The sequence below is a fragment of the Lysinibacillus sp. FSL P2-0066 genome (assembly GCF_037969495.1).
In the GTDB taxonomy this organism is placed as follows: Bacteria; Bacillota; Bacilli; order Bacillales_A; family Planococcaceae; genus Lysinibacillus; species Lysinibacillus boronitolerans.
In genome coordinates, this window is sequence record NZ_CP150202.1 from 1218258 (window position 1) to 1333600 (window position 115343).

General features: G+C 37.6%; 131 protein-coding genes, 1 pseudogene and 2 riboswitches (2 of these 134 cut by a window edge). Of the genes and pseudogenes, 85 read left to right on the forward strand and 47 right to left on the reverse strand.

The genetic code is table 11. The features are described 5' to 3' along the window. The 12 genes from MKZ14_RS05755 to MKZ14_RS05810 all read left to right on the forward strand — a co-directional run. Window positions 1–851 carry the 3' portion of a G5 domain-containing protein gene (locus tag MKZ14_RS05755; RefSeq protein ID WP_333006155.1) on the forward strand. Its footprint begins 481 nt before the window's first position, so only the last 851 of its 1332 coding nucleotides appear in the window; its start codon lies off the left edge, out of view; its stop codon occupies window positions 849–851. A gap of 23 nt (window positions 852–874) precedes the next feature. Then, window positions 875–2539: a GspE/PulE family protein gene (locus tag MKZ14_RS05760; RefSeq protein WP_258859611.1), complete on the forward strand. Its 1665-nt coding sequence runs from the start codon at window positions 875–877 to the stop codon at window positions 2537–2539. A gap of 10 nt (window positions 2540–2549) precedes the next feature. Then, window positions 2550–3596: a type IV pilus twitching motility protein PilT gene (locus MKZ14_RS05765; RefSeq protein ID WP_016991992.1), complete on the forward strand. Its 1047-nt coding sequence runs from the start codon at window positions 2550–2552 to the stop codon at window positions 3594–3596. Next, the gene (locus MKZ14_RS05770) at window positions 3593–4798 is read left to right on the forward strand and encodes a type II secretion system F family protein (protein ID WP_036080216.1); all 1206 of its coding nucleotides are present in this window, start codon (window positions 3593–3595) and stop codon (window positions 4796–4798) included. Before MKZ14_RS05765 ends, MKZ14_RS05770 begins: the two co-directional genes overlap by 4 nt. Window positions 4799–4921: 123 nt before the next feature. After that, on the forward strand, window positions 4922–5143 hold the full coding sequence (locus tag MKZ14_RS05775) for a prepilin-type N-terminal cleavage/methylation domain-containing protein (RefSeq protein WP_333006154.1): 222 nt from the start codon (window positions 4922–4924) through the stop codon (window positions 5141–5143). Then, complete coding sequence (locus MKZ14_RS05780) at window positions 5106–5399, forward strand: hypothetical protein (protein ID WP_238542680.1); 294 nt, start codon at window positions 5106–5108, stop codon at window positions 5397–5399. The genes MKZ14_RS05775 and MKZ14_RS05780 overlap by 38 nt, the downstream gene beginning before the upstream one ends. A 56-nt stretch (window positions 5400–5455) precedes the next feature. Further along, complete coding sequence (locus tag MKZ14_RS05785) at window positions 5456–5902, forward strand: prepilin-type N-terminal cleavage/methylation domain-containing protein (protein ID WP_333006153.1); 447 nt, start codon at window positions 5456–5458, stop codon at window positions 5900–5902. A gap of 112 nt (window positions 5903–6014) precedes the next feature. Beyond that, on the forward strand, window positions 6015–6989 hold the full coding sequence (gene pilM, locus MKZ14_RS05790) for a pilus assembly protein PilM (protein WP_016991996.1): 975 nt from the start codon (window positions 6015–6017) through the stop codon (window positions 6987–6989). Beyond that, window positions 6989–7582, forward strand: a complete 594-nt coding sequence (locus MKZ14_RS05795; protein WP_258859482.1) for a hypothetical protein — start codon at window positions 6989–6991, stop codon at window positions 7580–7582. Before pilM ends, MKZ14_RS05795 begins: the two co-directional genes overlap by 1 nt. After that, on the forward strand, window positions 7579–8271 hold the full coding sequence (locus MKZ14_RS05800) for a hypothetical protein (protein ID WP_333006152.1): 693 nt from the start codon (window positions 7579–7581) through the stop codon (window positions 8269–8271). The genes MKZ14_RS05795 and MKZ14_RS05800 overlap by 4 nt, the downstream gene beginning before the upstream one ends. 65 nt (window positions 8272–8336) lie before the next feature. Then, window positions 8337–9089 carry a prepilin peptidase gene (locus tag MKZ14_RS05805; RefSeq protein WP_333006151.1) on the forward strand — a complete coding sequence of 251 codons (753 nt, stop codon included), beginning with the start codon at window positions 8337–8339 and terminating at the stop codon, window positions 9087–9089. Window positions 9090–9122: 33 nt separating this feature from the next. Further along, on the forward strand, window positions 9123–9845 hold the full coding sequence (locus MKZ14_RS05810; protein WP_333006150.1) for a gamma-glutamyl-gamma-aminobutyrate hydrolase family protein: 723 nt from the start codon (window positions 9123–9125) through the stop codon (window positions 9843–9845). 105 nt (window positions 9846–9950) lie between these two features. On the opposite strand, the gene lexA is transcribed toward MKZ14_RS05810, so the two are convergent. After that, a complete protein-coding gene (lexA, locus tag MKZ14_RS05815) occupies window positions 9951–10568 on the reverse strand; it encodes a transcriptional repressor LexA (RefSeq protein ID WP_004232118.1) in 618 nt (205 codons plus the stop codon). 166 nt (window positions 10569–10734) lie between these two features. Between lexA and MKZ14_RS05820 the strand changes: the two genes are divergently transcribed. Then, window positions 10735–11049: a LysM peptidoglycan-binding domain-containing protein gene (locus MKZ14_RS05820; RefSeq protein WP_016992001.1), complete on the forward strand. Its 315-nt coding sequence runs from the start codon at window positions 10735–10737 to the stop codon at window positions 11047–11049. Beyond that, window positions 11046–11711: a recombinase family protein gene (locus tag MKZ14_RS05825; protein ID WP_016992002.1), complete on the forward strand. Its 666-nt coding sequence runs from the start codon at window positions 11046–11048 to the stop codon at window positions 11709–11711. The genes MKZ14_RS05820 and MKZ14_RS05825 overlap by 4 nt, the downstream gene beginning before the upstream one ends. A 28-nt stretch (window positions 11712–11739) precedes the next feature. Here the strand turns inward: MKZ14_RS05825 and def are convergent, their stop codons facing one another. The 4 genes from def to MKZ14_RS05845 all read right to left on the reverse strand — a co-directional run bounded on the left by def (window position 11740) and on the right by MKZ14_RS05845 (window position 13847). After that, window positions 11740–12315, reverse strand: coding sequence for a peptide deformylase (gene def / locus MKZ14_RS05830; protein WP_333006148.1), 576 nt, complete (start codon window positions 12313–12315; stop codon window positions 11740–11742). After that, on the reverse strand, window positions 12308–12499 hold the full coding sequence (locus MKZ14_RS05835; protein ID WP_333006188.1) for a helix-turn-helix transcriptional regulator: 192 nt from the start codon (window positions 12497–12499) through the stop codon (window positions 12308–12310). Before MKZ14_RS05835 ends, def begins: the two co-directional genes overlap by 8 nt. 279 nt (window positions 12500–12778) lie before the next feature. Continuing rightward, complete coding sequence (locus MKZ14_RS05840) at window positions 12779–13312, reverse strand: DJ-1/PfpI family protein (protein WP_016992950.1); 534 nt, start codon at window positions 13310–13312, stop codon at window positions 12779–12781. 1 nt (window position 13313) lies between these two features. Next, a complete protein-coding gene (locus MKZ14_RS05845) occupies window positions 13314–13847 on the reverse strand; it encodes a GNAT family protein (protein ID WP_312124626.1) in 534 nt (177 codons plus the stop codon). A gap of 187 nt (window positions 13848–14034) precedes the next feature. Here MKZ14_RS05845 and MKZ14_RS05850 point away from each other — a divergent pair, with 187 nt between their 5' ends. Continuing rightward, a complete protein-coding gene (locus MKZ14_RS05850) occupies window positions 14035–14268 on the forward strand; it encodes a DUF896 domain-containing protein (RefSeq protein ID WP_004232132.1) in 234 nt (77 codons plus the stop codon). A gap of 126 nt (window positions 14269–14394) precedes the next feature. Further along, a complete protein-coding gene (gene tkt, locus MKZ14_RS05855) occupies window positions 14395–16395 on the forward strand; it encodes a transketolase (RefSeq protein ID WP_312124627.1) in 2001 nt (666 codons plus the stop codon). Window positions 16396–16515: 120 nt separating this feature from the next. On the opposite strand, the gene MKZ14_RS05860 is transcribed toward tkt, so the two are convergent. Beyond that, window positions 16516–17283 carry a GolD/DthD family dehydrogenase gene (locus MKZ14_RS05860; RefSeq protein ID WP_259419263.1) on the reverse strand — a complete coding sequence of 256 codons (768 nt, stop codon included), beginning with the start codon at window positions 17281–17283 and terminating at the stop codon, window positions 16516–16518. A gap of 17 nt (window positions 17284–17300) precedes the next feature. Then, a complete protein-coding gene (locus MKZ14_RS05865) occupies window positions 17301–18080 on the reverse strand; it encodes a DeoR/GlpR family DNA-binding transcription regulator (protein WP_259419262.1) in 780 nt (259 codons plus the stop codon). Between the two features lie 688 nt (window positions 18081–18768). On the opposite strand from MKZ14_RS05865, the gene MKZ14_RS05870 reads away from it, so the two are divergent. From MKZ14_RS05870 to glpX, 6 genes are all read left to right on the forward strand, one after another. Next, window positions 18769–19890: an alcohol dehydrogenase catalytic domain-containing protein gene (locus MKZ14_RS05870; RefSeq protein WP_259419261.1), complete on the forward strand. Its 1122-nt coding sequence runs from the start codon at window positions 18769–18771 to the stop codon at window positions 19888–19890. Window positions 19891–19920: 30 nt separating this feature from the next. Further along, window positions 19921–21192, forward strand: coding sequence for an MFS transporter (locus MKZ14_RS05875; protein ID WP_259419260.1), 1272 nt, complete (start codon window positions 19921–19923; stop codon window positions 21190–21192). Window positions 21193–21360: 168 nt separating this feature from the next. After that, window positions 21361–21831, forward strand: coding sequence for an RpiB/LacA/LacB family sugar-phosphate isomerase (locus tag MKZ14_RS05880; RefSeq protein ID WP_259419259.1), 471 nt, complete (start codon window positions 21361–21363; stop codon window positions 21829–21831). Next, window positions 21831–22832: a dihydroxyacetone kinase subunit DhaK gene (locus tag MKZ14_RS05885; protein ID WP_312124628.1), complete on the forward strand. Its 1002-nt coding sequence runs from the start codon at window positions 21831–21833 to the stop codon at window positions 22830–22832. Before MKZ14_RS05880 ends, MKZ14_RS05885 begins: the two co-directional genes overlap by 1 nt. A 12-nt stretch (window positions 22833–22844) precedes the next feature. Further along, window positions 22845–23495 carry a dihydroxyacetone kinase subunit DhaL gene (gene dhaL / locus MKZ14_RS05890; RefSeq protein WP_312124629.1) on the forward strand — a complete coding sequence of 217 codons (651 nt, stop codon included), beginning with the start codon at window positions 22845–22847 and terminating at the stop codon, window positions 23493–23495. 96 nt (window positions 23496–23591) lie between these two features. Beyond that, window positions 23592–24557 carry a class II fructose-bisphosphatase gene (glpX, locus tag MKZ14_RS05895; RefSeq protein WP_312124630.1) on the forward strand — a complete coding sequence of 322 codons (966 nt, stop codon included), beginning with the start codon at window positions 23592–23594 and terminating at the stop codon, window positions 24555–24557. 236 nt (window positions 24558–24793) lie between these two features. On the opposite strand, the gene MKZ14_RS05900 is transcribed toward glpX, so the two are convergent. The 6 genes from MKZ14_RS05900 to MKZ14_RS05925 all read right to left on the reverse strand — a co-directional run bounded on the left by MKZ14_RS05900 (window position 24794) and on the right by MKZ14_RS05925 (window position 29069). Beyond that, window positions 24794–25135 (reverse strand): hypothetical protein, encoded by a 342-nt coding sequence (locus MKZ14_RS05900; protein ID WP_259419255.1) that lies wholly within the window; start codon window positions 25133–25135, stop codon window positions 24794–24796. A gap of 483 nt (window positions 25136–25618) precedes the next feature. Beyond that, window positions 25619–26251: a response regulator transcription factor gene (locus tag MKZ14_RS05905; protein ID WP_054550596.1), complete on the reverse strand. Its 633-nt coding sequence runs from the start codon at window positions 26249–26251 to the stop codon at window positions 25619–25621. Then, window positions 26226–27266 carry a sensor histidine kinase gene (locus MKZ14_RS05910; RefSeq protein WP_036080185.1) on the reverse strand — a complete coding sequence of 347 codons (1041 nt, stop codon included), beginning with the start codon at window positions 27264–27266 and terminating at the stop codon, window positions 26226–26228. Before MKZ14_RS05910 ends, MKZ14_RS05905 begins: the two co-directional genes overlap by 26 nt. Further along, complete coding sequence (liaF, locus tag MKZ14_RS05915) at window positions 27263–27946, reverse strand: cell wall-active antibiotics response protein LiaF (RefSeq protein WP_258859475.1); 684 nt, start codon at window positions 27944–27946, stop codon at window positions 27263–27265. Before liaF ends, MKZ14_RS05910 begins: the two co-directional genes overlap by 4 nt. A 112-nt stretch (window positions 27947–28058) precedes the next feature. Then, entirely contained in the window at window positions 28059–28697 is a 639-nt protein-coding gene (locus MKZ14_RS05920; RefSeq protein ID WP_337976128.1) for a PspA/IM30 family protein, read from the reverse strand. A 15-nt stretch (window positions 28698–28712) separates the two neighbouring features. After that, the gene (locus MKZ14_RS05925; RefSeq protein WP_339280657.1) at window positions 28713–29069 is read right to left on the reverse strand and encodes an ABC transporter permease; all 357 of its coding nucleotides are present in this window, start codon (window positions 29067–29069) and stop codon (window positions 28713–28715) included. 338 nt (window positions 29070–29407) lie between these two features. Here MKZ14_RS05925 and sirA point away from each other — a divergent pair, with 338 nt between their 5' ends. The 3 genes from sirA to MKZ14_RS05940 all read left to right on the forward strand — a co-directional run bounded on the left by sirA (window position 29408) and on the right by MKZ14_RS05940 (window position 30765). Next, a complete protein-coding gene (sirA, locus tag MKZ14_RS05930; protein ID WP_004232148.1) occupies window positions 29408–29833 on the forward strand; it encodes a sporulation inhibitor of replication protein SirA in 426 nt (141 codons plus the stop codon). Window positions 29834–29932: 99 nt separating this feature from the next. Then, entirely contained in the window at window positions 29933–30151 is a 219-nt protein-coding gene (locus MKZ14_RS05935) for a YneF family protein (RefSeq protein ID WP_004232154.1), read from the forward strand. Between the two features lie 110 nt (window positions 30152–30261). Beyond that, on the forward strand, window positions 30262–30765 hold the full coding sequence (locus MKZ14_RS05940) for an S-ribosylhomocysteine lyase (RefSeq protein ID WP_339280658.1): 504 nt from the start codon (window positions 30262–30264) through the stop codon (window positions 30763–30765). Window positions 30766–30823: 58 nt separating this feature from the next. Here MKZ14_RS05940 and MKZ14_RS05945 read toward each other — a convergent pair whose 3' ends face one another. From MKZ14_RS05945 to MKZ14_RS05955, 3 genes are all read right to left on the reverse strand, one after another. Then, entirely contained in the window at window positions 30824–31687 is an 864-nt protein-coding gene (locus MKZ14_RS05945; protein ID WP_053996766.1) for an IS3 family transposase, read from the reverse strand. An 8-nt stretch (window positions 31688–31695) separates the two neighbouring features. After that, window positions 31696–32016, reverse strand: coding sequence for a helix-turn-helix domain-containing protein (locus MKZ14_RS05950; protein ID WP_016995084.1), 321 nt, complete (start codon window positions 32014–32016; stop codon window positions 31696–31698). A 115-nt stretch (window positions 32017–32131) separates the two neighbouring features. Next, window positions 32132–33103 (reverse strand): alpha/beta hydrolase, encoded by a 972-nt coding sequence (locus MKZ14_RS05955; RefSeq protein WP_036080551.1) that lies wholly within the window; start codon window positions 33101–33103, stop codon window positions 32132–32134. A 207-nt stretch (window positions 33104–33310) separates the two neighbouring features. Between MKZ14_RS05955 and MKZ14_RS05960 the strand changes: the two genes are divergently transcribed. From MKZ14_RS05960 to MKZ14_RS05970, 3 genes are all read left to right on the forward strand, one after another. Further along, a complete protein-coding gene (locus tag MKZ14_RS05960; protein ID WP_333005562.1) occupies window positions 33311–34495 on the forward strand; it encodes an acetyl-CoA C-acetyltransferase in 1185 nt (394 codons plus the stop codon). A gap of 23 nt (window positions 34496–34518) precedes the next feature. Continuing rightward, a complete protein-coding gene (locus tag MKZ14_RS05965; RefSeq protein ID WP_036080173.1) occupies window positions 34519–34785 on the forward strand; it encodes a YqkE family protein in 267 nt (88 codons plus the stop codon). A 178-nt stretch (window positions 34786–34963) separates the two neighbouring features. Next, window positions 34964–35470, forward strand: coding sequence for a GNAT family N-acetyltransferase (locus MKZ14_RS05970; RefSeq protein WP_333005560.1), 507 nt, complete (start codon window positions 34964–34966; stop codon window positions 35468–35470). A 16-nt stretch (window positions 35471–35486) separates the two neighbouring features. Here the strand turns inward: MKZ14_RS05970 and MKZ14_RS05975 are convergent, their stop codons facing one another. After that, window positions 35487–35966, reverse strand: coding sequence for a VanZ family protein (locus MKZ14_RS05975; protein WP_333005558.1), 480 nt, complete (start codon window positions 35964–35966; stop codon window positions 35487–35489). Beyond that, window positions 35963–36862, reverse strand: a complete 900-nt coding sequence (locus tag MKZ14_RS05980) for an aldo/keto reductase (protein ID WP_333005556.1) — start codon at window positions 36860–36862, stop codon at window positions 35963–35965. The genes MKZ14_RS05975 and MKZ14_RS05980 overlap by 4 nt, the downstream gene beginning before the upstream one ends. Before the next feature lie 76 nt (window positions 36863–36938). On the opposite strand from MKZ14_RS05980, the gene MKZ14_RS05985 reads away from it, so the two are divergent. The 12 genes from MKZ14_RS05985 to MKZ14_RS06040 all read left to right on the forward strand — a co-directional run bounded on the left by MKZ14_RS05985 (window position 36939) and on the right by MKZ14_RS06040 (window position 47675). After that, entirely contained in the window at window positions 36939–37496 is a 558-nt protein-coding gene (locus tag MKZ14_RS05985; protein ID WP_333005553.1) for an NUDIX hydrolase, read from the forward strand. Between the two features lie 53 nt (window positions 37497–37549). Further along, entirely contained in the window at window positions 37550–38062 is a 513-nt protein-coding gene (locus tag MKZ14_RS05990; RefSeq protein WP_036080164.1) for a hypothetical protein, read from the forward strand. 122 nt (window positions 38063–38184) lie between these two features. Next, window positions 38185–38649 (forward strand): Fur family transcriptional regulator, encoded by a 465-nt coding sequence (locus MKZ14_RS05995; RefSeq protein WP_008174639.1) that lies wholly within the window; start codon window positions 38185–38187, stop codon window positions 38647–38649. 175 nt (window positions 38650–38824) lie between these two features. Next, the gene (xerD, locus tag MKZ14_RS06000; RefSeq protein ID WP_016992979.1) at window positions 38825–39727 is read left to right on the forward strand and encodes a site-specific tyrosine recombinase XerD; all 903 of its coding nucleotides are present in this window, start codon (window positions 38825–38827) and stop codon (window positions 39725–39727) included. A gap of 97 nt (window positions 39728–39824) precedes the next feature. Next, the gene (gene deoB / locus MKZ14_RS06005; protein WP_016992981.1) at window positions 39825–41006 is read left to right on the forward strand and encodes a phosphopentomutase; all 1182 of its coding nucleotides are present in this window, start codon (window positions 39825–39827) and stop codon (window positions 41004–41006) included. Window positions 41007–41019: 13 nt separating this feature from the next. Further along, window positions 41020–42270 (forward strand): thymidine phosphorylase, encoded by a 1251-nt coding sequence (locus MKZ14_RS06010; RefSeq protein WP_036080159.1) that lies wholly within the window; start codon window positions 41020–41022, stop codon window positions 42268–42270. Window positions 42271–42508: 238 nt separating this feature from the next. Further along, window positions 42509–42862 (forward strand): anti-sigma F factor antagonist, encoded by a 354-nt coding sequence (spoIIAA, locus tag MKZ14_RS06015; protein WP_004232181.1) that lies wholly within the window; start codon window positions 42509–42511, stop codon window positions 42860–42862. Continuing rightward, on the forward strand, window positions 42855–43295 hold the full coding sequence (gene spoIIAB, locus MKZ14_RS06020; protein WP_016992986.1) for an anti-sigma F factor: 441 nt from the start codon (window positions 42855–42857) through the stop codon (window positions 43293–43295). Before spoIIAA ends, spoIIAB begins: the two co-directional genes overlap by 8 nt. Window positions 43296–43305: 10 nt before the next feature. Next, window positions 43306–44097, forward strand: coding sequence for an RNA polymerase sporulation sigma factor SigF (gene sigF, locus MKZ14_RS06025; protein ID WP_009370709.1), 792 nt, complete (start codon window positions 43306–43308; stop codon window positions 44095–44097). A gap of 15 nt (window positions 44098–44112) precedes the next feature. Then, window positions 44113–45561, forward strand: coding sequence for a spore germination protein (locus MKZ14_RS06030; RefSeq protein ID WP_036080156.1), 1449 nt, complete (start codon window positions 44113–44115; stop codon window positions 45559–45561). A 223-nt stretch (window positions 45562–45784) separates the two neighbouring features. Further along, window positions 45785–47104 (forward strand): diaminopimelate decarboxylase, encoded by a 1320-nt coding sequence (gene lysA / locus MKZ14_RS06035; RefSeq protein WP_036080153.1) that lies wholly within the window; start codon window positions 45785–45787, stop codon window positions 47102–47104. Window positions 47105–47303: 199 nt separating this feature from the next. Then, window positions 47304–47675: a GNAT family N-acetyltransferase gene (locus MKZ14_RS06040; RefSeq protein ID WP_016992990.1), complete on the forward strand. Its 372-nt coding sequence runs from the start codon at window positions 47304–47306 to the stop codon at window positions 47673–47675. On the opposite strand, the gene MKZ14_RS06045 is transcribed toward MKZ14_RS06040, so the two are convergent. Then, window positions 47672–48178 (reverse strand): DUF309 domain-containing protein, encoded by a 507-nt coding sequence (locus tag MKZ14_RS06045; protein WP_339280659.1) that lies wholly within the window; start codon window positions 48176–48178, stop codon window positions 47672–47674. The two genes, MKZ14_RS06040 and MKZ14_RS06045, sit on opposite strands and share 4 nt — an antisense overlap. 55 nt (window positions 48179–48233) lie before the next feature. Here MKZ14_RS06045 and MKZ14_RS06050 point away from each other — a divergent pair, with 55 nt between their 5' ends. From MKZ14_RS06050 to MKZ14_RS06115, 14 genes are all read left to right on the forward strand, one after another. Further along, on the forward strand, window positions 48234–49013 hold the full coding sequence (locus MKZ14_RS06050) for a segregation/condensation protein A (protein ID WP_016992993.1): 780 nt from the start codon (window positions 48234–48236) through the stop codon (window positions 49011–49013). Next, window positions 48985–49578: an SMC-Scp complex subunit ScpB gene (scpB, locus tag MKZ14_RS06055; protein WP_016992995.1), complete on the forward strand. Its 594-nt coding sequence runs from the start codon at window positions 48985–48987 to the stop codon at window positions 49576–49578. Before MKZ14_RS06050 ends, scpB begins: the two co-directional genes overlap by 29 nt. A 77-nt stretch (window positions 49579–49655) precedes the next feature. Next, window positions 49656–50726 carry a serine hydrolase gene (locus MKZ14_RS06060; RefSeq protein ID WP_258860300.1) on the forward strand — a complete coding sequence of 357 codons (1071 nt, stop codon included), beginning with the start codon at window positions 49656–49658 and terminating at the stop codon, window positions 50724–50726. A 103-nt stretch (window positions 50727–50829) separates the two neighbouring features. Next, window positions 50830–51417: a hypothetical protein gene (locus MKZ14_RS06065; protein ID WP_339280660.1), complete on the forward strand. Its 588-nt coding sequence runs from the start codon at window positions 50830–50832 to the stop codon at window positions 51415–51417. A 301-nt stretch (window positions 51418–51718) separates the two neighbouring features. Further along, window positions 51719–52450, forward strand: coding sequence for a pseudouridine synthase (locus MKZ14_RS06070; RefSeq protein ID WP_004232209.1), 732 nt, complete (start codon window positions 51719–51721; stop codon window positions 52448–52450). Between the two features lie 318 nt (window positions 52451–52768). Continuing rightward, window positions 52769–53308 (forward strand): thiol-disulfide oxidoreductase ResA, encoded by a 540-nt coding sequence (gene resA / locus MKZ14_RS06075; protein ID WP_004232210.1) that lies wholly within the window; start codon window positions 52769–52771, stop codon window positions 53306–53308. Window positions 53309–53314: 6 nt separating this feature from the next. Next, a complete protein-coding gene (locus MKZ14_RS06080) occupies window positions 53315–54991 on the forward strand; it encodes a cytochrome c biogenesis protein ResB (protein ID WP_054550608.1) in 1677 nt (558 codons plus the stop codon). Next, window positions 54988–56169 (forward strand): c-type cytochrome biogenesis protein CcsB, encoded by a 1182-nt coding sequence (ccsB, locus tag MKZ14_RS06085; protein WP_339280661.1) that lies wholly within the window; start codon window positions 54988–54990, stop codon window positions 56167–56169. The genes MKZ14_RS06080 and ccsB overlap by 4 nt, the downstream gene beginning before the upstream one ends. 115 nt (window positions 56170–56284) lie before the next feature. Beyond that, a complete protein-coding gene (locus tag MKZ14_RS06090; RefSeq protein ID WP_004232215.1) occupies window positions 56285–57001 on the forward strand; it encodes a response regulator transcription factor in 717 nt (238 codons plus the stop codon). Then, the gene (locus MKZ14_RS06095; RefSeq protein ID WP_016995169.1) at window positions 56994–58769 is read left to right on the forward strand and encodes an ATP-binding protein; all 1776 of its coding nucleotides are present in this window, start codon (window positions 56994–56996) and stop codon (window positions 58767–58769) included. The genes MKZ14_RS06090 and MKZ14_RS06095 overlap by 8 nt, the downstream gene beginning before the upstream one ends. Window positions 58770–58826: 57 nt before the next feature. Continuing rightward, entirely contained in the window at window positions 58827–59381 is a 555-nt protein-coding gene (gene sigX, locus MKZ14_RS06100) for an RNA polymerase sigma factor SigX (protein WP_081011069.1), read from the forward strand. Further along, complete coding sequence (locus tag MKZ14_RS06105; RefSeq protein ID WP_016995168.1) at window positions 59378–60664, forward strand: hypothetical protein; 1287 nt, start codon at window positions 59378–59380, stop codon at window positions 60662–60664. Before sigX ends, MKZ14_RS06105 begins: the two co-directional genes overlap by 4 nt. Before the next feature lie 144 nt (window positions 60665–60808). Beyond that, window positions 60809–60995: riboswitch (FMN riboswitch) on the forward strand. 218 nt (window positions 60996–61213) lie between these two features. Beyond that, a complete protein-coding gene (locus MKZ14_RS06110; RefSeq protein ID WP_016995263.1) occupies window positions 61214–61801 on the forward strand; it encodes an ECF transporter S component in 588 nt (195 codons plus the stop codon). A gap of 241 nt (window positions 61802–62042) precedes the next feature. Next, window positions 62043–63389 (forward strand): sodium-dependent transporter, encoded by a 1347-nt coding sequence (locus MKZ14_RS06115; protein WP_036080548.1) that lies wholly within the window; start codon window positions 62043–62045, stop codon window positions 63387–63389. Between the two features lie 412 nt (window positions 63390–63801). On the opposite strand, the gene MKZ14_RS06120 is transcribed toward MKZ14_RS06115, so the two are convergent. Genes MKZ14_RS06120 through MKZ14_RS06135 form a run of 4 tightly spaced genes read right to left on the reverse strand, consistent with a single transcriptional unit; the run spans window position 63802 to window position 67511 of the window. Further along, window positions 63802–64188: an STAS domain-containing protein gene (locus MKZ14_RS06120; RefSeq protein WP_016991824.1), complete on the reverse strand. Its 387-nt coding sequence runs from the start codon at window positions 64186–64188 to the stop codon at window positions 63802–63804. Window positions 64189–64226: 38 nt separating this feature from the next. Further along, window positions 64227–65924: a methyl-accepting chemotaxis protein gene (locus tag MKZ14_RS06125; RefSeq protein ID WP_036080132.1), complete on the reverse strand. Its 1698-nt coding sequence runs from the start codon at window positions 65922–65924 to the stop codon at window positions 64227–64229. A 27-nt stretch (window positions 65925–65951) separates the two neighbouring features. Further along, on the reverse strand, window positions 65952–66371 hold the full coding sequence (locus tag MKZ14_RS06130; protein WP_026023337.1) for an ATP-binding protein: 420 nt from the start codon (window positions 66369–66371) through the stop codon (window positions 65952–65954). 6 nt (window positions 66372–66377) lie between these two features. After that, entirely contained in the window at window positions 66378–67511 is a 1134-nt protein-coding gene (locus MKZ14_RS06135) for a response regulator (RefSeq protein WP_036080127.1), read from the reverse strand. Between the two features lie 585 nt (window positions 67512–68096). Between MKZ14_RS06135 and glnA the strand changes: the two genes are divergently transcribed. The 4 genes from glnA (at window position 68097) to MKZ14_RS06155 (ending at window position 71926) form a co-directional block, all read left to right on the forward strand. After that, window positions 68097–69431, forward strand: coding sequence for a type I glutamate--ammonia ligase (gene glnA / locus MKZ14_RS06140; protein WP_036080124.1), 1335 nt, complete (start codon window positions 68097–68099; stop codon window positions 69429–69431). Window positions 69432–69514: 83 nt separating this feature from the next. Continuing rightward, entirely contained in the window at window positions 69515–69709 is a 195-nt protein-coding gene (locus tag MKZ14_RS06145; RefSeq protein ID WP_016991830.1) for a hypothetical protein, read from the forward strand. 681 nt (window positions 69710–70390) lie between these two features. Further along, window positions 70391–71254, forward strand: a complete 864-nt coding sequence (locus MKZ14_RS06150; protein WP_036080121.1) for an AraC family transcriptional regulator — start codon at window positions 70391–70393, stop codon at window positions 71252–71254. A gap of 171 nt (window positions 71255–71425) precedes the next feature. Then, complete coding sequence (locus MKZ14_RS06155; protein WP_339280662.1) at window positions 71426–71926, forward strand: pyridoxamine 5'-phosphate oxidase family protein; 501 nt, start codon at window positions 71426–71428, stop codon at window positions 71924–71926. Between the two features lie 50 nt (window positions 71927–71976). On the opposite strand, the gene MKZ14_RS06160 is transcribed toward MKZ14_RS06155, so the two are convergent. Beyond that, a complete protein-coding gene (locus tag MKZ14_RS06160) occupies window positions 71977–72483 on the reverse strand; it encodes a GNAT family N-acetyltransferase (RefSeq protein WP_339280663.1) in 507 nt (168 codons plus the stop codon). A 133-nt stretch (window positions 72484–72616) separates the two neighbouring features. Between MKZ14_RS06160 and MKZ14_RS06165 the strand changes: the two genes are divergently transcribed. Then, complete coding sequence (locus tag MKZ14_RS06165) at window positions 72617–73387, forward strand: GNAT family N-acetyltransferase (RefSeq protein WP_339280664.1); 771 nt, start codon at window positions 72617–72619, stop codon at window positions 73385–73387. 40 nt (window positions 73388–73427) lie between these two features. Here MKZ14_RS06165 and MKZ14_RS06170 read toward each other — a convergent pair whose 3' ends face one another. Then, the gene (locus MKZ14_RS06170; RefSeq protein WP_128568202.1) at window positions 73428–73691 is read right to left on the reverse strand and encodes a Parvovirus coat protein VP1-like protein; all 264 of its coding nucleotides are present in this window, start codon (window positions 73689–73691) and stop codon (window positions 73428–73430) included. A gap of 182 nt (window positions 73692–73873) precedes the next feature. On the opposite strand from MKZ14_RS06170, the gene MKZ14_RS06175 reads away from it, so the two are divergent. From MKZ14_RS06175 to MKZ14_RS06185, 3 genes are all read left to right on the forward strand, one after another. Next, on the forward strand, window positions 73874–74923 hold the full coding sequence (locus MKZ14_RS06175) for a DUF418 domain-containing protein (protein ID WP_036080113.1): 1050 nt from the start codon (window positions 73874–73876) through the stop codon (window positions 74921–74923). Between the two features lie 136 nt (window positions 74924–75059). Next, complete coding sequence (locus tag MKZ14_RS06180; RefSeq protein WP_312124648.1) at window positions 75060–75716, forward strand: hypothetical protein; 657 nt, start codon at window positions 75060–75062, stop codon at window positions 75714–75716. A 23-nt stretch (window positions 75717–75739) separates the two neighbouring features. Next, entirely contained in the window at window positions 75740–76993 is a 1254-nt protein-coding gene (locus tag MKZ14_RS06185) for a glutathionylspermidine synthase family protein (protein ID WP_016991836.1), read from the forward strand. Between the two features lie 590 nt (window positions 76994–77583). Here MKZ14_RS06185 and MKZ14_RS06190 read toward each other — a convergent pair. Then, entirely contained in the window at window positions 77584–78057 is a 474-nt protein-coding gene (locus MKZ14_RS06190; protein ID WP_016991837.1) for a YbaK/EbsC family protein, read from the reverse strand. A 251-nt stretch (window positions 78058–78308) separates the two neighbouring features. On the opposite strand from MKZ14_RS06190, the gene MKZ14_RS06195 reads away from it, so the two are divergent. The 3 genes from MKZ14_RS06195 (at window position 78309) to MKZ14_RS06205 (ending at window position 80360) form a co-directional block, all read left to right on the forward strand. Next, window positions 78309–79451 (forward strand): substrate-binding domain-containing protein, encoded by a 1143-nt coding sequence (locus MKZ14_RS06195; protein WP_339280666.1) that lies wholly within the window; start codon window positions 78309–78311, stop codon window positions 79449–79451. Between the two features lie 30 nt (window positions 79452–79481). Further along, window positions 79482–79578: riboswitch (guanidine-I (ykkC/yxkD leader) on the forward strand. Between the two features lie 126 nt (window positions 79579–79704). Further along, complete coding sequence (locus MKZ14_RS06200; RefSeq protein ID WP_004232293.1) at window positions 79705–80046, forward strand: multidrug efflux SMR transporter; 342 nt, start codon at window positions 79705–79707, stop codon at window positions 80044–80046. Further along, on the forward strand, window positions 80046–80360 hold the full coding sequence (locus MKZ14_RS06205; RefSeq protein WP_016991838.1) for a multidrug efflux SMR transporter: 315 nt from the start codon (window positions 80046–80048) through the stop codon (window positions 80358–80360). Before MKZ14_RS06200 ends, MKZ14_RS06205 begins: the two co-directional genes overlap by 1 nt. 40 nt (window positions 80361–80400) lie before the next feature. Here the strand turns inward: MKZ14_RS06205 and MKZ14_RS06210 are convergent, their stop codons facing one another. The 4 genes from MKZ14_RS06210 to MKZ14_RS06225 all read right to left on the reverse strand — a co-directional run bounded on the left by MKZ14_RS06210 (window position 80401) and on the right by MKZ14_RS06225 (window position 84207). Next, window positions 80401–81285, reverse strand: coding sequence for a glycine betaine ABC transporter substrate-binding protein (locus MKZ14_RS06210; RefSeq protein WP_016991839.1), 885 nt, complete (start codon window positions 81283–81285; stop codon window positions 80401–80403). Between the two features lie 81 nt (window positions 81286–81366). After that, window positions 81367–82221 carry a proline/glycine betaine ABC transporter permease gene (locus MKZ14_RS06215; protein WP_016991840.1) on the reverse strand — a complete coding sequence of 285 codons (855 nt, stop codon included), beginning with the start codon at window positions 82219–82221 and terminating at the stop codon, window positions 81367–81369. Then, window positions 82214–83413: a glycine betaine/L-proline ABC transporter ATP-binding protein gene (locus tag MKZ14_RS06220; RefSeq protein ID WP_016991841.1), complete on the reverse strand. Its 1200-nt coding sequence runs from the start codon at window positions 83411–83413 to the stop codon at window positions 82214–82216. The genes MKZ14_RS06215 and MKZ14_RS06220 overlap by 8 nt, the downstream gene beginning before the upstream one ends. A 158-nt stretch (window positions 83414–83571) precedes the next feature. Then, on the reverse strand, window positions 83572–84207 hold the full coding sequence (locus tag MKZ14_RS06225) for a TrkA C-terminal domain-containing protein (protein ID WP_036080093.1): 636 nt from the start codon (window positions 84205–84207) through the stop codon (window positions 83572–83574). 270 nt (window positions 84208–84477) lie between these two features. Here MKZ14_RS06225 and MKZ14_RS06230 point away from each other — a divergent pair, with 270 nt between their 5' ends. The 4 genes from MKZ14_RS06230 to MKZ14_RS06245 are packed head-to-tail and all read left to right on the forward strand — an operon-like array spanning window position 84478 to window position 87999. Continuing rightward, window positions 84478–85209, forward strand: coding sequence for a GTP cyclohydrolase II (locus MKZ14_RS06230; protein ID WP_016991843.1), 732 nt, complete (start codon window positions 84478–84480; stop codon window positions 85207–85209). 15 nt (window positions 85210–85224) lie between these two features. After that, window positions 85225–86337, forward strand: coding sequence for a bifunctional diaminohydroxyphosphoribosylaminopyrimidine deaminase/5-amino-6-(5-phosphoribosylamino)uracil reductase RibD (gene ribD, locus MKZ14_RS06235; protein WP_339280667.1), 1113 nt, complete (start codon window positions 85225–85227; stop codon window positions 86335–86337). Next, the gene (locus MKZ14_RS06240; RefSeq protein WP_339280668.1) at window positions 86334–87419 is read left to right on the forward strand and encodes an FAD-dependent monooxygenase; all 1086 of its coding nucleotides are present in this window, start codon (window positions 86334–86336) and stop codon (window positions 87417–87419) included. The genes ribD and MKZ14_RS06240 overlap by 4 nt, the downstream gene beginning before the upstream one ends. 16 nt (window positions 87420–87435) lie before the next feature. Continuing rightward, window positions 87436–87999 (forward strand): HAD family acid phosphatase, encoded by a 564-nt coding sequence (locus tag MKZ14_RS06245; RefSeq protein WP_312125663.1) that lies wholly within the window; start codon window positions 87436–87438, stop codon window positions 87997–87999. A gap of 43 nt (window positions 88000–88042) precedes the next feature. Here the strand turns inward: MKZ14_RS06245 and solA are convergent, their stop codons facing one another. From solA to MKZ14_RS06265, 4 genes are all read right to left on the reverse strand, one after another. Further along, the gene (solA, locus tag MKZ14_RS06250; RefSeq protein WP_312125666.1) at window positions 88043–89158 is read right to left on the reverse strand and encodes an N-methyl-L-tryptophan oxidase; all 1116 of its coding nucleotides are present in this window, start codon (window positions 89156–89158) and stop codon (window positions 88043–88045) included. 127 nt (window positions 89159–89285) lie between these two features. After that, window positions 89286–90635, reverse strand: a complete 1350-nt coding sequence (locus MKZ14_RS06255; protein WP_339280669.1) for a solute carrier family 23 protein — start codon at window positions 90633–90635, stop codon at window positions 89286–89288. A gap of 51 nt (window positions 90636–90686) precedes the next feature. Next, on the reverse strand, window positions 90687–92054 hold the full coding sequence (gene guaD / locus MKZ14_RS06260; protein WP_339280670.1) for a guanine deaminase: 1368 nt from the start codon (window positions 92052–92054) through the stop codon (window positions 90687–90689). A 195-nt stretch (window positions 92055–92249) separates the two neighbouring features. Continuing rightward, complete coding sequence (locus tag MKZ14_RS06265) at window positions 92250–93140, reverse strand: LysR family transcriptional regulator (RefSeq protein WP_036080081.1); 891 nt, start codon at window positions 93138–93140, stop codon at window positions 92250–92252. Between the two features lie 119 nt (window positions 93141–93259). Here MKZ14_RS06265 and MKZ14_RS06270 point away from each other — a divergent pair, with 119 nt between their 5' ends. From MKZ14_RS06270 to MKZ14_RS06280, 3 genes are all read left to right on the forward strand, one after another. After that, on the forward strand, window positions 93260–94444 hold the full coding sequence (locus MKZ14_RS06270; protein WP_339280671.1) for a YbfB/YjiJ family MFS transporter: 1185 nt from the start codon (window positions 93260–93262) through the stop codon (window positions 94442–94444). Between the two features lie 185 nt (window positions 94445–94629). Further along, window positions 94630–95370, forward strand: a complete 741-nt coding sequence (locus MKZ14_RS06275; RefSeq protein WP_339280672.1) for a class I SAM-dependent methyltransferase — start codon at window positions 94630–94632, stop codon at window positions 95368–95370. Window positions 95371–95383: 13 nt separating this feature from the next. Next, complete coding sequence (locus MKZ14_RS06280) at window positions 95384–95899, forward strand: DUF6886 family protein (RefSeq protein ID WP_339280673.1); 516 nt, start codon at window positions 95384–95386, stop codon at window positions 95897–95899. A gap of 48 nt (window positions 95900–95947) precedes the next feature. Here MKZ14_RS06280 and MKZ14_RS06285 read toward each other — a convergent pair whose 3' ends face one another. Beyond that, window positions 95948–96433: an 8-oxo-dGTP diphosphatase gene (locus MKZ14_RS06285; protein WP_339280674.1), complete on the reverse strand. Its 486-nt coding sequence runs from the start codon at window positions 96431–96433 to the stop codon at window positions 95948–95950. 19 nt (window positions 96434–96452) lie between these two features. Beyond that, on the reverse strand, window positions 96453–96998 hold the full coding sequence (locus MKZ14_RS06290; protein ID WP_016993222.1) for a GrpB family protein: 546 nt from the start codon (window positions 96996–96998) through the stop codon (window positions 96453–96455). Between the two features lie 84 nt (window positions 96999–97082). On the opposite strand from MKZ14_RS06290, the gene MKZ14_RS06295 reads away from it, so the two are divergent. Then, complete coding sequence (locus MKZ14_RS06295; RefSeq protein ID WP_339280675.1) at window positions 97083–97532, forward strand: DUF523 domain-containing protein; 450 nt, start codon at window positions 97083–97085, stop codon at window positions 97530–97532. A 52-nt stretch (window positions 97533–97584) separates the two neighbouring features. On the opposite strand, the gene MKZ14_RS06300 is transcribed toward MKZ14_RS06295, so the two are convergent. Then, a complete protein-coding gene (locus MKZ14_RS06300; protein WP_339280676.1) occupies window positions 97585–98655 on the reverse strand; it encodes an ABC transporter permease in 1071 nt (356 codons plus the stop codon). A gap of 59 nt (window positions 98656–98714) precedes the next feature. On the opposite strand from MKZ14_RS06300, the gene MKZ14_RS06305 reads away from it, so the two are divergent. From MKZ14_RS06305 to MKZ14_RS06330, 6 genes are all read left to right on the forward strand, one after another. After that, window positions 98715–98846, forward strand: a complete 132-nt coding sequence (locus MKZ14_RS06305) for a hypothetical protein (RefSeq protein WP_339280677.1) — start codon at window positions 98715–98717, stop codon at window positions 98844–98846. Window positions 98847–99372: 526 nt separating this feature from the next. Beyond that, entirely contained in the window at window positions 99373–99975 is a 603-nt protein-coding gene (locus MKZ14_RS06310; protein WP_339280678.1) for a hypothetical protein, read from the forward strand. A 133-nt stretch (window positions 99976–100108) separates the two neighbouring features. After that, the gene (locus MKZ14_RS06315) at window positions 100109–100354 is read left to right on the forward strand and encodes a hypothetical protein (protein WP_339280679.1); all 246 of its coding nucleotides are present in this window, start codon (window positions 100109–100111) and stop codon (window positions 100352–100354) included. A 67-nt stretch (window positions 100355–100421) separates the two neighbouring features. Continuing rightward, entirely contained in the window at window positions 100422–100763 is a 342-nt protein-coding gene (locus MKZ14_RS06320; protein ID WP_339280680.1) for a hypothetical protein, read from the forward strand. A 79-nt stretch (window positions 100764–100842) separates the two neighbouring features. After that, window positions 100843–101193, forward strand: a complete 351-nt coding sequence (locus MKZ14_RS06325) for a hypothetical protein (protein WP_339280681.1) — start codon at window positions 100843–100845, stop codon at window positions 101191–101193. Then, window positions 101138–101893: a hypothetical protein gene (locus MKZ14_RS06330; protein WP_339280682.1), complete on the forward strand. Its 756-nt coding sequence runs from the start codon at window positions 101138–101140 to the stop codon at window positions 101891–101893. The genes MKZ14_RS06325 and MKZ14_RS06330 overlap by 56 nt, the downstream gene beginning before the upstream one ends. 379 nt (window positions 101894–102272) lie before the next feature. Here the strand turns inward: MKZ14_RS06330 and MKZ14_RS06335 are convergent. From MKZ14_RS06335 to MKZ14_RS06355, 5 genes and pseudogenes are all read right to left on the reverse strand, one after another. Next, a pseudogene (locus tag MKZ14_RS06335) lies at window positions 102273–102993 on the reverse strand (response regulator transcription factor). A 32-nt stretch (window positions 102994–103025) separates the two neighbouring features. Continuing rightward, entirely contained in the window at window positions 103026–103724 is a 699-nt protein-coding gene (locus tag MKZ14_RS06340) for an ABC transporter permease (protein WP_339280683.1), read from the reverse strand. 18 nt (window positions 103725–103742) lie between these two features. Beyond that, window positions 103743–104615, reverse strand: coding sequence for an ABC transporter ATP-binding protein (locus MKZ14_RS06345; protein ID WP_339280684.1), 873 nt, complete (start codon window positions 104613–104615; stop codon window positions 103743–103745). A gap of 155 nt (window positions 104616–104770) precedes the next feature. Further along, window positions 104771–105787, reverse strand: coding sequence for an ABC transporter permease (locus tag MKZ14_RS06350; protein WP_048391207.1), 1017 nt, complete (start codon window positions 105785–105787; stop codon window positions 104771–104773). Next, on the reverse strand, window positions 105784–106512 hold the full coding sequence (locus MKZ14_RS06355) for an ABC transporter ATP-binding protein (RefSeq protein WP_048391206.1): 729 nt from the start codon (window positions 106510–106512) through the stop codon (window positions 105784–105786). The genes MKZ14_RS06350 and MKZ14_RS06355 overlap by 4 nt, the downstream gene beginning before the upstream one ends. Window positions 106513–106628: 116 nt before the next feature. Between MKZ14_RS06355 and MKZ14_RS06360 the strand changes: the two genes are divergently transcribed. Next, entirely contained in the window at window positions 106629–107225 is a 597-nt protein-coding gene (locus MKZ14_RS06360; protein ID WP_288583922.1) for a TetR/AcrR family transcriptional regulator C-terminal domain-containing protein, read from the forward strand. 40 nt (window positions 107226–107265) lie between these two features. Here MKZ14_RS06360 and MKZ14_RS06365 read toward each other — a convergent pair whose 3' ends face one another. The 4 genes from MKZ14_RS06365 to MKZ14_RS06380 form a co-directional block, all read right to left on the reverse strand. After that, a complete protein-coding gene (locus MKZ14_RS06365; protein ID WP_339280685.1) occupies window positions 107266–108063 on the reverse strand; it encodes an ABC transporter permease subunit in 798 nt (265 codons plus the stop codon). Continuing rightward, window positions 108060–108953, reverse strand: a complete 894-nt coding sequence (locus tag MKZ14_RS06370) for an ABC transporter ATP-binding protein (RefSeq protein ID WP_016993231.1) — start codon at window positions 108951–108953, stop codon at window positions 108060–108062. The genes MKZ14_RS06365 and MKZ14_RS06370 overlap by 4 nt, the downstream gene beginning before the upstream one ends. Window positions 108954–108968: 15 nt before the next feature. Further along, window positions 108969–109604: a TetR/AcrR family transcriptional regulator gene (locus MKZ14_RS06375; RefSeq protein WP_339280686.1), complete on the reverse strand. Its 636-nt coding sequence runs from the start codon at window positions 109602–109604 to the stop codon at window positions 108969–108971. A 137-nt stretch (window positions 109605–109741) separates the two neighbouring features. Beyond that, a complete protein-coding gene (locus MKZ14_RS06380) occupies window positions 109742–110641 on the reverse strand; it encodes a hypothetical protein (RefSeq protein ID WP_339280687.1) in 900 nt (299 codons plus the stop codon). Between the two features lie 285 nt (window positions 110642–110926). Here MKZ14_RS06380 and MKZ14_RS06385 point away from each other — a divergent pair, with 285 nt between their 5' ends. From MKZ14_RS06385 to MKZ14_RS06405, 5 genes are all read left to right on the forward strand, one after another. After that, complete coding sequence (locus MKZ14_RS06385; RefSeq protein ID WP_244205594.1) at window positions 110927–111292, forward strand: hypothetical protein; 366 nt, start codon at window positions 110927–110929, stop codon at window positions 111290–111292. Between the two features lie 451 nt (window positions 111293–111743). Beyond that, entirely contained in the window at window positions 111744–112316 is a 573-nt protein-coding gene (locus MKZ14_RS06390) for an rRNA adenine N-6-methyltransferase family protein (RefSeq protein ID WP_016994850.1), read from the forward strand. After that, window positions 112316–112903: a DedA family protein gene (locus MKZ14_RS06395; RefSeq protein WP_036080038.1), complete on the forward strand. Its 588-nt coding sequence runs from the start codon at window positions 112316–112318 to the stop codon at window positions 112901–112903. Before MKZ14_RS06390 ends, MKZ14_RS06395 begins: the two co-directional genes overlap by 1 nt. 53 nt (window positions 112904–112956) lie before the next feature. Continuing rightward, window positions 112957–113658: a response regulator transcription factor gene (locus tag MKZ14_RS06400; RefSeq protein WP_016994848.1), complete on the forward strand. Its 702-nt coding sequence runs from the start codon at window positions 112957–112959 to the stop codon at window positions 113656–113658. Further along, window positions 113642–115156, forward strand: coding sequence for an ATP-binding protein (locus MKZ14_RS06405; RefSeq protein WP_339280688.1), 1515 nt, complete (start codon window positions 113642–113644; stop codon window positions 115154–115156). The genes MKZ14_RS06400 and MKZ14_RS06405 overlap by 17 nt, the downstream gene beginning before the upstream one ends. On the opposite strand, the gene MKZ14_RS06410 is transcribed toward MKZ14_RS06405, so the two are convergent. Continuing rightward, window positions 115157–115343: the 3' portion of a hypothetical protein gene (locus MKZ14_RS06410; protein ID WP_016994847.1), read on the reverse strand. It continues 119 nt past the right edge of the window; only the last 187 of its 306 coding nucleotides appear in the window; its start codon lies off the right edge, out of view; the stop codon is at window positions 115157–115159.

A 115343-nucleotide genomic window follows, 5' to 3' on the forward strand; every position in this document is an offset into this window, starting at 1 on the left:
CCGTTATTAATGAAGATTTCATGCAAGCTGAGGAAAGGATTGCCTTTCAAATTGCCGAGCTACCAGCTAATAGTCAAGGAGTAGCGAAAATCATTCCGTTATTAAATGATGTAAATCTAGTTCCAAATCAATCCATCTCGTTGCTTACACTTTTAGGTGAACAGGCTGGGGTTGTCAATGATGCAGGTTTAGATTTTGTGGCATCAATGCTATATAGTGTAATTCTTCAAACGGATTACGAAATTCTTGAAAGACATTCGCAGGAAGTAAATCCAAGCTATTTACAGCAGGGGATTGAGGCAGATATCAATGCAGCATTAGCAAAGGACTTACAATTTATTAATCGGTCTGAACAGCTCGGTAAACTGAAAGCATCTATAGAGGGTAATCAATTAAAGATAGAAGTTTTTGCAGCCGCGAAAAACAAGAACATAACAGTACGTGTTAGCAAGGATAAAATTGTGAAACCACGCATTATTTATCGCTATTCGGAGGATTTAAAGGCTGGACAAGAACGAGTAGAGCAAGAGGGTAAAGAGGGTTCAAGAGTCGAGGTTTATCGTTCTATTGTAGAGAACGGAGCAACAGAAGAACAATTCATCAGTAGGGATTATTATGCACCTCAAAATCGAATTGTTACGCGTTCTTCGCAGGCGCCCGTTACGATCACAACACCTACTCAAAATGTAGGCGCAGGTGCATCTGATCCTGATTTAGAAGTGGATTTAGATGGCAATGGCTTGCCTGACGTGAAACCTTCAACACCAGAGGAAACAAAGCAAGAAGATGGACCAGAAATTGTCTATGGCTACTATGACAAGGGTGGTAACTTTGTACAAACAAGTCCATAACGATTGGAGGTATGTTTATGGCAATGAAGCCAGGGCGTAAACGTTTAGGGGATTTACTGGTGGAATCAGGTGTTATCACTGCTGACCAGCTCGAGTACGCATTAACTACTAAGATGAAAAATGAGAAGCTTGGAGATTTCCTTATTAAAGAAAATTTCCTAACAGAGCAGCAGCTTATTGAGGTTTTAGAATTCCAGCTTGGTATCCCTCATATCAGCCTGAACCAGTTTTCAATTAGTCCCGAATTATTACAGCTTATTCCCGCGGAGCTGGCGAAGCGGACAAATATTATGCCGATTCGTAAAGAAAAAAATAAATTGTTTATTGCAATGGAAGATCCCATGGATTATTTCGCCATTGAGGAAGTTCGTATGACGACAGGCTGTCAAATCGAGACAAGTATTGCAGCAAAAGATGATTTATATCGGACGATAACAAAGTACTATGATTTACAGGAATCAATGGATGCGGCAATGTTGGATTTGGCTGCGACTAGTACGGAAACACAAGAGGAAATCGAGAATGAGGATTCACCTATTGTTCGTTTAGTGAATCAAATCATAGCCAATGGTGTCGCACAGCGCGCAAGTGATATCCATTTTGATCCACAAGAAACAGAACTACGTGTCCGTTATCGAGTTGATGGTGTGCTACGTACTGAGCGATCCTTGCCAAAGCACATGCAAAATGTCGTATTGGCTCGTATTAAAATTATGGGTAATTTAAATATTACAGAAAATCGTATTCCACAAGACGGACGTATTAAAACCAATGTTAATTTTAGACCTGTCGATATCCGTTTAGCTACCCTACCAACAGTCTATGGTGAAAAGGTAGTAATGCGTATTTTAGATTTAACCAATTCAGCCAATGATATTGATAAATTAGGCTTTAGTGCAAGTAATGAAGCACTTTTCAGGAAAATGATAGCCCATCCAAACGGTATGATGCTGATTACTGGTCCAACAGGCTCAGGTAAGTCCTCTACGTTATATGCAGCACTTTCTCATTTAAATGAAGAAGGCGTCAATATTATTACGGTTGAGGACCCTGTGGAATATCAGTTAGATGGTATCAACCAGATCCAAGTAAAAGAAGAAGTTGGTTTAACATTCGCGGTAGGGTTACGATCGATTTTACGACAGGATCCTGACATTGTGATGGTAGGGGAAATTCGTGATCTTGAAACAGCTCAAATTGCTATACGTGCTTCACTAACAGGCCATTTAGTATTAAGTACACTACATACTAATAGTGCCATCGAATCTATTTCAAGACTACATGACATGGGAATCGAGCCATTTCTATTATCCTCCTCCCTTGTAGGAATCATGGCGCAACGCCTTGTACGTAAAGTTTGTCGTGATTGTGCTGAACCATATATATTTACTACTCGTGAGCTTGAAATACTTGAGGACAATGGGGTTGAAGGCGTAACACATGGTAAAAAAGGGCGTGGGTGTCCTGCCTGCAATCATACAGGCTACAGAGGACGTATGGCGATTCATGAAATCCTCCCTGTTGATCGCCAAATAAAGGATATGATTTTAAATCGTGTTGGTGATCGCGTCCTCCGTGATTATATGAAAGAAAAGGGTTACCATACCCTATTAGTGGATGGATTACAAAAGGTTGTAGCAGGCCAAACAACCACATCAGAAATATTACGTGTTGCAAGTGCAGACTAGGGGTGAAAAAATGACAGCATATTCAATCGTCGAATTATTAACACGTGCATTTGAAGAGAAAGCATCTGATCTTCATTTAACAAAAGGTATTCCACCGGTATATCGTATCCATGGGCAACTGGAGCATTATGGCACAGTCCCACTTGAAACAGAGGATTTAAAGGAAATGGTAAAGGTCATTCTTCCTGTCCATAAACAACAGGAATTTGAGGACAAGGGAGAAACGGACTTTAACTTTTCATTGCCTGGGAAATGTCGATTCCGTGTCAATGCTTACCATCAACGAAATGAAGTAACGATTGCAGCTCGTTTAATTGAGGCTAAAATTCCTTCTATTGAAGCGCTCAATATGCCACAGGTGTTATATAAGCTTGCAGAAAAACCACAAGGCTTAATATTAGTGACAGGCCCAACAGGCTCAGGGAAATCAACTACCTTAGCAGCAATGATAGATCATATCAATGAAACAAGATCTAAGCATATTATTACGTTAGAGGATCCAATTGAATATTTGCATACACATAAGAAGTCTGTCATCAACCAACGTGAGATTGGTGTCGATACAATGAGCTTTGCCAATGGCTTACGAGCATCATTACGACAGGACCCAGATATTATTTTGGTTGGGGAGATGCGAGATTATGAAACCATTTCAACGGCTATTACAGCTGCTGAAACAGGGCATTTAGTCATGGCTACACTTCATACAAGTAGTGCACCAACGACCATCGACCGTATTATCGATGTATTTCCACCGCATCAGCAGAGTCAAATTCGTGTGCAGCTTGCGAATGTACTACAAGGTATTGTTTCTCAGCGTTTATTTGTACGTAAGGATGTAAAAGGGCGTATTGCTGCGACAGAAATTTTAGTACAGGCACCTGCAATTTCAAATTTAATTCGTAACGAAAAAATTCATCAAATTCCAAGTGTGATGCAGACAAGTAAAGCTTTGGGTATGCACACATTGGAATATTCGATGCAGCACCTAATTACGACAGGTAAGATTTCACTAGAGGATGCAAGACCATATATGAACGCTGGTGATTATAGTTGACGATATTTCGTTATAGTGGTCGTACCAAAACAGGAGCACCTAAAAAGGGTATTATCGAGGCACCGAATAAAAAGGTGGCCATGGAAAAGCTTCGAGCACAAGGAATTAATGCAAGAGAACTTCAAGAATCAAATAGCATTTTACATAAAGATATTGCTTTTGGTACAAAAGTGAAGCACCAGGAATTCGTTATTTATTGTCGGCAATATGCGACATTAATTCGTGCTGGCGTTCCTGTCGTTGAAGCAACCCATATTTTGGGTGAGCAAACACGGAGTAAACCACTGAAGCGAGCATTGATGCAGGTTGAAGAGGATATTCGAAATGGGATGGCATTTTCAGATGCAGCAGGTAAACACCCAAAAGTGTTCCCATTGCTATTTGTCAATATGATGCGTGCTGGTGAGGCTACAGGAAACGTTGACGATACATTAGATCGTCTTGCAAGCACACTAGAGAAGCAATATAACATTAAGAAAAAAATTCAATCTGCTATGACCTATCCAGCGATTTTGTCGCTTTTAACTCTAGTGGTTGGTATGTTTTTAATGGTATTCATTGTGCCAACCTTTATGGATGCATTTAAGGAAATGAATTTGGAAATGCCGTTAATAACGGTCATTGTAGTGGGTATTAGTGATTGGCTCATACAGTTTTGGTACCTTGTGATTTTAGGGCTATTGGTATTAGTAGTGGGCCTACACTATTTCTATAAAAATAATAAAGAGTTTCATTATGCCGTCAATGTATTTCTACTTCGCATGCCTATCTTTGGACAGCTGTTACAAAAGGATATTATCGCGAGAATGACAAGAACCTTGTCAACACTCTTTAGCAGCTCCGTACCAATCTTACAAGCCCTAACAATTGTCGAAAAGGTTGGTGGTAATCCGGTAATGGGTAAAGTAGTACTGGAAGCTCGCGATAATTTAGAAAAGGGTGGCACATTATCAGAGCCACTTGAAAAAAGCTGGCTATTTCCACCGCTTGTAACACAAATGACCTCAATTGGCGAGAAAACAGGGTCCTTGGATTACATGCTTGAAAAGATTGCTGATTTTTATGAAGAGGAAGTAAACCGTGCAGTCGATACCATGAAGTCACTAATTGAGCCTTTAATGATTGTGGTACTGGCTCTAGTTGTAGGAGTCATTGTAGCGGCTATATTCTTACCAATGTTCCAACTATATGAAAATATGTAATGTTTACAATATTTATGGATGCCCTTTTGTTCCGCTTAATGGAAAATATCTACTTAGATTTGCTAACAAAAGGAAGCGGTAAGTAGATTTCTTCATGTTTAAGTATTAAAGGAGAGACTGGACATGGAAATTAGGGGAAAGAACGAAAAGGGCTTGACATTAGTCGAGTTATTGGCAGTCATTGCTATTCTAGCTATTGTTGCTGCCATCGCAATTCCTGCTATAAGTAATGTCATTGATAATTCACGTTATAAGGCATTAAAGGCAGATGCCATCAATGTCATTCATGCTGGGGCAGTTCTATTTTATGGAGCATCCAACCGCCGATCAATGGCAGATCGTTGAAGTGGGAAAATTAGTATCTGATGGTTATTTAGACAGTGCAGGCAAAATATTAGAGGCAGATAAAGAAGGTCAGAATGCCAATGTCCAATTTATCGAGGGCACCTACTATTTCAATGCACATGCGATTTATTACAGCAATGGCAAATATATTAATTTTGATAATGCCACCTTACAGCATATAGCGGACGATATCCGAAAGGGCAGCACAGGAACGAGTGGCAAATGTATTGGGCGAGATTGTGCAGCTTCGCCATAATGTTCAGAAGCGCGTGTACACACACTTCATATAAAACTACTAAGGAGGATTTCATTATGTTAAAAAAATGGAAAAATAAAAAACTATTGAAAAATGAGAAAGGTTTAACATTAGTTGAACTATTAGCTGTAATTGTTATTCTAGCAATTATCGCAGCAATCGCTGTACCTGCAATTGGTAATATTATTAATAAGTCGAAGGACCGTGCAATTTTAGCGGAAGCTTCTAATATTCTAGCAGGTGCAAAAATCGCTTATATAGATGGTGCTTGTGTGGATAATACATGTAGTAATACTGAGTTAAAACCTTTTGTGGATGGCATAGAGCTAAAGTCTGGTGATCAAGTAGAATATAATGAAACAAGTAAAGTATGGACAATCACCTACTCAAGATTAGGAAATATAAAATTATCTGAATATAAAACAAATCTTAATGGAAATGCTATAACTGAAACTAATTTAAATACTAACTTGACAAAGGCGGGCGTTACTACAACGCAATAATCAGTCCTCCCAACCCACTCAGAAGCGCAAGAAAATTTGCGTTTCTGGCTGGGAAATGGATGACTAATTGAAAAAATCATTTATACTGAATAGGATAAGGAGGTCTTTTCACATGTTTAAGAGAAAAAGAAAGTCGCATGTTTCGATTGAACTGAAGGATTATGTGCTGCGTGCGATTGTGGCGAAAGGACCAGAGCCTAATCAGTGGCAGGGCTATGAATACCCTTTAGCAGCTGGAATCGTTGAAAATGGAACAATCGTCGATGAGGTAGCTCTTTTTGAGGTGATTAAAGAGCAAGTAATGAAATGGACAGGGAAAAAACAGGCTGTCCGTATGTTTGTCCCTGATACGACGGTTCTATTAAAAAACTTTGAGCACCCTAAAGATGTCAAGCCTCAGGAATTACGAGGATATGCTGAAATGGAATTGGGACATTCCATTCATTTACCATTTCAAGACCCTTTAATTGATGTTTATGATGCTGATGCCGAGGATGGCAAGGCTATCTTATTTGCTGCGCCTTCTGAAGAGATAACGAAAATGGTAGGGATGCTGCTAGATGTTTCATTAGAACCGGAAGCTGCCGATATTCGTGCGCTTTGCAATATACGCTTATTAGAGCATATGTCATTATTAGTGCCTAATAAAACGTATTTGATTGCGGAATGGTCGATTAATGAGCTCTCTATCAGTATTTTTTCCAATGGCCAAGTGGAGTTTTTGCGCTATCAATCCATTGAAGTAGATATGACGCAATGGCAGGGAAAGAAAGAGAATGAGTTTAACTATCAATTTATCTATAATGGCGAAGCAGAGAATTATCAAATGGTCGTAATGGATCAGGTTCTAGAGATTGATCGGATGATGAATTTCTTTAAGTTTTCTTTACATAAAGGTGAAAAAGCAGTGGATGAAATTATCATGCTTGGCGATAACCCACTATTGAAATCAATTGGAAACTTACTTGCTTCTAATTTAGAACCACCGCTAAGAGTTGTCGATGGGAAAAAGATTGAGAAATCATTTCCTCGCTTTAAACGAGAATTTTCAACGTTGCTTGGCTTAGCTTTGAAGGAGGTTCATTAATGGTTCCAGATATAAACCTCTTACCACAACTTGAAAAAAGAACAACCTCCCCCAAGCTTTTTTACAGCTTGGTGATTGTCATTGTGGGACTTATTGTAGCTTATTTACTTTTTTTATTTTTTACATCCAAAAGTGAATTGTCACGATTGACTGCAGAGGAACAGGCATTAACTACACAGCTTGATCAATTGCAGCAAGAGCTAGATGCACGACAAAGTGTCGATCAGGGTTCATTGGAAGAGTCTGTGACATTTATTCAAGGTGTTTCTTATCCTGTAACACCGTTGATTGATGAAACGAAAACTTTATTACCAACCCATTCCTATTTACGTAGCTACGTTTTCGGAGAGAATACGGTGAATATTGAAGTGGATTTTGAAACGATGACAGATATATCGAAATATGTGGAGCGGCTTTTAATGAGTAGCTATTTTACAGACGCTCAAATTAACACTGTCTCAAACTTTGATATAGAGCTAGGTGAACAAAGGGAGTTAACACCCCAACAAAAATTTAAAGAAGTACCGCGCTATTCAGTGTCCATTACAGCGACAATCGATTTTATGTATTTAGCTGGAGGACGACGCTCATGAATAAATTAACGAGTAGTAAAAATTCATCTATGATCTTGTTACTTGCGCTAATAGCTGCTATTTTATTTGCGCTGTATTATTATTTGCTTTCACCAAAATTGAATGAAGTGAATGAAAAAGAGAGTAATGTGTTGCAGGTGCAGCAAGAATTAGCTAGTGTCAAAGAACAACTAGCTCAATTAGACAAGGAGCAGGGACAGCCTACAATCAATATATTAGCCTTAAGACAAAAGCTACCTGCAACAAGAGCCGTTGAAAAGATTATTCTTGATTTAGCTGAGATTGAAGAGGTGACAGGAACTCGTATACTGTCTTTAACTGTTCAAGGTGAGGACGGCACTTTAACACCTTCAGATATATCGAATGACCTCAATATGTTGGAGCAGGCTGAAGCAGAGGTCAATGGTAATCAGGAGAACAAGGAGACAACTACACCGATTGCTTCTCTTTCGAAGGACTCTTTACCAGCAAATTTAAAGCTCATTACTTTTATATTAGAGGTGGGTGCGCTTGATTTTAATTCTCTTGAAAGCTTTTTACAGGAGATTGAACAATTAGAGCGTGTCATGAAAACCGATAAGATTGAATTTAAATTGCCTGGAGAGCAGGAACAGCTAGAGAAAGATGCTGATCTTACGTTAAAGGCAACAGTGCAAGTGACGACGTTCTATTACGAAGAACAACAATAAACTTTTTTGATAGGCGCCCCATACATCATTAGTATGGGCGCCTATTGGTTTAGGAGGACATGAAATTGGAAATGGCTTATACGATCTTTATTTTTTTATTTGGACTTGTCTTTGGCTCTTTTTATAATGTAGTTGGCTTACGTGTACCACAGAAGGAATCGATTGTACATCCTCCTTCACATTGTCCGACATGCCAGAGACGACTAACGGTGCTTGATTTAGTACCCGTTTTGTCCTATGTATTTTTAGGAGGAAAATGTCGGAGTTGTGGCAATAAAATTTCTTGGGTTTACCCATTCATAGAATTAATGACAGGTGTATTATTTGCCTTTGCTTATTGGCAGCTAGGCTGGGGCATAGAATTGATAGTAGCGTTCTTTTTTATCTCCTTATTAGTTATTATCGTTGTGTCAGACTTGGCCTATATGCTAATTCCTGATAAGGTATTAATATTCTTTTTACCTTTGCTAGCTATTGGACGAGTTCTGTCACCATTAACACCTTGGTGGGACTCTCTTGTGGGTGCTGTCGTCGGTTTTGGCATATTATATATCATTGCTGTGCTATCTAATGGTGGCATGGGTGGAGGCGATATTAAATTATTCTTTTTAATTGGTCTCGTTCTGGGTACGATTGATACACTATTAACGCTTTTTTTAGCTGCAGTGATTGGTATGATTGTCGGGATTACCGTGTTATCGAAGAACAAACAAGGGAGAAAAACACCCATTCCATTTGGGCCATCTATTGCATTGGCCGCAGTCATTGTTTATTTCTATGGCGATCTATTAATCAATTGGTATTTAGGCTTTTGGTAATTGTTCAATCTTCAAGAATGTGGAGGGAAGCAAGTGAAACCGATTATTGGTATTACAGCCTTTGTGGAGGATGATTTATCCTCTCGATTAAATGCTGCTTACAGCAAAAGTATTATTGATGCTGGTGGAATTCCACTGATTATTCCAATTGGAGTAGAAGAAGAGGCAGCCCAGATTTTAGCCCTTACAGATGGTTTATTATTATCCGGGGGTCATGACGTGCACCCATTTCTGTTCGGGGCTGAGCCTTCATTAAAGCTTGGAAAAATTCATCCCGCGCGAGATACAGTGGAGTTAGCAATAATTGAAGCCGCATTCCAACGAAAGATGCCTATTTTCGGGATTTGTCGAGGGATTCAAATACTAAATGTTGCATTAGGTGGTACCTTATATCAGGATATTGATAGTGATCATTTTAGCACTAAATTACTCCAGCATATGCAGCAATCAGGTAGAGCTGTAGCTACCCACACTGTACAGATTATTGCTGATAATTTATTAGCGACTATCGTTGAACAAGAGAAGATAGCAGTGAATTCATTTCATCATCAAGCGGTGAATGTATTAGCAGAAAAATTAAAAGTAGCGGCAAAATCAAATGACGGTATTATCGAAGCTGTAGTTCATGAGGAAATGCCATTTTGCTTGGCTGTTCAGTGGCATCCTGAGGAACTAGCCATAGCAGGAGATGAGAGTGCTCAAAAGCTATTTTCAGCCTTTGTTGAAGCTAGCATAAAATTTAAGAAGGAAGCTTAGAGGGCATTGTACAAAGAATCCAATCGTCTGTGGATTCTTTTTTTGCGTAAAAAAGAGGATACATGCTCTTAGAAGGAACATAATCCTCAAAACCTGTTTTAATAGTTAATGTACCCGTCTGTAAAGACCTACAACTTGTCCTAAAATAGAAACTTGATCGACAATAATAGGTTCCATAGAAGAATTTTCAGGCTGTAAACGGAAATGATTTTTCTCTTTAAAGAAGCGTTTTACAGTTGCTTCATCCTCAGCTGTCATAGCTACAACAATATCCCCGTTATTAGCTGTTGCCTTTTGTTTTACAATGACTAAATCTCCATCTAAAATTCCGGCTTCAATCATTGATTCTCCCATAATTTCTAGCATGAACAATTGATCTTCACTTGTGCCGTACGTATCGGGTAATGGGAAGTATTCTTCAATGTTTTCAATTGCTGTAATTGGAGAACCAGCTGTAACCTTCCCGACAAGTGGGACATGGATCACCTGTTGCTTTTGGATGGATTCTTCAGGCTCTAAAATTTCAATTGCGCGTGGCTTTGTTGGATCTCGACGAATAAAGCCTTTTTGTTCTAATCGAGCTAAATGTCCATGAACAGTTGAACTGGAAGCAAGTCCAACTGCTTCACCAATTTCACGTACTGATGGCGGATATCCCTTAGCTCGTACCTCTTCTTTAATGAAAGCTAAAATGTCCTCTTGTCTTTTCGAAACTTTTTTCATGAGTGCTCACCTCTTTTTTCTAAAATCAATCTTCTTATTTGATAGTATAACAGAATGCGAACATGTATGCAAACATAGGTTCGAAAAGTGTTTGACAAAAACGTTTGTTCGCTTTATTATGAGAACATACATTCCGAACAAACATTCTTAAAAAGGGGTAATGATTATGACATGGTTTAAGAAAAACACACATATCTCAATTTTATTAGGAGCTTGCCTACTATTTGCAGCATACCTTTACATTACTGATCCAGGAAAAGTTAGTTACGCAGAAATCCAAATCGAACATGGGGATAGCTTGTGGTCGTTAGCGGAGCAATATCGTGGTAAAATGAGTACTGATGATTGGATAAAGCTTGTAAAAACGGAAAATGAACTAGCAGATATTAAAATTGTAGCGGGAAAATCTCTAGTAATTCCTGTAGTGAGTGATCAAGCCAGTCCCATCAATACTATCGAAATTGCGAGAAATGAACAATGATAAATAATCAACTGTCGGCTGTTGTCTATTGTCGCGTAAGTACTGAAAAAGAAACACAAAGCTCCTCATTAGAGCGTCAACAGGAAGAGTTGCTGCGCTATGCTAAGGAGCAAGGCTATGCGGTGAAGGGCGTGTTTAAAGATCAGCATAGTGGTTATGATGTAGAACGTGCAGGCTTACTAGAAATGCTTGATTTCATAAAAGATAAAAACATTAATGCCCTTTTTGTACAAGATGAAACTCGTTTAGGACGAGGCAATGCAAGAATGGCTGTATTGCATTTATTACAAAAATCAGCAACGGATGTTTTTTCTATGCGTGATGCTGGCCCAGTTCAATTAAATGAAATGGACACGATGCTGCTAGAAATTTTAGCGATTGTAGAGGAATATCAGCGTAGAATTCATAATGCTAAAATACGACGAGGTATGCGACGTGCTGTAGAAAACGGCTATCGTCCTGAAAATAATTTATCGAACCGAGGTAATCCGCAGGGGCAGGAGCGTAAAGATCTACCTGTAGATGAAATTGTAAAGCTACGCAAACGTGGATTTACCTTTGAAGAAATTTCTATAACGCTTAGAGGGTTAGGCTTTGAGGTAAGTAAGGCGACTGTCCATCGTCGTTTCCAAGAGCACCAAGAAAGATTAGCAGGAAAATAATATTCCTGCTAATTTTTTTTGTAAAAAACTACTGAGGGGAAGAAAAGCTCTCGATAATAACATTTTTAGGCAGTTGGAAAGGGTGCTCTTTATTTATTCGGTCATAAAACATGATGCCATTTAAATGGTCGATTTCATGTTGTACAACGATGGCCCCATAGCCCTGTAACTGTACAATGATTTCATGTCCATCAATGTCGTAAGCTTTGACTTTAATCCTCTCATATCTCGGCACAAAACCAGGAACAGGTCGATTTACAGATAGACAGCCTTCTCCCTCCGGTAGATAAATCATATTGATGGAATGACTCATTATTTTAGGGTTAATCAGCATCATTTCTTGGTCATCAAAGAGTACAGCAAACATTCGTTTATCTACACCAATTTGATTAGCAGAGAGTCCACTTCCAGGGCGAAGCTTATATTTTTTTGCTAGAGTTGGATTTTGGCTATTTTTCAGATATTGTAGCATGGCTAGGAGGGTATTTCGGTCCTCATTGGTCACAGGTATCGCCACTTCTTGAGTCCGTTTTCTTAAAATTGCCGAGTGTTCTTTCACGAAATCCTTCATTGTAATCATATAATCTGGGTGAAATTTAGTCATAGATAAACACCTCATCAACACGGCTATTGAGAACCTTAGTAATCTTAAAAGCTAATTCAAGGGTCGGATCATATTTATCATTTTCAATACTATTAATGGTCTGCCTCACAACCCCACATTCTTTTGCAAGTGCAGCTTGTGTTATACCTAATTTTTTTCTCAAATTTTTGATAATGTTCTTCAGAATTATCCCTCCATTTTGTCTAAAGTATTAGATATATATCATAAGATAAGAATTAAAAAATGTCCAACTAATTGGACATTTTTTGGTGTGAAAAACAAAACAGTCAATTGAAGGGGAGAAATGGATTTCCGTTGCAGGCTGCTTGCTTTCTTGTAGCACACTGACGGAACGGAAATCACCCTACAGCCTTGTTAAAAGTTCTCATTCTACTAATGACATCATCTTTTTCAACAACATGAAATGCCCGATTAATTGGACATTTGGGTTTTAAATCATCACTTAATACCAATTTTCATCAAATTTTAGCTTTAACGCATGACCAAAACAAATACCGAAAGGAATAAAGCCTCTTCCTTTTGCTGTAATGATATTGCCATCTTGTACCACTAGTTCATCTGAATAGTTATGAAGCTCAAAGCACCCTAGCTGCTTCATGCCATCTAAAGGTAGCCCTACTGTATATTTTTTGTTTTGTAAGACACCTGCTTTTGCCAATAGGTAAGGGGAGCTAGAAATACTTGCAAGCAATCCTCCTTTTGCAGATAGATGACGAATGAAATCTAGTAAGCTCTCTTCAAGTTGTAATGTTGAAATATCCATACAGCCTGGTAATAGTAGACTATCAATATCGTCAAGCTCTACTTCATTCACGGGTAAATCAGCTATGCAATTTAAACCAGATTCTCCTCTGATAGGTTCGGTATTCGATCCTAGTGTGACGATGGGTTTCCCTCCTTGCATTAATATGGACAAAGCAACACTCAATTCATATTCACTAAATTGTGGGTATAATAACACCGCAGTTTTCTTCATTTCATACACCTCTTACCTTTAGATTTTTCCATTCTTCCTCTAAAATAGCGTAATAGTATTCATCCCACCAAGTCTCTCCATGAGGAATGCATTTTTTGAAAAATCCTTCTTGGCGCATTCCGATTTTTTCCATGACTCGGTAAGAAGCGATATTTTCTGGCTGGCATGTGGCAATAATTCGATGAAGTTTCATTTTATTAAAGCCATAGTCTAATAGGGCCTGAGCAGCTTCAGAAGCATAGCCATGTTTATGATAGGCAGGATTCATAACCCATCCAATTTCATACGTATGGTCGCCAAAGTATTTGTGGAAAACAAGATGACCAATGACTCGCTGTTGTTCACGTAAAACAATGGCGAAATGTTTTGCATGCTCGTTGCTATTCTCTGTTATGAAATTTTGAACCTGATCTTCATTTAACACACCATCTGGCATATAGTGCATGACTGTTTTGTCGGACATATAGCTATAAACAGCCTGCCAATCTTGGGCTTCAAATGTTCGAATAAGTAGTCTAGGTGTTGTGATCTTCATGATAGTTCCTCCTATTAGCTATCAAATTTTTCCTTTTATTATTAGTTATACACCTCTAACATCTGGAAGTCATGTAAATAATGGCTAAGAAGTGTTTTTAAGGGTTGGTATAACTGCATTTTAAGGGAAACCGTGCTATACTTTGCATACTGAGGTCATTAAGCTAGGTACTGAAAGGTGTGTAACGATGTTATCAAAGGAAAAAATTAACCGAATTAATGAATTATCTGCTAAAGCAAAAAGCGGACAATTAACAGAGGAAGAAGCAAAGGAGCGAACAGCGCTTCGCAAGGAGTATTTAGATACGTTTAGAGCAACGATGCGAGATACGATTGAAAACGTTAAAGTGGTCGATGCAGAAGGCAATGATGTAACTCCTGAGAAGGTAAAACAAGCGCAAAAAAATAAATTTCTAAATTAATGTGACACAATTCAATAAAGTATGTATGAAAACGCAAATAGTATAACAAAAGCATTGTTTTCTAAAGCAATGTTGACTAAACTGTAAAAGAACAATATATAGGACGAGAAAGGATGTCACAATATAATGACTCAACACGCGGATCTTTTAGCAATTAATGCTATCCGAACTTTGTCAATCGATGCTATTGAAAAAGCAAATTCTGGTCACCCAGGTTTACCAATGGGAGCAGCGCCAATGGCTTATACGCTATGGACAAAACAATTACGCCATAATCCAGCAAATCCAAAATGGTTTAACCGTGATCGTTTTGTACTATCAGCAGGTCATGGTTCAATGCTTTTATACAGCTTACTTCACCTTGGAGGCTATGGTTTACCAATGGAAGAAATTCAAAACTTCCGCCAATGGGATTCATTAACACCAGGACATCCTGAATATGGTCATACAGTAGGGGTAGAGGCAACAACTGGTCCTCTTGGACAAGGAATCGCTATGACTGTTGGTATGGCAATGGCTGAGCGTCATTTAGCTGCTACTTACAATAAACCAGGTCATGATATCGTTGACCACTACACATTTGCGTTATGTGGCGATGGTGACTTAATGGAAGGCGTAGCAGCAGAGGCGATTTCATTAGCTGGTCACTTAAAACTTGAAAAATTAATCGTGCTTTACGATTCTAATGATATTTCTTTAGATGGTGACTTAGAAAAGTCATTTTCAGAAAACGTTCAAAAACGCTTTGAATCTTATGGTTGGAATTATTTAAAAGTGGCAGATGGTACGGATGTAGATGCTATTAATGCAGCCATTGAAGAAGCCAAAAAATCTACTGGCAAGCCAACATTAATTGAAGTAAAAACAGTGATTGGTTTTGGTTCTCCAAATAAATCTGGTAAAGCAGATTCTCACGGTGCACCACTTGGTACAGATGAAGTTGTCTTAACGAAGGCTGCCTATGAGTGGGCACATGAACCATTCCAAATTCCTGCAGAAGTTTACGATACATTTAATGCGGCTGCTGAAGTGCAAGGCGCACAACCAGAGGAAGCTTGGAATGCAAAATTTGCTGCATACAAAGAAGAATTCCCAGCGTTAGCAGCTCAATTCGAGAAAGCGATGAATGGTGAATTACCAGAAGACTTTGCTTCTGAGTTACCAGTATATGAAGCAGGTAAATCTGTAGCAACTCGTTCTTCTTCAGGCGATGCAATTAATGCTATTGCGAAGAAAACACCTTCATTCTTTGGGGGTTCAGCTGACCTTGCTGGCTCCAATAAAACAACGATGAAGGGTGCAGGAGATTTCTCAGCAGACGACTATGCTGGACGTAACATCTGGTTCGGTGTTCGTGAATTTGCAATGGGTGCTGCTATGAACGGAATGGCTCTTCACGGTGGTTTAAATGTATTCGGTGGTACATTCTTCGTATTCTCTGATTACGTTCGTCCAGCAATTCGTCTATCTGCATTAATGGGTCTTCCTGTAACATATGTATTCACACATGATTCGATTGCAGTAGGGGAAGATGGTCCAACACATGAACCAATCGAACACCTTGCATCATTACGTGCAATGCCAAACCTATCTGTTATTCGTCCTGCGGATGCAAATGAATCAGCAGTTGCATGGGAGCTTGCAGTAGCAGCAGAAAAAACACCAACTGTTCTTGTATTATCTCGTCAAAACTTACCTGTTCTTGACGCTTCTATTGAAACAGTACGTGAGGGCGTAGCAAAGGGTGCTTACACAGTGTCTCCAGCTACAAAAGAAGTGGCAGATGCTATTTTAATTGCAACAGGCTCTGAGGTTTCGCTTGCTGTCGAAGCACAAAAAGCATTAAAAGCAGACGGTATAGATGTAGCAGTTGTTTCTATGCCATCTATGGATCGCTTCGAAAAACAAGACGCAGCTTACAAAGAATCTGTTCTACCAAAAGCTGTTACAAAACGTCTTGCAATTGAAATGGGGGCATCATTCGGCTGGCATAAATATACTGGCTTTGAAGGCGATGTTCTAGCAATTGATAAGTTCGGTGCATCTGCTCCAGGTGAATTAGTAATGGAAAAATACGGCTTCACTGTTGAAAACGTAGTAGCAAAAGTGAAAGCACTAAACAAATAATCTTAAGAAGACAAGCAAAAACATCTTCATTATAAAGTAAAAAGGCAGTGGGAAGCTCGATATATTCGAGCTTCCCACTGCCTCATTTAAATTAACGATAGAGGTATTTTTTATGCAATTTTATTTAATGGTATTTCCACCATCAATCACAATATTTTCACCTGTGATTAAATTGGAAGCATCACATGCAAGGAAAAGAGCAATGGCTGCAACTTCCTCTGGATAGCCGAAGCGTCCAAGTGGAATTTCTTTCATAGCTTGTTCGCCCACTTCACCAGCCCAAGCTTTTTTTCCAAGCTCTGTTAAAATAACGGTTGGTGAAATTGCATTGACGTTAATATCAAATTGTGCCCACTCCAATGCAAGAGAACGTGTAATACCAAGCACAGCCGCTTTACTTGCACAATAGGCAACATGATTATCCAGTGCAATAATGGCTGCTTGAGAGGCTAAGTTAATAATTTTGCCTCCAGTGCCTTGTTCGATGAAAATATTGCCAACCTTCTGTGCCATTTTAAATGTACCTGTTACATTAATATCCATGGTTTTTTGCCAATAGTCATCAGAAATATTTTCAGCATCATCGAGTAGAGCAATGCCTGCACAGTTTACCAAAATATCAATTTTTCCATAATGAGTATGGGCTTGTTTGATGGCATCATCCATACTTGCATTATCTGTTACATTACATAGAACACCAATTGCTCGCTCCTGGTGCAACTCCTTTGCAATAGCTGCTACATCTTCTTTTAAATCAAAAAGTGCAACAGATGCCCCTTTTTCAATAAATAGCTGAGCGATAGCATAGCCAATCCCGTTTGCACCGCCTGTAATTACTGCCACTTTATTTTCAATGCCGAAATTTGTATCAAAACCTTTGAACTTCAAGTGAATCCCACCTTTTGTTATTTTTTTGCCACAATCAGTTCAACATTATACGTTTGGAAAAGGTCGAAATAGTCTTCAGAAACTGGTTCATCTGTAATGAATGTATCAATATCTGCAATGGAGGCAAAGGCTGCAATAGAACTACGGTTTATTTTTGTATGATCGAGCAAGGCTGTCACTTTTTTAGCTGCTTGAACCATGCGCTTTTTCAGTTCAACTTCATAAACACTAAAATCCGTAAATCCTGCATCTTTACTAAAACCATTGGCAGATGTAAATAAGCGATCTACATGAATCTTATCTAAAATCTCTGCGCCAAGTGTTCCCTCTAATGAATTTGAACCTTGCTTCACGATTCCACCGATTAAAATAACAGTAATATTAGGAGAATCACTTAATTCCATTGCCACTTTTAAGCCACTTGTCACAACTGTTAGACGATGATTAAAGTCCTTTAAACAGTGGGCTAGTTCCAAAGCAGTTGAACTGGCATCAAGCATGATAGATTGATTATCTGAAATCGTTTGCAAAGCTGCACGTGCAATCGCATTTTTTTCAGTTTTATTTTTGAGCTGACGCGTAGAAAAGCTTGTTTCATGTTCATCTGTATCGACTAAAATAGCACCACCATGCGTTCGGCGTAACAGATTTTGTTGTTCAAGCTTTGTTAAATCAGTGCGTAAAGTAGCTTCCGACACATTTAAAGAAGTAGCCAATTCCTTAATCGTAATACTATTCTGTTGAACTAATTTATCCAAAATTATTTTTTGACGTTCCTGTGCAAACATTTTTTTCATCACATCACCTATAAATTTTCTATAATATTATTTTTTGCTTTTCACCATAAAGTGGGGTTGACTGCCACCCTGCTAGCATACTTTGTAAGTGCTGCTTCTTTTACATAGAGTAAAGTTTCCTTTGAACTCAGGTGTGTTGATTAGCCTTTATTTTACAGATGATACGAAAACCTTGTCCATTTCCGTTGTGGGAGACGCTTTCCGCTGAAGTCGTACCCTCCACGCCACTGAACAAGTAAAGGCTCTAAAAGAAAGTGTTTGCTTGCAACACACGCTAAGCACATCAGGTTGTTCTATGACATTATATCTATGCGATAGTAGCAACGCCTTTGTGACCAGGATCTTATCTTTTAATTACTATTTGAAAAAATATCAACCATATCTTTTAGTGATGAGCATATTGTTATTGTTTTTCGTTATTTTCACTATCATATCATACCTAGATAGTGTAAAAACAATAGGATTTAGAAAATTACAATTACAAGCAATATGATAATTAAGAAAGTCAGAAAAAATATTGCTTTTACATAGTAGCGTAAAAATAAATGAAATGAAAGTAAAAAATAGATAACGAAATTAAATAAAAATAAAAATTGAAATTCGAAAGTTTGGGTGGTACGATAAAAACAGAAAAACAAAAACAATCTGAAAAATGAAAACGCTTTTTTATAATGGGAGGATGAAATACATGTGTTCAAATCAAGTAGTAGACAAAGTGACAAAATCTATTGACAATATCCCAACAAAAATGAAAGCAGTTGTTGCCTATGAACCTGGTGATTATCGTTTAGAGGAAGTAGCTGTTCCAAAGATTGGGGAAGGTGAAATTTTAATAAAGGTAGAAGCATGTGGCATTTGTGCAGGTGATGTAAAAGCATTTGACGGTGCGCCAAGCTTTTGGGGCGATGAAGATCAGCCCGCATACATTAAAGCACCAATGATTCCTGGTCATGAGTTTATCGGTCATATTGTAGCAATTGGTGAAAATGTAGATGGTGATTTTGAACTCGGTGATCGTGTAATTTCAGAACAAATAGTTCCTTGTGAGAAATGTCGCTTTTGTAAGCGTGGTCAATATTGGATGTGTCAAAAGCATGATCTATATGGTTTCCAAAACAATGTTAATGGTGGTATGGCTGAGTATATGAAATTTACAAAGGAGGGCATTAATTACCATGTTCCAAATGAGTTACCAATTGAAAAAGCCATTCTTATTGAGCCATATGCCTGTTCATATCATGCTGTTCAACGTGCACAAATTGAATTAGAAGATGTTGTTGTATTAGCAGGTGCTGGAACATTAGGGCTTGGCATGATTGGTGCGATAAAAAAATCAGGTCCAGGAAAATTAATTGTTCTTGATTTATTTGAGGATCGTTTAGCATTAGCAAAACAATTTGGTGCAGATATAGTACTAAATCCTGCGAAAGATGATGTTTATGGCATTATTGATGAATTAACCGATGGCTATGGTTGTGATGTATATATTGAAGCAACAGGTGCACAAAAATCTGTCGAGCAGGGTTTAAAATTAATTCGTAAATTAGGGCGTTTCGTTGAATTTAGTGTGTTTAAAGACCCAGTAACAGTGGATTGGTCTATTATTTCAGACCGTAAAGAGTTGGATGTATTAGGTTCACATTTAGGGCCGTACTGCTATGAGCCTGTTATCAAAGGAATTATGAATGGAGATTTACCAACAGAGGGCGTTGTTACACATATGCTACCTCTTGAAGAGTTTGAAAAAGGGTTTGAGCTAGTGAAAAATGGACGGGAATCATTAAAAGTAGTACTAAACCCAAATTTATAGGCCGATAAACGCTAGACAAGGGGGGATATTATGCAATCAAATTTACAGGCGACATCAGTTGGTAAGCTAGGAATGGATAAAAAAATGTTTATGGGTTATTTAGGCGTCCTGATATTTATGATTGGGGATGGTTTAGAACAAGGTTGGCTTTCAACCTATTTAACCCAAAATGGAATGACTGTACAGGAGGTCGCTACATTACTTAGTTTTTATGGTATTGCTGTAGCTATAGCCTCTTGGCTTTCAGGTGTGTTAGCAGAAATTTATGGTCCTAGAAAAATGATGATTATAGGATTGAGTTTATTTGTTTTAGGAACGTTGATTTTCTTATTAATAGGTATTACAACGATGAATTTATCTATTATGCTTCCTACATATGCATTACGTGGGCTAGGCTATCCATTATTTGCGTATTCATTTTTAGTATGGATTACGTACTATGCTCCAATTGAGCGATTAGGAACAGCAGTTGGTTGGTTCTGGGTATCATTTGCAGGTGGTCTAAATATGCTAGGGGCCTATTATTCAAGTTTTGCACTACCATTTTTAGGCGAGATGATGACGCTTTGGAGTGCATTGATTTTTACAGCAATCGGTGCAGTTTTTGGTATTATCCTTTGCAAACCTGAAGTACAAAAAACAAATTTAACAATTAAAGAAGCAATGAAGCAAATGACAAAAGGCATCACGATTGCATTTGAAAAGCCACGTGTAGGTCTTGGTGGCATTGTTCGTGCTATTAATACATCTGGTGCATATGGATTAGTAGTCTTTTTGCCTGCCTATATGATTGATGCTGGATTTACGATGTCACAATGGCTACAAATTTATGGGGCTCTATGGGCAAGCAATGTTATTTTCAATTTAATTTGGGGTGCAGTGGCCGATAAAATTGGCTGGCAGCGTACTGTTATGTGGATCGGTGGTTTAGGTTGTGCAGTGTTTATGGCAGGTCTTTATTATGTGCCGTATTTCCTTGGTGCTAACTATCTGATGACAATTATTGTGGCTATGTGCTTCGGCTCCTGTTTAGCGGCGTATGTCCCACTTTCTGCATTAGTGCCATCATTAGCACCAGAAAACCGTGGAGCAGCAATGTCTATTCTTAACTTGGGTGCTGGATTAAGCACATTTCTCGGTCCAGCAGTTGCAGGTGCTTTAATCGGTGGTTTTGGTGCTGTTGGTGTTATTTGGGCATATGTTACTATGCATATTATAAGTGCTGGGTTGATGATATTTGTTCGTCTGCCAAAAGGCTCTAAACAAACCGATATACCGAAAGAGGTAGTAACAGGACATTGATAAAAAGGATATTCGAAAAGAATATCCTTTTTATATAATCGAAAACGAAAATAAACGAAAATTAACGAAAATAAAAATTGACAAACGAAAATCGGTGTGTGAGAATAATATTATATTTATCAGAAAATACCAAATATATATAGATGACAAGTAGGAGGAAATTGTATAATGAAAATTGGTTTAGGTTCAGACCATAATGCACATCATTTGAAACAAGTTTTGCAACAATATATTACCGAAGAATTAGGTCATGAAGTGATTGATTATGGTTCAAAAGACAATTGTACAGAAATTGATTACCCAGGTGTTGCGTTCACAGTAGGCACAGCTATTATGAACAATCAATTAGATCGAGGCATTTTAGTGTGTGGTACAGGGCTAGGTATGGCGATTGCGGCATGTAAAGTACCAGGGATTCGTGCAGCAACAACACATGATGTTTATTCAGCGGAACGAGCTTGTAAAAGTAACGACGCACAAATTATTACTTTAGGTGAAAAAGTAATTGGCATAGAAGCAGCAAAAAAAGTAGTAGAAATCTATTTGAATTCGGCTTTTCCAGGTGGTAATTCCGCGCGTAAAGTACAACAAATTATGAACCAAGAACAAAGTTATATTGATGGGGGTGTACATAGATAATGAAAAAATTAATGAATGATCCTGCAAATGTTGTGGATGAAATGATTGAAGGCTATGTAAAAGCCTTTCCAAATTATGTACAGCAATTAGCAGAAAATAAACGTGCTTTAGTTGCTGTTCGTGAAGAAAGCCAAAAAGTGGGTGTTTTAATTGGTGGTGGCTCAGGTCATGAGCCTGCTTTTATGGGTTATGTAGGATATGGGATGGCAGATGGTGTAGCTGTAGGGAATATTTTTGCTTCTCCTTCCCCAGATCCAATTGTTGAGGTAACGAAAAAAATTAATAATGGACAAGGTGTTGTCTATATTTATGGAAATTATGCAGGTGATTTAATGAATTTCGGAATGGCAGCAGAGCTTGCCGATTTAGAGGAAGATATTACTGTAGAATGTGTCATTGTAACAGATGATGTTGCATCCGCACCAAAGGAAGAACAGCACAAACGTCGAGGTATTGCAGGTGAGTTTTTCGTGACGAAAGCTGCTGGGGCTGCCTCTGAAAAGGGCTATAGTTTAGAAGAGGTTGTGCGTGTTGCGAATAAAATGAACGATGTGACACGTACAATGGGTGTTGGTCTTTCACCGTGCTCACTACCACAAACAGGTCAGCCAAGCTTTGAATTAGAAGCGGATGAGATGGAAATTGGTTTAGGACATCATGGAGAACCAGGTATTGAAAAAGGTAAACTTCAAACGGCTGACGAGGTTGTAGATAGATTGGTAGATGCTATTTTAGAAGATATGCCAATTGAAAGCGGTAACAAAGTAGCTGTATTAGTAAATGGTTTAGGCTCAACGACGAATATGGAACTATATATTTTATTCCGTCGTGTTGAACAAATTTTAACAGCAAAAAATATTCACATTCATCGTTCATTTGTGGGAAATTATAGCACATCTTTAGAAATGGGTGGTGCATCTATATCCATTGCACAATTAGATGACGAGCTGATGGAAGTCATTGATTTTGCAGCAGATTGTCCAATGTATGTACAGCGATAGGGAGGAAGCGAGATGGAAGTCACGGTAACACAATTTAAACAGTTTTTATTGAAAATAGTGGATATGATTGAAGAACAAAAAGATTATTTATGTGAGCTTGACCGTAAATTAGGTGATGGTGATCATGGTGTCACAATGTCTATTGGCTGGCAAGCTGTTAAAGAACAACTAGAAGGGCCTTTAGCTGAGGAAGAGGACTGTGTCAAAGTAAGTTCAACTGCTGGTCGTACATTTTTAAGTGCGGTTGGTTCATCCGTTGGTCCATTATATGCAACAGGCTTTATGCGTGGGGCGAAAGCCATAAAAGGTAAAGATATGTTAAATGATGAAGCATGGAAAGATTTTTGGGTTGCCTTTGTAGATGGAGTACAGGAGCGTGGGCAAGCAGAGTTAGGCGATAAAACGATGATGGATGCACTTATTCCAGCGCGTGAAACATTAATTACTGAATTTAATAAGGATGGAGATTTTCCTGTAGCCTTTGAAAAAGCTGTTGCTGCTGCTAAAGAAGGTGCTGAATCAACGAAAGATTTATTGTCAAAACGAGGTCGTTCAAGCCGCTTAGGTGAACGTTCCATTGGCGTGCAAGATCCTGGTGCTACATCAGCAGCATTAATTATGGAGCAATTTTTATACATCGCACAAAATACGATGCGTGTATAACTAAAAATAGCACTCATCCGCTTTAAATGATGTTTTCGGACATGCCTTTTTTAGGGTGAGTGTTTTTTATTGCCTTTTTTGAAAGGAATGATGAAAATGACTGTACAAATTAAGCATTTTGCAAATGATTTTATGAAAGTAACACAGATGGCAGCGCTGAACGCCTATCCGTGGATTGGACGTGGCAATAAGATAGCGGCTGATGGTGCAGGAACAAATGCGATGCGAAATGAACTGAACCAATTACCATTGGATATTACAGTTGTCATTGGTGAAGGTGAAATGGATGAAGCACCGATGCTTTATATTGGAGAAAAGCTTGGAACAGGAGAAGCTTTGCATGTTGATATTGCAGTAGATCCAATTGAAGGCACTACATTAGTAGCAAAAGGTATGAATGATGCAATGGCAGTGATGGCTGTAGCACCACAAGGAACATTACTTCATGCACCTGATATGTATATGAAAAAAATGGCTTGCGGACCTCAAGCGAAAGGGGCGATTTGTTTAACGGATTCTTTAAAAGAAAATATGCATCGTGTAGCAAAGGCATTACATAAGCCTGTACGTGCATTAACGGTGATGATTCAAGATCGTCCACGTCATCAGCAATGGATTGAGGATGTATTAGAGGAAGGAGCTAAGGTCAAGCTTTTTGCAGAAGTCGATATTACAGGCGTTTTAGCAACATCATTAGAGCAATGTGACGTTGATTTGTTTATTGGTATTGGTGGTGCACCAGAAGGGGTTATTGCTGCAGCGGCACAAAAAGGATTTGGTGGTGACTTTTTAGGTCAATTGATGCCAGAGACAGAGGAGGAATATGCCCGCTGTGTCAAAATGGGTATCAAAGACCCTCATCAAATTTGGACATTGGATGAACTTGTTCAAACAGATGATTGTTTATTTACTGCAACAGGTGTCACGGATGGCTTTATTTTAAAGGGGGTTATGCAACAGCAAGCGATAATGCATTCATATAGTTTAGTTGTTGCCCCAAATCATAGACAGTTTGTTGAAGCAAAACATGAAGAAAATGAGGTTTTAGTAACGGCTAATTAGCAATCACTCTTCTATTGAAATCGTATATAAGGGTGTAGCGAAGGGGGAGCTTACATAGTATCTCCTGTTGAAAAGCATGGTGCAGTCCATAAAGAAGCTGTATAGTTAATCAATAAATTCGGCGCATCCGCACCAGGTGAATTAGTCATCGAGAAATATGGCTTTACAGTCGAAAACGTTGTAGCAAAAGTAAAAGCACTATAAGCTACATAAAAATACCGCAACACAGCGTGACTTTACATCACGCTGCTATGTTGCGGTATTTTTTTATTGTTTTTCTTGCTAGTTACCCATAAACTAAGACACTGCACTATCACGATACTAATAAAAAGATTAAAGCTTTTTGCACTACCACCAATCCCTAGCTCATCAGCAATAATGCCAGAAAACCAAAGAAGCTGTGCGGCTACAATACTAGTTAAAGTACCAAAAAGAGTACATACCCAAACAGGCACTTTTTTCAGCAAAACGATGATAAGCAGTACAATGGAGAACAGCAGCAATACAATAAAAACAGGGTCCAATAATGCAAAAGCATTATTTTTAATAAAGTGCTGATACGTAAAACGACTATCCATGAAAGCTCCCCTTTTATAAATACTAACGTACCAAACGATAAAAAGTTCTATCTAACAAAACGTACTATCAAGATTATTTTGACTTCTCATTTCATAGTATCAATTTTGCTAAATCTCATCGAATATATATAGGCATGGTTAAACTAGTATATGGTAAGAAGCCTAAAAAATTTTACGAGTATTGCGATCAAATTTATTGGTGGTGAGGAGAGTACGATTTAGTTGCTAGTCTGACCACTTGGGATCCGTCTTGTTCTCTATATAGTAAGTTTAGAAGTATTGAAGCGCAAAGACCTACTGCTTTAATCCCTTTTCATCTTGGGGGGAGTATAGGATAAGATAAATCAATGGGTGTCTGTTGCAAGGACGTTTTCTACGCAGGATCATCCATTTATTTTGGCTCATACTAAAATAAATGGATGATTAGTTGGTAAGATTTCTGTTGAAAGATCGCCATGTCCTCAAAGCGTAATGGGTAGATGGTTATTTCGCTAGCCCATTTTGGAATGCGTAGACGACGGCTTGTGTACGATCTTGAACTTCTAGCTTTGCTAAAATATTACTAACATGTGTTTTCACAGTTTTTAGGGCAATATATAGCTCATCAGCAATTTCCTGATTGGCTTTACCCTGGGCCATTAGCAATAATACTTCCATTTCACGTTCAGTCAATTGTTCGTATAGTGGTGTACTATTGCCGTGGCGCATGCGGTGCATCATTTTGGAAGTGACCTCTGGCTCTAATACCGTTTCGCCACCCATCGTTTTACGAATAGCATCTGCAATCTGTTTCGCATTAGATGTTTTTAAAATATAGCTTACCGCGCCAGCCTCTAAGGCAGGATATACTTTGTCATCATCTAAAAAGCTAGTCACCATCATGATTTTTGCCTCAGGCCATGCTGCTAATATTTCCACTGTTGCCTCTGCTCCTGTCATAACAGGCATCACATTATCCATTAAAATAATATCAGGCCTTAGCGATAGGGCACGTTCCACAGCCTCTTTACCGTTCTCAGCCTCACCTACAACCGTAATATCCGGCTGTGCTGAAAGATAGGCTGACACACCAATCCGTACCATTTCATGATCATCCACTATGAGCACTTGTATCATCGACATTGACCTCCTCCTTTTGTAAAGGAATTTTAACCTCTACAATTGTTCCTTCACCAGGCACTGATACAATTTTATAGGTGCAGCCAATTTCAACTGCTCGTTCAGCTATGTTTTGTAAACCGTATGATGTGGATTTATCTTCCTCCACATCAAAGCCTAAACCATTATCTTGAATTCGTAAAATAGCTAAGTCGTCTCGTGCCACAAGAAGTAATTCCACCTCACTTGCTTTGGCATGACGCAGTGTATTGGAGAGTGCCTCCTGTGCAATACGAAATAAATGATCTTCCTCTGCTTTAGTTAAGGCCATTTCTTCTAATTCATATTCTATATGGAAATAAACTTTTTGCTGAAGCTCAATAATCAATTCCTCTAAGCCTTGTGCCAATGTTTTATTGTGTAAAGCTACAGGTCGTAAGTGTAGCAGTAATGCACGCATTTCTAGCTGTGCCTGTTGAACGATTTTCTCCACCTGTTTTAAGCTAGTAGCATGTTCGTCATTTTCAGTTAATGCGGAGAGTAACATAGAGGCAGCAAATAGTTGCTGTGACACAGAATCATGTAGTTCTCTAGCTAGTCGTTGGCGTTCAGCAATAATACGCTCCTGTATAATTTTATCATTGGCCTCAGCACGCTCATTGGACAAACGCTGTAAACTTTTACGTTGCGTATCAATTAATTCACTTGTTTGGACAATTGCCTTTTTTAACGATTTCGGAAGCGCTTGTTTTTTAGGAAAAACAAAATCAGGCTCGATTAATTGTTTCACTATTCGTGTTGCCTGCGCTTCTCGCGCCCTTGCAGTCATACTGATCCAGCTGGCAAACAGGAAGCTAAGTATAAACAGGCTAACTATGATGATGCCACCTAGAGGGATATTATCGTAATTCTGCTGCCATAAGGGCTCCCATGTTTTTTCATCAGGATTGCCCCATAGTGCAACAAGAAGACCGAAAACAGCACTCATTAAAATAAAAAATAATGTAAATAATCTTGAGATAAAGGCAATCATTTTCGTAGCACCTCCAAATCTCCAAGCCAGGTTGCGACATGAATAATCAGTACACGTTTAGCATCCTCAGGGTTGCCGTCGGAGAAAGTAATACTTTCATTTAATATACGTTGCGGCCCTACATGTAAGCAGGAGAGCTCACCAAATAACGTCGTATACTGTAAACGGAATGGAATTTCATAAGGAATATAAATTTGAACTTTACCGATACCTTGTCGAATTGTAATAAGACTAGTGCCAGCTGGTAAAATCGTTTGCGTTGTATCGATGGTAATATCTCCTGCAAGGCGCTGAATTTGTACATCTTGCCATTTATATGCTTCTGTAGGCGCTGGCATTGTGCCAATTAGGTCATTTTTAATTGCAGGAAGCTTTTCAAAAAGCTCTGCACCAACTACTTTTGGCTCGTTTTCTCTTTGCAAGTATTGATAGAGCATATATAAGAGCATGATGACGATAAATAAACGTAAGCTCCACATCGTGAACAAAGCAATGGCAATAAAGAAAATTCCTGTCCATTTAAAAAATCGAACTTTTTTGGAAAAACTTAAATAAAGAAGTACAGCCCCAATCAATAAACAGAAGGCACCACCATTATTAAAAATAGTTAGCTCCACAAAGACGAGTAAAAAGAAGCAAAGTACCCAAAATGTGAGCTTATTTGTTGTGAAATTTTGCAAGAGGGTCACCCTTCCTTCTACTAATAGTATAAGAGAGGGAATGGGACCCTCTATTCTTAAACGTGAAAGAATGCGCCCTTTAATGTTGGCGCATTGCTTTCATTATACCATGTTATTTATTTTCAATTAGCAGTGGTGAGCTTTCTTCTACTGCTTTTTTTTCTAATTCTGCCAGTCTTGCCTCAAAAGTTGTAAGCTCATGGTCTTTATCGATTTGATAAGCTAATTTATCGATATATGTTTCTAAATCTTCAAAGTTTGTTTTATTATTTTTGGCGATCATTCCATCCATTTGATGATGGGCGCGAGTTACATTTTCTTTCCCCATCAGCTGTAATTGACGTACTTTCATATCTTTAATTTTATGCTTCATTGTTTCAAATTTACGCTCGAGCTCGAAGTATTCACGAGTACTTGCTTCAATGCTCGCTTGTAATGTAAGGTTACGAGCTGAATAAGCTGTTACTTCATCCGTAGCGAAATCAATTAAGTCCTGCTCTCCGCTAGATTTTGCTAATGCTAATTGAGATTCACGTTTCGCTAGTAAATCAGCGTTTTCTTTATATTCTTGCTCTAGCTTTTCTTTTAATTGCCCTTGTCGCTCTAATAATTTGCCTGTTTGTTCCGTTTGCTTTTCTGCTTCACGAATGTATTGATTTAACATCGCAATCGGATTTTTTTGTTCCTTCTTATCAAATAATTGGTGTAAGTCTGCCTCTACAGTATATCTAAAACGTTGAAATAAGTTCATTTAAAATCGCTCCTTTTATTTTGTTAAATTTGACCATTCTTTTTCAAAGTTTGTAAATGGATCTTCTTCTTTTTTCCCTTCAATTGTTGGGATTTTTACATCTTCGCCATTCCATTTTTTATAGATAACATAGATAATGGCGATCGCAGCAAGACCAACCATTGCTGGAATGTTAGACACTGCTGATAGGACACCGATTAGACCAACTGTAAACCAGAAGATTTTACCGAATGTTGACTTACTAGCAATGTAGAAGTGCATGCCCAGTGCTACAAATAGTCCAGAGAATAATAACCCTGCCAGTGGTCCAATTAACGCTAGTGCAACACATGCAGAAATGACGCCTCCAGTTAATAAAAGAAATTTTTTCATTTGTTTTAGCTCCTTTCGTTTGTACCTTTATGTTACCTATTTACAAGATTGTCTAAAACGGACTCGAAATTGATTTTGAACTAGGTCTTGAGGCTGAGATCCATCTAAGCAGCCAAAATAGAAGGTTTTTGGCCGTGTTTAATAAGACATTTTCTTGTTTTTGGAAAAATGTTAATTATTTTTGGTTGGAAATACCATTTGTCATAAAGTCATTTATAGACCCGAAACTAGAATTTTTTCGACAAAAATAGAAGAGAGATCCCTCCCTCGTTTGACAAATAAACAAGATTGAATGAGCTATACTTATGAAAAAGAAACTGAGCGAAGGAGGATTTCTGGTGAGAACCTATTCTATATATAAGATAAAAGAAGAGCATTTAACGTTTATTTTTGGCAGAGAGCGTAAGTTGTTAGAGATGATGCAAGGTTGTGAAGATGCCAATGAGAAATCCTTAAAAGAGCTTGCATATATATGTGAATCCGTTCGTTTTGAGGAGATTGCAGCCATGTTAGAGCATCAACTTGATTCCAAATATGCACACCTAGAAAGAGCTCGTAATGCTTTGTTTTTAGAACATCCGATCAAAGGTAAAATGGCTATTTATTTAGTAGATCGTAAAATTTGTGTTTATTGCGAAGGTTCGCGAATGCTAGATTTAGATTTATTTCAAATGCTTGCTAAAATGAGTGAACGTTTTATAGCTTTTAATAAACAGGATAATGAGTGTGGGTGGTTAAAGCCGATGAAGTATACAATGCACTAGGAAAATTCACTACAATATATAGTAACACGCTATTATTTGGTGTATAATGGAGCGTGGAGAGTTTTTTCTCGGTATATTGTAGTGGAGGAGGTTGGTTGTATGCCTACATGGGGCTGGATTATTATCGTAATTATCGCATTAGCAGCGGGCGCAGCACTTGGTTTCTATTTCGCTCGTCAAGCTATGATGAAATATTTGAAAGAAAACCCACCTATTAATGAGCAAATGATTCGTATGATGATGGCGCAAATGGGTCGTACGCCGTCTGAAAAGCAAGTACGTCAAATGATGGCGCAAATGAATAAATTCCAGAAGTAATTTGGAATGTTCCGAGCAACTAGTTCAAGCTTAACTAGTTGTTTTTTTATTTTTAATAGTATTTAAATAATTCTTAAAAATCATACAACTCTATCGGGAAACTATGTATAATGGAGTTACTATACGGAAGGGAGTTGTGTATATTGCAAAAAGAAAAAACAAATGTAGAAAGTTTTGATCTAGATCATACAAAAGTGAAGGCACCTTATGTTCGTTTAGCCGGTGTGAAAACGGGCAAAAATGGCGATGAAGTATATAAATACGATATTCGCTTTAAACAGCCAAATAAGGAGCATATGGAAATGCCTGCATTACATTCTTTAGAGCATTTATCTGCTGACATTATCCGTAATTACTCTGATCATATTGTTGATTTCAGTCCAATGGGTTGTCAAACAGGCTTCTATGTGTCCTTGATCAATCATAATGATTATGAGGATTTATTAGCTATTTTAGAGAACACATTTACAGATGTGACAAATGCAACCGCAGTGCCTGCCTGCAATGAAGTGCAATGTGGCTGGGCTGCTAGCCATAGTTTAGAAGGGGCCCAAGCATTAGCGAAAGAGTTTTTAGCGAAACGTGAGGAATGGCATATTATTTTTGAAGATTAAATAAAATAAAAACCTTGCGATGGACTTACCCCTGTCAAGTAGACAGCTTTAAAAAAGACTAAGCAGCCATCTGGTGTCGATATTCTATCGGTGCCAGGTGGTTGAGTCGTTTTTGGAAGCGTTGGAAGTTATAAAAGTAGATGTATTGCTCAACGGCTTGCCTCACTGCTTCTTCCGTATTATCGTGTAAAAGATACAAACACTCGCTTTTAAAGTGCGAGAAGAACGACTCGATACAAGCGTTATCATGGCAGTTTCCTTTGCGAGAATGACTGCCAATCATGCCAAGTTGACTTACGGTCTGATGATACTTAATCGATGTGTATTGGAAGCCCTGATCCGAATGGATGATGCTTCGGTACACCTTTCTTTTTGCCGTCAATTCCTGTAGTGTGTCCATGACTAATTCTAAATCGTTACGCTCACTAATTTTCCAGGCGACAATTTCGTTGTTATATAAATCTTGTACAGCTGATAGGTAGAGAAAACCATTTTTCGTCGGTAAATATGTAATATCTGTCACGAGCACCTCATTTTCTACACGCTCCTTAAAATTACGCGCCAGCACATTATCAAATACACGTGATAGTCGATTTCCCCATATACGATGCTTTTTACGGATAATCGATTGAATACCCAACTCACTCATTAATCGATAGACCTTCTTATGATTCACATGAAATCCTTTGTCTCGTAAAGCGATTTTCATACGAGGATAACCATACATTTTATGCGTTTGATGAATCGCTAAAATATGCTCCTTTAAAAGGATATCATCACGTTTACGTAACGATACCTTGCCATTTTTAAGCCATCTATAATAACCTGAACGTTCAACTTTCGCCATTTCAGTGAGCCATGTAATCGGATACCGATCTTTCATTTCTTCGATAATATGATAACGGTCTGGATAAGTGGGCATTCCTCCATTTACAGATTTGGATACTGCTTTTTTAAGTATTCTACCTGTGCCTTATAGTAATCACGTTCTTCTTCTACAGTTTTAAAGTGGGTACGTTTTCCTTTTAACGGATTCTTCACACCTTTCGCTCCAGAACCCGTAGATGGAAGGCGATTAAAGGCTTCAATTGATCCAACTTCTTTAAATTTTTTCACCCAGGCCTTCACTTGTGAAACATTGCGAATTTCATATCGATCCGCAATCTTTTGCATACTTTCATTGCTCGTTAAATAGGCTTGTACAATTTCTAACTTCAATTCATTTGAATACGTATTATTTTTTCGCGACATAGAGAAAATCCCCTTTAAGTAAAATGTTTATCTACAGCGTACTGTAGGTTTTTTAACATTGTCTACTTAAAGGGGATAATATCACGAGTCAAATGACGCAAGGTTTTTCATTGCCCTAAAAATGGAATGGAATGACATTCGAAGAAGAAGAATCCCGATTGATTTTTTGATAAATAAAATTGTCTAGAAAATCATGAATTAAATCCTCATATTCATCCATATTTTCATTAAAGGATTGTGCATGTGCCCCCGTATCAAAAAGTTTTAATTTTTTTGGACCGGTTTTTTTATTGTAGAGATCGAGTGACATGGAAGCTGGAATAAACGTATCAGGAATACTATGGATAAAGAGCACAGGTTTTTCAATATGTGTGACGGCTTCGGCAGGTGTTACACTTTTAAATGAGTAACCATCTCTGAGACGAACAAAAAAGTCAGCAAAACGAATAGGAATAATGGAGCCATATTTAAATTCAGTTTTTGCAATTTGTTTGAGCAACATAGAAAAGTCAGAGAACGCACAATCTGAGATATAAAAATCAGCGCCATCCTCGACTGTTCCTGCATAGAGGAGCATGGTTGCTGCACCCATCGATTCACCGTGAATGCCAAGTATAGCATCCTCTCCAATCATGGCTTTTACTGTTTTCACCACGGCATCAAGGTCGTTTTTCTCATAGTAGCCATAGCTTGTTGTCTTGCCTCCAGATTCACCATGGCGACGGTGGTCAAATATAACAGAATTATAGCCAAGTCTTTCAAAAAGGCGAGCATATTTCACGGAATTTATTTTATTTTCGGTAACACCGTGGCAAATGATGATCGTGTTATTTGTTTGCAATGGCTGAAACATAATGCCTCGAATTGTATAGCCATTTGGAGAATCAATATTCAGTTCACATTTCAAGTTTTTATTGTACCAAGCCTCATCAAAGCGCTTTGCGGTCGTTTCTCGTTCCCGTATAAATTCAGGGTCTTTTTGCTGGATATACATTAATTTATTGGAAAGCGCGAAGCCGAACAGACCTGTTGCAGCGGCGGCTAGCGTTGTTGTAATACCAGAGAATAAAAGCATCTTCTTTTTCATCATAAAACACCTCCACATGCTGTTTCTTATTTGTAATGTTCCCAACTAAGATTGTTTAAAACACGTCAACATTTTACAATATCTTTGGCAAAACTGCGATTATTTCTATTATCGAAAATCGTCATAATATTTGTTAAAATATACATATCTGCTAGTAGCATATGCATGCAGTGTTGATTCTTGAACGGGGAAAAGGGGAGAATGATTATGACAAACGAGGTAGTAATCGTGAGTGCGGTGCGTACTGCAATCGGCTCATTTCAGGGGACATTAAAAGAGGTACCAGCGACAACGTTAGGTAGCATTGTCATTAAAGAGGCATTAGTGCGTGCTGGCGTAGCAGGAGAACAGGTCGATGAGGTCATTATGGGGAATGTTTTATCGGCTGGACTTGGACAAAATCCAGCGCGTCAAGCGGCAATTAAAGCGGGGTTACCTCAAGAGGTATCAGCTTTAACAATTAATAAAGTATGTGGATCAGGTTTAAAGGCTGTTCATTTAGCAACACAGGCGATTTTAGCGGGAGATGCAGAGATTGTTGTTGCAGGTGGATTTGAAAATATGAGCCAGGCTCCATACGTATTAAAAAATGCTCGTGAAGGCTTCCGAATGGGCGACCAAAAGGTAGTAGATACAATGATTCATGATGGCCTATGGTGTGCTTTTAACGATTATCATATGGGCATTACAGCTGAAAATTTATGTGATATGTATCAAATTTCTCGAGAAGAGCAGGATGCTTTTGCAGCTCGTTCTCAGCAACGCGCAGAGGCAGCGATTGCAGCTGGCAAGTTTGAAAATGAAATCGTTGCTGTCGAGATTCCACAGCGTAAGGGAGAGCCACTTCTTTTCAATAAAGATGAATTTCCACGAGCAGGTGTGACAGCGGAATCCTTAGGTAAGCTACGACCAGCATTTAAAAAGGATGGCTCTGTCACAGCAGCGAACGCGTCTGGTATAAATGATGGTGCGGCAGCGGTAGTGGTGATGTCAAAGGAAAAAGCACAAGAGCTAGGCATTCAACCAATGGCGATCATTACAGCGAATGCTAGTGCTGGTGTAGATCCTGCAATTATGGGGACAGGTCCTGTAAAAGCAGTACAAAAAGCGCTGACAAAGGCTGATATTACTTTAAACGATATCGATTTAATTGAAGCAAATGAAGCATTTGCAGCACAATCAATTGCTGTAGATCGTGAATTAAGCTTTAATCATGATAAACTAAATGTTAACGGGGGTGCTATTGCTCTTGGTCACCCAATCGGTGCAAGTGGTGCTCGGATTTTGGTAACGCTATTACATGAGATGGAAAAGCGTGATGTGAAAACGGGCTTAGCCACACTATGTATCGGTGGTGGACAAGGCGTAGCAACAGTTGTGAAGCGCCCTTGATGTCAATAAGAAGGTGAATAGAAATGGGAAAGAAACGAAAACAGCAACAGCATACTGACAATAGCGTAACAGCTAGTCTACCTAAGCAAGAGGCCGTCACATTAGCAGATCAGCTAGGTGGCGATGTGCTAGCAAAATTAAAAGCAGCGAAGCAAGATTTAACTGCTAAAGAGCAGGCGGCAGAAGAAGAGCGTCAGGCAAAACTAGCTTTTGAACGTAAACAACGAGAAAAAAACAAATCGTTTGAAGAACTTTTAAACGAATACGGCGATAAAGGTACTAAATATTAAGAGAGAACAGTGAATTCACATAAGTGGGTTCACTGTTTTGTATTTTACAGCATAAAATTTATATGGCTGTGGTCGATATAGAGGGAGAGGTCTTTGAATTTAAACGAACGGGAGACGCTGCCAATAACATATACCTAATTGTAGTTTAGTATCGATTAAATTATGTTAGGAGAACAACATGGTAGAATTACAGACAGAAAGAATAAGATTAATTCCTTTAAACGCTAAGTATCTAAATTTACTAATAGAGCATGAGGAACAAATGGCGGAGGAGTTGCTCTTAAGAAAAGGTGAAGGGAGTTTAGATAACGAGCTTAAACAAGCATTGTATTTTAGACTTTCCAAAGTATTGGAAGATGAGCAAAACTATTTATGGCATACAAATTGGTTACTTGTATTAAAAGAAAAAAATTGTGCTATTGGTGGCATAATGCTAAAAGGAATACAAAGTGAGCAAGAGGAAGTTGTGATCGGGTATTATACTTTGCCTCCTTATATGGGGCAGGGCTATATGACAGAATCAATCATAGCTCTTAAAAACTGGTTACTTCATCAGCCAAATGTAAAATACGTTATTGCAGATACCGAAACAGATAATATGGCTTCCCATCGAGTTTTAGAAAAAGCAGGAGCTAACTTGTATAAAGTAACGAAGTCCCTCTATTTTTGGCGGTTTCAACTTTAAAATAAAAGACAAAAGGCTATAATTGTGCCTTTTGTCTTTTATTTTTGAGTATTTTTCTTACTGCAACAACGAGACTAACAAAAACAATGGCTCCAGCTGTATCGACAAGCACATCTTGAGCACTCATAGTACGACCTGGCGTAAAGCTTTGACGAAATTCATCAAGCACCGCGATTGTTGCCGTTCCACCGATAGCAATACTTGCTGCAAAACGTCTTTTTCCCCAGGCGAAGTAAAGGCCAAGTGCGATGCATCCAAATCCTATGAAGTGTGTCAATTTACGTAGCAAAAACTCTACAAATGGAAAATAACCTCGTTCTTCCACTGAAACGATGGTTCCCCAATAGGGAATTTTTAAAATAGAAAGTTGTTTTTCCAAAGGTTTATTGGCAAGCAAATCTTCTAATTCTGGTAGAATACTCTGTTGTTCATAGGTCATACTAGAGGAAATTACTAGTACAACTAGACAAATGATAAAAATTAGCCATTTTTTCATCGATGTTCTTGATAGTTCTCATTTTTTGTTAGCTCATTAGCTACCTTGAAATCTGTTATTGAATTAATTTTCTCGTAGGAAGCAAGCGTTTGTGCTAGTTGTCGTTGTGAGCTTGCGCCAATGACCGTAGAAGCGATTGTCGGCTCTTTCAGATTAAAAGCGATAGCCAAAGCATGCAAATCATCATAGTGTGAGGCTAAGTCTGTTAACGTTGTTGTTAACTCCTCAGCAGTATAGGTGTTAAAACCATTAACATGTTGTAGACGTTGTTGCCAGCTATTCGTTAATAAGCCCTTTGCCACTGTGCCGCGTGTTACAACAGATGCACCTTGATTCGCAATAAAATCAAACCATTCTTCAGGGCGGCGATCGAGAGCACTGTATTGCATCATGACGCTTTTAGCTGAGCTTGCAGGTAAAAATTGCTGCAATACATTAGGGCGAATTGAGGATATACCGTATTCACGAATGAGCCCTTCTTTTTTAAGCCCTTCAAATGTGTCAATTATCCCATCCCAATTATCTTCGAGTGTGCCACCGTGTAATTGGTATACATCAATATAGTCCGTTCCTAAACGTCGTAAGCTAGCATGGACAGCTTCTTTTATATAGGATGGTGATGCATCCCAATGCCAGCCATCTACCCCTTTTGCCCACCGATTACCTACCTTTGTTGCTAGGATGATATCATGACGACGCTTACCTAACGTTGCGCCAATAATCTCTTCATTTGCACCATAATCATATAAATCAGCTGTATCTATATAGTTAATGCCAGCATCTAATGCCATATCGACAATGGTAGCTGCTTGTGTTTTATCTGTCGAAAGAGACATGCCTCCTAAACTAATCTCTGAAATAAACAATTCACTTGTACCAAGCTGTCTTTTTTTCATACGAATGACCTCCTTCGATTTCTCTACTTGTAATGGTACAATGAACATATCTGAAGAACAAGCGAGGTTATCGTCAATGAAAAAGTTCGAGGAAAAAACAACGAAAACGACACCGGTCTATGACGGAAGAATAATAAAATTACAAATTGATGATGTCACTTTACCAAATGGACAGGTTGCAAAACGTGAAATAATTAAGCATCCAGGTGCCGTAGCAGTGATTGCTGTTACGGACGAGGGTAAACTAGTGTTAGTAGAACAATATCGCAAAGCGCTGGAGCGTTCTATTATTGAAATACCGGCTGGAAAGCTTGAGCCAGGTGAGGAGCCAGTAGTGACAGCACGCCGAGAATTAGAAGAAGAGACAGGCTATGGCGCGCATCAACTTACTTTTTTACAAACATTTGCAACATCACCAGGCTTTGCGGATGAAGTTATTCATTTGTTTGTGGCGAAGGGATTATATACAATAGATAATAAAGCAGATTTAGATGAGGATGAATTTGTCGAACTATTAGAAGTTTCGTTGGAAGAAGCACAAGTAATGGTGGCTGACCAACGTATATATGATGCTAAAACAGCATTTGCAGTACTATGGCTAGCTGCAAATTTAGAAAATAATCTTTTAGCATAATAGAGACGGACGAGCATAAGCTGTACAAACCTTGATAGAAAAGGAGCATGTTTATGTCTCGTACGGTGTCTATTTTTTATCACGCTTCCATCATTGCAGTAAGTTTTGTTTGTGGCGTTATTTTCTTTCATATTATTGGTGGACCGAAAGCGGAACCCTTTATATTATTTATAGAGCCTCGTTTAGCAGATGGGGACAGGCAATCCATTTTTCGTTTAGTACTGCCTGTTGCTATTTCCATAGGTCTTATATTATTACTAGCAACTCATAGCGTCTTAAAGGTGTTAGTGCGTGTGACTGTAGCCATGCGTGCCACTTTTTTTGGCTTTAGTTCGGTTTTTTTATTACAAAAACTTGAAGCTTTTTGGCTTTATACGATTTGGTGGTTTCCATTTCAGCTTATCTATTGTATATTGTTGCTAGTCCTATGCAATTTACTTGTACCTGCTTGGTCAAAGCGAAAAATCGGGAAACAAGTATCTGGTCGGACAATTTTGTTGAATTTTATCTCATTTTTCATCATAATAGTTGCTGAGTTTATTGTTATTTCTTATGTGTTAAAATGATGGATTGAATGGACCAAAATTGTGATCAGATAAAAAAGTAGAAGCATGTTAGAAATCTATTCACTATCTTGTAATAGGATTTACTCCTTTGGTATAATGGAAAGAGTTTAGGGGGGCGTCACATGGAGAGCCGAATTGATCGTATAAAAAAACAGTTGCATAGTGCTAGTTACAAGCTGACGCCGCAGCGAGAAGCAACAGTTGCTGTTTTGCTTGAGCACGAAGAGGATCACTTAAGTGCTGAAGATGTTTATCTTTTAGTAAAAGAAAAAGCACCTGAGATTGGTCTAGCGACTGTTTATAGAACGTTAGAATTATTAACTGAGCTCAAAATTGTCGACAAAATCAACTTTGGCGATGGCGTATCGCGCTATGATTTACGCCAAGAGGGAGCTGCCCATTTCCACCATCATCTTGTTTGTATCGAATGTGGTGCTGTTGATGAAATTCAAGAAGATTTGCTTGAAGATGTGGAAGCCGTTGTTGAAAAACGTTGGAACTTTATCATAAAAGATCACCGACTAACTTTCCACGGCATATGCTGGCGCTGTCATGATAAAAACGACGAATCGAATGAAGAAAATTAACAAAAAACTGTCTGTTTTAATCTTTGGTATAGATTGAATCGGACAGTTTTTTGTTTTTTTATTGGAGTATAGAACGCCATCATAGTTGGTGGTTTATGTCGAATGGAGGGGCTTTTAGCACATTTCTTAAGGCCATGCTAAAATAGAGAATAATTGACAGTAAGGGGGCGTTGTGATGAATGAATTTCAATATGCAGTAGAGGACTATATCCATTTTATTCAAGTGGAAAGGCAGTTATCTGTTAATACATTAGCATCCTATCGCCGAGATTTAGAAAGCTATGTGCATTTTTTAAAGGAAGTAGAAGGTATGTCTGATTTTAGTGTGGTGGAACGGACAACTATATTACGCCATTTAGAGCAATTGCGGGCACAGGGGAAGACAAGTCGTACCGTTGCCCGTCATATTTCATCTATTCGGAGTTTCCACCAATTTTTATTACGAGAAAAGCGGGCAGAAACCGATCCGACAGTCCATTTGGAAATGCCGACAATTGAGCAAAAGTTGCCTAATATCTTATCGATCGAAGAGATTGAAGCTTTACTAACAGCTCCGAATCGAAGTAAGCCACAAGGTATACGTGATCTTGCTATGCTAGAGTTATTATATGGATCTGGTATGCGCATCAGTGAACTTATTGCACTGGATTTAGCTGATATTCATTTAACTATGGGCTTTGTACGTGTATTTGGGAAGGGTGGCAAGGAGCGAATCATACCACTCGGCAAAAGCGCACTTTCGGCAATAAATGCCTATTTAAATGGTGCTCGGGGTCAATTACAGGGAAAGTACCCCAAAACAGATGCGTTTTTTATTAATCAAAGAGGGAAACGTTTAACAAGGCAGGGTTGTTGGAAATTAATGAAGGAGCATGCCTTAAAGGCAGGCATCCAACATGAATTAACACCACATACATTGCGTCATTCCTTTGCCACTCATTTGGTTGAAAATGGAGCTGATTTACGAGCGGTACAGGAGATGCTTGGTCATGCAGATATATCTACTACGCAGATTTATACACATATTAGCAAAACAAGATTATCTGAGGTTTATAAGCAATTCCATCCACGTGCTTAAAGTTAATAGGAAAAAATTATATTTCAGTCGGATGTCTGACCTTTATTTTTCGCATTTTTTTGGTAAAATAGAGTCATGAGATTAGGAGGCAACCATTATGAATAAACCATTTAACAAAATCCATGTTGTTGTCATGGATTCCGTAGGTATTGGTGAAGCGCCAGACGCTGCAAATTTTGGGGATGTTGGCGCACATACACTAGGACATATTGCTGAAAAAATGAATGGGCTTACAATGCCAGTAATGGAGTCATTTGGTTTAGCGAATATTGAACCATTGCATGGAATGCATGCAACTACTGACCCTAAAGCATACTACGGTAAAATGCAAGAAGCATCAGTTGGTAAAGATACGATGACAGGCCATTGGGAAATCATGGGACTAAATATTGATAAACCATTTAAAGTGTATCCAGATGGGTTTCCAGCGGAGCTAATTGATGAGCTAGAGAAACGTACAGGTCGTAAAGTGCTATGCAATCAACCAGCAAGTGGTACCCAAGTAATTGAAGACTTCGGGAAGGAGCATATGGAAACAGGTGCGATTATTGTCTATACATCAGCCGATCCTGTTTTACAAATTGCTGCTCATGAGGAAATCATCCCACTAGAAGAGCTATATAAAATTTGCGAAATTGCTCGTGAATTAACATTACAGCCTGAATATTTAGTAGGTCGCGTCATCGCTCGACCATTTGTGGGGACACCTGGAAACTTTACTCGTACATCCAATCGTCATGATTATGCGTTAAAGCCATTTGGTCGAACAACGATGAATGTTTTGAAGGATGCGGGATTAGATGTTATAGCTATTGGAAAAATCTCGGATATTTTCAACGGTGAAGGTGTGACAGATTCTGTACGTACAAAAAATAATAGAGATGGAATGGATCAATTTGCAGAAGTTGTACGTCGTGACTTCCACGGTCTGAGCTTCTTAAATTTAGTGGACTTTGACGCCAATTTCGGCCATCGTCGTGATCCACTAGGCTATGGACAGGCATTACAGGAATTTGATGCACGTCTACCAGAAATTCTAGAGGCAATGTCAGAGGACGATTTATTAATTATTACAGCAGATCATGGCAATGATCCAACCTTCCCAGGGACAGATCATACACGTGAATATGTACCACTAATTGTCTATTCACCACGTTTCAAAGGTGGGGCGGAACTTCCGCTACGTGAAACTTTTGCTGATATTGCAGCAACAGTTGCAGAAAACTTTCATGTAGAAGCACCGCCATTCGGTAAAAGTTTCTTACATGATTTGAAATAAGGGGGTTTTTTGTATGAATATGGTTCAATTGTTTGAAAAGAAAAAACAAGGATTAGAGCTTTCTCAAGCTGAAATTCAGTATTTTGTTGAAGGCTATACGACAGGCTCTATCCCAGATTATCAAGCAAGTTCTTTATTAATGGCGATACGTTTACTAGGCATGTCTGATGATGAGACATTTTATTTAACAAAGGCAATGATCGAATCAGGCGATGTCATTGATTTAACATCTATTGAAGGCTTTAAAATTGATAAACACTCAACTGGAGGGGTTGGTGACAAGGTTACACTTGTTGTTACGCCAATTATTGCTGCTCTCGGAATTCCTGTTGCGAAATTTAGTGGTAAAGGCTTAGGGATTACTGGGGGAACAATTGATAAACTTGAATCCATTCAGGGCTTTAAAACAGAGCTTTCATCCCAGGAATTCATTGATAATGTCAATCAGCATAAAATTGCAGTTGCTGGACAAACAGGTAATCTTGTACCCGCCGACAAAAAATTATATGCATTGCGTGATGTGACAGGTACTGTCGATTCTATTCCACTAATCGCCGCATCGATTATGAGTAAAAAAATTGCTAGTGGTGCCGATGGTATTGTACTGGATGTAAAATGTGGCTCTGGTGCGTTTATGAAGACGCAGGAAGAAGCACAGCGTTTAGCAGATACAATGACGGCCATTGGTGAAAAACTTGGCCGTAAAGTCATCGCACATATTAGTGATATGGATAATCCATTAGGGAAAATGATTGGTAATAAGCTTGAGGTAGTAGAGGCTTATGCCCTATTAAGTGGACGCTTGGAAGAAACGCATGAAGATTTGGTTGATGAATGTGTTGTCATCGCTTCCTTGATGTACCAAATTGCGGCTGGTGTGAATGAAGCGGAAGCGACAGCTGCTGTTAAGGGAGTGCTAGCAGATGGCTCTGCCGCTGCAAAATTCGAGGAGTTTATTGTGGCGCAAGGCGGAGTAGTCTCTGATATTGTTCAAAATGACACAGCTCATAAAGTAGCAGTGACAGCGGTTTCAGAAGGCACTGTGGAAACTATAAATGCTTTATTAGTTGGTGAAGCAAGTGTTAGTCTAGGCGCTGGACGTTTAACGAAAGAATCAAAGCTAGATTATGATGCAGGTATTCAGCTAATCGCCAAAAAAGGTGATCATGTCACTAATGGCGATACGATTGCTTATTTGTATTCAAATCAGCCGATTGACGAAGAGACAATTAATAAAATTCAGCAAGCTTATACAATTGCCTAAAGATTATTAGCGAGAGCCCTCACTTCAAGAGGGCTCTCGCTTTTTTGTGTTCCATCAATCACCAAAATTTAGAGAAATATGGCGTTTAGAAATTGTTGATTTATCCCATACTGCACTTAACCTAAAAAGCTATAAGTATGTCGATTAGACACTATTTCGGAAGACTTTGCACTAGTTCTGTCAGCCGCAAGGATTCACCCTAATGAATGTGGAATTGCACGAGGAGGAGGCGATGTTCATGCATTATCAATTAGAAATGGTCACAAGAGAGACAGTCGTTATACGTTTGTTTGGGGAGCTCGATCATCATGCAGTGGAACAAATTCGAGCGAAAATTTCTGCAGCAATTTTTCAAGGCACTGTGACGACCATCATTTGGAACTTGGAAGGACTATCTTTTATGGATAGTTCAGGAGTTGGTTTAGTGCTTGGTCGTATGCGTGAGCTAGAGGCAGTTGCTGGGCGAACTATATTATTGAATCCATCGCCAACAATGCGAAAAGTATTTCAATTTTCAGGGTTAGGACCGTGGATGATGGATGCAACAGAGGAACAAGCGATTGATCGCGTTAGGGGGATTGTAAATGGATAACGAAATGACATTAACTTTTTTGGCACTTAGTGAAAATGAAGCTTTAGCCCGTGTAGCTGTTACGGGCTTTATTGCACAATTAGACCCAACTATTGATGAGCTATCAGAATTTAAAACAGTTGTCTCAGAAGCGGTTTCCAATGCTATTATTCATGGCTATGAAGAAGATGGTAAGGGTATTGTGACAGTTCATGCTAAACGTGAGGATGATATTGTGACAGTATCTGTCATGGATAAAGGGATAGGAATTGAAGATGTTAGTCGAGCAATGGAGCCATTATTTACAACAAAAGGTATGATGGAGCGTTCAGGTATGGGCTTCACGATTATGGATAGCTTTTCAGATCAGCTAACAGTTATATCAAAATGGCAAGAAGGAACAACTGTAACATTCACGAAGAAATTCTACACAGTTCGCACAGCGGTAATGTGAGGTTAAGCCCGTGAAGCCGTTAGAACAGTCGTCCGATAAGCTATTGTCTCAGGAGGAAATGCGTGATTTAATTGCACGTGCACAGCAGGGCGATCATGAGGCTCGTAAACGAATGGTAGAAGGCAATACGAGACTTGTGTGGTCCATTGTTCAACGTTTTACAACGAGAGGTGTTGAGCTTGAGGATTTATTCCAGATTGGCTGCATTGGGCTCATGAAATCTGTGGATAAATTCGATTTAACCTATGATGTGAAATTTTCAACCTATGCCGTACCGATGATCATTGGAGAAATTCAACGCTTTTTAAGGGATGATGGCATGGTGAAGGTGAGCCGCTCTATTCGTGAGCTCAATTTTAAAATCCGCCATGCTACAGATGAATTTATTAAAAAGAACGAACATCCACCAACCATTCAAGAGCTTGCTCAGGTGCTTGGTGTGACAACAGAGGAAATTGTTACCGCATCCGATGCATTGAGAGACCCAGCCTCTCTTCATGAGCAATTGTATGAGAGTGAGGGGGATTCCATTACACTAATGGATCAAATGAAGGATGAAAAATCGGAGCAACCCTTTGACTATATCCCGTTGAAAGAAGTACTAACGAGACTTGAGCCAAGAGAACAGTCTATCATATATCTTCGCTATTTTTCAGATTGCACGCAAACTGAAATTGCAAATAGGTTAGGTATATCGCAGGTACAAGTATCCCGATTAGAGAAAAAAATCCTTGCCCAGCTGAAAAGTTGGATGGCAACAAGCGCAACAGTGGAGCAGGAAGTAATAAAAAAAGACATCTAAGAAAATGGTGACAGCATGACAAATAAATTATTTAACAGCTTAGAAGAAGCCGAAGATTTTCTTATAGAACAATTTGGTGACGGCGAATCGTTTGACGTTGGTATTAAACACTTATTTGTCAAGGATTTGCCGGTCCTTTGTGCATATATTAGTGGGCTTGTAGATGGAGAAGCTTTAACACAATTACTGTCTAGCATGCTTCCAGATGAGGACATTGAGATTGATGTAGAGGATGAGAAGGAATATTTTGAGTCCTATTTTAATTTCCATGGACGTTCAGAGGAAACAGAGCGTAAGGCCTATTTACTATCCATTTTGAGTGGACAAGTCACCTTTATTACTAAAAGTGGCTATTGCTATGTTGCAGAGCTTAGAAACTATCCAGGACGTTCTCCTGAAGAGCCAGATAATGAAAAAGTTATTCGTGGCTCAAGGGATGGCTTTACAGAAGGAATTTCTCAAAATACGGCTTTAATACGTAGACGAATTCGCAATAGTAATTTACGTTTCGAGCTACATAAAATATCCAAAATCGGTCAAACCGACGTGGCGATCGCGTTTATGAAGGATGTTGCCAATGAAGATATGCTCGAAAGTTTACGACAGCGTCTTGGACAAATCAATCATGATGGCTTGACGATGGCTGATAAATCATTAGAAGAATGGCTTTTTAAACAAAAGTTCCACCCAGTGCCATTTGTACGTTATACGGAGAGGCCCGATATTGCTGCAGCTCATCTACTTGAAGGGCATATAGCTATATTAGTCGACACTTCTCCATCCGTTATTTTAGTGCCTGTTACGGTGTTTCATTTATTACAGCATGCAGAGGAATATCGTCAGGCACCGACCGTAGGGACGTTTGTACGTTTTATGCGATATTTTGGCTCAGTTATGGGTTTACTTTTATTGCCGTTGTGGTATGTATTTGCAACGAATGAATCCCTACTTCCAGATGCCCTCTCCTTTTTAGGTACGGAGGAGAAATCGCATGTACCTTTATTACTACAAATTTTGATTGCAGATATTGGCATTGAATTTTTGAGGATGGCCGCCATTCATACTCCGTCACCATTATCCACAGCGATGGGATTGGTTGCGGGGGTAATCATTGGTCAAATTGCAATTGATGTTGGATTATTCTCATCAGAGGTGGTCCTCTATACAGCAGTTGCAGCCATTCTTATTTTCATTATTCCATCCTATGAGCTCAGTATCTCCATTAAAATTTTTAGGTTACTGTTACTTCTAATGACGGGTCTCTGGGGTGTGAATGGGTTATTTATTGGTTTATTTTTATTGTTTACGTATTTATGTTCATTGCGACCAATGCAGGCACCTTATTTATGGCCGCTTGTTCCATTCTTTCCAACAGCGATGCTTCGTGTCATCATTCGTTTCCCAATGACTTCGGACGCACTAAGACCTTATGTAGTCGCTTCCAAACAGCGAAAAAGATCATAGGAGCCGTTGCACTCGTTTTTTTCATGTGATAAAGTTCACATATAGTATTTTGTGATTTTTGCAAAAATTATTTTCATTCAAGAAAAAGCAAGTACTATACATTTGTTTTTTTATATTTGATGGAAATAATTTCTAGATGGGATGGCTCTAAACAGTAAAGAACAATCCCCTATCAAGCCGTAAAAATAACAAGATGGAACGATGTGAAAAGGGAGAGATGCACATGCATTTATATGGAACACAAGCGATTTCTGAAAATGGTCATTTAACAATTGGACAGGTAGACACACTAGAGCTAGCAAAAGAGTATGGTACACCACTTTTCGTGTATGATACTGCACTTATTCGTAAGCGTGCGCGTAGCTTTATCGATACGTTTAAAAAACTAGGCGTAAAAGCAGAAGTAGCTTATGCTTCAAAAGCATTTGCATGTGTAGCGGTGTATCAATTAGCAGCAGAAGAAAATTTATCATTGGATGTTGTATCTGGTGGAGAATTATTTACTGCATTAAAGGCAGGTTTCCCTGCAGAGCGCATTCATTTTCATGGTAACAATAAAAGCAATGCAGAAATAGAGCTAGCTTTTGACTCCAAGATTGGATGTATTGTTGTAGATAATTTCTATGAAATACAGCTTTTGAAAGATATTTCGGAGCGCCGTCAGCAAAAAATGCGTATATTATTACGTGTTACACCAGGTGTTGAAGCACATACGCATGATTTCATCACGACAGGTCAAGCAGATTCAAAATTCGGCTTTGACTTAAACAATGGTCAAGCAGATGAAGCATTCCAACAGACATTTAACCATGAATTCCTAGAGCTACTTGGCTTACATTGCCATATTGGCTCACAAATTTTTGATACTGCTGGTTTTGGCTTGGCTGGAGAAAAATTGATTGACAAAATTTCTGATTGGAACAAGACTCACGGATTTACATGTACTGTGTTAAACTTAGGTGGGGGCTTTGGTATTCGTTATACTGAAGAAGATGCACCGCTTGAACCACAAGTATATGTAGAGGATATGATTACAGTTGTCAAAAATAAAGCAACTGTTCTTGGACTGAAGATGCCGGAAATTTGGATTGAACCAGGTCGATCACTTGTAGGTGATGCAGGAACATCTCTTTATACAATCGGTTCACAAAAAACAGTGCCAGATGTGCGAAAATATATTGCTGTTGATGGCGGTATGAGTGATAATATCCGTCCCGCATTATACGACGCTAAATATGAGGCAATCATCGCAAGTAAGGCGAACGAGCCGAAAGATGAACTCTATACAGTTGCTGGTAAATTATGTGAATCTGGCGATAAATTAATTATTGATGCTAAACTACAAGATGCTGCTTCAGGTGATGTGTTAGCCATCTTCTGTACAGGTGCGTATGGGTATTCGATGGCTAGTAACTATAATCGTGTGCCAAGACCTGCAGTTGTATTTGTAGAGGATGGACAGCATCAACTAGCTATTCGCCGCGAAAGTTATGAAGATATTGTGCAAAACGATCTCCCGCTAACTTTAAAAAAGGGTGAGTAAATTTGAGGAAAAATAAGTGGGTATTACTAGCGTCCATTACAACATTTATTTTATTATGGGGCGTAGTCTATTGGGTGTTGGCGTCGAAAGGTATTCTCGGACCTGGTTCGTAAGACAGAAATTGGCTTGCGGTAAAAGTACAAATCGTGTAGGATAGTCAAAGATTATGTACAGCTAGAAAAAGAGGGAATAGACAAATATGTTAATTCGATATAAAAAAGCTTTAGAGAAAATAGCAATGGGGCTACTTTCATTTATGCCTAACGAAAAAGACGTAAAAAAGCTTACAGAAACCATCCACTCCTATGAAAATGACGATAATTGGGTTTTATACTTATGGAAAAAGAATGATGAATATGTTGGCATTGTAGGGCTTGTTGTTGATGAGCATAATATAGCCACAATCCAGCACGTGTCGGTGATCCCTTCCTATAGGGGAGAGGGAGTAGCAACTGAGATGCTTCAAGAAGTGGCAGAAATTGGCCAATATGAAAGTGTGCGTGCTACAGATGAAACACGCAGTTTTGTTCAAAAATGTATTCATTGTATCGATGAAAAAGCAGACGATTAACAACGTCTGCTTTTTCTTTGTTTGCTTTCTTGTCGCTCTGCAAGAATATGTGAGCGATCTCGAAGCATATGTTTATGAAGAAGATAATTTGAGCTATTTGATGGCAAAAGCTTTATACGTGCTAGCGCTAAATCCAGCAAGTGAGGTGAGAGAGGGAGCTGGAAAGTTTGAAAGGACTTGCCCGTTTTAATCAAAGTGATAGCTTTTGCTATTTGTGTTAGGAGTTCAGGATAATCAATTTCTTGGAAAAAAACATGCCCTTCATTTACTTGAAAATTATGAAGTGCTTTTTCTAAAATTCGTTTAGCACCAGTATTATTACAACGTCGCCAATGATAGAAGCCTGTTGCCAGCTGTACATAGCCGACAAGCGGATGCGTTTTATCACCAGGAGCAATTTCCTTCCAATATTCCTCTAGCACTTCATGGCATTCAAAAAAATCTTGATTGCCATTAAAATAAGCACAGTAATCTATAAATAAAGTATGATGCTGTGGATGCATTTTGGACTCCTTTCCACTATACTAAAAGAACATAGAATCTCAGGGTGGTAAAATAATGTCTTATGAAGTAAAATTAGAAGCCTTTTCAGGGCCTCTTGATTTATTATTGCATTTAATTCACAGATTGGAAATTGATATCTATGATATCCCAATGGCTGAAATTACACAACAATATATCGACCATATACATGCAATGCAAGTACTGGAGTTAAATGAAGCAAGTGAATATTTAGTAATGGCAGCAACGTTGCTGGCAATTAAAAGCCGCATGTTATTGCCAATTCACGAAGGAGAGATGGAGGACGCAGAATTAGAAGTGGACGGCCCTGACCCTCGTGAAGAATTGGTGCAACGCTTAATCGAATATAAAAAGTACAAGGAAGCAGCAAGTAATTTGCAAGAGCTTGAAACAGACCGAGCTCAGGTATTTACGAGGCCACCTGCTGATTTAACAGGATTAGCCTCAGAAGAACAGATGGCTTTATTTGATTTGAATGTGAATATCTATGATATGCTTGGAGCATTTCAAAAATTGATGCGTCGCAAAAAATTAAAGAAACCATTAAAAACAACTGTAGCAAGGCAGGAACGATCAGTAAAAGATCAAATGCGTTCTGTTGTGGATTCTTTACGATTAACAGGTGGACGTGCATCGTTTTTCGAGCTTTTTCCCTATGAAGATAAGCCAACACTTATTCTAACGTTTGTATCCCTTCTTGAACTGATGAAGCGTCAGGTCGTCATCGTAGAGCAAGATGGTAACTTTGAAGAATTAATGGTTACCTTACAGAAGGAGGAATGGGAAGATGACGAAAACATTGATGTTACAGAGTAAAATTGAAGCCTTATTGTTTGTTGTGGGAGATGATGGCTTAACGATTAAACAACTCTCACAACTTTTAGGAGAACAGGAAGAGCTGATCCTTCAAACAATGAATACATTGAGAGAAGCCTATGAAGAAGATTTAGCAAGAGGAATTACGGTGAAAGAAATTGCAGGCGTCTATCAGCTCATTACAAAATCTGAGTTTGCCGATACGATTCAAAGATTAGTAGAAAATCCAACGGCACAATCCTTATCTCAAGCCTCCCTCGAAGTGTTGGCAATAGTGGCATACAAACAGCCCATTACACGTGTAGCGATAGAAGATTTGCGCGGTGTCAAGTGTGAACGCCCAATCCAGACGTTAGTTTCACGAGGATTAATTAAAGAGGTAGGTCGGTCAGAAGGGACTGGACGTGCCATCTTATATGGAACAACAAAAGAATTTTTACATTATTTTGGCTTAAATAGTATAGAAGAAATGCCTCCTCTACCTGAAGAGGACCTTGCTGAAACAGAACAAGAAACAGATTTATTTATGACAAAATTCCAAGAGACATTTAGCGGGGCAAAATAATGGTTAGGTATAATGCGTTGCCTTCAACATAAATATAAATCTATAAATTCCTATCACATTGAATAAGGAGTGGCTCGTTGCTTCGGTTATTTCGTTTAACACTGATCATGATTATTGTGTTAATGGTCATGCTTCCTCAAACTAGTTTAGCAAGAGGAGGAAGCGGCTATGCTGTCTTAGATGGCGATACAGGACGGATTTTAATAGGGTCCAATAGCGATGAACGATTACCTATTGCTAGTTTAACGAAAATTTGGACAGCACTTGTGGCAATTGAAAATAGTGACTTGCAGGAAGAAGTCGTCATATCTCCGAAGGCTGCTATGGCTGAGGGGAGTTCTATTTACTTACAGGCTGGTGAAACGGTGACAGTTGAAACGTTATTGTATGGCTTAATGCTACGTTCAGGCAATGATGCTGCAACAGCTTTAGCCGAACATGTAGGGGGATCTGTCGAGGGCTTTGTCAAATTAATGAATGAAAGAGCCGTTATTGCAGGTCTTACTAATACCGTCTTTATGAATCCTTCTGGTCTTCATCATGATGAGCATTTATCGTCTGCAAGAGATACTGCTGAGATGTTAAGACTTGCTTTGCAAAATAAAACATTTGAGAAAATTGCTTCAACGGTACTTTATCGGGCAAATACAGTAAACGGAATGCTATGGGAAAATAAACACCGTCTATTAAGAGAAGGTTCAGGAATAGCAGCAGATATAGATGATGAGACAGAGCAGCCTGTTAGTTCCTTAAAGTCAGCCACTGGTACTGCATTTGCTGGAAAAACAGGCTTTACTAAAGTTGCTGGACGAACACTTGCAACGGCCTTTCAAAAGGATGGGCAAACCTGCATTGTCGTCACATTAAATGAATCAGATGATTGGAATGTACATCGAGGCTTATCCAATAAAGTATGGCAAGATTATAGTCTTGAAACAGTAGTGAAGAAGGGTAAATACAATGTCAATAAAAAGTTGGCTATTCGTTTACAAGAGCCTATTCGACTCCAATTAAATAAAGAGGAAAAAGAACAAGTGAGGCAAGTATTACATGTTTCAAGGAAACGTCAAGAAGCAGTCCTGTCGATCTTTTTAGGGGAAGAACGTATTTATGCAACGCCAGTAAAAGTTGAATCAGCGGATCGTTAAAAACGATTTGCTGATTTTTTACATTATTTGATTAATTAGTGTTAAATTTGGTAGAATGATAATGAAGATAGAATTCTTAATTTTCGAAAAAGGGGTGAGGAAATTGAGGAATGCTTCTATGGAAAGTAAAGGTAGACAAATTCAATTTGGGCTAATAATTGTCTTATTCTTATCAAGTTTAATTGTCCCTGTCATTCTACTATATCCAATTCAAGAGATGCTATATCGACCTAATGAATTTTATTATTTTGCACCTTATTTTAATGCTTATATTATCTTTATGGTCTCTTTATTTGTTATGGCCCTCGTACTACTAATCAATTATTTGATCATACCTAAAACGAAAAAAAGAAAGAATATTCAACGTGGTCTAGTGTCTGCTTCCTTATTAATTGCCTTAGGTTTTATCGCATTAAGCTTTAATACTTATAAATGGATAGATTCGAGAGGTATTCATATGAATCCATTTTTTAGTTTAAAAGTAAATTTTGTCGAGTGGGAAGAAATAGTGAAAGTTGAGCAGGTTAATCTAGAAAAAAGTGGAGTGACAAAGCCTGATCATCTGGTTTTTACATTTCAAGACGGTTCAACAATGGAGGAACCTTTGGCAGGCAACATGATACTGGCTAAAAACTATATAGCCAATGAGTTAAAGCAACGTGGCCTAACAATTGAAAATGTATACAAATAAAAGCTGCCGAATGGTAGCTTTTTTTCTGTCAAAATAAACATTATACAATCGATTCGCATGATTACCAAATGAGTATACTGCTAGTAAACAAAACAAAATCTCGGTTCAAATGTTAAGAAATTAGCGAATGAGAAATTATTTGGAATACTCAAATAAAAAATGTGAAATTTGTTTTTCTTTAATAATGTCTAAAAGTATGACATAATTTTCACAGATTAGCGGGAAAAATAACCCTATTCATTGGATCGAAATCGAATGATGACGAACGTGTCAATGTGAAAGAAAACTAGAGGTGAAAAAAATGGAAAGATTACAAAAGGTCATTGCCTATGCAGGCGTTGCGTCAAGGCGCAAGGCAGAGCAATTGATTTTAGAAGGTAAAGTTAAAGTAAATGGTGTAGTGGTTCGTGAGTTAGGAACAAAGGTATCTAATTCCGATACAATTGAAGTAGAAGGTGTAAAACTAGAAAAAGAAGATAAGGTATATTTCTTACTTTACAAACCACGTGGAACAATTTCTGCAGTTACAGATGATAAAGGACGCAAAACTGTCACAGATTTATTTCATCATATTCCGCAACGTATTTTCCCAGTTGGTCGTCTTGATTATGATACATCTGGATTATTGCTATTGACAAATGATGGGGAATTTTCCTATATGTTGACACATCCGAAATTTAAAATTGACAAAACCTATATCGCTCGTGTCAAAGGTGTGCCAACAATTGAAGGGCTTAAAAAGCTTCAACGAGGGATCAAATTAGAGGATGGTAAGACAGCACCTGCTAAGGTAAGCATGACATCTTTCGATGAAAAAGCGGGCAAAGCTATTTGTGAAATCACGATTCATGAAGGGCGCAATCGTCAAGTTCGTCGTATGTTTGAAGCGATTGGAACACCCGTTGTCAAATTAAAACGCGAACGCTTTGCTTTCTTAGATTTATTTGGCCTTGCTCCAGGAGAATACCGTGAATTATCAAAGCATGAAGTAAAGCAACTACGTGTGTTAGCAGAAACAGGAAAGCTTGATTAATGCAATTTTGCCAGAAGAAAGTGTGGATACCACAAGAGGTATTTGGATGTTTACACTTTCTTTGTGGTGAAATCGTTCATAAATCATTCATAATTAATAGCTAAGTGTTTTTGTATCATTTTGCTATAATAGGTGAGAATAGTACACCTAGTAGCAGTTTGTTCAAAAAAGCTGTAACACATTTAATCCGGTATTGTTGACGTCAATGTGAAAGAAGCTTTTACATACTTATAGACGTATAGAGCATGAAAAAGTTCTATTTGTCTCTTCCTTATGTAAAAGCAAACGCAAGCCGTAATTGATAGGGGGTTTATTAACTTGGAGAAAAAGAAAAAACGTCTTGTACTGCGAACTGTCATTTTAGCTGTGTTAGCGTTGGCAATCGGGTACACAGTATATGGAACAGCAACAAAGGAAAAAGTAGAGTTAGTAGCAGTAGGCTCTGAGGCACCTGACTTCACGTTAGTAGATTTAAACGGTGAAAAACATAAATTGTCGGATTATAAAGGGCAAGGGGTATTTTTAAATTTCTGGGGAACTTGGTGTAAGCCTTGCGAGAAGGAAATGCCTGCGATGGACAATCAGTATCAAGAATTTAAAGATCATGGTGTACAAACATTAGCTGTCAATATTGCTCAAACAGATTTTGAAGTACAGAATTTTGTCGATCGATATGGGTTGTCATTTCCAGTAGTTATCGATAAAACAAAAAGTGTTATGACTGCTTATAATGTAGGTCAATTACCTGCAACAGTGCTAATCGATCCAGAAGGCAAAGTGGCCAAAATTATTACAGGTGAAATGACGGAGAAGGATATTGCTTCGTACATGGAATTAGTGAAGCCAAATAAGGAGTAAATGACGATGGAAAAAATCATTTGTGCTTGTGGTCATAGTAATCCATACGGCACGAAGCTTTGTGAGAAATGTGGTCGTCCTTTAACCGAGGAAGAAAAACAAAATAAGGTTGTTGATATGCGCTATGATGGTATGGCCATTCGCTCCAAAACATATAACAAATCATTTGTTGATAAAATATGGAATTTCTTCTCAAGTGTTAAAGTTGGTATATCCTTAATTATAATCACATTAATTGCTGCTTCAGTCGGAACATTACTACCACAAGAGTTTTACGTAAAAGCTTCTGATATGGAGAAGGGGGCTTACTACGCAGACGTATATGGTACATTCGGTAAAATCTATTATACGTTGGGGCTTTCGGATTTATATAGCTCATGGTGGTTCCAGATTTTGGTTGGTATGCTAGCGGTATCAATTATAGTGGCAAGTCTTGACCGAGGCATTCCACTTTATAAATCATTAAAGAATCAACGTGTTAAAAGACATGAAAGCTTTATGAAGCGTCAGCGCATTGTTGCAGAAGGACAAGTGTCAGCGAGTGCGGAGGAAACGCTTGATAAAGTGGCTCAAAAAATGACTGAGATGAAGTATTCTGTTCGTCGAGATGGTAGCGCTCTCTTAGCTGAAAAAGGACGCTTTTCTCGTTACGGTCCGTACATAAACCATGTAGGTCTCATCATTTTTTTAGGTGGGGTCATGCTACGTCTAGTTCCAGGCTTCTATGTTGATGAATCGATATGGGTGCGTGAAGGTGAAACACGAGCTATCACTGGAATGGAAGGCTATTTCATTGAAAACCGTGACTTTATTTTAGAAACACATGATAATACACCTCAAGGTGAGCAAGTTAAACAGGGTGTGAATGTAGTGGCTAAAAACTTCCAGACCGATATTACACTTTACAAGCAACCTGAAGACGCATTGCCTGGGGATACGGAAAATCTTGAAAAAGTAAAAGACTATTCTATTCGTGTAAACCATCCTTTGAAAGAAGATGGCTTTGCTCTTTACCAGATGGATTATCGTCTAAATGAATTAAAACAGATGAACTTTGAATTAATTAATAAGACAACAGAGAAATCATTAGGTAAGGTAGAGATTGATTTAACAAATCCTAAAAAAGAATATGATTTAGGGAATGGTTCATCCGTTCAAATTCTTGTCTATACACCTGATTTTGATGGATTTGAAAATGGAGAACCTCAGACTAAAACGTCTATTCCAAATAATCCTGCATTTTTATTTAAAATGACTACACCAGAAACTCCTGAAGGAGAAGTAAGCTTTGTTGAAATTATGCAGCCTCCTTTAGAACCACTGGGTGAAAATAAATACAGAATGAAATTTGCTAGTGCAGAGATGCGTGATATGTCAGGTATTACGGTGCGAAAAGATAGTACCATCCCTATTCTGTTTGTTGGTGGGGTCATCTTTATGATCGGTGTTGCCATTGGCTCTTACTGGAATCATCGTCGTTTATGGCTTCAAGTGGAACCAGACGGCCGTGTGTTAATGGCTGCCCATGTCAACAAAAATATGTTCAGCATGAAAAAGGATTTAGATGCTGTTACAACATTTGCTGCATTGCCTCCGTATAAAGATCAGTTAGAGAAAGATGAGGCTGGCGAAGAGTCCACTACTGGTGGCATTAAAGAAAAGGAAGGTGACAACACCTTATGAGTTTGATTGACTTAAGTGGAAACTTACTATTTGTAGCGTTTATTGCTTATCTAGTTGCGACATTATTATTTGGTGGTTCAATTAAGCAAGGTAATGCTACTGGTAAAAATACTGGCAAATGGGGCAAGCTTGCCATTGTGGTTACTATTATTGGTTTCCTATCACAGCTTGGCTATTTTATTACGCGTTGGATTTATACAGGACATGCGCCAGTAAGTAATATGTTCGAATTTACAACTGCCTTTGGTATGTTCATTGTCGGCGCGTTTATCTTAATTTATTTTATTTATCGTTTGACTGCACTTGGATTAGTGGCACTGCCTGTTGCGCTTTTGATTATTGCTTATGCAGCAATGTTCCCGAAAGAAGTAAGTCCATTAGTGCCTTCATTACAAAGTCATTGGTTAACAATTCACGTTATTACAGCAGCATTAGGGCAATCTATTTTAGCCATTAGTGCTGTGGCAGGACTTATTTACTTATTAAAAGTTGTTGATTTAACAAAGCCTTCTAAACAACGTTTTTGGTTAGAGGCCGTTATGTACTGTCTTGTAGTAGTTGTTGGGTTTGTTGCAGTTACATCTACATTTAGTGCGATGGATTATGAGTCTAGCTATAATTATGTGGATAAAGAAGGAACTACTCGTAAAATTATTTACAATTTACCTCCAGTATTCGGTATGAATGAATATGAAGTGATAGAAGAACATGGCATGTCGCCATTAGTAGAAATGCCAGCATTAATTAATGCGAAAAAATTAACAACTGTTGTTTGGTCATTAATGGTAGGATCTGTGTTGTATTTATTAATTCGTTTAATTGCTCGCCGTCGAATTAGTGCCATTTTCCAACCACTTGTTAAACGTGTCAATTTACAATTACTTGATGAAATTGGTTATCGTTCAGTGCTGATTGGTTTCCCTGTATTCTCCCTTGGTGCTTTAATCTTTGCGATGATTTGGGCACAAATTGCTTGGAGTCGTTTCTGGGGTTGGGATCCAAAAGAAGTATGGGCTCTTATTACATGGTTATTCTATGCAGCATTCCTGCATTTACGTCTATCAAAAGGCTGGGAAGGTCGAAAATCTGCTTGGTTAGCATTAATTGGTTTCGGGATTATTTTATTCAACCTAATTGCTGTTAACTTAATTCTGGCAGGTTTACACTCCTACGCGTAACCTGTGAAGCAACAAGCCTTTTCGCTGTAGCGAAGAGGCTTTCTTTTCTTTTCAATATGTGTCACACCATGTACAATAGAAGTTAGAGAAAGATTGGAAGAGAGGGATCGTGAAAGTGTCAGAAAATATTTCAGTATTAGTAGTAGATGACGAGGATCGTATTCGCCGCTTATTAAAAATGTATCTTGAGCGTGAAGGATACCTTGTTGACGAGGCCGAAAATGGTGAACAAGCGATCGAGAAATCTTTAGAAAAAGAGTATCACTGTATTTTACTTGATATTATGATGCCTGAAAAAGATGGGCTAGAAGTGTGTGCGGAAATTCGAGAGCGCGCAGCAACACCGATTATTTTATTAACTGCCAAAGGCGAAGAAGCGAACCGTGTACAAGGGTTTGAGCTTGGTGCAGATGACTATATTGTAAAACCATTTAGTCCTCGTGAGGTTGTGCTACGTGTGAAGGCTATTTTACGCCGTTCACAGGCTTTCTCACCAACGACAAATGCGTCTTCTTCAAAAGATTTAGTGGTGTTCCAACATTTAATGATTGATCATGATGCACACCGTGTGACTGCAGAGGGCATTGAGGTTAATTTAACACCGAAAGAGTATGAATTGCTATACTTTTTAGCGAAATCGCCAGACAAAGTATTTGACCGTGAACAACTACTAAAAGAGGTATGGCATTATGACTTCTTTGGTGATTTACGTACAGTGGACACACATGTAAAACGTTTACGTGAAAAGCTCAACCGAGTTTCTGAAAACGCTGCTAAAATGATTGTGACGGTTTGGGGCGTTGGATACAAATTTGAGGTTGTCAATGAATAGAATATGGAATAGTGTTGTCGGGAAGCTATGGGTAACCATATTGCTTCTCGTTTCATTTGTATTATTTGTTTTCACGGTGTTAATGCTTGAATTTCTTCAAAATTACCATATGCAGCAAGCAGAAATTTCATTGCGGCAAACAGCTGCAACGGTAGCAAGTATAGTAGATGACAATGAAACAGCCGAATCTACCTCGGAATTATTAAAAGATATTTTACCTACAGGGACCAATGCATTGATCGCTATCAGTCATGTTGAAGTGTCCTTTGCGATGCAAGAGGGTGTCAATAAAAAAGAAATACAAGATACCATTTTAGCCAATAAATCTTTTCATGAAGTGTTTCAATCAGATGAACCGATTATTAAAGAAATGATGATGCCTTCTTCAACTGATCAAGAAAAGATGGAATCTTATGTCGTACTTGGTTTTCCGCTAAATGTTGAAAATGCAGTACATGGAGCTGTCTTCATCTATCAAAGCCCTGATGCGCTACATAAAACGTCTAAGGAAACAACGAAAATTGTCTTTTTAGCAGCCTTCATAGCATTTGTGTTGACGACATTCTTCGCATTTTTCCTTTCTTCACGTATTACTTCGCCATTGAGAAAAATGCGTGAATTGGCTTTTGAAATCGCGAAAGGGAATTTTGAAGCGAAAATGCCTACTACCCAAAATGACGAAATTGGTCAGCTTGCCGTTGCCTTTAACCAAATGGGCCGTCAATTAAAGCATAATTTAGAGGTCATCAATCAAGAAAACGAACAGCTTTCTAATATTTTGACATCTATGACAGATGCTGTGATTACATTTAACCGTGATCGTACAATATTATTAAGTAATCCACCAGCAGAACGGCTAATGCAAAAGTGGTTTGTGAATAAAGGCTCACAAAGTGCTAAACCTATCCCGCCAGAGCTGTATCATATGCTTGATCATGTGCTGATGTTTGAGGATAAACTAGAAGAGGAAATTGAAATGGACGGCAGCTATTATACGTTTACTATTAGTCCCCTTTATAGTGGTGAAATGATACGTGGCGCTGTGGCTGTTATTCGTGATATGACTGAACAACATCGCTTAGAAAAACTTAGATCCGATTTTATAGCCAATGTCTCTCATGAGCTACGGACACCGATTGCCATGCTTCAAGGTTATTCGGAAGCATTGATGGATGATGATTTTATTCAGGATCAGGAAGAGCGTAATGAGATTACCAAAATTATTTATGATGAATCGAAGCGAATGGGCCGTCTTGTGACAGATCTATTAGATTTAGCACGCATGGAATCAGGGCATATGACGCTATATAAAGATGAATTACCGATTAATTCTACATTCGAACGAATTACACAAAAATTTGCGCAGGTAGCAAAAGAAAAGCACGTTCGTCTGCAATTTGACAGTGAATTTAATGACGAGGCTATGATTAATATAGATGAGGATCGCATTGAACAAGTGCTTACAAATTTAGTTGACAATGCCCTTAGACATACAGATGAAGGGTCTGTGACTGTAAAAGTAGAGCAGGAGCCGACATTTGCTAAAATATCTGTCCAAGATACAGGACATGGCATTCCTCAAGAGGACTTACCCTATGTCTTTGAACGTTTTTATAAAGCCGATAAGGCACGTACTCGTTCCAAGGGTGGAACTGGTCTCGGCTTAGCCATTGCTAGAAATATTGTGAAGGCACACTCAGGTAATATAATGGTAGACAGTGTGCTGAAAGAGGGTACGACCTTCACGTTTTATTTACCGTTCGATTAATAACATGTATTGCTATTAATTGGCTGTAACTTCTATGAATGTAAGACGACAAATATTATAGAACGGGGGTGGAGTGCTTTGAATGACTCCGTGTTCCATCGACTATACGATGCATATCACCAAGACGTGTTTCAGTTTTTAATATATTTAGTAAAAAACCGTACACTTGCCGAAGATTTAGCACATGAAGTTTATGTACGAGTGTTGCGCTCGTACGATCAATTTGCAGGGAATAGTAGTGAGAAAACTTGGCTATTTGCTATTGCCAAAAATGTAGCGATTGATCATTTTAGAAAGCAAGCTGTACGCCAAAAGCATTCACATGATTTCTTTGACTGGGAAACGGAACAGCTCCATTCAACCACACCATCACCGGAAGATATGCTACAGGCCAGTGATGAATTTATGCAGGTAGAATCAGCACTTGAAAACTGTACAGGCGACCAAAAAATGGTCATTATTATGCGCTATTTTCAGGACTTATCAATTGCAGAAACAGCGCAAATACTAGATTGGACAGAAGCTAAGGTAAAAACCACCCAGCATCGAGCCATTAAATTTTTAAGGCAACAGCTACAGCCGATTAGAGAACAGGAGGCGAAACGGCAATGACGCATAAGCCATTTGATGATGAACAGCTTGAACATGTATTGAACAATGCCCCTAAGCTTTCTGACCGCCGTTCAAAAGAAGAAATATTAAATCGGTTAATGGCAGATGCTCGCTTGCAGGATAATAGTCACCTTCAAGAAGCGATACAACAACCTATAGAGAATGAAGAAGCACAACAAGAAAGTAAACCTTTGATTCAAGATGAACAACCATCACGATTTAAGTTCCGAAAAATGTCGATTTTTACGAGTATAGCAGCTGTTTTCGCGTTAACGGTGCTCGTTGGCTCCATGGTCATGAATAATAACGCTAGCCAAAAAGATCTAGCTAGTACACCGGAAACGGCTAATTACTCTACATTACAGGAAGATCGTTCTGCTAAAGAGGCCGCTACCCAGGATGAGGCACTTCAATCCAGTATTGTAGCGGAGCATGAGCGTATGTTATCTTTACGGTCATCAGTCTATGAGGAAGATGTGAAAGATGCTGTCGTTTTTCGTATTGGTTTGGCAGGACGCGATGCAGAAAGTGTACCAATGACATATGTGATACCAAATGAGCGTGTAGCAACTGATTTTGGGACGCAAAAACCTTCTACTTTACAGATGTATGAGAAATATGCTCCTCAAATTGATGAAGAAGCCAAAGGGTTTACGGATTATCATCCTTTTAAGGGTGAACTGAAGGAGAAAGATGACAAGCTTGTCCACGTTTTACCAAAGGACAATAACTATGATGTTGCTTCAGCTACCGTTAATGAATACAAAGGTACTTTAGAGGATACATTCTCGGATTCTGAATATACGGAAGTTGAGATTCAAAATGAAGATGGCACACCTTATGAGTTTTCTCAAGAGGGTGAGCCAAGCCAAGCCATGTCATTAACAAACGCCAAACATTTTAATTATTATTTATACCAAGATGGTAATGGGGCAGAATATCTATCACCAGATTTCCGTCAAACATTTGCTAATGTTACAGAGGCACTTACATTAATGAAAAACAAAAATGATGATGTTTATGTAACAGTTGTTCCTGAAAATGTGACATACACGGTGAAAGAGGAAGCAGAAGGTGTAGTCGTTACTTTCGATATCCCTTTAGATTTAGCATCGATGGAGCCAATTCGCGCTACCCAACTGATTGAGGCCATGATGTTAACTGCTGCTAGCTTTGACCAACAATTACGCTTAGATAATGTGGTCCAAGAAAGCTGGGAAGGATTCGATTTAAAAACGTATTTGCCAAAGCCTGTGGGGCCAAATAAACAATATATGCCTTAGACAAAATCAAAAATGGAGCATTCCTGTAACATGGAATGCTCAATTTTTACAATACATACAAATCTAATCGGATTTTTTTTAAGCAGAACTATTTACTTTTTCTTGATAATTAATTATAGTAAGGTTGTAGTATAAAATAATATGATTCATCTTCGGGGCAGGGTGAAAATCCCGACCGGCGGTAATAGAGTGGTGAACCGTTAATGTTTTTCATTAACTCGAATGGTTTATGCTTCGCTCTTCAGCCCGCGACCTGTGCAAATTTATTTGCATGGCTGACTTGGTGTGATTCCAAGGCCGACAGTTAAAGTCTGGATGGGAGAAGATGGAGGTACGATCGTCATTCATTGTTATGAAATGAACTATGACCGAGCGCTTTTTTTGTATGACTTTTTAAACAGTGCTTAAAAAATAGTTTATGTTGACGCTTATTCGTCATGCCTTTCTCCCTTGTGCTTTTCATGCATAAGGGTTTTTTCATGCTAACAATTGAAAGATCGTCACCTTTCTTCTTGCGAGATTGAATCAGCAAAGAGGAGAGAGTTTTCTATGAAGAAAAATGTTAAACTTCAATCGTTTATTACGATTGGCATGCTGAGCAGTATTTCGTTTTTATTAATGCTTTTTAATTTCCCAATTCCACCATTCCCAGCATTTTTGGAAGTCGACTTTAGTGATATGCCTGCATTAATAGCAGCCATCACTATGGGGCCTGTGGCTGGTATTTTAGTAGAATTATTTAAAAATGTATTGGATTGGATTTTCTCGGGAACGCCAACAGGTGTGCCAGTAGGTCATATTGCCAACTTTGCAACAGGTATTTTATTTATTTTACCAGTAAGCCTTATTTTTAATCGCTTTAAAACAATTGCTGGTCTTGTTGGAGGTTTAGCGACTGGAACAGTTGTAATGGCGGTAGGCATGAGTGTTTTAAACTACGCAGTATTTTTACCGATGTACACATACTTCTTAGGTATGGAGCCTGTTGTAGGTGATTCGCTTTATAAAATGATCATTGCTGGGATTTTACCATTTAACATTGTAAAAGGTATTTTATTAACGGCTATTATGGCGTTTTTATTTACAACAATGCGCAAATGGATCGACCGCCAGCGTTCTATCTATATAACAAAATAATTTTTACTAACCTCGGGTAAACATACCTGAGGTTTTTTGTTGGAAGGATTGAAGGATAGGGGAAAGGTCTGATGGATAATTTACTAAAAGTGAAGGATAGAAAGGCAAAACTAACGGATAATTATAGAAAAAAGTAATGGGATAAACTAGCTATCTAGTCCTTTATAATTACAACCTAGTCGAAAGCTATATTTTCATGTAAAATAGAGAAGAGTTTAGAATGTTTGAGGAGTTTGAAGAGATGAGTGGAAAAAAAGGACAGTGGTCTAGTAAATTAGGTTTTATTTTAGCATCAGCTGGTGCGGCGATTGGACTAGGGGCAATTTGGAAACTTCCCTATGTAACAGGACAAAGTGGTGGAGGAGCATTTTTCCTTATCTTTGTGTTATTTACCTTGTTAATAGGACTACCGATGTTATTGTCCGAGTATGTTTTAGGACGTGGTACACAATCCGAGGCTGTAACAGCGTATAAAAAAATTGCTCCAACTAAGCCAGGCTGGGCTTGGATTGGTCGAATGGGCGTGCTAGGCTGTTTTTTATTATTAACTTTTTATAGCGTAGTTGGAGGTTGGATCTTTATTTATAGCGGGCTAGGTGTAGCTGGCGCGGTAATTGATCCAGCAGTAGATCCAGCTGAACTATTTGGAAAAATTATAGGTACGCCTTGGATTACGCTAGTTGGACTAGTGTTGTTTACATTAGCCAACGTACTTGTGATTTCATTAGGTGTACAAAATGGAATTGAAAAGGCCAATAAATGGATGATGCCGTTACTCTTCATAATGTTCATTGTCCTTGTTGTGCGTGCAGTTACATTAGATGGGGCAATGGAAGGGGTAAAATTCTTCTTATGGCCTGATTTCTCGAATATTACAGGTAAAGCATTATTAGAAGCCCTAGGACAATCGTTCTTTGGGTTAGCAGTAGGCTTTTCTTGTCTAGTTACATATAGCTCTTATTTAAAAAAGGATGTCAGTCTTCCGAATTCAGCGGGTTCTGTAGTGTTGTTAACCGTGCTTGTTTCATTTTTAGCAGGTTTAGCGATTTTCCCTGTGGTGTTCGCCTTTGATTTAGAGCCAGCAGCGGGTCCGGGTTTGCTATTTATGGTGCTGCCAACAGCTTTTAGTCAAATGCCATTTGGTGAAGTGTTTTTAGCCATGTTTTTATTGCTATTTTTATTTGCTACATTAACGTCATCATTTAGTTTATATGAGATTATCGTCGCGGCATTTATGGAGCATAGTCAGAAATCCCGACCGATGTGGACGCTTTTACTTGGTATAGTCGTATTTATTGCAGCTATTCCAGCAGCACTTTCTTCGAGTGTATTATCGGATATAATGATTTTTGAGAAAAGTATCTTTGATGCAACCGATTTTTTAGTGTCGAATATCATGCTTCCATTAGGGAATTTATTCATTGCTATTTTTATTGCCTATGTAGTGGATAAAGAATTTGTGAAGAGAGAATTGCTAACGGGTAGTCAAATGGGGCAAGGCTATTATTCTACATATCGTATGTTAATGTTAGTTGTTGTACCGATTATTATTCTCGTTGTGTTTGTTAATATGCTACTGCAGTATTAAAGAAAAACAAAACAGTCAATTGAAAGGTAGAAATGGATATCTGTTGCTTGGCTACTTGCTTTCCTATCTAACCAAAAAAATCTAATCTATTTAGCAAAGGTTTTCAAATAAAATGAAGGTGTTCATTACTCTTTATGTAGAGGTGCTGTCAATCACCACTTCTCCACATTGAAATCGCTATGCTACTATGAAAAAATGGTTGATTGGAGTGGAGCCAGGGGTCAAAGATGAGACCCTGGAGCGAATGGAAGTGAGTAAAGCGGCTCATCGGACGCCCCCTAGACGCTGGCGGAACGGAAATACCTTTCACCTTGCAAAGTTGCTTTTTCTGCCGTGGACATCTTCTTTTTTTAAACATGAAAAGGTGTATTCCGTCTATTAGGAATACACCTTTTTATTATGGTTACAAAGATTAATAATCGTTAAGTGATAGCTCACCTAGCCAATCTTCTTTAATAATCTTCCTTGCTTGTTCTTCGCTTTTGGCAATAGGGAATACTTTATCAACCTGTGAAATAGCGAATAAGTTGCGAATGAAATCATCGACGACAATAATGGCGATTTTCTTATCTTTTACAGACACTTTCTTAGCAAAATTAACGATCATACCGAATCCAGTACTATCAATATTTGTTACCTTTTGCATATCGATAATGTATCCATGCTTTGTGTCTAAGCTAAGTGTTTGAAGCTCTGACTTTATTTCTTCAATCATCCCGTATTCTAAATCGCCTGTAAACGCAATTACAATATAATCAGCCTTTGTGTCAATATTCATTGCAATTTTCTTCTGATTCATCCTATAGCGCCTCCATTATTCTTTTCTTGTTTGGGGATTTATTCAAACTTAAATTTATTCACTTCATTTTGTAAATTATCAGCAATTGATGATAACTCATCTGAGCTTTGTGTAATTTCTGCAACAGTCGCATATTGCTCTTCTGAGGTTGCTGCAATCTCCTCTGTAGCTGCGGCAGCGTCCTCAATGATACGAGAAATATCTTGAATTGCTTGTTGTACGCTTAAAGAGTTGTCGTTAACATGTGTAAATGCAACTTTCATTTGTTCGACGCCTTCCTCAGTTTCGACAACTTTCTCTACGATTTCCTTAAGGGCACTTCCACCTTTATTGATGATCGTAACCTGCTCCTCGACAGCCAGTAAATTGCTTTCCATCGTTCGTACGGTTACAGATGTTTCAGCCTGGATATCATTAATAAGATTTGTAATTTGTCCTGCTGCTAAACTTGACTGCTCTGCAAGTTGACGAACCTCTGATGCAACGACAGCAAAGCCTTTTCCTTGATCACCTGCTCGTGCTGCCTCAATGGCTGCATTGAGTGCTAACAGATTCGTTTGTTCTGCGATCCCAGTGATAACGGTAATAATACCACCAATTTCTTCAGAGCGCTTGCCTAATTTTTGGATAGAATCAGTTGCATAAGACACAGTTTTTGTAACATCACTTAGATGCATAATCGCTTCATTGATGGCTTCTTCTCCTTTACGTGCGATATGAGTGGATTCGATAGCGCTATTTAAAGTGATTTCAGCCTTTTGTAAGCTCTTTGATACTTCTTCAATCGTTTTTTGCATCATTGAAACTATTCGTTCAGCCTGATCAGATTGAGTGGTAGTACCAACGGCGATTTCATTCATTGTTAGTGCAATCTGATTAGATGCTTCACTTGTTTGATGTGATGATTCTGCCAAAGTGTGTGACGACTTTGCAATTTGGTGTGCACTACCAGCTACAATCTTTATCGTCTCTGTTAAATGATTTTTCATACTACTAAATGCGCGTGCTAATTCAGCGATTTCATCTTTGCCTTTAGGGTTTAACAGTTTAACATTTAAATTTAGTTCTGCTAATTCCTTGGCATTGGTACTTAAAATGTTAATAGGATTTACAATTTGCTTTTGTAAGAACCAACTAATTCCTCCGATCATTACAATGGCAATCACTAAGGAAATAGCTACATTCTCCAGTGCTGATTTTGTTGCAATGCTTATATAAGGAGCGGTAGGGACAGCGGTTGCCCATACACCGATCACCTCGCCTTGACTATTTACGATAGGATCATAGGCTGCTTGATGCAAACTTCCTAAGACATTTGCAGAACCGATAAAGCGCTTTTTTTCTCCGAGCACAACAGTTGCAACCTCGTCAGAAACCTTTGTATTTAAAGCACGCTCACCATTATCCACTATATTGGTACTGATACGAGTATCGTTTTGAAAGATGGATACAGCATTCCCATTTGTAAGTTCTCCAACTTTATCAGCCACCTCAAAGTTTTCTACCATATTGATATCGCCTTTATAGAGCTGATTGTTTTTTATGGACCATTCTCCAGGGTATTTAGCATCTAAATATTCATAGCTCAATTGTATATCTGATAAAAGCTTTGTATCAGCACTTTCTAATAGATTGTTCTTGGCAACAAAAAAATTGACGCCTGCTAAAAGGGAAGTAAGTAAAATAATACAACCAAATATAAGCAGATTCATTTTCTTTCGTATAGATAACTTCATTAAAACGCCCCCAATTTTACGTTTACTTTATAGATGAAACTTTTTGGAAATACCTACTAAAAATTTTGTTTCAGAAATATTTTCGAACCAAATATGGTCTACCATATTTTTGACAAAAAATAAACCGCGTCCACGATCAGCATAATCAAGTTTGTCTAAATCGAATTGAAGAACTTTGTCCCAGTCCTTTTCGTCAATACCTTTTGCTTCGTCAGTGACTGTTATTTTTATTTCTTCGTTTGATTGAGTTACATGTATTTGAATTTCCTTTTGAGTGGGTATATTAATTTTCCCCATAGCCTCTACGGCATTGATGACTAATTCATGAACAACAAATCTTATTTCTCGTTTATAAGGTAGATTATATAAATCTGTATAATTCTCCATAATTTGATCAATAAAGGCTATAGCTTGTGTATCAGGATTTACATTGAGTGTGAATTCCATCTTCAATCACCTACCCTTTAATGTAATTGTTATTGAAACGACTGTGATGTCATCGCTGTAATCATTGTCAATTAAATTGTATTTTTGAGAAAATTTTTGTAGTGCATAGCTATTATCCTGTGAAGCATAAGCGTAGAAAAAGTCCATATCAATTGAATTTTGCTCGTTCAATGTTAATAATCCATCTGTATAAAGAATAATACGGTGCCAGCCTGATAAAGGTATTGTTTTTTTATTTATTTGAATAGTAGGGAATAGTCCGAGGATAGGTGTATTCGCTGGGAGGAAGACTGTTTCTCCATATTTTCCAAATAAAAAACCAGAAGGGTGAGCCGCATTCACATAGTGCAATGTTCCATTTTTCGTATCTAGAAGTATGTAAATCGCCGTCATTAAAAAACGGTCCATATCTTCATCAGAAAATAGCTCGTATATTTGGCGGTTAAGTTCTTGGATTACTGCTACTGGATCAATTAACTTAGTAATCATTCCTTTTAATAACGATCTAATGGACATCGTAACGAGTGATGCAGCTATGCCATGCCCCATTGCATCGTACAGAAGAATGGCGGTTAAATGGTCATTAATCTTAAACCAACAGTACATGTCACCTCCTAGTGTATTAGATGTTACATAAAGACCATCAATCTGTATTTGCTCAAGATTTAATGGAGGAGATAGTGCGTTCTTTTGGAATTTTTTTGCAACGAATAAATCTTTTTGAATCATACTTTCTTGCTGCTTTCGAAGCGTGGCTTCCTTCTGATATTTTAAGGCTACTTGAATTCGAGTTTTAAAATGAGTAAAATCAAACGGCTTTAAAATAAAGTCGAAAATACCTGCTTCAAACACCCTATCGATTGTTATGTTTTTTTCGTAGGTAGTGGATAGAAGGATAGGGACATCTATCCAATTTTTAAGTACATGAATGTGCTGACAAATTTCCTCGCAATTGCTGAGTGTCATTTTAGTGTCGAGGACGATTAATTCCAGCTCATCTTTCAAAGATGAATCTACTAAATAATTCATTGCTGCTTCCGTTGTTGAAAAGCAATGAATATTTGGGATGCTGATACGATGAAAATATTTCTGCAGACGTAGCACATCATTACTTACGCTGCCAATAATTAATACTGACATGCCTACTAAATTCACCGCCTTATGTATCTATAACTAAATATTTCCTGGAAGCCAACATAATGATTTCTAACCATAATTATATACTCCGTATTTACTTATAATATGAATAAATGAAAATTCTAATTTGCTATAAATTTACCAATAAATATGGCATTATACAAGGCTTTTGTGATATAAAGTAAAACTTAATCAATAGGATTTTTGACATCTAGGTTCTTGGATAGGGTTCACGGGTTAACTTTTTAACGATGCTCTTGATATATCTGCATTTGATGCATGAGGAAGTAGAGAATGCTTCGTCTCTAGTCATGATACTTGACTGTACATTTTTAGAGTGACGAAGGATTTTGTAAGACTAAAGGCCTTTTGTAGAAAGTATTAATTTTGCCCTTCTTTTAAGGTGAAAGATCGCTATTTGAGATGGAAATGTGGTAAGAAAAATTAATCTAAAAAAGGGATTAATATATTCGATAAAATGCATGTTATAAAACATTACATACATATTGCTTATTATTCAATTTTAATGTATTTTTAGATCAGTCATAAAAAAGTATGTTAATTAAATTTACATTGGAGTGGTGAAAAATGAAACATTATACCAAAGAAGATATTATACGTCGAGTGAAGGAAGAAAATGTGAAATTTATTCGCCTACAGTTTACAGATATATTAGGGACAATCAAAAATGTGGAAGTGCCTGTCAGTCAATTAGAAAAAGCGCTAGATAATAAAGTCATGTTTGACGGCTCTTCAATCGAAGGTTTTGTGCGTATTGAAGAATCGGATATGTATTTAAAGCCTGATTTCAATACCTTCGTGATTTTTCCTTGGACTGCTGAAAAGGGGAAAGTGGCACGCTTTATCTGTGATATTGCAAGACCAGATGGTACACCGTTTGAAGGAGATCCACGCTCCAATTTAAAACGAGTATTGAAGGAAATGGAGGAGCTAGGCTTTACTTCGTTTAATTTAGGGCCAGAGCCTGAATTTTTCCTATTCAAGTTGGATGAAAAGGGGCGTCCGACACTGGAATTAAATGATAGTGGGGGCTATTTTGATTTAGCGCCAACTGATTTGGGAGAGAACTGTCGTCGTGATATTGTTTTAGAGCTAGAGGGAATGGGCTTCGAGATTGAAGCGTCTCATCATGAAGTAGCACCAGGCCAGCATGAAATCGACTTTAAGTATGCGAGTGCTATTGAGGCATGTGACAATATCCAAACATTTAAACTAGTTGTAAAAACCATTGCTGCACAGCATGGCCTCCACGCAACATTTATGCCAAAGCCACTATTTGGGGTCAATGGGTCAGGAATGCATTTTAATCTCTCGTTATTTGAAGGTGATAAAAATGCCTTCTACGATGAACATGCAGACTTGCAATTAAGTGCAACCGCACGTAGCTTTATGGCAGGAATCATGAAGCATGTGCATGGCTTTACGGCTATCACAAATCCACTTGTCAATTCCTATAAACGATTAGTACCTGGCTATGAAGCCCCTTGCTATGTAGCTTGGTCTGCTCAAAACCGCTCACCATTAATTCGTATTCCAGCAGCTCGTGGACTATCTACACGAATTGAATTGCGTTCAGTGGATCCAGCAGCAAACCCTTATTTAGCAATGACTGTTATTCTAGCATCTGGGCTGGATGGTATACGAAAAGATTTAACGCCACCAGCTGCAGTAGACCGTAACATTTATAAAATGACAGCAGCGGATCGGGAGTTGAATGGGATTGATAGTTTACCATCCTCATTAGAATTTGCGTTAATCGAATTAGAGATGGATGCCATTGTTCGTGATGCACTGGGTGACCATATTTACGATAAATTCACAGCTGCGAAAGAGATTGAATGGAATAAATATCGCACACGTGTCCATAACTGGGAGCGTGAGGAGTATTTAACGATGTACTAAAGGTTGGGGCTGTTTTAGCTCCAACTTTTTTATGTGACATGTACTTCTTTTTGCTCTATCATAAGATTAAAGGAGTGTGGACAATGACACAGATAACTCAAGTTGTGACAATTCAAAACAATGATATTGTGCAATTTGAACTTGATATTAACCGAGCTTTAGTAGATTTAAAAGGCTTTTTCATACTTGATATCAAATACAATACGCTCTTTATTGGAGAGCAGACGGTCATCCATTCTGCTTTAATTATTTATCAGCAAAGCGATTACACCATTTAACAAGAGGGGTCATGTCGATGAGACGTGACTTTTTTTAATAAAAGATAAACTCGAGTGTTGGGGAAGGTTAATGGTATTCGGGTAACTTCCTCCTTTGATTTTCATGCAATGTCATAAATGAATTCATCTACATCAGGGATCATCATTTTTCCCTAACCAGGACCGTTTCAAAATAATGAACCTCCACAACTTCATTATGTCTATAATAATTTCTTTAATAATCTTAATGAGATTGCCTGTTTCTTCATAAACCCTACCGAATGTAGCGTGTCTCAAAGTCTTCTACTGCCTCTTTACCACCTGATGGATCTGCCCGTATTTTTGCTTCATCCTTATTTCCTTGTAAAACCATTAATAATTGATTATCTTTCGTTTAAGCAAAAAGCAGCAACATCTTGCCGTTTGACCAAGAAAAAACCTCCATTTCATTTCTGTATATAATAAACTTATCTTTTTTTAATGTTGGTTAAGCAAAGGAGGGATAATAAAATACGGTTAGGTCTTCCTAATTCTTAATTCAATTGATTTTGTTAAATCTGTCCTGAAAGATTGGTCAGAGTTTAATGTATTTCAATAGAAAATTTAAAGAAAATTCTTTCTATTTAGCCTGTCCAAAGTTAGCATAAAAAGACAGGTTAAGCAGCCATATCTATTTTATGATGGAATCAAGGAGTGAGAGCAATGAGTTGGATTGAGTCGATTCAAAAGGCCATTAATTATATGGAGGATCATTTATTAGAGGATATTACGATTGAACAGATTGCACAGGAGGTTAATTCATCTGTCTTTCATTTTCAGCGAACATTTGCCATTTTGACAGATATGTCTATTGCAGATTATCTACGGCGAAGAAGATTAACATTAGCTGCACAAGAATTGCTGGGTACTGAACAAAAAATAATCGATCTTGCCTACAAATACGGCTATGAAACTCCTGAAGCCTTTACTAAAGCGTTTCGTAAACAACACCATGTAACGCCTAGTGAAGCAAGAAAGAAGCAAGGACCATTACAATCATATAATCGCCTGGTCATACAGGTAAGCTTGAAGGGAGCAGAACCAATGAAGTATAAAATTATTGAAAAAGACAAGTTTCAAATTGTCGGTGTAAAAAGAACATACAACTGTCAAAATGGGGAGAACACAACGGAAATACCTCTATTTTGGCAAGAGGTCAACCAAAGTGGCTTTGATCATCAGCTATACCAATTAAATAATGGCACGGTCAATGGCGTACTAGGTGTTTGTGTACCAAATACAGAACAGGGACAAAAGGGCTTCATTGATTATTGGATTGCTACTGATCATGTAGGAGAAGTAGGTGAAGATCTCTTAACAATGGAAGTACCTGCATCTAAATGGGTTATCTTTGAAGTACATGGACCTATGCCTGATGCAATGCAAAATACATGGAAACAAATTTATTCAGAGTGGTTCCCATCCAACCCATATGAACCAGCAGGAACAGCGGAGTTGGAGGTTTATCCTGAAGAGGATGCTTATAGCCCTGATTCGTATTCAGAAATTTGGATTCCAATAAAATAACAAGAAAGCCAAGGGTGCAATACTAGTGCATCCTTGGCTTTTATTATTCTACTGAAAAAATTCACCCTTTTTTTAGCTTTGTTAAAGATGTAAAATATATGTATGTTTAAAATAAACGGTTTAGCGGCGTTTATTAATCGTTACATAATTTCATAAGGGGGCTAATAAACGATGAGAGGTACGATTCAAAACAAACGTGTGGAAATTTCACAAGAGGACGCACAGCAATACTTAAAGTTGGGAAAAGTGGCACATGTCGCAACAGTTGATGAGGAAGGTTTTCCTTATGTTATTCCGTTTGTCTATGTATATGAAGGGGAGGACAAACTATACTTGCATATTGGTAATCTTCGAGAAAGTCACTTTTGGTCAAATATCAAACAAAATCCTAAAATTTGTATAGAAGTGTGCGATATGGGTGATTTACATCCAGGCAAAAAATATGCCTGTCAATCCGCACTAGTTTATCAAAGTGTGGTTCTGTTTGGACATATCGAAAGAATTGAAGAGGAATCAAAAAAAGTATGGTTCTTTGATGCGCTGCTGGATAAGTATGGAAATCCTGAATGGACATTTGAAAGAGAGGGCTATCCGATTATGCCGAAAATCGAACTATTTGAAGTAAAAATAGAAAAGCTGACAGGGAAAATTAATAACGGCATGTATCATTAATCAAAAAGGCTAAGTATTGGTTGAATTCTACCATGCTTAGCCTTTTCTTCTTACGATTTTGTTAAAGTGTAAAGTTGTAGAGTATCTTCAGTATTGTGCTTCTCTTGGTAAATGAAATTCAATTTTTTTAAAACCTTGATTGAATTGATATTGGCAGCGTCAACTTCTGCAGCAATTGTTTCCATTTTTAAGTGCTTAAAGGCATAATCAATTAAAGCAGTTATAGCTTCTGTTGCATAGCCTTTTCCCCAATATTCCTTGCCCAAATCATAGCCAATCTCTGTTAGAGCATTGTCATAATCAAGCATATTAAAGCCACATGACCCAATGATATGATTGGATGCCTTTTCAAAAATAGAGAAGCGGATTGCCTTGTGTTGCTTAGCTAATTGTTCTAGAAGTTCAATCATTTCCAAGGCTTGCTCTTCTTGTGTAAACTGAGTAATGTTCATATACTTGGTTACATCAGGATCAGACCAAATGGTTAATAAACTTTTAGCATCAGCTTTCTCCATTTTTTGTAACCGCAATCTTTCCGTGTTGATATTTTCAATCAATACTTTTACCTCCAAAATTATGATGATGTTGGATGAAAAATATTGCTATCTGCGCATAATTCAGTCCCTTCATATGGATATAAGTTTATTATAATAGAAATGATACATACTGCAAAATACTGGAGGAAATAGCATGATAAAAGTCTCGGAAGAGCAATATCCTATCATTAAACAATTTATTTCAAGTGCCCCGACATTTGTTTATAGTATACTAGATCGAATGATAGAAGGAGCTGTCTATTCCGATACAGCTGCTTTTCAAACATTATTATTTCACACGAAATCAGGGATATACTATGTATATGGCGATGAAAATAAGACTTCGATTGATTATCAGCTTGCTTATTGTTTTCAACAGGCTATAGAACAACAGAAACGGTTTACCTTATTTTCTTATTCTGAACAGTGGAATACTAAAATCGAACAATTGTTAAATAATCAGCTAAGAAAGCTAGAACGCTATACATTTACATTTGATGAAAATATTTATAATCATAGAGAGAAGCATGGGGAAGGTGATTACGAAGTCAAATTTATTACTGAACCCCTGATTAAAAATTCACTGGAATTTGATCAGACTTATTATGAGGAATATTGGGATTCTACCTCTAATTTTCTCAAAAATGGCTTTGGCTTTTGTTTCGTACATAATGAACAAATCATTAGTGAAGCCGTCTCTATATTTAAGTCAAATGACTATGCAGAAATTGATATTATGACAGATCCAAACTATAGAGGACAAGGATTAGCAAGTAGCATTGCAGAAGCCTTTATAGATCATTGTCTAGTCAACCAGCTAAAGCCTTGTTGGGATTGTGATATTTCAAATACAGGCTCCATTCACCTAGGCACAAAGCTTGGTTTTACGACTCCGCAAAAATATGCTATCTATACAAAAAAGTAGCCCACGCGGTTATTATAAACATCGTGAGCTTTATGCGCTGTTAAAAGAAACGATTGCGTAATTCAAAAACTCGATAGAATAGTCTAGCGTCTCTAGCCATTTTATTTGGTGCGTTCATATGGGGACGGAGGCATTGTTGAAACAATTCATCACAGTATTTTGTGCTACCGTGTCGTTCATAGCATTCATCATGCAGTTTACAGCAAGCGTCCACTGCATTTGTAGGCATACCTGGTCCTGAGCAGCCAGGGCCACAGTATCGGTAGCCAGGATAACAAAAACCGAGCTTGCGATTTCTATTCATCTCCTTAACCTCTCTTTTCGATGTCTTTTCTATAAAATATGTAATATTTCATCATAGAAGAGGATAAAAAACTATAAGACTATTCTTTTTGATTTGTAAGGTTCCTGTAAGCTTAAAAATAATTAGTTGTAAGGATGGTGCGTTATGCTAGCTATAGCATAAAAGATAAGGAGTTTTTCAACATGAATCCATCCGTTACACAAAAAGAACGAATCATTTCCTTAGATATTATACGAGGATTAGCGTTATTTGGTATTTTATTTATTAATGTAGGTGCCTATCAGCTCTTAATGGAGGGTGCACCAATGCCTGATATGAGTGGAATCAATGGGGTGATTGATTCACTTATTGATATTTTTATAGAAAAGAAATTTTTCTCTATCTTTTCATTCCTATTTGGAGTTGGTTTTTATATTTTTGCTTCACGTGCAGAAGCGCGTGGGGATAGACCGAGATGGCGCTTTGCAAGACGCTTATTTGCTTTATTCGTTATTGGTATTATTCATATTTTTATTTTTTGGGGCTCTATCCTATCCATTTACGCAGTAATTGGTTTTTTATTGCTACCATTTTACTCTGCGAAGGTTTCAACCATTTCTAAATGGTTATTTACCATTATCACACTGCATATTCTGGCACTATTAGGACAAATGTATATGCCGTCTAATGCCGTTTCGTCAGCTATTTTTGGCTTTTTAGGCAATGATGCAGTAGCTATCTTTATTATGTTTTTAAGTGGATTTTTAGTAGCAAAAGCTGATTGGATTGGGCATATTGGAGCGCATAGTCAAAAAATAAAATGGTTGCTTTATAGTACTTTCCCATTCTTTATTGGATTCTCATTATGGATTTGGTTTGCCTCACAAGCAGATGACCAACAGCTCCAATCTATCATTGGCTTAGGGGTTGTTCCAACAACCTATTTTTACTTAAGTGGTTTGTTTATTCTATTAGAACATAAAACAATAGCGAAGCTACTTCAGCCAATTGGACGTGTGGGGCAAATGGCCTTTACAAATTATTTGGCGCAAAGCTTTATTGGAACAGCCATCATCTCATTCATGGGGCTAGAAGTAGTTTCACCATCAGATATTGTAGTGATAGCGAGTATTACGTTTATCATTCAAATAATTTTTAGCGTGATTTGGTTTAAGTTCTTTACAATAGGACCATTTGAAAAATTATGGCGCTATATGACTTATGGAAAAAAAGTCGTATCAAAACAATCATAAAACACTGTAAATCCCAAACAATCCTACTGTTTGGGATTTTTTCTGCTAAAATAAATTGTATGTTTTTGTAAAAAACGAAACCTAAAATGGGAGATAATCGTAAACTAGGTACCAGAAATAAAGGAGCGCTTATAATATGGCAAAGCAAATAAAAAAATATATGGCTGTGACAACGGCATCTTTGATGGCTGTACAGCTAGCAGCATGTGGAAATAGTGAATCTCAAACAGTAGAAGAATACCCTTTAACTACTTCTAATCAGGTAACCGAAGATCAAAATCAAGCCATTACAAGTGATGAAATAGAAAGTGTTTACAATAGTGAAATGGCTGAAGCTTGTGATGAATGGCAAGAAGGTGATGATGGTTCCTTTGAATGTATCGATGAAAATTCACCTTACTATGCACAGCATTTCTTTAATGGTTTGATGTATGCAACGGCTGGAGCCATGATAGGAAGTGCGATATATAAAAGTCGCAATTTAAAAAATGGTACAGAGCGAGATGAGCAAAGCAATGGTGGCGGCTCAGCAGTGCCACGATCGTCATCAAGCGCTAAGGATGAGAGTAAACCAACAAATGGTATAACAAACAGTACGCAAAATAAGGCTAGTTCAACTTCAGGTAGCTCAACTTCAAGTGGATCAAATTCTTATTCGAGTGGACAACGCTCCTATTCGACGGATAGTTCATCTAAGAGTTCCAATTCCTACTCCAATAGCTCTTCCACAAGCACAGGAAAATCAGGCTTTGGTACTGGTGGGACATCTCGTGGCGGCTCGTCCTCCTCGTAAGGCTTGGGTAAGGAGTGAAGAACATGATGAATCACACACAGCAACGACAAGCATTTTACTCAAAATTTCCTGACTTCTTTCCTGACTTTGAGGATTTAGAGTATGCATTATATGATGTTTTAGAATTACCAAAGCAGCAAATTGATCAACTTTATTATGCAACACAAATACTTTGGCGCATCTTTTTAAAAGTCGGGAAACAATTTAAACATTTATCAGTCGATCAGCTCTTAGCCTTAGGTATTCGACCAGAAATGATCCCATATATTCAGTTAGATTATTTACAGCAGCAATCCATTCTGGCACGATTTGATTTTATTTGTACGGAGGAGGGCTACATTAAATGTTTAGAGTTAAATGGAGAAACACCTTTTCTTGTACAAGAAACCTTCAAGATGAATGACGCTCTATGTCAGCATTTTGGCTATAAAAATCCCAATGATGTATCAGCCTTACAAAAAGCATTGTCGGGCGCTCTTTTTGCTGCCATCCACTATTTACATGATGTCAAAAAGCCGAAGATTGTCATCACAGGTAAAACAGCGAAAGAGGACTATGAAGAGTATTGTCAGGTACAGTTTATCAAGTCCTGTATTCCTTTTGACATTGAGTATGTGCCCATTCAAGAACTTATTATCTTTTCTAGTGATACATCTGAGGTAGCACAAGGTCTTTATACACCCACAATGGAGAAAATTGATATTTTATTTAGACCTGCACACCCTGCAGAGTTTTTAATAGATGATGTGGCAGCGGATGGTGATCGCATTGGCTTGCATCTTTTAGAGCTTGTCAAAAAAAGACAGCTGGCAATTATTAATCCACCTGCTGCCTATGTATTACAATCGAAAATCTTATTATGGTTAATATGGGAGCGGAGAAATGATCCATTGCTCTTTACTTCTGAGGAACGAGCAGCTATTTTGCAATATATGCTTCCTACATACCTGACAGCAGAGCCATTTATTCGAGGTGATATACCCTATGTCAAGAAGCCTGTTTATTCTCGTGAAGGAAATACAGTAGAAATTTACGCAGGAAGTGGGCGGAGAGTAAATGCTTCCACATCCAAACATTATAATGATAATTTGTTTATTTACCAACAGTATGTGGAGATGCCTAGTATAACTGTGCAGTTAAAAGAAGGATATCACGCTAAGAAGTGGCTAATTGGCTCATTTGTTGCGGATAACCAAGCATGTGGTTTAAGCTGTCGGGTAGGCAATCAAATTACAGAATGGGATTCACATTGGTTAGCCGTTGGTTACAAGGAATAGCAAATCTATAGTGCTGAAAAACAAAACCACCCATAAAATTTTTTTATAAGGTGAAAATGGATTGCCGTTGCAGGCTACTTGCTTTCCTGTGGGCGAGCGCCGAACCGCTTCCTTCGCTCCGCTCCGTGCAGGGTTTCGCCTGACTCGCTATCCCACGGGAGTCAAGTAGCCTTCCACTCCAACCTACAAAAGTGTTATCTTTTTAGCAAAGGTTTTCAAATAAAGTGAAGGTGTTCACTTCTTGTCACTCATCACTTCTCCAAATTGAAAATAAGAGCTTATCCCCTCTATGAATACAGATAATGGGCGATTTTATTACTATGCTACTATTAAAAAAGTAAAGACACTTTGCAGAATGGTTGATTGGAGAGGAGCCAGCGTCACTCCTAGAGGATTTAGCGTCACTGATGAGACCCTGGAGCGAACGTAAGTGAGAGAAGCGGCTCATTGGACGCCCCCTGGAAAGGACGCTGGCGGAACGGAAATCAACCCTTACCTTGCCAAAAGGTAATATTTCTCCTAGCGATATTATCTTTTTTCAACAACATGAATTGGCGAGACTTTTTAAAGTATCGCCAATCGTTTGGTCCTTATTCATTCCAGCCTTTACAGACATCAATCCATTCTTTATAGGGAGCATATGTTTCAAGTTCTGAAATGGTTACCTCAATGGCTGAATTACTACTACCGCACGCTGGAAATACTGTAGTAAAACGTTTTAAAGATTCATCTAAATAAATGGCTACGCCCTCGTTGACACCAAAAGGACATACACCCCCGACATCGTGGCCAATCATCGTCTCCACATCATCTTTGGATAACATCTTTGCCTTCGTGCCAAATATGGCTTTATATTTTGCATTATCGATTTTAGCATCACCTGCAGCCACAATTAAGATCGCACCATCATTCACAAGAAAAGATAAAGATTTGGCTATGCGCTCTGGCTCACAGCCAAGCGCCTGTGCTGCTAATTCAACTGTTGCGGAGCTTTCTTCTAATTCTTGTATTTTGTGTTCTACATGCCATTGTGCTAAATGGCGGCGTACTTTTTCAATTGCCATATGTACATCCTCCTACTAATATCAATTATGCCTTAGCATAGGTTGTCGAGATTTTTTGAGATACATCGAAAAGCTCCCATTTCTATAGAGAGCGTTTTCTATATTTGATATACCACATTCACACAAAAAGCATTCATTAAATCAAGACAAATTTAATTTTACCATAATTTTCAGAATATATAGTTGTGAATGCTGTATCTTTCGGGTACCATTGGTGTAAGAGTGTAAAATTACACTAGGGAGGTCTTTGTATGCTTAAGTTTATACAAATAGTATCTATACTAATTGGTTTATCCTTTGTGACATTAATGGTGGCATTCATTATCACATTGAGTGGTGGACTGCATTTAATTTATTTGGTCTTTACTATACCTGTTTGTTTATTTGTCTGGATTGTTTGTAGCATGTTTAAATGGACCAACACAAAAAAACGAAGGGGCTTGCTATTTGGTGTCATGGGAATTGCCCTGTTGATTGCAGCCATCAAACCGATTCAACATTATTATAAAATGAGTATTCCCACTGTTGATGCGGAAATTGATGTAACAGTCTATCAGCCATTTGTCCCTGGCAATAAAGTAGTGAAGAATAAAGCTTCCTTACAATTGACAGAGTCATTACCACGATTAGATGGTGCAACAGCCATGTACCCTTTATATGCGGCTTTTGTGGAAGCTACTTATCCCAAAGGGGAATATCCTCCATATAATAGTAGAGTTCAAGTAAGTCGTACACCAGAGGCCTATCAAAATTTAATTGCTGGAGATGTTGATTTAATATTTGCGGCAGCCCCGTCCACCTCACAAGAATGGCAAGCAGAAAAAGAAGGACTTACATTTGATATGACGCCAATTGGTCGAGAGGCATTTGTCTTTTTTGTGCACCGTAAAAATAAAATCGATAATTTAACACTTGAGCAGGTCAAAAAAATATATGCTGGAGAAATAACTAATTGGCGTGAGGTGGGTGGGGAGGATGAGGCCATTCGTGCTTTCCAACGCCCAGCAGATAGTGGAAGCCAAACGACACTAGAAAAGCTGATGGGCAATACGCCAATCATGGAGGCACCCACTGAAGATGTTGCAACAGGAATGGGGGGAATCATTCGTGAAGTGTCGCAATATCGAAATTATAAAAATGCCTTGGGCTTTACATTTAGATATTATTCTACAGAGATGGTAGGTAACAAAAAGATCAAATTACTATCCATTGACGGAGTAGCACCAACAAAAGAGAATATTCAAAATGGGACATATCCTTTAGTGTCTGAATTTTATGCCATCACAGCAGGAACAGAAAATCAAAATGTACAGAAACTGATTGATTGGATACTTTCTGAGGAAGGGCAGGCAATGGTAGAAAAGGTCGGCTATGTACCAGTGGAAAATCATTGAATAGTTTGCTATACTAAGAGTAATAATCGAATAAAAGTTTTCTAGGGTTCCGTAGCGCTTGCTAGTCTGGTCCGAGAGAAAACCACAAATTGATTTTGTGACACGGAAGGATAAAAGCCTGGGAGATACTGTTTAAAGACAGTTTCTTCAGGCTTTTTTTGTTTGGCTAAAATCGAGTCATTCGGCGAATGCTGAAAAAGTAGTTGAATTAGCTAGTTATTCGGCCGTGTCTTATAAAATGGAGGGATTTATCATGAATAAACAATGGATCAGCGTTATTATAGCGGCTTGCTTTGAAGTTGGCTGGGTCATTGGGTTAAAGCATGCAACAAGTGTACTGGAATGGATTGGTACAGCAATTGCCATTTTTATTAGTTTTTATTTACTCATTAAAGCAGGTGAGCATCTACCAGTTGGGACCGTCTATGCAATATTTGTCGGATTAGGGACAGCTGGTACTGTATGTGCGGATAGCTTGCTATTTGGAGAGCCGTGGAAATTAGCAAAAATTATATGTATTGTTGTGTTACTTGCAGGAGTTGTAGGCTTAAAGCTTGTAACGGGAGAGCCTAAGGAACAAGAGGTGAGTGAATAATGGCATGGATGGCATTAGTTGTTGCAGGGTTATGTGAGATGATGGGCGTATATATGATTAGTAAATATAATAAGACGAAGAGTATGAAAAATTTAGGTCTGTTGATTGGTGCATTCACCTTAAGTTTTGCAGGCCTTGCCTATGCGATGGAAACATTACCAATGGGTACTGCCTATGCGATCTGGACAGGGATTGGTGCAGCTGGGGGAGCACTGCTAGGTATGCTGTTTTTTAATGAATCTAAGGACTGGCGACGCATCGTTTGTATTATCCTTGTATTAGGAGCAGCAATCATGTTGAAATTGCTATCATAATTAAACAGGCACTCCTTATGCAGGAGTGCCTGTTTTTATATTATTTTTTTACGTCTTTTGTCCATTCGGCTACTTTATCTGGATTAGCATCAACCCATTCTTTCGCAGCGTCTTTTGGATCTTTACCATCCATTACTTGTAACATAACACTTTCTAAATCTTCTGCTGTCCAGTGGAAGTTATCGAGTACTGAATATACATCTGGTAAATCTTCTTTTAGGCCTTTACGTACGAATGTATTAATCGTTTCTTCTCCACCATATACACCCTTTGGATCTTCTAAGTATTTAAGATCATATTTCGCAAATTTCCAGTGGGGTGACCAGCCTGTGACAATAATCTCTTCCTTATCTTTCAGCGCTTTTGATAATGCAGTTGTCATGGCGCCAGAAGACGAAGTAATGAAGTTCCAATCTGCTAAATTATCATATTCTTCTATTGCTTTTTCTGTAGCAGCAGTAATGCCTGCACCTGGCTCAATACCAGTGATTGTATGATCTGCTTCATTAGATAAATCTTCAATAGAATTGACATTCATATAGCTTGGTACAACTAAACCGATTTTTGCACCAGCAAGGTTTTCACCTAGCTCATCTAAATCAGCTTTATACTTTTCATATTGTGAAGCATGTGTATGTGGTAGCCACGCAGCAACCATTCCATCAGCTTCTCCTTTTGAGACAGCCTCCCACATGATCGCATTATCCAAAGGAGTTAATGTTACATCATATCCTAAATCTTCGAGTACCTGCCCAACAACATTCGTTGAGGCAATTTCTGTATCCCACTCAACATAGGCTAGGTTTACCTCCTTAGAATCACTGTTTTTTCCAGAACTTGAGCCTGAGTCTCCTCCACTACATGCAGCAAGCATGAAGCCTAGACCTAGAGCCATTCCTAACTTTGAAAGTGTTTTCAGTTTCATCGAATCTCCCTTTCTCTTCATCATTTTGTATCAAACTGCCGGCATCCATCGGAGGATGGAAGGTAGCAAGAAAGATGACAATTATAGTGCTTTCTTTTTATTAAAGCTTTGTGTTAAGCGGTCAATAATGATCGCGAAAATAACTAAACCTAAACCTGCAACGAAGCCATTCCCAACTTGGGTACGTTGTAGGGCTGTTAATACTTCACGTCCTAGACCTGGAGCACCGATCATAGAGGCAATAACTACCATAGAAAGTGACAGCATAACGGTTTGGTTAATCCCTGCCATAATGGTTGATTTAGCAAGGGGAATTTCTACTTTAAATAATTTTTGGCTAGCTGTACTACCATAGGAGTCAGCAGCTTCCACTAATTCTTTTGGTACTTGACGAATACCGAGGTTTGTCATACGTACAGTTGGGGGTAAAGCAAAGATAACGGATGCAAAGACACCAGGTACAATACCAATACCAAAAAAGGCAACAGCTGGAATTAAATACACAAAGCCAGGCATTGTTTGCATGAAATCTAGTATTGGTTTAATAATGTTTTCAGCTACCGTTGATTTTGACATTAGAATACCAAGTGGAATACCGATGATGATGGATATAATACTGGAAAAGATCACAAGCGTGGTTGTTTCCATAAGATGAGTCCATAATCCTTGGTTATAGATAAACAACAAGCCAATTAAAGAGAATGCAGCAAGCCCTAACTTTTTGCCTGAAACGAAGAAGGCAAATATCACGACAAGAAGTATAAGAATAATGGCTGGGATACTAATTAATAAATCAGTGACCTGATTCATGAGTAGTTTTCCAAATTGCTGAATAGAGTTAAAGAACGCTGAAAAATTACTCGTCAACCAGTCCATAGCTGATTCTACCCACGGAGCTAGTGGTAATGTTGGAATATTATCTAAAAAGTTATTCATGTGCTTCGGCCTCCTCATCGCTCGTTGACAGTGCTTGGATGACAACGCCCCTAATTAGTACACCAAGCAAGCGACCATCTTTCACAACGGCAATAGGAGTAGGAGAATTATAAATCATCCCTAAAATATCCTGTAGTAGCATATCTGGTGGAACTGTTAATACTTCTGATTGCACAATAGAATGGACGGTTTGCTCTTGTTTCTTTGCTGCAGCTAGTGCATCGTCTGCAGTGATATAGCCTTTTAAATGTCTATTTTTATCAACAGCCATTAATAAACTAACAGCTTCCTGACGCATACGTTTTAGTGCCACTTTAGGGCCATCTAGGTCTGTATTGACAGAAACTGGTCGTACCATGACATTTTCAGCTGTCAATACTTTAGAACGATCCACATCTTCCACGAATGTTTTGACATAATCATTTGCTGGGTTGGTTAATATTTCTTCTCCCGTACCAATCTGAATGATAGAGCCATCCTTCATAATGGCAATGCGATCCCCAATGCGTAATGCTTCATTTAAATCATGTGTGATAAATAAGATCGTTTTTTTCAATGTCTGTTGTAGATCGAGTAGCTCATCTTGCATTTCCTTGCGAATCAATGGATCGAGTGCAGAAAATGCTTCATCCATTAGCAATATTTCAGGATCATTAGCGAGGGCTCGTGCTAAACCAACCCGCTGTTGCATACCACCTGATAATTGACTCGGATACTGGTCTTTATAAGCGAGTAATCCAGCATTTTCTAAAGCCTGTTCAGCTTTTGCTTGCCGTTCTTCTTTTGAAATACCTCGAATCTCAAGGCCATATTCGGTGTTTTGAAGTAATGTTCGATGGGGGAATAAACCGAAGTTTTGGAAAACCATGCTCATTTTGTTTCTTCTTACAGACCGTAGACTTTCTTTTCCCATGGTAGAAATATTTTCTCCATCGATATATATATTTCCGCTCGTTGGTTCAATTAGGCGGTTTAAAAGCCGTATAAGCGTGGATTTGCCACTTCCTGACAATCCCATGATAACGAAGATTTCTCCTTCGTTGACAGTAAAGCTTGCATCGTATACACCAACAGTTGCACCTGTTTCTTTTAAGATATCAGTCTTACTTTTTTGTTGCTTAACGAGTTCTAGTGCTTGGGGAATATGTTTGCCAAACACTTTCGATACGTGTTCTATTTTAATTTTTTCCATAGAAGCACTCCTTTCGTAGATTATTACTATGTGAGGATAATGATACCCAAAAATAAACAAGTAACAACCTTACTGTAGCAAAGGGTTGTTACTTTTGTCAAATCGACAAATAAGAAAAAACCCGCTTAAACGCTGTTATATCAGCGCTTAAACGGATTTTAATTTGGGTATAAAAAGCTTTGAACTCTAGCGAAACTTTCATCATTTCCAACAAAATAAATTATGTCACCTTCTTCAAATGAGACATAAGGACCAGGGGATAGTAATAATTCATTACCGCGTCTAATACCAACGATGGTGCTAGAAGTATTTTGCCAAAAATTTAAAGCTTGTACAGTTTGATGAATGCATGGACTATCCGCTGTCATTTCTAATTGATAGGGAATGAACGGATTGACTGATCGGTAATGCTCCGTGCGGCTAATTAGTTGCTTTGCCTTATCTTGTAAATTAATTAATTCATGATGTTGCTTTTGAATACTTGTCAAAAGTTCATTTTGTATTTCATGAATCGATTGTACATCATGAAACTGTCTGACGAATTGAGCCGCTTTTTCATACGATTTTATAATTACGCCGCTACCTTTAGAAGCTTCCACGATTTCTAAGTCTTGCAAAACGGCAATAGCTCTTCTTGCAGTCTCAGCGGAAACATTATATTGACTGGCAAGAGAGGATCTTGCATATATTTTATCGCCAATGCGGTATTTTCTTTCAACAATCTTGGAGGCGAGATCAATGGCTATTTGTTGATATTTTGGTTGCTTTAGTTGAACAGTTTTTTCTAAGTTCATGTTAAACTTCCTTTCGTCATTACAGTACCACAGCTTATTATAGACTAGCCTGCACAGAAAAAATAGCATCTCCATAAGCTAGTAGTATATGATGAAAAAGTAATAATAAAATTCCCATCACTTATAATTATAATTATTAGAGTAATAGCTGTTGTTTGACACTTTTTAGTTATTATTATAAACTAAGTTACATTATGTAAGTGATGTGAAAATACATGTGCTCAGTTGGTGAATTTCACTAACTGTTTCTATAGAAGGTTGGAGATTAATATGACAATTACGACTAAAGTGATGGACATAGTGAAAGATAAAATGACGATAGTAAAGCATACAAATACAGAGAATATTTGCCTAGTTGGACCAGTGAAATTACCTGTAAAACAAGGTGATTTTTCTGCAACTTTTCAATGGTATAACTGGCTTAAAATTGATGCAGATTTAACAAAAGAAGAAATCATTGATGGATTAGCCACTGCCAATTTAGCATTTTTGCAACAATCTTCAGTGCTTGTATATGGTGATTTTACCCATTCAGAAGATGCTTTAATCCGAATGCATAGTATTTGTCACACGGGCGACATATTTGGCAGTCAGCGTTGTGATTGTGGATACCAGTTGCATGAGTCTATGAAAATGATTGTTGAGCATGGCTGTGGTGCTATATTTTATTTAGCCGATCATGAAGGCCGTGGTATTGGACTATTCTCAAAATCTCTTGCTTACTTATTGCAAGAGGAGGGGCTAGATACAGTTGAAGCAAACCATGCACTTGGCTTCCCAGATGACACACGATCCTATGAAGAAGCACTTGCTGTATTAGCTACACTGCGTACAAAACCTGTAACACTTATTACAAATAATCCGAAGAAACTGGCTGCATTACAGGCTCGTGGCATGGCTGCGGAAGGGCATGTTCCTTTATGGGGCGGTTTGACAGAGACGAATCGTTTTTATTTAGAAACGAAAGTTGAAAAATCTGGACATATACGTGAAAAGCAATAGGTGGAGGTTGCAAGGATGATGAATGTAGATGAGAAGTATATGCAACTAGCATTAGATTTAGCTGCTAGTGCCAAAGGAAATACGAACCCAAATCCACTTGTTGGGGCTGTAATCGTGAAGAATGACATGATTGTAGGCACAGGTTTACACAGAAAAGCAGGAGAACCACATGCTGAGGTGCATGCTTTTCGAATGGCTGGAGAGCATGCAAAGGGTGCTACGTTATATGTAACGTTAGAGCCTTGTTCACATTATGGTAAGACACCGCCTTGTGCAAATTTAGTGAAGGAATCTGGTGTCAGTCGAGTGGTAGTTGCTATGCAAGATCCGAACCCAACTGTAGCAGGTCGTGGTATTCAATTGCTGAAAGATGCGGGAATAGTGGTAGAAGTTGGTGTTTTAGAGCAACAAGCGCGCCGCTTAAATGAACGTTTTATTCACAATATGCTTTCGCAACGCCCTTTTGTTACTTCAAAATTTGCTATGACTTTAGATGGGAAAATTGCCACGCATACAGGGCATTCAAAATGGGTAACTGGTGAGGGTGCACGTGAGGATGTTCACCATCTTCGTCATGAAGTGGATGGAATTCTAGTTGGCGTGGGTACAGTCATTGCTGACAATCCTTCTTTAACAACGAGATTAAAAGAAGGATACGGAAAAAGCCCAACACGTATTATTATGGATAGTTCTCTACGTACACCCGACAATGCAAATGTATTAAATATAGAGGATGCACCAACGATTCTTGTTTGTAGTGATGATGTAAGCCAAGAAAAGATTGCTTTATTTACAGAAAAAGGCGTTACAGTTTTACCTGTACAAAAAAATGAATATGGACTACAGATTGATGAGATGCTGGAAAAACTTTATACACATGGCATAACAGATATTTTGCTAGAAGGTGGAAGTAAAATAAATGCTTCCTTTTTACAGCAAGGTGCAATCGATAAATATGTGGTATATATAGCGCCTAAAGTTTTAGGTGGAAATCTATCATTAACACCGTTTGCTGGCTATAACCCCTCTCTCATGCATGAGGCATGGAATGTTGAATTTGCTTCATTTGATAAAATAGGTGAGGATTTGCGTATTATTGCTTATCCAAAGCAGGGTGAAGAAAAGTGAACTATCAAGCAGATGTCTGTATAGTAGGGGCAGGGCCTGCTGGTGTATTGTTATCCTACCTCCTTGCTAAAAAAGGGCTGTCGGTGATTCTACTAGAGCAAAACATAGCACTTGGTCAGGCATTTCGTGGCGAGCATTTAAATGAGGAGGGGGAGGCTGTTTTAAAAAGCCATCATCTTTTCGAAGCAGTCGAGGCACTCGGTATATTACGAATGGAGAAGCTTGAGTATTATGCTGGTGGCAGAGCATTTAAAACGATTCTTCCAGATGAAGCAATAGGACATTTAGGCATTCATGTACCACAGGCAAATTTATTAAAAGCAATTTTACAAAAAGCACAACCGTTCCCTAACTTTACATGCCTGCTACATACAAAGGTTACCAAGCTGATTGTGGATGCTACAGGTCATTATAGTGGCGTTATGGCGATAAAAAATGGAGACCCTATAAAAATCGATAGTCAGTTAATTATCGGTGCGGATGATCGTTATTCTACTATTCGTAAGCAAGCACAAATTGATGTTCAGAAACAGAAGCATGGCTTTGATTTACTGTGGGCTAAAATTCCCGCACCCGCTGATTGGGAGCCATCTATAAAAATGGCACTCATCGATGATAAGCAGCTGTCATTGTTTACACAAGTTGGTGGTTATATTCAAATAGGCTGGAATATTGAGCAAGGTAGTTTCCCTCAGCTTCGAAAACTAGCATTTACACCCTTTATCCAGCAGCTTGTGGAGGCATTTCCACAATTAACGAAAACAGTACAGGCACAGATAACATCCTGGCAGGATTTTGTTTTGCTTGATGTCTTTAGTAGCCATTGTAATAGTTGGGGGACAAAGGGCCTTGTCTTGCTAGGGGACGCCGTTCACACAATGACACCAACAGGCGCTTTTGGGCTAAATAGTGCACTAAAAGATGCAGATTGTCTTGCAGCATTGCTAAATAAAGATACGCTAGGACAATTTAACGTACAATATTTTCAACAAATGCGTGAGCAAGCCATTGAGGAAGTATTAGCAAAACAAATTGAAAAAGAGCAAACATTTGCTTCTAATTTTATAAACAAGGCTTCGTGAAAGGACGAACAACTAGATGAAGTTTGGCTTTGATATAGATGACACATTAATTGATTTACGCGCACATGCCTTTTCACTTTATAATAAAAAGCTTGGCAAAAATGTTTCCTTTGAAACCTTTCAAGCAATACAACGAGTAGAAATTCATGAACCATTTGGATTAACAGATGAGGAAGGTTCAGCCATGTGGAATAGCGTATTAGAAGAGATCTATTTTACGGATTGTCCTTCTTTTGAAGGTGCTTTAAAAACCCTCCAAACTTTAGCGGAGCAGGGACATGACATTTACTACATTACATCTCGTCCAAAACAATATTGTGCGCAAACAAAAGCTTGGATGGAAGCACAGGGCTTTCCAATAACAGAAGGTCATTTTTTCTGTGGCATGCAAGATGCAGAAAAAGTAGCCATTATAAAAGAGCTTGCTTTAGATATTTATGTAGATGATAAACCTGCAGTACTTGAAACGCTTCATGATGTGACAACTAAGGTAATATTAAAGAATCAATCTTATAACCAGCATGTAAATCTTCCACGTTTAGATGATTGGCAAGAGTTTCAAATGATGTTAATAAAATAAAGGATTGGTGCAACGGTTAGTCGTTGCACCAATCCTTTTTTTGCTAAAATCGACTAAGCTTAAAGGTAGATAAATCTTGTTTACTTTTGCCTTCTACAATTAAATCTGCAAGAGCTTCCCCAACGGCACTACTAAATTTAAAGCCATGACCCGAAAAACCTGCAGCAATCACAATATTCTGATGTTCAGGTAAAAAGTCGATAATGAAATCTTCATCTGGTGTCATCGAATACTTACATGTTTTTCCATATTTAAGTGCTCCATGCTGAGGCATAAACTGCTCAATGAAGTTTTGTAAGTCAACAGCATCAGATGCATCAAACGGACGTAGAGGGTCGTTTGGATTAACCACATCACCACCATCGTGTCGACCAAGTTTTAACCCCGATCCATCAATACTTGGAAAACCGTAGTAGGTTGAATCAGCAAATTCAAAGCAATAGGCTGGAAAAATTTCATCCCGATACAGCTGCTCATCTGCCTCAAACCATGCAAAGGTTTTCCGCGTTGGTGTGACGGGTATGCTCACGTCTACTGTTTGCAGTAACTCTGTCGCCCATGCACCTGCAGTTACTATTAAATGCTTTGCTTTATAGCTATTATGTACTGTTTGTACCTGCACAATTTCACCAGCCTGGATAGCCAATACTTTTTCATTTGTTCGAAGGCTTGCACCCGCCTCTAAGGCTAATTTTTTATAGGCTTGGATACATGCTTCAACACGAAGGACACCAGCTGTTGGTTCAAAGCAAGCAACTAAATTTTTTGGCAAGGATAGCCCTGGCCATTTGTTCATCGCTTCATCAGCTGAATAGTGTTCAAGCGCTAAATCATAGAGCACAGCACTCGCCTTCACATTTTGAATAAAAGCACATGTTGGCTCTCCAATATTAACTACACCAGTTTGTAAAAATAAGCTTTCATTTGCTAAAGACTCTAGCTCTTGCCAAAGCTCGCCAGCTCTTTTTACGAAAGGTACATAGCTAGCTCCTTCACCATAAGCAAAGCGAATGATTCTTGTATCCCCATGATGACTACCTTCTTCATGCGGGGGAGTAAAGGCGTCTAGCATAAGTACATTTTTGCCTTCCTTTGCTAAATAATAACCAGCCGCCATCCCCATGGAGCCAGCACCAACTATAATGACATCATAGTCCATTTTAATCCCTACTTTTTTGCTCTAGTATAACAGATTTATAGAGAAGGAAACAGAAATTTTAGAAAATAAATAGACACAGCACCTCTAACCCGAATGGACTAGAGGTGCTGTTTGTTGTAGATAGCTACTATTTTGAGCTTGGTAGAATTTTATGAAGGAAAATCGCTACGAGCGCGGCGGTCGCAATAGGCGAACCAAATAAATATTGAACAGTTGTAGGTAATGAATAGAGGAAATCATCAGGCAATAATGTCAAAGCTAACGTTAAAATAACAGGAATTGCAATAACATACATTTCCTTTTCACCAATGTGTTCATTTTTCATGACCTGTAAGCCACTAATGGCAATGATGCCGCAGACGATCACAAATACACCGCCAATAACGGCTGAAGGAATCGCTGAAATAAGTGCTGCTAATTTACCAGAGAAGCCGAAGACGATAAACCAAATACCTGCTGCTATAAAGACACGACGGCTCGCAATTCCAGTAATAGAAATAACACCTGCATTTGTGGAGTAACCAGTAACAGGAGTGGAACCAAGTAAAGAAGCAATAAAGCAGCCTATTCCTTCACCAATAACCCCACGATTAATTTGTTTATTTGTTAAAGGTTGGTCGATGACATTGCTAATAGCAAACCAAGTTCCTGTTGTTTCTGCCATTAAGACAATATATATAATGACCATTGTAATAATAGCAGAAATATTAAAGCTAAAACTAAAATCTGCAAATGGAATTTGTGGCATACTAAACCATTTTGCTTGCGATACAGGAGATAAATCTAAAACACCCATAATATTTGCTGCAATACTACCAGCAATTAAGGCAATGATGACAGAAGCTATTCGGAATAGACGTCCTTTTTGATGGAAGACTGTGCCTAACATGACACAAATAATTAACACGAATGCTGTGATCAGCGCTAAATAGATGTTTTGATTAATAGATGCACCTGCTCCATTAAAAATATTATCACTTAAACCAACAGGCATTAAGGACAGCCCTACCACAAAGATAATTGTTCCACCAACAATTGGTGGAATAAATGTTTGGACAATTTTATTGAAGATGCCTGTATAGCCTAAAATAATAACCAAAATGGCTCCAATTAAACTAGCACCTAGCACAGTACTCCAACCTAGATCACCACTACCACTTGCTGCATAGATCCCAATAATGGCACCAAGTGGAACATAGGATGGACCTTGTGCCATCGGTAATTTCATACAAAAATGTGTTTGCACAATCGTCGCAATCCCAGCTGCAATAAAGGTTGATTGAATTAATGCGCTTGCCTGACCAGTTTGTAAGCCGATTAGCATGGCAATTAAAAAGGGCACCACGTATACATCCATAGCCATAACATGCTGTAAACCGAGTAGAGCAGACTGACCGAACGAAATTTTTTCATCTGGTAGTACAGTTAATTGTGTTTGTTGTGTTTGATTAGTTAGTTTTCTATGTTGTGTTTCCACGAAGTTGTACACCTCAAAATGATAGATTTTTAGTAGAGAATAAGAGAATGATTAGTCTCTCGTATGAACTTTATTTCCTTGCACCCATACCTCGCGGATATTTTCTGGGCGTACAAGATACATGATTTTTTGGAATATATCGTGTAAATCTTCATTTTGATCAAAAATCGGAAGCTTAGCAGTAGAGATTTTTGTATCGATAATTTGTACATCCCATGTATAGTTTTCCTGTAAACGGCCAATTGGAAGACTTAAGCTTTCTCCACCACCAGCTGTCGCGAGATAGAAGGCCTCATTAATGGTAATACGTGAATTTGACACACCACGCTTTTCAGCTACAATAGCTGTATCTACACCATCCTCTAACATTCTCGATGACATAACAGCTTGTCTTGCATTATCAAAAAGACTAGGAGAAAATCCACCTGAAACATCTGAGCCCAATCCAATATCAACGCCCATTGCATGGAAGCGGGCGATTGGAATCACGCTGTTTGCAAAATAGGCATTAGAGATTGGACAATGGCCAATGGCAGTGCCAGTTTCAGCAAATAATCGGGCATCCTCATCACTTAAGAAATTACAATGAGCCATGACAGATTTATCACCTAACAAACCAAAGTCATGTAAGGCAACGGCATCATTTTTGTTGAATCGTTCTTTGACGTAGCCGTGCTCCCAGTCACTTTCACTACAATGTGATTGAATATGTGTATCGTATTTCGCAGCCAGTTCACCTAAGCCCTTTAAGGCACCGTCCGTACAGCTTGGAATAAAGCGAGGCGTGACAACAGGATAAACACCCTGTTTAGTCGTTTTGGCTAAATCTTTTACAGCTAAAATAAATTCTTCCGTATCTTCTAATGCGGTTTTTGTATTTTCATCTCGATAAAAATCAGGATTCTGCTCAGGATCATCCATGACTACTTTTCCGACTAATCCTCGCTGTCCCTTTTCAGCACAGATTTTCGCTAAAAGTACACTGGCGTCCTTATGAACCGTCGCAAAATATAATGATGTAGTTGTACCATTGGCAAGAAGTGTGCTTACTAAATCCTCATAAACTTCTTGAGCAAATGCTAAATCGGAGAATTTTGATTCGATAGGGAAAGTATATGTATTTAACCAATCGTAAAGAGGAATGTCTAAAGCTGTCCCAGATTGTGCCCATTGAGGTGCATGTACATGCAAATCAACAAATCCTGGTAGGAAATATTGCCCTTCAGCTAATGCATGGAAGTTATTTTGATCTTGATATGTAATTAATAGTTGTTGGTAATCAGCTTGTTCAGGAGCGACAGTTTTAACAATCATGCCGTCAGCATTAATGAAAAATAAATAATCCTTTAAAATGTGAACGTCAGTAGCAGATTTACTAGTAAAAGCTGTTCCTTTGAAAATATGCGTATATTCAGACATAAAAACCACCTTAATGTTCGTTTATTGATAATAACACGGATTATTATAGGCTATAAAAACTATTAAGTCTATAAAAAAAACGAATATTAGTATGGTGACTAAAGAAATATATGCACCTTTTTAACTACATTTTTACAGCTTTGACAAGCGTTGATAGATAACAAAAGAAGGCACTTATTTGAGAGTGCCTTCTTTCTACATGATCGATTCATTGATGATGTGAAGAAAATTATTAAAGGATGTGGAGTGATGCAATTCATTTTTTCTTGTACAAAGGTAGATCGGGCGTTGAATATCAATGTCCTTAATAAAAACGCGGGCAACTTGCTGCTGTAGAATAAAGCTAGAAGCTGCTATGGATGGTGCTAGCATTGTACCAAAACCTGCTGCAATGGCATGTATGGATTCATTAATCCCATCTAGTTGTAAACCTACTTTCGGTGGAGGAATTTTATGCACTTTACATAGGGCATTTAAGTATTCTTTTGTGGAACTACCATCCTCCCTTGTGACGAAGGGCTGCTGCATAAGTTCTGCAAGGGATACTGTTTGACCTGCCAGATGATGATTGTACGGCACAATAAACCAATAATCCAAATTCATTAGAAATTGATAATTAATATCAGCATGATGTCCATCTTCTTTGACGATAAAAGCTAAATCAGCTTTATAATGGAGTAAATCCTCAATTACTTGCTGGGAATTGGCGGTCTTTAAATGAATATGTGTTGCTGGATAAACTTGTTTAAATTGAGCTAACCATTTAGGTAGTAAAAAATGAGAGGGAACATGTGTGGAGGCAATTTGCAATTCTTCATTGCCCGTATTTTTAAGCTGTTCAACTTTATTTTCAATATCAGTTTCTAGATCAAATAAGCGCTGTGCCTGTTTGTATAAAAAAGTACCATTTTGTGTTAGCGAAATGCCCCTACCTTTGGATTCTAGCAATGTCAAACCTAGTTCTTTCTCTAAATTTCGAATTTGAATGGTTACAGCAGGCTGACTAATCATAAGCGTCTGTGCCGCTTTGGAAACACTATTGAGTTCAGCCACCTTTGTAAATAAACGTAGAGCATGTAAATTCATGTCGTTACACCTTTCATAAATTTTTTTTATGCTTTTATATACATTATATATTAGATTTATTAATTTGCGCTCTGTATCCTTTTAATTACAGTAGAATAATATGAGAAGGGGGGTTCATCATGAATCGACAACATATAGGAATTGTCTTTGGAGGAATTTTATTATTAGTTGTTGCAATGGGGATTAGTCGATTTGCCTTCACACCGATTCTTCCCTTTATGCGTCATGATGTAGGATTTTCATTGGAAGTGGCTGGTTTTTTAGCTTCAAGCAATTATATTGGTTATTTCATTGGCGCATTATGGGCAGGGTTCATTTATTGTCAACGTAAAAATGTTTTAATGGCAAGTGTTGTTACCAATGTCCTATCTGTTCTATTAATGGGCTTAATAGAGGTGTATAGTGTCTGGCTAGTTCTGCGTTTAATTGCTGGCATTACAGGGGGCCTTATTTTTGTATTAACATCGAGTATTATTATGGATTACTTGGCGAAGCATTCATTATCACGATGGTCTGGCTATGTATTTAGTGGAATAGGCTTAGGGATTGCTATTTCAGGTTTATGTGTACCTGCTATAGAAGCAAGATTTGCTTGGCAGGGTACATGGTTAGGCTTAGGGATTTTATCAGCAGTTTTTTTACTTATTACCTATTATCTGTGGAGAGGTTTAGCAGTGCCGGACAGCACAAAAGTTACGAAATCTCTTGATACAAAAATGACAAAGGGTTTTATGCCTTGGTTGATTTTATCCTATGGCTTAGAGGGATTAGGCTATATTATTACAGGTACTTTTTTAGTCGATATTATTCATAATATTCCTTCTCTTCAAGCTTACTCCTCCTATAGCTGGGTCATTGTGGGGCTAGCGGCTATTCCATCAGCTCCTGTTTGGACGGTCTTATTAGAAAAGTTTTCAGCTATAAAAATTTTGTTTGTGGCGTACATACTGCAAGTGGTTGGTATCCTATTACCTGTTTTTGCACAAACGGTATGGAGCGTTTTACTAGCATCGTTTTTATTCGGTCTAACCTTTGTAGGAATTGTTACGCTAACTACTTCCTATGCACGACAGCTTTTCCCGACACAGAGTGGATTCGTTGTATCTTTATTAACAACCTTTTATGCTTTTGGACAAATTATCGGACCGATCGTCGCAGGAAAACTGGTTGAAGTTTATAGCAGCTATAAAGCAGCACTTGTATTTGCTGGTGTCGTTGTGTTTCTTGCATTACTTGTTATGGTAATTGGTAGATGGCTCACTGTAAAAAAAGAAGCTGTTGCTGAACAGACAATTTCTATATAACGCATAAAAGCCAGAAATCCAAATAGGATTTCTGGCTTTATCATTTACTTAAAGAAGCCGTGCCTCTATCTACATGATATTAAAAAATAAAATAAAAGTCTATATATTTTTTTCTTTATATGGAAAAATAGACAAGTGCACACAGGACGTAACGTTACGATTTTACTTTGAAAGGGGGACTGTAAATGAACACAGAACAAGCTATTCAACGCTGGAATCGATATGCGGAAAGGTATACAGCAAACTACGATGAGCAGGGGGATATTCATCGTGTCGTATTGTTAAATCCCACTATCTTTTCTTTGCTAGGTGAGGTAGATGGAAACCATCTATTAGATGCAGGATGTGGAGAAGGCTATTTAAGCAGATTACTGGTAAAGAAGGGTGCAAGAGTAACAGCTGTTGATTTTTCACAAAAAATGCTAGACATTGCTATGGAAAGAACACCACAGCAGGAAGCTATTCAATTTTTACACGGGAATTGTGAAAATTTATCATTTTTAGCAGATGAACAATTTGATGGTATTGTTTCAAATATGGTTCTCCAAGATTTAGAGGATTATCAGGCTGCTCTATGTGAGATGTATCGATTATTAAAACCTAATCGCACTTTTATTTTTTCGATTTTACACCCATGCTTTGTAACACCTAATAGTGGATGGATGAGACATGAGCAGCTAGATCAACAGTATTGGAAAGTCCAACGTTATTTTTATGAAGGGGAGTATCACCAGCTAGATGCTGACCCACCGATCGTTCTATACCATCGAACATTAACAAGCTATGTGCAAGCAATTAGGCAAGTTGGATTTACTATTGAGACTATTGTAGAGCCCAAGCCATCACAAGACATGCTAAAGAAGTACCCTCAATTTGCGGAAGATTTGCATTGTGCAGATTTTATTGTTTTTAAATTAAAGAAATAAAGGAGAAGTACCGATGCGTTTATTTCATGTCAGTGAAGACCCTACTATTATGATTTTTCATCCTCGACTGCCTGAGCGACCAGATTTAGATGCCAAAAAAGGGCTAGTATGGGCAATCAACGAAAGATGCCTGCCAAACTATTTAACGCCAAGAGATTGTCCGCGTGTTTGCTTCCATGCAGGAGATCAAACAACAGAGCAGGACAGACAGCAATATCTACATCAAGCTTCACATGTAGTAGTCATAGAAAACAAGTGGTTGGAAGTATTGAAAACTACAAGTCTTTACCTATATGAGTTTGATAGTAATGGATTCACTTTACAGGATGATATTGCGGGCTATTATACGAGTGAAATAACACAAATGCCCATCAATGTCTCAGAGATCAATGATATAGCTAAAGCATTATTGGAGCGCAATGTTGAATTGCGAATCGTGGATAGCTTATGGGAAATACATGATGACATCCAAAATACAAGCTTAAATTGGTCAATGTGCAGAATGCGCTTTGCACAACCAAGATTCTAAAAACAAGCCTCGTTATGCACCTATTGCATGGACGAGGCTTATTTATTATTAGACAGTCGATGTTTGTTCAATTGGTGCTGAAGAGATATTGACTAATTTCTTATCTTGATATTTAAAAATATAATCATAGTTTGCTGTTTCATTGAGCATCTTAGGTAAATAATATTTTAAGTCCGCAATACCTACATTTTCAGGGTGTAAAATCCAAGTAAGCTCCTTCCAATCAAGAATGCCCTCAGCAACCTTTATCGGTGTTTCAAATGTAAAAGATTCAGGTAGTTCTGCTATAAACGCATACATACAGCCATAGTTCACAACGCCATCTGTCCAGGTAATCTTACCCTTATAGGTAATATCCTCAACCGTAATGCCTGTTTCTTCTTTAATTTCTCGCAAGGCACCAGCTAATGGTGTTTCATCCTGTTCAATTTTGCCACCAACACCATTCCATGCGCCCATCCACTGAGGCTTATCTCTATTTAATAAAAGAATATAATCACCCTTCTTCAGAAAACAAATTGTAAATTCAGCCAAGTTTGTTCCTCCTTTTTCTTTAGTTATCTGAATTGGCAGGAGACCAGCCAGTCTGCTGACTCCAATGATTTGCTTGTTTTAAAATTTCCCATATGATTGATTCTTTAGATTTTGTATAAAGTTGACGATTATGTTGGTATTTCTTAGCCAATTCATATTTTACCTGCTCATAGCGGCGACAGTAATCTGGATGACAGCGCAAAAAATCTCGAAATAATAAGGCTAGTTGCTCTGCCCAACTACCAGCCTGTCGAACATGAATATGTACTCGTCTATCTCCTGGAGCCTCTCGAAAATAGCGTTTAGACTTGTCTGGATTTTCTGCTCGATAACTAAAACCTAGAGATTCTAATGGAGCTTTAAATGCTGCTAATGGTGTAAACGATGTGACGGATATTTGTATATCAATTACAGGCTTTGCTGCTAATCCTGTTACAGCGGTTGAGCCAATATGATCAATTCTCAGCGCTATGTTTCCTAAGGCCTCCCGTAATTGACAGCCCATGCTATGAAATTCCTTAGCCCACTCATCTGTATAAGGTAAAATCAAAATAGGATCAGGCATTTTATCTCCTCCCTTAATCTTCATAAAAATAGTGTAGCACGCGTGTTATAGTGAAATAAAGATAGTAGAGGGAGTGAGAAAACGATGATTTTAATAAGTGCTTGCTTAGCAGGTTTAAATGTTCGTTATAATGGCACAAACAGTCTAGATGAAAAAATACAAAAGCTCGTGTTAGAAAATAAAGCTGTCACGGTTTGCCCAGAGCTGATGGGAGGTTTTTCGACGCCTCGTGAACCTGCTGAAATTATAGGTGGCAATGGACAAGATGTACTTGATGGCAACGCAACAGTGGTTGAAAGTTCTGGACGAGATGTCACAGATTTATATCTGAAGGGAGCCTATGCAACTTTACAAAAAGCACTTGAGGTAGGGGCAACTCATGTCATTTTAAAGGAATATAGCCCATCCTGTGGCAGTGCAAAGATTTATAACGGTGCGTTTAATGGAACAAAACTAGCTGGCGAAGGAGTAACTACGGCTTTGCTGCGAAGAAACAATATTGTTGTGCTATCTGAAGAGAATTTTTTTGAATAGTTAATACTAACATTAAAGAAGAGGCCCCTAAACTAGTAGGGGCCAAATTTAATTATTCAACAATTAATATCCGAGGTGACGTTTTAGCAATGACATTGGTCGAAATCCAGCCGCCAAAAATGGCAGCTATCACACTTACAAAGCTTATACCGATACTTGTTGGCCAGTTTATAACAAGCGGTAGTTCGAGTAAGCCATAATCTAAAATAATCGACTGAAGAGCTAGAGGAATTAATTTTATCCCGATAATGATTCCTGCTAATGCACCCATTATGGATAGAATGAAAATACCTATTGTAATCGACCATCTAATATTTGTAGAGGTCATGCCAATGGATTTATAAATGCCATACGTGCTACTTTCTTTTCTAACATTAATTCGTGATACACTAAAAATAATGATGCAGGTTACGATGATAAATAAAATACCAACGATTGAAAGGGGAATGACTAAAACTGCCACGACTTCTTTAAAGACGGCATCTAATAATAGCTGCTGTGTGACAGCTGATACAGAACTTTTAAAGTGCGTATTTACATCCTCAACGAATGGCGTAGCGACTGTTTCATCTAATAGATTAATCATACTTACTTCTGAAGTAGTGTAGGTTGTGTTATTCACTTTAATAGCATCTGCTGTAATCCTTGCTGAATTCGACATATTTGCTATCGATTGATAGATTCCGGTCACAATAAGAAAATGCGGTTTCCCCTCAAGATAAACTTCGACAATATCGCCTATATTTTTATTTAAAGCGCGAGCAACATTGAGCCCAATCGCAATTTCGTTCTTACTGTTTGGATTACGGCCAGACAATGTCACATAGCCAGCGGCATCAAAACTACCCTCAATCACATTGACATTAATATTTAAAGGGGGATGGCTGTCATTAGGGAGGACTCCTGTGAATTGATCAAGCCATGCATGATCTTTAACCCGTTCATCAGCCATTAAAAAATCTTCAAATTGTTGTTTTGTAAAGGTTTCTTTATTAGATACAGTTACTACTACATGTGAGGCATCATATCCCCATGAAGGAGATGTTTCTTTGATGGAAGTAAAACTATTTAATATGACTACACTAAAGACTAGTATGGCTGACGTAATGGAAGTAAGTGCCATAACAAGAATGGAACTATAATCTCATGGATTATGGTAGTTCTAAACTTGGAGAAAAATATTTGAGTAGTGTGGATTTTGAAGAGGTTATGAATGGGTTCAATCAACTTGTTCAACAGGAAGCGATATTAAATCGACAAGTAAATGACTTAGAAAATTATTTAAAAACCATTATGGATCCCCTTATAACTTGAGACATGTTGTTAATTGTTTAAGAGAAGAATTAGGGTTTACTGTAGCAGAACTATGTGAAAAATTAGACTGTAATTTAACTGATTGGAAGCTATTTGTTGAAGGTGGTCACTGCAGTCACCAGTTGTTCTACAAAATTTTTCTGTATTTTAATGTACCAAAATTCGATTTATATGATAGCTGGTATTTAAGAGTCAAAGAAGACCATCAAAAGTTAATGTCTCTTGCTGAAAGAGAAGAGTGTACTGTATGAAAAACATCATAAAAAGATAAGAAGCGGTTAGTATCTATACAACCGCTTCTTTGTTTATTTAAAGTTATTTATGTCCTGCCACTTTGCGTTTAAGTGTTAAATAATCAAGTGTAGTATAAACGGAAATTACCCACGATAAATATTTCTTTGCGTTTTCTACTATATTAAAATTCTGAATACGCAATTAGATAATTTATCCAGATTCCCACCACCATAGTCACGTGCTACTATGTTATAATTCTCACAATAGCAGTACTATGAGAGGTGGCTTAATATTGAATAATACCTTCGAGATTTACTTTAGTGATAAGAGTAAAATTACATTCTCTGACATTATAGACTTTGAGGAAGACCAAAAAAGGGAAATTAAAAACATTGCTTTAAGGTTTACCAAAACAGAGCTTAAAATGATACAGACTGGCATTCCATTACAAAATGAACTAACAATAGACCAAAAGAATGTAGTAGTAGACTTGAAAAAACAGGTTGTCAACGCTAAGACCGCTAAACAGCTTATCGCTCTGAAATTGGTTAAGGTGCTTCCCCACGCTTTGAAACAGCTTTTTCAAAGAACCCCAGATGGAGTAGCGCACAATAATGAATACTTAGTGGACAAACTTATACATACTGATCAAGTTAAGAAAGCACTATTCAAAGGATACGCTCAATTATCATACACTATGTATTCCTTATCAGATCCTGAAGAGTTTGAAATCCCCATCAGTTTTATTGTTAAAAGAAAGCATACAGAGGTGTTAATTATCACAGTCTATTTTGCAGACGCAATAGACACTCACACAGTGAACACTATTGGAGAAGGGGATGAAAACAAAAGAAAACTGTTGGCATTTTATAAGGCCAATTTTGAAAAGTTTTAAGTAAATAGGCTTGAATTACCTTCTCCAAGGGTATAGAATCACATATAATAGGTAAGAATTAGGATTAGCAGCAACTCTAGCGTAGAAAAAAAGCTGAGAACAAAAATGAATTCATAATAGGGGTGAATGTGGAATGGTAACTACAGAGGAGGTAGCTATTATTAGCGAGCCAAATATCCGTAAAGATGTTTTTGAATGGGAACATAACGGTACGACTTACCGTATATTGAATGTGCCTTTCGAAGTACATGAAGAGTTTGAAGAAGATTTACTTGATATGTCTGTTTCTATTACCCTTTCAAACCTTAGAGACCTTATGGTAACTGGAGAAATACCCGAAACTGTTTTAGATTATGACAAATTCGCTAATGTACTTTAATAAAGGTTGATAAGAGTCCTCGATTGAGGGCTTTTTTTTATGACAAGCAAAAAGGTGGGGATTCTGTATGTCAACAACAGTAAAACAAAGTTCATATCGCGATATAAAACAAGCATATGAAAAGGGTGTAGAACAAGCTGGTGGTATTAGCGCTACCTATTTAGAGGCTACGTTTGACGATAAAAGTCAACAATTTGTAGAGGTTGATGAGGAATTTGAGGAAGATATACTGTTCCAAATAAATGAACTAATGCCATTTTTAGTTGCAACTAAATACAGATTAGAATTTATAGTTGAAGATACAAATACAAGTGAAAAGAAAAAGAGAAAATATAGAAACAGGTTAGAAGATTTGAATGCATATATAACAACTTTAGAAAACATTAAAGATGACATAGGATGGTCATAGTTGGGTTGATAATTTTTCCTGTAACAGTCCTATAAATGCATTATAATTTAACTAATTAACAAACATTGGAGAATATAAAATGGTCGTTTCAATTTCAGCACTTAAAGGATTTTTATTAGAGGAAGCTTTATCAAAGTTATTAGAAAACAGCGGATATACATTAATAAATAAAGATGTGCTAAATGACAGGGACAAATACCCGGAATTTGTATCACAAGGGAATGGATTGAACATTAAAGGTCGAGGCGGTACGCATCAAGCTGATGTATTAGGTCAATTTCCTATTTCAATTCCGTTTAATTATCCAGTAAGACTATTTGTAGAAGCTAAGTTTAGACATAAAAAAACCGGCATTGATGTTGTACGATCTGGAATTGGTATTTCTTACAGATTTAAATGCAAATTACCAAACAATAGATTTAAACGGTGATGAATTATTAATACAACGCTTTAATTATCACTATGCTATTTTTTCAACAAGTGGTTTTTCAGAAAATGCTATCAGACTAGCTATTGCGTATAAAATAACTCTCATTGATTTGGGAGGGAGTGAATATTACGATTTATTACATATAATTGATGAGATTGCTCAAAACCTATTGGATTGGATGAAAGCACATAGAATTTCCTTAAATGAAGTAAGGGAGTACATTCGTTATAGATTGTTTAATGATAGGTTAATGGGTACTGGAAATGAAGATGAAAAATTTGAGTGGTTAGATTATTTTTTAGAGCCTTTCTTTAAAATAATAGATGAATATGGCGATCTATACTTAGCTTCTATTAATTCACCATTTTCAATTTTGATAAAGCCATCATCTCCTGATTTGTTTAGAAGTTTTATAGGAAACGTTGGAAAATCAACATTTGAAGTTAGAATCAATTGGTATGACGACGAACCAGAGATGTGGGAAATACGTTTATTTGATAATAGATTTGATGAACTAATATTTAAATTTTATTTACCAGAATTAATAAAACAATATGTTTTTAATAGACCTAATGTTTTAGTAAATGCATTAAATGCAAAAGAACAGTTTTTTGGAAGTATGATTTTTTATATGAGAAGTGCTGAAAAATTTATAACATTTAAATATATTCCAAGTGATCTAATTAAACGTCATGGTTAAAAACTAATTTCCATTGCCTAGCTCAAAAGTTAATGTTAAAATACAAGTATCAAATTACATATAAGATACTAACGGGAAAACCTCGCTTTAGATAATTCAAGGTGTAAAAAGGACTCTATTTTGTAGTCTTTACACTATTGTTTCTATAGCGAGGTTTTCTTTTTTTATTGCACAGCTTTTCATAAGGTTCAGCACTATAGTTACCTAAAATTATTTCATATTAAAAGGTGGTTGTATATATTGGGAAAATATGGCATTCTTATAAGTTATAAGAAAGGGTTTATTCATTAACCAAAAAGAAAATATCAGAAAGAGGGATACAGATTACTAGGGCCCATACCCATTTATTCATCCAATTTTTTAGGTACATTTGATTCTCCTATGAGTGATTGGTTGTACTGAATTTATAACCGACTCCCCAAACCGTTTGAAGATAAACTGGATGAGAAGGGTTGACTTCAATTTTTTCACGAAGTCTTCTAAATATAAACCGTAATTGTATTTTCATCTCCATAGGTCTCATAACCCCAAACGGCATCAAGTAACTGACCTTTAGAGAAAACTTGGTTTCTATTTTTAGCTAGGAAAAATAGTAGTTCAAACTCTTTGGCAGATAGTGGTATTGGCTTGCTATCGCGTAAAAAAATATATTCCTGTTTATTTATGACCATATTATCTATATGAATTACATCTACGCCTCTATGACCACCATTATCCTGAAGCCATCTATCTTGTCTTCGTAAATGAGCGTTTATTCTTGCGACAAGTTCACTTAAAGAGAATGGTTTTGTCATATAATCATCTGCTCCAAAGCCTAATCCCAGTACTTTATCTGTATCACTTCCTCGAGCACTTAAAATAAGAATGGCAACATTGCTATTTTCACGGATTTTACGACATAATTCAATGCCATCACAATCTGGTAGAGAAAGATCAAGGATAATGAAATCAGGTTTAGTTTCTTGCAAATAATGGATTGCCTCATGACCTGTTCGCACAATATGTGAATCGAACTGATTAACACTTAAGTAGTCCTTTATAATATTAGCTATATCATTTTCGTCTTCAACAATTAGTACTTTGATGTTCCTGTTGCGCATACATACTATCTCTCCTCAGTAAGATGTCTCAATCATTTTCTTCGGTTGACTAGGAAAAAAAACAAAACAATGATAAGGAATGCATAAATTATAATCCATGCGTATTGCCAGTAAAAAACGTTGGGTATAACGTCAATTTGATCGCCAACACTCATCATTTCTAATGAAAAATGAAGAGGTGGAAGTAACCAAAGTAGTCCAGTTAGAATAGAATCCTTTAAAGTAGCGATAGCGACAGAAATAATAAGGATGCCTATTACACCCCACCACGTATTTCGTCTATTTTTCACGAGTTCCCTAGTAAATAAAGCAGTGAGTGCAATGGCAAGTAACGATAAACTGAAATGAGACAAGAAACCTAGTAAAATATGTAATAGTTTGGGCTTCTCAAAAAATGCCTCTATTAAAATTGGGTAGATGACAGAAACACAGCTTAGGCTAAAGGCGAGTAGACCACAAATAATGAATATCCCTAAATTGTAGTCTATTTTTTTTTTCGTATGAAGGGTAGTAATCATTTTTTGTCCTTCATCTTCAGCATGAAATAATGTAACAGTAAACCAGCCCATTAAAAAAAAGAGCAAAAGTGATGTAAATGAATAGCTATCTAATATTGGATTAGGGACAAAAGTATAATTAACGATAAGACATAGAATGAAGATTGTAAAAGGTGGAACGTAGTGATAGGTTCTTAAATAATTTATCAATTGATAGCGCAATAAACTGCTCATCTTTTTCGATTCCTCCTTTCAAAAATGAGAAGAGAATTGTTCTTTTTTGTGGTGGACAGTAGCTAAATATTTAATTGAAGCATTTTGTTGTAATAATTTCAGTAAAATTTGATCTGAATCCTTTGCTGGAACAATCGTCACTATTTCATAATGTCCATTCACTAAAAGTTGTTTTTGTTGAATATCCATAGAAGGTATGAGTTCATCGAGTAATGATAGGCTAGCAATCTCAAAAATTAATCGATGAGTTGGGCTACTATCGAATTCTTTTATCTGAATGACCGCATTCTCTTGAATAAGTAAAACGGAGTCTACAAGGTTTTCAAGTAATTTGGTTTCATGACAGGTTAAGAGGATACTTAGTCCTTTGCTTCTTACTCTAGCTAAGATTTGTTCGAAATCATTTTGTGCCTTGGCATCAAGTCCTGACAATGGTTCATCCATTATCAGTAGATCAGTTTCTTCTAGCATCGCCTGCATAATCATTACCTTTTGCTTCATTCCTTTAGAGAAATGGACAATCCTTGTATTTTTTTCCTCTTTTAGCTGAAACATTTCAAGTAATTCTTCTATCTTCTGTAAAAGCTGCTTTTTAGCCATACCTCGTATACAGCCCATGTGATAAAGATATTCTTGAGGGGTAAATAAAATGTGAGAAGGAGTTGTTTCTGGTACATAGCCAACTTTTAAAGACGTTTTATGCTTCACAATAGAACCACTGTCTGGTTTCATGAATGATGCAATCATCTTGAGTAAAGTGCTTTTTCCAGAACCATTTTTCCCCACTAGAGCAATGATTTGATTGGACGCAATTGAAAACGATACATTCTCTAAAATTTTTTTCCCATTATATTGTTTACAGATGTTTTGAACTTCCAAAATAGTTGTCATCTTCACACACCTTTTAGGTTAATTCTTCACCACAAAATAATTATAATGAAAATCCACCGTTCACTTCAATTAAATTGGTTATATTTCCTGTTTTTAGTTATTCCAGTTACATAAAAAAGCTCTGCTTTTTAAATAGCAGAACTTTTAAGGATTGATTACAACGAACGATATTTTTTTAAACTGATAATATTTAACGTAATGAAAACAATGGCAAAACAAGCAAGAATGCTGAGATTCACTATAATATCAGAAAGTGAATAACCTTTATACATCACACCATTCAATGCGTCCGCAGCATAGTATAGAGGCATGATACGCCCAATGTTTTGAAGCCATTCCGCCATACTATCCAGCGGGAAAATACCCGAAAAGAACACTTGAGGAACAATAACAAGCGGAATAAATTGCATCATTTGAAATTCTGAAGCGGCAAAGCTAGATAGCAACGCACCTAAGGATAACGAGACAAGAGCAACCATCATATTGATGAGTAGGACAAGCCAGATGGAGCCTACATGGACAATATCGAGCACATAAATACCAAACAGGACGATAATAATTGTTTGCAGGAACGCAAATAAACCATAGCCAACCATATAGCCTGCTACAATTTCTGAACGTTTAATCGGTGTCGCTAGTAAACGCTCCAATGTTCCAGAAGTACGCTCCTTTAATAAGGCAATGCCCGTAATTAAAAAAACAAAGAAAAAAACAAAGAAGCCAATGAGCATAGGACTAAATATATCAAAAATAGCCGTATCCTGATCACCATAAACATAGTCCGTTTTCATACTGCCTATAGAGGCTTGTGTAGGCTGTAAGATTTGAGCAAGTTGCATCGTTAAAGCCTTTGCCAGAGAAGGATCATCATTTAATAAAGTTAACTTACTAACATTTTGCTCTACTGCTAGCCAACCATTATACTCTTTATCTTGTAGCTGTTTTTTTGAAAAATCATTGTCCACGATAATGGTAAAATCAGTCTCTTTTAATTTGTCGATCAATGGGGCGGGCGCATTAGAGACCACAAGTGTGACGGAAGCCTCATTACTATTGAAAATAAAATACATTAAGGACAAGACAAGAAGTGGGGCTAAAAATAATAAAGCAAGTGTCCGTCTATCTCTTTTCATTTGTTGGATGATTCTTGTGATGATAGCACTTATTCTCATTGAACGTCACCTCCAGCTTTTACAAACACCTCATCAAAGTCTTTTGCTTGATAATGTTCTTTTAACTCTTGTGGGGTACCCTGTGCAATAATATGTCCACTTCTCAGCATGGCCAATTGATCACATCTTTCCGCTTCATCCATCGCATGCGTCGTCACTAAAATGGTTTTTTGTTCTTGATCTTTTAAACGAATCAGTTCTTGCCAAATTTCCTTTTTTAAGACAGGATCTATCCCCACCGTTGGTTCATCCAAAATGAGTAGTTTAGGATTTTGAATAAGGGCAATAGCAAGAGATAATCGACGTTTCATTCCCCCCGAATAATTTTCTACTTTTAGTCGTAAGTCATCTGTTAAACGAACGAGGCTTGCCGCATAGGCTACTCTTTCTATTCGTTCCGCTTTAGATAGTGAATAAAGCTTTGCAAAAAAATGTAGATTTTCTTCTCCAGTTAAATCTGTATAAAGTGCATCTGATTGTGCCATATAGCCAATGTCATTTAATAATTGTTTATGAGGAACATTCAAATCTAATACTTGAATAGTACCACTATCAGGTTTCAGCATGCCCATAATCATTTTGATTAGTGTTGTTTTACCACAGCCTGACGGACCGAGTAAGCCCATTAACTGTCCCTTAGGAACATCCAAAGAAAGGGGGGCAATAACTTGCTTATGTTGAAATCGTTTTTCGAGAGACTTAATAGAGATTGCCTGGTTGCCCATATGGTCCTCACTCCTTCACTGAACACAATGTTGATTTGATAAAAATTTTACGGTAGCATGTGAGCAAATACAATCAACAGTTTATCAGCAAGTGTTAAGTAAATGGAGGGAAATATGTGTCTGTACATGAAAAAATGAATTTTGAAACGAAGCAAGCCATTAAAAATGTTTTTATCCAACAAGTAGAGGAGGTAGGCTTTGAACGTGTGACTGTAAAGAATTTAGCGTTTGTAGCTGAAATTAATCGTGGCACGTTTTACTTACATTATTCAGATAAATATGATGTGATGGAGGATTTGCAGCAAGAGCTATTAATGGAGTTAGAGCGCTATGTCAAACATGTTCAGCCGTTGGATGCTTTTCAAACGTTAAAAATGGGGCAACTCTATCAGCCATTTATCAAGGTGATAACGTGTATAAAAGAGCATGCACCAGCTTTTCGTATGTTATTAGGAGAGCAGGGGAGCCCTAGCTTTACACAAAAGGTGAAAATGATCTTTGGGAGTCATATTTTAGACAGATTATCGCTTATACGCAAGGAAGCACAAGATCCAGAGTTTCAACAATACTTACAAGCCTTTATAGCATCTGCCATTTTAGGGGTCATTCAGGAGTGGTTGGACAAGGGGAACGAGAACTTAACAGTAGAAGAAATGGTCGCTCTACATTTTCGATTAATACGTTTTTTAGGAAATGTAGTAGGTACTATTTAATGAAAACCGCTACAGCACTGGATCTGTAGCGGCTAGAAATTTAGAGATGTAAATCACGTTTTACAAAAAAACAAATCGCTAAACTATAGCAAAGCAAGCCAATGAGTAAAAGAATACCTAGCAACCACCAGCAAGAGCTATCTTGTTGGATTAATTGAACGGAATCGAACAATGAATAAATTGTAAAGTATTGTAATTTGTCTAATGAACCACCCATATTGCTCAGTGCCTCAATCAGATAAAAGGCAATGGGAATGCCAGCACTATAGGCATAGGATGTTCTTAAATCTTTCGTGCTGCAAGACATAAGAAAACAGAATCCACTAATGGCAAAGTGCAATAAAAATAGCCCGAAATTTAGCAGCAGTAGGGCCGTTATGTCCAGCTCATTAGGGAATAATACTTCTGCAAAGACAATCATGACCAACGTAGTAACGGCAAGTAATGTAAAAAGACTAATAATCAAAAATAGTGCTTGTGTAAGGACAATTTTAAAGCGTGTATTCGGTGTAGCGATTAAGTATGCCATTGAACCATTATCAATATAGCCCATGATGAGCTTATTGGCTAACATGATAGAAAATACCATAGGTAGAATCATGAATAAAAATCCATATAAATAGGTGGAGAGAAATTCTATCAAGGTATCGCCAATGCTGGTCATACCAAAGGCTGCCATCATCTCAGGCATTGTTTCCGTTAATTTTTTTAGCGTGTCCGTCATTTCTGGGTTATACATGTAAATCACACTGATAATATATAGCATTAGCACAGCTAGAATAATGATAAATAGTTTAAGAGAGGCAAATAGCTCATGCTTGAATAAGGTAAAATTCATGATTGAGCACCTCCATTTTCGTAATAATGCATAAAAATATCTTCTAGTGATTGGGAAATAACGTCTAAGTCTATAATTTTATAGTTAGATAGAGTATGAAGAAATGCTTGAAGGTCTCCAGTTATAGTAATCATAACTTTGGTAGAAGAGATTCGTTCGAGTACATATTCCTCATCAAGGAAGCGAGTGAGCTCTTGCTCATCTTGAAACTCAAGCATGTATTTTTTAGATTTACGTTTCTTTAAATCTGTAATGGTTTCAGTCGCCACGATTTTACCTGCATTAATAATCGCTACACGATCACAAGTTTTCTCTACTTCTTCAATCATATGGGAGGACATGAAAATGGTCGTTCCTTTGTCCTTTTCAGCTAAAATGAATTCAATAAATTTTGTTTGCATGAGCGGGTCTAAACCACTAGTAGGTTCATCTAAAATGACAATTTCGGGATGATGCATGAAGGCACAAACTAAGCCAACCTTCTGCTTCATACCTTTCGACATTTTCTTTATGAGCCTAGAAGCATCTAATTCAAAGAAATGCATTAATTTCTCAGCATGCGTGTAATCGTTCATACCTCTTAACTGAGCAATAAAGTGAATAAATTGCTTCCCGGTCATTTTATCAATAAACGCAATTTCTCCAGGTAAATAGCCAACAAACTGTTGAATGGTTGCAGATGCTTCCCGACAATTTAAACCGTTAATGAAGCAAGAGCCCTCAGTTGGCTGTAAAAAACCCATTAAATGGCGAATGGTTGTGGACTTTCCTGCCCCATTTGGTCCTAAAAAACCGAACACTTCTCCCTTTGGAATTTGTAGATGAACATTTTGTATACTATAAAAATCGCCAAACTTTTTGGTTAAATGGTTTACTTCAATCATGGACATGTCACTCACCCCATTTTATTGATACAATAATGTTTTCAAAAATAGAAAATATTCACTAGCCTCTTCCATGCATTGCTCGATTAATTCGTTAAAGAGCTCTTGATTATCTACATGCGCTTTTAATCTTTCCTCATAACGATGACTGATGCCATCTGTTACCCATTGAATAGTATCAATTGCCTTTTTGATATCCAAATTTTCTCGGAATAAACTAGTATCAATTCCTTCAAACGCCGTTGCATAAGCATTTTTTTGAATAGTGGCATTATAATGATTTAGTTCATCTCGTACTTCAGAGCTTGTTTCAGCATAGGTCTTTTTCAAAAAATCAAACAGAGCATGATATTGCTTCATGAGATCAACTTTAATTTTCATAATCTGTTGATAACGCTTAAAAATATCAGGCTCTGCTAAATCAATTTGGCGATTAAGTGCCTCGGAAAATATAGTAGTTGTATAGTCATATAAGAAAAGATACAAATTTTTTTTGCTACCAAAATAGTGATATAAAATGCCTTTTGAAATTCTGGCATTGCTCACAATTCTATTTGTTGAAGCGGTAGCATAGTGATTGATTGAAAATTCCTTTAAGGCAGCATTAATGATTGCTTGACGTTTATCTTCTGCTAAATTCATAAAAGCTTGGTACAATTTTTTACTCCTTTTCGTCATATTTTATGCCATTATATTGAAATTGACTACTGTGGTCAATGCAATTTGGAAAAATAAAAAAGAACATGATTGTGACCATTTCCAATAGTCTCACTCATGCTCTCCATTGCTCTAGTTTACTTATCATAATAATCGTTCAATGCAATTTCTAGACGTTCTTCTAGATGCTTTGAAATATAGCTGAGAACGTATTGCTCTTTGTCCATTTCAATTTGTGCGGACTTAAAAAATTTGGTGAAAAAACCGATTTTATTTTGTTGGGAGTATTGCTGTAATGCTTCTGTACGTAATGTGGAGACGATTTCATTTTCTATATGACGCTCTCTAATCTTTTGTACAATGTCCTTCACGCTATTCTCTTGTAGCTCGGTAATTTGCTTTTGGAGATGTTCATTTTCCTGCTTTAGTTCCAACGTTTCTTTTTGAATTTCTTCCACTTGAAGGACAGAATTGTTCGAAAAACGTTGAATGTTTTTGTCAAGAAAGTCCTGATTAATGTTAACTTGTAATGTCCCTTGCTCTTCATTCGGCAAAATTTGAAAAAGACCTGTTTGAATCATCTGCTGTAGGACGTTTCCAAGCAAGTCAATTTTATGTGATAAATCCTCAGAATCCATGGTCGTTGCCGTAATTTGGTGTTTCAGCAGCTGACCGTTATCATCAATACCTAGCAATAATTTAATCCCCCTCACACGATACTCATCCTTCAATAATAAAATCATGCGCAATCTCAAGATAGCAGGTAGGTTTAAACGAATATTACTATTTGTATTGGGCGAAGCATTGTCAAAAATATACTGTTCAAACGGTTTTAAATAGTAGCGCAGCATGGCGTCTGTAATATCAAACCAGCCCGCGACTTCTGCAATTGTATAGTGTTTCGATTCATCGATCTCTGCTAAATACCCATCATTATAGAGGTTTTCCTCTAAAGGTGTATGTTGCAGTGCCACAAACAATGGGTCATCTTGCACAATTTCAAGTACCATTTCTTTTGCATCATTTACTTTAAGCATCCTTACACACCCCACTTTATTTTTCCCATGACTAAATGTTCCCTATATAGGTTTCTATTCGATTGGCAGCAATTGTATGCCTATTTTATGTAGGAAATAGTCATTAGAACGAAGTACCTTTTAATCTTTTATGAATCTTAAGGGAAATTGTACTGATGTTCAGGAGGAAGTTAATACAGAAGAATTACCATCCTATACATTTTATTTTTTATAGATAAAAGATTATAATTAGTGTAAAATTACACTTAAATAATCATATTATATTTTTGTGGAGGTGAAGCTGAAATGAAAAGATGTATTCAAAGTATGTTGTCGCTATTTCCATTCCCGTTTTTATTTCATTTTTACGAGTATAATAGCCACCTCTCAAACCAAGAGGCTAGCTTCTTATTTCCGTTATTTCTTTTTTTCATTATTGGAGTTGGCATAGTATCTAGAAATGATCATCTACCTTTGTTCATTGTCCTAAATTTTTTGATGACTGCTTTGTCTTTAATGTTAGGCCATTTTTTTATAGATGATGATGGAAGTTGGTTTAAGCCTTTTGGAAGAGATGTAGCCATTATCTTTGTTTCATTTTTTTATGTTTTAGGGCAATTAATTATAAGAGGGATTAATATTGGAATCATAAGACATAGAGTAAAAGATTAAAATTACAATAAGTCGTATAAGAAAGGACCATGCCTTTATAAGAAGAGAGGAAAATATGGTCATTACTATTGATAAAGCTAAAAATGAAGATTATATTGCGATCAATCATCTTGGGGAAACGGTTACTTGAACGTTGTAAAGAATGGGGAGGGGGCTACATCTATAGAATTAATGTGTGTGATTCAATACCAATGAAATTGAATTTTATGAGCATTTAGGGATGAAGAGTGTAAAAAGAAAAATGAAGATGAATATAGAAATCAAGCAATTAAGTCACTCATGAATGAAAATGAGCGACTTTTTTCGTTTTCACCCTATGAGATCGTGTTGATCTACTAACTAATAATGTCAATTATTAAGAAAAAGTTAAGAATTCTCCTTGCAAATCTTTAAGAAAGTCTCTTTATAGTTAAAACCATCAATAATGAAAGCAAAGCGAGGAGACAACTAAATGCAGCTCATCACCTTCCTTACTGAATTTATAAAGCATCCAAAAACAATAGGCGCTATATCACCTAGTTCTAAGAAATTAGCGCATAAAATGGTGCAACCTATTTGCTTTGAGACGGCTCAATGCATTATAGAGCTCGGCCCAGGGATGGGGGCCTTTACAAAGGAGCTTGTGAAAAGAAAAAAGGAAGCTACATTGCTTGTTCTCATTGAACATAATACGATTTTTTGTGAGAAACTACGTAGGCAATTTGCTCATGTAGCCAATGTTGTAGTGATCCATGGCTCAGCAGAAAATTTGAAGCAATATTTGAAGGACTTGAATATCGAAAAAATAGATTATGTTATTTCTGGACTGCCATTTACATCGTTGAAGGCAGAAGTATCATGTTGTGTTTTAAGAAATGTGAAGGATTGTTTGGACAATGGAAAATTCATTACTTTCCAATATTCACTTGTGAAAAAGTCATTTTTTCATACCTATTTTCAGGATATTTCACATGAGAAAGTATGGCTCAATATGCCACCAGCCTATGTATTGAGCTGTAGGCTAGGAGATACGAGGGTCAGCTAATGGAGCTACAGGATCTTTTATTATTTATTGAACAATATGGCTATTTTGCTTTGTTTTTTAGTTTATGGCTAGGAATCATAGGCATGCCGCTACCAGATGAAATGATTGTCATGAGTGGTGGTTTTCTATCGTCGCTAGGAAAATTGGTCATATGGAAGTCTTTCTTACTTACTTATTTAGGCGTTGTTTCAGGGCTTTCTCTAGGGTTTATTCTTGGAAAACTATTTGGTCATCGTGTACTCGATAAACTTGTGAAAAAGAAAAAGGCAAAGTACTTATCCAAGTCAAAAGAATTGTTAGATCAATATGGACACTTCGCATTAGTCCTGAGTTACTTTATTCCAATTGTTCGACATATCCTCCCTTACTTGGTGGGAATGAATAAGATGCCTTTTAGAACATATGCTTTATTTTCCTATACAACAGGCTTTGTCTGGACATTGATTTATTTTACACTAGGTTTATTATTTGGCAGTCAAATTGAATATTTTTCTATGATTGCAACGAAATATGGTATTTACTTTGGGTTATTCCTCGTGACTATTAGCTGTATTTATTATTTTTATATACGGAAAATAAAAAAATAGATAAAATAGAGGAACATTATGAATGGAAAATATTTGATTAATGGTGGGATTAGATGAGTAATGAAACAATTTTAATTGTAGATGATGAAAAAGAGATAAGAAATCTGATTTCCATTTATTTGAAAAATGAGGGTTTTCATGTGTTAGAGGCATGTGATGGAGAAGAGGGCTTACAGTTAGTAAAGATGCATAAAGTACATTTAATTGTATTGGATTTAATGATGCCTAAAGTAGATGGCATTGAAATGTGTATGAAGGTAAGAGAAATAGCAGAAATGCCGATTATTATGCTGACTGCGAAATCTCAAGATATGGATAAGATTGTTGGTTTAACGATAGGTGCCGATGATTATGTAACAAAGCCCTTTAATCCGTTAGAGCTGATTGCCCGTATTAAATCACAGCTTCGTCGCTATTTGAAAATGAGTGGTATAAATAGTACTAATAATGAGGAGAAAGAAGTGGGTGATTTACGTATCAATACAGCGACACATGAAGTTTTTGTTAACAATGAAAGAGTGAAGCTGACACCTAGAGAGTTTGCTATATTGGAGTTGCTTGTTAGTAATCCAGGCATCGTCATGAGTGCAGAGCAAATTTATGAAAAAGTTTGGAAAGAGGGGGCATTTCAATCGGAAAATACTGTAATGGTACATATTCGAAAAATTCGAGAGCGAATTGAGACAAATCCAAGAAATCCTCAATATATTAAAACCGTATGGGGAGTAGGGTATAAAGTTGAAAAAGATCTTTAGGCTTTTAAAATTCCCAAGATTTCTAAAGCATATTGGTGCGAAAATAAAAAATAATATTCAGCGGAGCATTCGTATTCAACTATTTACAACGTTTTTATTATGTGCGCTTGGCAGCTTTTTAGTGGCACGTGCAGTAGTGCCATTTTTTGAGAGTATCAATGAAACAGTGATTGTGGATTATAGTGGCAGTATGAAGATGATGTATTATCATGCACAGGATACAGCAGCATTGGCAACCCAAGAAAATAGTGTTGAAGCATTGAGAGAATTGATTGATCAAGAAAATGGAAAAATAGAAAATGAGGACAATGCATTAAAAATTGTCGTGACAGATGAGGCAGGTAAGATCTTATATAAAACAAAGCAGGTAAAAGAGCAACAAATCGATTTGCATGAAGAAATGAGACATGTCATGGGCTTTACAATGAATCAACCTTTTGAAAATGCCTATCATGTAATCGAAACTTCTCGGGAGGAATTTACTACATTAGTGCCACTAACTTTACAAGATAAAAATTATTATTTCTTTGTTAGTGGGCTTCCACAAGGAGAAGCCATCACAAGTACGAATGAAGGTCCCATCCCTTTTTTCATTGGGGTTATGCTGTTTATCGTATCATTTTTCTCTATAACAAAACGGAAAATGAATCAAATTGAGGCATTAGCGGAGGGGGTTATGGAAATCGCAAAAGGAAATTTAGCCTTTCGTATTGAGAAAAAAGGTCAGGATGAAATTGCTTTACTAACGGATAATGTTAATCAAATGGCAGAAGAAATTATGACAAGTATCGAGATGGAGAGAAAAATTGAGCAACAAAAAAACGAGCTTATTACAAATGTTTCACATGACCTTAGAACACCTCTTACCTCAATCATGGGTTATTTGCGTTTATTAAGAGAAGAGAAGTATGAGACGAAAGAGCAATATGACGAATATTTGAAAATAGCCTTCTCTAAATCCGAGCAATTAAAAAATTTAATAGACGATTTATTTGAATATACTAAGCTCACGAATGATAAAAATACTTTAATGCGACAACAAGTTTGTGTAAATGAGCTGCTTGAACAACTAATGGAGGAATTAGTACCATTAGCAGAAGAGAAACAACGCATTTTTATAAAACATTTTCCAGAGAAACGAATTTTTGCTGCACTGGATTCGGAAAAGATTGTACGAGTATTTGATAATCTACTCATCAATGCGATCAATTATAGTACAGCTGAAGGAAAAATTATGGTTTCCCTTGAAGGACAAGCAAACCATGTGCGAATTTGTGTAGCGAATCAAAGTGATGCCTTTACACCGGTGGAGCTTGCTAGTTTATTTGAGAGGTTTTATAAAAAAGATCAATCGAGAACAAATGTAACCGAGGGTTCAGGGCTTGGACTAGCAATAGCCAAAAGCATAGTGGAGCTTCACGGAGGAACCATTCACGCAAAATACAAAAACGAGACACTGTACTTTATTATCACATTGCCATTAGCGCTTCATAACTGACTACAATGGAACAATACTAATGGCATGTTGTGTTTGTACATGTTGTGAAAGCATATCTTGTAGGGTTGCTAGGGTAGCTGTGTTTCGGACTAATAATTGGATTTCTGTCTGCTTGTATTGTCGTTGAAAGTCCATAATATAATCTGCAATGATATGTAAATTATATTGATTTTTAATCTCTACCTCA

Coding starts and splice junctions, on each gene's coding strand:
- spoIIAB (WP_016992986.1), top strand. CDS start 42,855: ATGGATAACGAAATGACATTAACTTTTTTGGCACTTAGTGAAAATGAA.
- MKZ14_RS06180 (WP_312124648.1), top strand. CDS start 75,060: ATGGCAAAGCAAATAAAAAAATATATGGCTGTGACAACGGCATCTTTG.
- dhaL (WP_312124629.1), top strand. CDS start 22,845: ATGGAAGTCACGGTAACACAATTTAAACAGTTTTTATTGAAAATAGTG.
- MKZ14_RS05980 (WP_333005556.1), bottom strand. CDS start 36,862: ATGAAAAAAAGACAGCTTGGTACAAGTGAATTGTTTATTTCAGAGATT.
- MKZ14_RS06050 (WP_016992993.1), top strand. CDS start 48,234: ATGTCTTATGAAGTAAAATTAGAAGCCTTTTCAGGGCCTCTTGATTTA.
- MKZ14_RS06010 (WP_036080159.1), top strand. CDS start 41,020: ATGAATATGGTTCAATTGTTTGAAAAGAAAAAACAAGGATTAGAGCTT.
- MKZ14_RS06130 (WP_026023337.1), bottom strand. CDS start 66,371: ATGGAATTCACACTCAATGTAAATCCTGATACACAAGCTATAGCCTTT.
- MKZ14_RS06170 (WP_128568202.1), bottom strand. CDS start 73,691: ATGAATAGAAATCGCAAGCTCGGTTTTTGTTATCCTGGCTACCGATAC.
- MKZ14_RS06045 (WP_339280659.1), bottom strand. CDS start 48,178: ATGCATCCACAGCATCATACTTTATTTATAGATTACTGTGCTTATTTT.
- glpX (WP_312124630.1), top strand. CDS start 23,592: ATGACTGTACAAATTAAGCATTTTGCAAATGATTTTATGAAAGTAACA.
- MKZ14_RS06380 (WP_339280687.1), bottom strand. CDS start 110,641: ATGCTTAAAGTAAATGATGCAAAAGAAATGGTACTTGAAATTGTGCAA.
- MKZ14_RS05960 (WP_333005562.1), top strand. CDS start 33,311: ATGACAAACGAGGTAGTAATCGTGAGTGCGGTGCGTACTGCAATCGGC.
- glnA (WP_036080124.1), top strand. CDS start 68,097: ATGAAACATTATACCAAAGAAGATATTATACGTCGAGTGAAGGAAGAA.
- MKZ14_RS05870 (WP_259419261.1), top strand. CDS start 18,769: ATGTGTTCAAATCAAGTAGTAGACAAAGTGACAAAATCTATTGACAAT.
- MKZ14_RS05975 (WP_333005558.1), bottom strand. CDS start 35,966: ATGAAAAAATGGCTAATTTTTATCATTTGTCTAGTTGTACTAGTAATT.
- scpB (WP_016992995.1), top strand. CDS start 48,985: ATGACGAAAACATTGATGTTACAGAGTAAAATTGAAGCCTTATTGTTT.
- MKZ14_RS06315 (WP_339280679.1), top strand. CDS start 100,109: ATGGTAACTACAGAGGAGGTAGCTATTATTAGCGAGCCAAATATCCGT.
- MKZ14_RS05955 (WP_036080551.1), bottom strand. CDS start 33,103: ATGAAAAAGAAGATGCTTTTATTCTCTGGTATTACAACAACGCTAGCC.
- MKZ14_RS05950 (WP_016995084.1), bottom strand. CDS start 32,016: ATGTCGCGAAAAAATAATACGTATTCAAATGAATTGAAGTTAGAAATT.
- MKZ14_RS06080 (WP_054550608.1), top strand. CDS start 53,315: ATGGAAAAAATCATTTGTGCTTGTGGTCATAGTAATCCATACGGCACG.
- MKZ14_RS06220 (WP_016991841.1), bottom strand. CDS start 83,413: ATGGAAAAAATTAAAATAGAACACGTATCGAAAGTGTTTGGCAAACAT.
- ccsB (WP_339280661.1), top strand. CDS start 54,988: ATGAGTTTGATTGACTTAAGTGGAAACTTACTATTTGTAGCGTTTATT.
- MKZ14_RS05760 (WP_258859611.1), top strand. CDS start 875: ATGAAGCCAGGGCGTAAACGTTTAGGGGATTTACTGGTGGAATCAGGT.
- MKZ14_RS06400 (WP_016994848.1), top strand. CDS start 112,957: ATGAGTAATGAAACAATTTTAATTGTAGATGATGAAAAAGAGATAAGA.
- MKZ14_RS06290 (WP_016993222.1), bottom strand. CDS start 96,998: ATGCCTGATCCTATTTTGATTTTACCTTATACAGATGAGTGGGCTAAG.
- MKZ14_RS05775 (WP_333006154.1), top strand. CDS start 4,922: ATGGAAATTAGGGGAAAGAACGAAAAGGGCTTGACATTAGTCGAGTTA.
- MKZ14_RS05820 (WP_016992001.1), top strand. CDS start 10,735: ATGACATGGTTTAAGAAAAACACACATATCTCAATTTTATTAGGAGCT.
- MKZ14_RS05940 (WP_339280658.1), top strand. CDS start 30,262: ATGGAGTTACTATACGGAAGGGAGTTGTGTATATTGCAAAAAGAAAAA.
- MKZ14_RS06095 (WP_016995169.1), top strand. CDS start 56,994: ATGAATAGAATATGGAATAGTGTTGTCGGGAAGCTATGGGTAACCATA.
- xerD (WP_016992979.1), top strand. CDS start 38,825: ATGAATGAATTTCAATATGCAGTAGAGGACTATATCCATTTTATTCAA.
- MKZ14_RS06125 (WP_036080132.1), bottom strand. CDS start 65,924: ATGAAGTTATCTATACGAAAGAAAATGAATCTGCTTATATTTGGTTGT.
- MKZ14_RS06215 (WP_016991840.1), bottom strand. CDS start 82,221: ATGAATAACTTTTTAGATAATATTCCAACATTACCACTAGCTCCGTGG.
- ribD (WP_339280667.1), top strand. CDS start 85,225: ATGATGAATGTAGATGAGAAGTATATGCAACTAGCATTAGATTTAGCT.
- MKZ14_RS06175 (WP_036080113.1), top strand. CDS start 73,874: ATGAATCCATCCGTTACACAAAAAGAACGAATCATTTCCTTAGATATT.
- MKZ14_RS06340 (WP_339280683.1), bottom strand. CDS start 103,724: ATGAGCAGTTTATTGCGCTATCAATTGATAAATTATTTAAGAACCTAT.
- MKZ14_RS06245 (WP_312125663.1), top strand. CDS start 87,436: ATGAAGTTTGGCTTTGATATAGATGACACATTAATTGATTTACGCGCA.
- MKZ14_RS06105 (WP_016995168.1), top strand. CDS start 59,378: ATGACGCATAAGCCATTTGATGATGAACAGCTTGAACATGTATTGAAC.
- MKZ14_RS06155 (WP_339280662.1), top strand. CDS start 71,426: ATGAGAGGTACGATTCAAAACAAACGTGTGGAAATTTCACAAGAGGAC.
- MKZ14_RS05905 (WP_054550596.1), bottom strand. CDS start 26,251: ATGATACAAGTGCTCATAGTGGATGATCATGAAATGGTACGGATTGGT.
- MKZ14_RS06365 (WP_339280685.1), bottom strand. CDS start 108,063: ATGAATTTTACCTTATTCAAGCATGAGCTATTTGCCTCTCTTAAACTA.
- MKZ14_RS06270 (WP_339280671.1), top strand. CDS start 93,260: ATGAATCGACAACATATAGGAATTGTCTTTGGAGGAATTTTATTATTA.
- MKZ14_RS05970 (WP_333005560.1), top strand. CDS start 34,964: ATGGTAGAATTACAGACAGAAAGAATAAGATTAATTCCTTTAAACGCT.
- MKZ14_RS05910 (WP_036080185.1), bottom strand. CDS start 27,266: ATGATTGCCTTTATCTCAAGATTATTTACATTATTTTTTATTTTAATG.
- MKZ14_RS05825 (WP_016992002.1), top strand. CDS start 11,046: ATGATAAATAATCAACTGTCGGCTGTTGTCTATTGTCGCGTAAGTACT.
- MKZ14_RS05850 (WP_004232132.1), top strand. CDS start 14,035: ATGTTATCAAAGGAAAAAATTAACCGAATTAATGAATTATCTGCTAAA.
- MKZ14_RS06165 (WP_339280664.1), top strand. CDS start 72,617: ATGATAAAAGTCTCGGAAGAGCAATATCCTATCATTAAACAATTTATT.
- lexA (WP_004232118.1), bottom strand. CDS start 10,568: ATGAAAAAAGTTTCGAAAAGACAAGAGGACATTTTAGCTTTCATTAAA.
- MKZ14_RS06370 (WP_016993231.1), bottom strand. CDS start 108,953: ATGTCCATGATTGAAGTAAACCATTTAACCAAAAAGTTTGGCGATTTT.
- MKZ14_RS06200 (WP_004232293.1), top strand. CDS start 79,705: ATGAATAAACAATGGATCAGCGTTATTATAGCGGCTTGCTTTGAAGTT.
- MKZ14_RS06135 (WP_036080127.1), bottom strand. CDS start 67,511: ATGTCAGTATTAATTATTGGCAGCGTAAGTAATGATGTGCTACGTCTG.
- MKZ14_RS05990 (WP_036080164.1), top strand. CDS start 37,550: ATGTCTCGTACGGTGTCTATTTTTTATCACGCTTCCATCATTGCAGTA.
- MKZ14_RS05925 (WP_339280657.1), bottom strand. CDS start 29,069: ATGAAAAAATTTCTTTTATTAACTGGAGGCGTCATTTCTGCATGTGTT.
- deoB (WP_016992981.1), top strand. CDS start 39,825: ATGAATAAACCATTTAACAAAATCCATGTTGTTGTCATGGATTCCGTA.
- MKZ14_RS05885 (WP_312124628.1), top strand. CDS start 21,831: ATGAAAAAATTAATGAATGATCCTGCAAATGTTGTGGATGAAATGATT.
- MKZ14_RS06350 (WP_048391207.1), bottom strand. CDS start 105,787: ATGAGAATAAGTGCTATCATCACAAGAATCATCCAACAAATGAAAAGA.
- MKZ14_RS06320 (WP_339280680.1), top strand. CDS start 100,422: ATGTCAACAACAGTAAAACAAAGTTCATATCGCGATATAAAACAAGCA.
- MKZ14_RS06345 (WP_339280684.1), bottom strand. CDS start 104,615: ATGACAACTATTTTGGAAGTTCAAAACATCTGTAAACAATATAATGGG.
- MKZ14_RS05880 (WP_259419259.1), top strand. CDS start 21,361: ATGAAAATTGGTTTAGGTTCAGACCATAATGCACATCATTTGAAACAA.
- MKZ14_RS05795 (WP_258859482.1), top strand. CDS start 6,989: ATGGTTCCAGATATAAACCTCTTACCACAACTTGAAAAAAGAACAACC.
- MKZ14_RS06230 (WP_016991843.1), top strand. CDS start 84,478: ATGACAATTACGACTAAAGTGATGGACATAGTGAAAGATAAAATGACG.
- MKZ14_RS06070 (WP_004232209.1), top strand. CDS start 51,719: ATGGAAAGATTACAAAAGGTCATTGCCTATGCAGGCGTTGCGTCAAGG.
- MKZ14_RS06030 (WP_036080156.1), top strand. CDS start 44,113: ATGACAAATAAATTATTTAACAGCTTAGAAGAAGCCGAAGATTTTCTT.
- solA (WP_312125666.1), bottom strand. CDS start 89,158: ATGGACTATGATGTCATTATAGTTGGTGCTGGCTCCATGGGGATGGCG.
- guaD (WP_339280670.1), bottom strand. CDS start 92,054: ATGTCTGAATATACGCATATTTTCAAAGGAACAGCTTTTACTAGTAAA.
- MKZ14_RS05785 (WP_333006153.1), top strand. CDS start 5,456: ATGTTAAAAAAATGGAAAAATAAAAAACTATTGAAAAATGAGAAAGGT.
- MKZ14_RS05995 (WP_008174639.1), top strand. CDS start 38,185: ATGGAGAGCCGAATTGATCGTATAAAAAAACAGTTGCATAGTGCTAGT.
- lysA (WP_036080153.1), top strand. CDS start 45,785: ATGCATTTATATGGAACACAAGCGATTTCTGAAAATGGTCATTTAACA.
- tkt (WP_312124627.1), top strand. CDS start 14,395: ATGACTCAACACGCGGATCTTTTAGCAATTAATGCTATCCGAACTTTG.
- MKZ14_RS05985 (WP_333005553.1), top strand. CDS start 36,939: ATGAAAAAGTTCGAGGAAAAAACAACGAAAACGACACCGGTCTATGAC.
- spoIIAA (WP_004232181.1), top strand. CDS start 42,509: ATGCATTATCAATTAGAAATGGTCACAAGAGAGACAGTCGTTATACGT.
- MKZ14_RS05875 (WP_259419260.1), top strand. CDS start 19,921: ATGCAATCAAATTTACAGGCGACATCAGTTGGTAAGCTAGGAATGGAT.
- pilM (WP_016991996.1), top strand. CDS start 6,015: ATGTTTAAGAGAAAAAGAAAGTCGCATGTTTCGATTGAACTGAAGGAT.
- MKZ14_RS06265 (WP_036080081.1), bottom strand. CDS start 93,140: ATGAATTTACATGCTCTACGTTTATTTACAAAGGTGGCTGAACTCAAT.
- MKZ14_RS06205 (WP_016991838.1), top strand. CDS start 80,046: ATGGCATGGATGGCATTAGTTGTTGCAGGGTTATGTGAGATGATGGGC.
- MKZ14_RS06120 (WP_016991824.1), bottom strand. CDS start 64,188: ATGAATCAGAAGAAAATTGCAATGAATATTGACACAAAGGCTGATTAT.
- MKZ14_RS06295 (WP_339280675.1), top strand. CDS start 97,083: ATGATTTTAATAAGTGCTTGCTTAGCAGGTTTAAATGTTCGTTATAAT.
- MKZ14_RS05965 (WP_036080173.1), top strand. CDS start 34,519: ATGGGAAAGAAACGAAAACAGCAACAGCATACTGACAATAGCGTAACA.
- MKZ14_RS05935 (WP_004232154.1), top strand. CDS start 29,933: ATGCCTACATGGGGCTGGATTATTATCGTAATTATCGCATTAGCAGCG.
- MKZ14_RS05780 (WP_238542680.1), top strand. CDS start 5,106: ATGGAGCATCCAACCGCCGATCAATGGCAGATCGTTGAAGTGGGAAAA.
- def (WP_333006148.1), bottom strand. CDS start 12,315: ATGACTAAATTTCACCCAGATTATATGATTACAATGAAGGATTTCGTG.
- MKZ14_RS06185 (WP_016991836.1), top strand. CDS start 75,740: ATGATGAATCACACACAGCAACGACAAGCATTTTACTCAAAATTTCCT.
- MKZ14_RS05845 (WP_312124626.1), bottom strand. CDS start 13,847: ATGAAGATCACAACACCTAGACTACTTATTCGAACATTTGAAGCCCAA.
- MKZ14_RS05945 (WP_053996766.1), bottom strand. CDS start 31,687: ATGCCCACTTATCCAGACCGTTATCATATTATCGAAGAAATGAAAGAT.
- MKZ14_RS06390 (WP_016994850.1), top strand. CDS start 111,744: ATGCAGCTCATCACCTTCCTTACTGAATTTATAAAGCATCCAAAAACA.
- MKZ14_RS05865 (WP_259419262.1), bottom strand. CDS start 18,080: ATGAAAAAAATGTTTGCACAGGAACGTCAAAAAATAATTTTGGATAAA.
- MKZ14_RS06195 (WP_339280666.1), top strand. CDS start 78,309: ATGCTTAAGTTTATACAAATAGTATCTATACTAATTGGTTTATCCTTT.
- MKZ14_RS06115 (WP_036080548.1), top strand. CDS start 62,043: ATGAGTGGAAAAAAAGGACAGTGGTCTAGTAAATTAGGTTTTATTTTA.
- MKZ14_RS06110 (WP_016995263.1), top strand. CDS start 61,214: ATGAAGAAAAATGTTAAACTTCAATCGTTTATTACGATTGGCATGCTG.
- MKZ14_RS06385 (WP_244205594.1), top strand. CDS start 110,927: ATGAAAAGATGTATTCAAAGTATGTTGTCGCTATTTCCATTCCCGTTT.
- MKZ14_RS06225 (WP_036080093.1), bottom strand. CDS start 84,207: ATGAACTTAGAAAAAACTGTTCAACTAAAGCAACCAAAATATCAACAA.
- MKZ14_RS06150 (WP_036080121.1), top strand. CDS start 70,391: ATGAGTTGGATTGAGTCGATTCAAAAGGCCATTAATTATATGGAGGAT.
- MKZ14_RS05800 (WP_333006152.1), top strand. CDS start 7,579: ATGAATAAATTAACGAGTAGTAAAAATTCATCTATGATCTTGTTACTT.
- MKZ14_RS06145 (WP_016991830.1), top strand. CDS start 69,515: ATGACACAGATAACTCAAGTTGTGACAATTCAAAACAATGATATTGTG.
- MKZ14_RS06300 (WP_339280676.1), bottom strand. CDS start 98,655: ATGGCACTTACTTCCATTACGTCAGCCATACTAGTCTTTAGTGTAGTC.
- MKZ14_RS06275 (WP_339280672.1), top strand. CDS start 94,630: ATGAACACAGAACAAGCTATTCAACGCTGGAATCGATATGCGGAAAGG.
- MKZ14_RS05920 (WP_337976128.1), bottom strand. CDS start 28,697: ATGAACTTATTTCAACGTTTTAGATATACTGTAGAGGCAGACTTACAC.
- MKZ14_RS06190 (WP_016991837.1), bottom strand. CDS start 78,057: ATGGCAATTGAAAAAGTACGCCGCCATTTAGCACAATGGCATGTAGAA.
- MKZ14_RS06395 (WP_036080038.1), top strand. CDS start 112,316: ATGGAGCTACAGGATCTTTTATTATTTATTGAACAATATGGCTATTTT.
- MKZ14_RS06355 (WP_048391206.1), bottom strand. CDS start 106,512: ATGGGCAACCAGGCAATCTCTATTAAGTCTCTCGAAAAACGATTTCAA.
- MKZ14_RS06280 (WP_339280673.1), top strand. CDS start 95,384: ATGCGTTTATTTCATGTCAGTGAAGACCCTACTATTATGATTTTTCAT.
- MKZ14_RS06325 (WP_339280681.1), top strand. CDS start 100,843: ATGGTCGTTTCAATTTCAGCACTTAAAGGATTTTTATTAGAGGAAGCT.
- MKZ14_RS05900 (WP_259419255.1), bottom strand. CDS start 25,135: ATGGATAGTCGTTTTACGTATCAGCACTTTATTAAAAATAATGCTTTT.
- MKZ14_RS06210 (WP_016991839.1), bottom strand. CDS start 81,285: ATGAAACTGAAAACACTTTCAAAGTTAGGAATGGCTCTAGGTCTAGGC.
- MKZ14_RS06040 (WP_016992990.1), top strand. CDS start 47,304: ATGTTAATTCGATATAAAAAAGCTTTAGAGAAAATAGCAATGGGGCTA.
- MKZ14_RS05840 (WP_016992950.1), bottom strand. CDS start 13,312: ATGAAGAAAACTGCGGTGTTATTATACCCACAATTTAGTGAATATGAA.
- MKZ14_RS05765 (WP_016991992.1), top strand. CDS start 2,550: ATGACAGCATATTCAATCGTCGAATTATTAACACGTGCATTTGAAGAG.